This is a genomic window from Pseudomonas sp. MWU13-3659 (assembly GCF_023757525.1).
Taxonomy (GTDB): Bacteria; Pseudomonadota; Gammaproteobacteria; order Pseudomonadales; family Pseudomonadaceae; genus Aquipseudomonas; species Aquipseudomonas entomophila_E.
In genome coordinates this window covers 1-114203 of sequence record NZ_JAMSHW010000011.1, presented here as the reverse complement: position 1 = coordinate 114203, position 114203 = coordinate 1, and the positions used below count along the sequence as shown (strand labels likewise).

Here is a 114203-nt window from a genome sequence, read left to right as displayed (position 1 = left end):
TTGGTGTTGAGCAGGACCTTGGCGCCATCGTCCAGCTGCAGGCGCTGGCGCTCGCCGACCACGGTCAGGTGGTCGGCCTGCAGGCGCACCGGCAGGTTGCCGAAGGTGAACAGCCCGACCAACAACATGGCCGCAGTGGCCAGGGGCTTCCAGTGACGGCGCAGGCGCCCGCCGATCGAGTGGCGCCGCTGCTGGTGCAACTGGCCGGCGGCCTGGCGCAGCGGCGCACCGTTCCACAGGGCCTCGGCCTCAACGTACGCCTCGGCGTTTTCCGGCTCGGCGCCGAGCCACTGTTCGAAGGCCTGGGTATCGCTTGCGTCGGCGCACTGCAGGCGGATCAACCAGTCCATCGCCTCTGCGCGGGCACGGGCGCGGGCGTCAGGCGCGGCGGCGGTCGGGCGAGGGGAGGGCTGGTCGGTCACGGAGGGTCCTTGCGGCGAGCATTTTTGCGCATGATCAGTGCAGACCCGATGCATGGCAAGGGCTTTGCGCGGGTGGACTGGCGAGCGGTGCTGTCACTGGTGCCGGTCGGCCACGCCCATGCAGATGGCCATGATCAGCTTCAGTTCCTTCTGCACCGTGCTGGCCGAGACGTCCAGTTGCTCGGCGATCTCCAGGTAGCTGGCACCGTGCAGGCGGCTGAGGATGAAGATGCGCTGCTGGCGCTCGGTCAACTGGCCGAGGCTTGCGCTCAGGTGTTTGAGCAACTGTTCGGCGTGGGCGGCATCTTCGCTGCTGCCTGCTGGGGCGGCGACGTTGTGCAGGACCTGGTCGGGGACATCGTCGATCAGCGTGCGGGCCTGTACCCGGCGGGCGCGCAGATGGTCCAGGGCGAGGTTGCGGGCGGTCTGGAAGACAAAGGGTTCCAGGTGCTCGATGGGGCGTTCGCCCAGGGCGCGGGTAACCCGCAGGTAGGTTTCCTGCAGCAAATCCTCGGCGGTGCTGGGGTTGCCCACCATGCGTTGCAGGGTGCGCAGCAGGCTGAGGCGCTGGTTGAGGAAGACTGAGTTGAACCGGGACTGACTCACGGGGAAACCTGACCGCTTTGGGGTGAATGATAATGCTTATCATCCATGCTTCAGGTCAAGTGAGGAATTGTCATGAACGGGTAAAGGTCGCGGCCGAGGCTCAATTCTGCGGGATGTGTTGACTGCACGGGCCCCTTCGCCGGCAAGGCCGGCTCCTACAGGTTTCGCGCCGGCCGTGGGGGTAACGCCGTCCCTGTAGGAGCCGGCGTTGCCGGCGAATGCGGCGGTGGTCTCACCGACGCTCTCGCGGTAAAACCCACAGATACCGTGTACTCACTTCGCGTTGAACAACGCCAGGCAGTTGTCCAGCATGCGGTTGGAGAAGCCCCACTCGTTGTCGTACCAGGCCAGCACCTTGAGCATGCGGCCATTGGCGCGGGTGTGGTTGGCGTCGAAGATCGACGACAGCGGGTTGTGGTTGAAGTCGCACGACACCAGCGGCAGCGCGTTGTAGCCCAGCACCCGGGAGTGGCGGCTGGCTTCGAGGAACACCTGGTTCACCTCCTGCGCCGTCACCTCGCGCTTGAGGTTGACGGTAAGGTCGACCAGCGACACGTTGATCACCGGCACCCGTACTGCCATGCCCGTCAGCTTGCCGGCCAGTTCCGGCAGCACCAGGCCCACCGCCTCGGCGGCGCCGGTCTTGCTCGGGATCATCGACTGGGTGGCCGAGCGCGCGCGGTACGGGTCGCTGTGGTAGACGTCGGTGAGCACCTGGTCGTTGGTGTAGGCGTGGATGGTGGTCATCAGGCCCTGCTCGATGCCGAACTCGCGGTGCAGCACCTGGGCGATCGGCGCCAGGCAGTTGGTGGTGCAGGAGGCGTTGGAGATGACCTGGTGCGAGGCGCGCAGCACGTCGTGGTTCACCCCGTACACCACGGTGGCGTCGGCGCCCTTGGCCGGCGCGCTGACGATCACCTTGCCGGCCCCCGCGGCCAGGTGCGCGGCAGCCTTGGCGCGCTCGGTGAACAGCCCGGTGCATTCGAACACCACGTCGATGGCCAGGGCTTTCCAGGGCAGCTCGGCGGGGTTGCGGATGGCGCTGACGGCGATGCGGTCGCCGTTGACGGTGAGGCTTTCGTGGTCGGCCTCGACCGTGGCGTCGAAGGTGCCGTGGACGCTGTCGAACTTGAGCAGGTGGGCGTTCATCGCGCTGTCGCCCAGGTCGTTGATGGCGACGACCTGCAGGTCCTGACGGTAGCCGTGCGTGTAGAGTGCACGCAGGATGTTGCGTCCGATGCGACCGAAGCCGTTGATGGCGATGCGAAGGGTCATGGCGTTACCTCTGGCAGTCAGGTGAAGCCTGTGGCACAAAGAGTAGCTTCACTGAAACGGTTTTGTTGTTGGAATTACAAGATTATTCATCGAGTGATAGAAAACAAGCCTTTTTGCTGGCAGTATTTTGTTTAAACATACAACGAGTGGTCGGGTCAGCCCCTCTTCGAACATGCCAGGCACCTCTCTCTAGAGCCTAGGTCGCAATCGTTTGGAGGGAAAATGCCCGGTGAGACCGCCCTTACCGTTAGCCTGGAGTCCAGTACATGCACCCGCGCATCCTTGAGGTCACCGAACGGCTGATCGCCCGCAGCCGCCGCACCCGTGAACGCTACCTTGAGCTGATCCGCGGCGCGGCCAGTGACGGACCCATGCGCGCCAGCCTGCAGTGCGCCAACTTCGCCCATGGCGTGGCCGGTTGCGGCGGTGAGGACAAGCAGACCCTGCGCCTGATGAACGCCGCCAACGTGGCCATCGTCTCGGCGTACAACGACATGCTCTCGGCGCACCAGCCGTATCAACACTTCCCCGAACAGATCAAACAGGCGCTGCGCGACATCGGCTCGGTAGGCCAGTTCGCCGGTGGCGTGCCGGCCATGTGCGATGGCGTCACCCAGGGTGAGCCGGGCATGGAGCTGGCCATCGCCAGCCGCGAGGTGATCGCCATGTCCACCGCCATCGCCCTGTCGCACAACATGTTCGATGCCGCGCTGATGCTGGGCATCTGCGACAAGATCGTCCCCGGCCTGATGATGGGCGCGCTGCGCTTCGGCCATTTGCCAACCGTTTTCGTGCCAGGCGGGCCGATGGTCTCGGGCATCTCCAACAAGGAGAAGGCCGACGTGCGTCAGCGCTACGCCGAGGGCAAGGCCACCCGCGAGCAACTGCTCGAGTCGGAGATGAAGAGCTACCACGGCCCGGGCACCTGCACCTTCTACGGCACCGCCAACACCAACCAGCTGGTGATGGAAGTGATGGGCCTGCACCTGCCCGGCGCCTCGTTCGTCAACCCTTACACGCCGCTGCGCGACGCCCTCACCGCCGAGGCCGCGCGGCAGGTCACGCGCATGACCAAGGCCAGTGGCAACTTCATGCCGATCGGCAAGATCGTCGACGAGAAGGCGCTGGTCAACTCGATCGTCGCCCTGCACGCCACCGGCGGCTCGACCAACCACACCCTGCATATTCCAGCCATCGCCCAGGCCGCCGGTATCCAGCTGACCTGGCAGGACATGGCGGACCTCTCCGAAGTGGTGCCGACCCTGTCCCACGTCTATCCGAACGGCAAGGCCGACATCAACCACTTCCAGGCCTCGGGTGGCATGGCTTTCCTCATCCGCGAACTGCTCGACGCGGGCCTGCTGCACGAGGACGTCAATACCGTGGCCGGGCATGGCCTGCGCCGCTACACCCAGGAGCCGTTCCTCGAGGATGGCCAGCTGGTCTGGCGCGAGGGCCCCAAGGACAGCCTGGACGAGAGCATCCTGCGCCCGGTGGCGCGGCCGTTCTCGCCGGAGGGCGGCCTGCGGGTGATGGAGGGCAACCTGGGCCGTGGCGTGATGAAGGTCTCCGCCGTGGCGCGCGAGCACCAGGTGGTGGAGGCCCCGGCGCGGGTGTTCCACGACCAGCAGTCCCTGGCCGATGCATTCAAGGCTGGCGAACTGGAGCGTGACTTCGTCGCCGTGGTGCGCTTCCAGGGGCCGCGTTGCAACGGCATGCCTGAGCTGCACAAGCTCACGCCGTTCCTGGGCGTGCTGCAGGACCGGGGCTACAAGGTGGCGCTGGTCACCGACGGGCGGATGTCCGGTGCCTCGGGCAAGATCCCGGCGGCCATCCATGTATGCCCCGAGGCCTTCGACGGAGGCCCGCTGGCGCGGGTGCGCGATGGTGATATCGTGCGGGTCGATGGTGTCGAAGGCACGCTGCGGATCATGGTGTCGGCCGAGGAACTGGCCAGCCGTGACCTGCCCGAAGCGCCCAAGGGTAACGACCTGGGCTGCGGGCGCGAGCTGTTCGGCTTCATGCGCGTGGCGTTCAGTTCGGCCGAAAAGGGCGCGAGCGCCTTCACTTCGGCTCTGGAGCACCTTGAATGAAAGCCCTGCTGGTCGGCGATATCGGCGGTACCAATGCACGTTTCGCCTTGTGGCGGGAAAACGAGCTGCAGGCGGTCCAGGTGCTGGCGACCGCCGACTACACCAGCCCTGAGCAGGCCATCGAGGCCTACCTGGCCGACCAGGGCATCGCCCGTGGCGGCCTGGCGGCGGTGTGCCTGGCGGTGGCCGGGCCGGTGGGCGGCGACGAATTCCGCTTCACCAACAACCATTGGCGGCTGAGCCGCAGCGCCTTCTGCCAGACGTTGCAGGTCGAGCGGCTGCTGCTGATCAACGATTTCTCCGCCATGGCCCTGGGCATGACCCGGCTGCGCGATGGCGAGTTCCGCGAGGTCTGTGCCGGTCAGGCCGACCCGTCGCGCCCGGCGCTGGTGATCGGGCCCGGTACTGGCCTGGGCGTGGGCAGCCTGTTGCGCCTGGGCGGGCACTGGCTGGCGCTGCCGGGGGAGGGTGGGCATGTCGACCTGCCGGTGGGCAATGCCCGCGAGGCGGCGATCCACCAGGAAATTCATCGGCAGATCGGTCATGTCAGTGCCGAGACGGTGCTCAGTGGCGGTGGGCTGGTGCGGTTGTACCAGGCCATCTGTGCACTCGATGGCGCCACGCCGACGCACAAGACGCCAGCGCAGATCACCGACGCGGCCCTGGCTGGCGAGCCTCGGGCCTTGGCGGTGATCGAGCAGTTCTGCCGGTTCCTCGGGCGGGTGGCGGGCAACAATGTGCTCACCCTGGGCGCTCGGGGTGGGGTGTATATCGTTGGCGGGGTGATTCCGCGGTTTGCCGAGCTGTTCCTGGGCAGTGGCTTTGCCACGAGTTTTGCCGACAAGGGCTGCATGAGCGGGTATTTCGCCGGGGTGCCGGTGTGGCTGGTGACGGCGGAGTTTTCCGGGTTGCTGGGGGCGGGGGTGGCTCTGCAGCAGGCGCTGGATCATTGATCGCTGGGGCCGCTTCGCGACCCTTTCGCGGCACAAGGCCGCTCCTACAGCCGATCGCGTACCCCTGTAGGAGCGGCCTTGTGCCGCGAAAGGGCTGCAAGGCAGCCCCAACAGCAGACAGCAAGATCTGCGATTAACAGAGGAAGGACCATTGTGACCACTGCCGGCAAATCGATCCTGATGGTCGACGATGACCAGGACATCCGTGAACTGCTGCAGACCTACCTCGCCCGTTCCGGCTTCCAGGTGCACGCCGAAGCCGACGGCCAGGGCTTCCGCCGTGCGCTGGACACCAGCCCCTGCGACCTGGTGATCCTCGACGTGATGCTGCCCGACGAGGACGGCTTCAGCCTGTGCCGCTGGGTGCGCCAGCACCCGCGCCTGTCTCGGGTGCCGATCATCATGCTCACCGCCAGCTCGGACGAGGCCGACCGGGTCATCGGCCTGGAGCTGGGTGCCGACGACTACCTCGGCAAACCCTTCAGTCCGCGGGAATTGCAGGCACGGATCAAAGCCTTGCTGCGCCGCGCCGAGTTCGGCCAGGCCGCGCCGGCCAGCGCTGTACTGGCCTTCGACGACTGGCGCCTGGACACGGTCAGCCACCGTCTGTTCCACCGCGACGGCGAAGAGGTGATCCTGTCCGGTGCCGACTTCGCCCTGCTCAAGCTGTTCCTCGACCACCCGCAACAGATCCTCGACCGCGACACCATCGGCAATGCCACCCGCGGCCGCGAGCCGATGCCCCTGGACCGCATCGTCGACATGGCGGTCAGCCGCTTGCGCCAACGCCTGCGCGACACCGACAAGCCCCCGCGATTGATCCGCACCGTGCGCGGCAGCGGCTACCTGCTGGCGGCCCATGTCTGCCTCGCCTAGCGAGCGGCGCTGGCGCCTGCTGCCACGCTCGCTGCTGGGGCGCATGCTGCTGCTCACCTTGCTGGTGGTGCTGCTGGCCCAGGGGCTGTCGAGCCTGATCTGGGTAGCACAGCTGCGCGCCAGCCAGTTGCAGGGCCTGCGCGCCAGCGCCAGCAGCCTGGCCCATTCGATGAGCGCCAGTGTCAGCTACTTCCGCTCGCTGCCGGTAGGCTATCGGCCCATGGTCCTCGATCAGTTGCGCAGCATGGGCGGCACGCGCTTCTTCGTCTCGCTCAACGTCAAGCCGCTGGAGATGCCGGTGTTGCCGGTCACCCCGCGCAAGCAGGCGGTGATCGACGTATTCCAGCAGGTGTTGCACGAGCGCCTGGGGCAGCAGATGGAAATTTCCGTGGCCTTCGTCAGCCCGGACGACCTCCGTATCTTCAACAGCGGGCTGAAGCTCGATGAGCTGCCGCGCTCGTGGGCGCATTACTCGCTGACCCTCGAGCCGCTCAATCCGCCGGTGCTGGTCACCCAGATCCGCCTGGACGAAGGTGAGTGGTTGTATATCGCCTCGCTGCTGCCCGAGCCCTACACCAGCCTCGAGGCCGAACGCCTGCCGCGCCAGCAGATCGGTTTCATCGCCCTCACTACCACCCTGCTGCTGCTGTTCATCGGCCTGCTGGTGCACTGGCAGAGCCGGCCACTCAAGCGCCTGGCGCGGGCCGCGCGGGAAATGTCGCTGGGCGCGGACGTGGCGCCGGTGGCCGAGGGCGGCGGCAGCGAGGTGGTCGAAGTGGGGCGGGCGTTCAACAGCATGCGCGAGCGCATCAGCCGTTACCTGACGGAGCGCGCCCAGTTGTTCAGCGCCGTGTCCCATGACCTGCGCACGCCGATCACACGCCTGCGCCTGCGGGTCGAACTGTTGGAGGATGAACAGGTGCAGGCCAAGTTCAACCGCGACCTGGATGAGCTGGAGCTGCTGGTCAAGGGCGCGTTGCAGTGCGTGAAGGACACCGACATCCACGAGAACATCGAGCCGATCGACCTCAACCAGGTGCTGGAGATGCTTGCCGAACCCTACGTGGGTGATGGTCGCATTACCGTCGAGGGCAGGGCCTTGTCACCTTATCCGGGCAAGTCGCTGGCCCTGCGTCGCTGCATCGGTAACCTGATCGACAATGCCATCAAGTATGGCGAGCGGGCGCACCTGCGGATTCTCGACAGCGCCGAGAGTTTCGTACTGCAGGTCGATGACCAGGGGCCGGGGGTGCCGGAGCAGCGCCTGGAACAGGTGTTCGAGCCGCACTTTCGCCTGGCCGGGCAGCAGCAGGGGTATGGGCTGGGGTTGGGAATTGCGCGCAACATTGCCCATAGCCATGGCGGGGAGGTGAGCCTGCTGAACCTGCGCGAGGGTGGGTTGCGGGTAACCTTGTACCTGCCCCGTACCGCCGATTGAGAAAGGTTGACACGATTCCCTGTAGGAGCGGCTTCAGCCGCGATGCAGGCACCGCTGTGCCCTGCACCCGCGTTGCGGGTGATCGCGGCTGAAGCCGCTCCTACAGGTCACCATCCAGTGACAAATCGGCAGGCCTTCGTGACATGCCAGCCAGGACGGCTGGCTAGAATCCGCTGACAACAACAAGGAAGGTCGTCCCATGACCCACAGCTGGCTCGATTCCCCGGTCCATCACACCTGGCTCGCGACAGAAGCCCTGCGCCTGCTCGACTTCGCCAAGGCCTCGCGCCTGCCCGAAGGCTTCGGCAACCTCGACGATGAAGGGCGCCTGCCCCGTTGCGCCATCGCCGAAACGCTGACCACCGCGCGCATGACCCACAGCTTCGCCCTGGCGCATATCCAGGGTGTGCCGGGCTGCCTGGGGCTGGTCGAGCATGGTGTCGCCGCGCTGCAAGGGCCATTGTGTGACGCCGACTTCGGCGGCTGGTTCTCCCATCCGCACGGCCAGCGCGGCAGTGACAAGGCCGCCTACCTGCATGCCTTCGTCGCCTTGGCCGCCAGCTCGGCAGTGGTGGCCGGTGTCAGCGACGCCCAGGCGCTGCTGGAGGACGCGGTCGAGGTTATCGAGCAGCGTTTCTGGCGCGAGGAGGAGGGCGCCCTGTGCGAAACCTTCGCCCGCGACTGGCAGCGGCCGGAAGCCTACCGCGGCGCCAACAGCAACATGCATGGGGTCGAGGCGTTCCTCGCCCTGGCCGACGTGACCGGTCACTCGTTGTGGCTTGAGCGCGCCCAGAGCATCGTCGAGCGGCTCATCCTCAGCCAGCCCACCACGGATGGTCTGCGCGTCACCGAGCATTTCGACCAGCACTGGCAGGCCCTGCCGGACTACAACCGCGACAACCCCGCCGATGGCTTCCGCCCCTACGGCACCACACCTGGCCATGCCTTCGAATGGGCACGCCTGCTGCTGCACCTGGAGGCTGCCCGCGAGCAGGCCGGCCTGCCCGTGGCGAAGGGCCTGGCGAGCGCCGCCAAGGGCCTGTTCGACAGCGCCTGCCGCCATGCCTGGCAGGTCGATGGCGCGCCGGGCCTGGTCTACACCCTGGACTGGCGCAACCGCCCGGTGGTGCGCGAACGCCTGCACTGGGTGCATGCCGAAGCCTGCGCCACCGCCGCCGCTTTGCTGCGACGCACGGGCGAGGCGCAGTACGAACGCTGGTATCGCTGCTTCTGGGACTTTATCGGCGAACACTTCATCGACGGCGCCCATGGCAGCTGGCACCACGAACTCGACCCGGCCAACCAGCCCAGTGCCCGCATTTGGGGTGGCAAGCCGGACCTCTATCACGCCTACCAGGCCCTCCTGCTACCACGCCTGGCGCTGGCCCCTAGCTTGGCCACGGCGCTGGCTTTGTAACCAGATGATGACAATCGCGCATCCGTTCGTTACCTGAGGCGGGGCGCGAGGTCCTTACACTCGATGCAAAGCAAGCGACAGTCTTGCCACGCATAACAACAAGAAAGGTATTCCCATGAATTCGACGCTTCGTCTCGCCGCTGCAATTTCCCTCGCCTCCCTCTATTCCCTCAGTGCCCATGCCGCCGACTCCAAAGGCAACGTGGAGGTCGTCCATTGGTGGACCTCCGGCGGTGAAAAGGCCGCTGTCGACGTACTCAAGGCCCAGGTCGAGAAAGACGGTTTCACCTGGAAGGACGGCGCCGTGGCCGGTGGTGGTGGCGCTACCGCAATGACCGTGCTCAAGAGCCGCGCCGTGGCCGGCAATCCACCGGCCGTTGCCCAGATCAAGGGGCCTGACATCCAGGACTGGGCCGCCACCGGGCTGCTGGATCCCGATGTCCTGAAGGACGTAGCCAAGGCAGAGCAGTGGGACAGCCTGCTCGACAAGAAAGTCGCCGATACCGTGAAGTACGACGGTGACTATGTGGCTGTGCCGGTGAACATCCACCGCATCAACTGGCTGTGGATCAACCCCGAGGTGTTCAAGAAGGCCGGCATCGACAAGGCGCCGACCACCCTCGAGGAATTCTATGCGGCCGGCGACAAGCTCAAGGCCGCCGGTTTCATCCCGCTCGCCCACGGTGGCCAGCCGTGGCAGGACAGCACCGTGTTCGAGAGCGTGGTGCTCTCGGTGATGGGTGTTGATGGCTACAAGAAAGCCCTGGTCGATCTCGACAAGGGCGCCCTGACCGGCCCCGAGATGGTCAAGGCGCTGACCGAGCTGAAGAAGGTCGCTACCTACATGGATGCCGACGGCAAGGGCCAGGATTGGAACCTCGAAGCCGCCAAGGTCATCAACGGCAAGGCCGGCATGCAGATCATGGGCGACTGGGCCAAGAGCGAATGGACCCTGGCGAAGAAAACCGCCGGCAAGGACTACCAATGCGTGGCCTTCCCAGGCACCGACCAGGCGTTCCTCTACAACATCGACTCGCTGGTGGTGTTCAAGCAGAACAACGAAGGCACTGCGGCGGGGCAGCAGGACATTGCCAGGAAGGTCCTGGGCGAGGACTTCCAGAAGGTGTTCAGCATCAACAAGGGCTCGATCCCGGTGCGCAACGACATGCTGGCCGACATGGGCAAGTACGGTTTCGACGCCTGTGCCCAGGCCTCGGCCAAGGACTTCCTGACGGACGCCAAGTCCGGAGGGCTGCAGCCGAGCATGGCGCACAACATGGCGACCACGCTGGCCGTGCAGGGGGCCTTCTTCGATGTGGTGACCAACTACATCAACGACCCCAAGGCTGATCCAGCGGATGCGGCGAAGAAGCTCTACGCGGCAGTGAAGGCGGCTCAGTAGGAGCGGCTTCAGCCGCGATGCAGGCAACGCGGTGTCCGTCACCCGCTTCGCGGGTGATCGCGGCTAAAGCCGCTCCTACAGGGCTATGTGTCGTTTTCGAAACGGGATCTGAACCATGACCACTGCAACCGCCCGCTTGCGGGCTTCACCCCTGGACGCGCTGCAGCGCTGGCTACCGAAACTGGTGCTGGCCCCCAGCATGTTCATCGTCCTGGTGGGCTTCTACGGCTACATCCTGTGGACCTTCGTCCTCTCGTTCACCACATCCACCTTCCTGCCCACCTACAAATGGGCGGGGTTGGCGCAGTACGCCCGGTTGTTCGACAACGACCGCTGGTGGGTGGCGAGCAAGAACCTGCTGCTGTTCGGTGGCCTGTTCATCGGCGTCACCCTGGCCATCGGCGTGTTCCTGGCCGTGCTGCTCGACCAGCGCATCCGCCGCGAAGGATTCATCCGTACGATCTACCTGTACCCCATGGCCCTGTCGATGATCGTCACCGGTACCGCCTGGAAGTGGCTGCTCAACCCCGGCATGGGCCTGGACAAGCTGCTGCGCGACTGGGGCTGGGAAGGGTTTCGCCTGGACTGGCTGATCGACCCCGACCGGGTTGTGTATTGCCTGGTGATCGCCGCGGTGTGGCAGGCCTCGGGCTTCATCATGGCGATGTTCCTGGCCGGCCTGCGCGGGGTCGATCCGTCGATCATCCGCGCCGCCCAGCTCGATGGCGCCAGCCTGCCGCGCATCTACTGGACGGTGGTGCTGCCCAGCTTGCGGCCGGTGTTCTTCAGTTCGCTGATGATCCTGGCGCACATCGCCATCAAGAGTTTCGACCTGGTCGCGGCCATGACCGCAGGAGGGCCGGGCTACTCCTCGGACCTGCCGGCGATGTTCATGTACGCGTTCACCTTCAGCCGCGGGCAGATGGGCATGGGCTCGGCCAGCGCCATCCTGATGCTCGGCGCGGTGCTGGCGATCATCGTTCCCTACCTGTACTCGGAATTGCGGGGCAAGCGTCATGACTAGCCTTACCGACAAACCTGCACTGAGCATCAGCCGCATCGCCATCCACGGCGTGCTGCTGCTGGCCGTGCTGCTGTACCTGGTGCCGCTGGTGGTGATGCTGCTGACCAGCTTCAAGACCCCGGAAGACATCAGCACCGGCAACCTGCTGAGCTGGCCGACGGTGTTCACCGGCATCGGCTGGGCCAAGGCCTGGGCCACGGTCAGCGGCTACTTCGTCAACTCGATCCTGATCACCGTGCCAGCGGTATTGATCTCCACGGCCATCGGCGCGCTCAACGGCTATGTGCTGTCGATGTGGCGCTTTCGTGGCTCGCAGTTGTTTTTCGGGCTGCTGTTGTTCGGTTGCTTCCTGCCGTTCCAGACCGTGCTGCTGCCGGCCTCGTTCACCCTCGGCAAGCTGGGCCTGGCCAGCACCACTGGCGGCCTGGTGCTGGTGCACGTGGTGTACGGCCTGGCCTTCACCACGCTGTTCTTCCGCAACTATTACGTGAGCATCCCCGAAGCGCTGGTCAAGGCCGCGCGCCTGGACGGCGCCGGGTTCTTCACCATCTTCGGGCGGATCATCCTGCCGATGTCGACGCCGATCATCATGGTCTGCCTGATCTGGCAGTTCACCCAGATCTGGAACGACTTCCTGTTCGGCGTGGTGTTCTCCAGTGGTGACTCGCAGCCGATCACCGTGGCCCTGAACAACCTGGTCAACACCAGCACTGGGGCCAAGGAATACAACGTCGACATGGCCGCGGCGATGATCGCCGGGCTGCCGACGCTGCTGGTCTACGTGGTCGCGGGCAAGTATTTCGTGCGCGGGCTGACCGCCGGCGCGGTCAAGGGGTAAGTCATGGCAACACTCGAACTGCGTAACGTGAACAAGACCTACGGCGCGGGCCTGCCCGACACGCTCAAGGATATCCAGCTGGCGATCAAGGACGGCGAGTTCCTGATCCTGGTCGGCCCCTCGGGCTGCGGCAAGTCGACGCTGATGAACTGCATCGCCGGCCTGGAGAGCATCAGTGGCGGGGCGATCCTCATCGACGATGAGGACGTCAGCGGCATGAGCCCGAAGGATCGCGATATCGCCATGGTGTTCCAGTCCTACGCGCTGTACCCGACCATGAACGTGCGCGACAACATCGCCTTCGGCCTGAAAATCCGCAAGATGCCCCAGGCGGCCATCGACGAGGAAGTGTCGCGGGTCGCCAAGCTGCTGCAGATCGAGCACCTGCTCGAGCGCAAGCCCGGCCAGTTGTCCGGCGGCCAGCAGCAGCGGGTGGCCATGGGCCGGGCCCTGGCGCGGCGGCCGAAGATCTACCTGTTCGACGAGCCGCTGTCGAACCTCGACGCCAAGCTGCGGGTGGAGATGCGCACCGAGATCAAGTTGATGCACCAGCGCCTGAAGACCACCACGGTGTATGTCACCCACGACCAGATCGAGGCCATGACCCTGGGTGACAAGGTGGCGGTGATGAAGGACGGCATCATCCAGCAGTTCGGTACGCCGCAACAGATCTACAACGACCCGGCCAACCTGTTCGTCGCCAGCTTCATCGGCTCGCCGCCGATGAATTTCATCCCGGTGCGCCTGACCAAGCAGGACGGCCGCGTGCTGGCGCTGCTCGACAGCGGCCAGGCGCGCTGCGAGCTGCCGCTGGGCGTGGCGGCCGACGCGCTGGAAGGGCGCGAGATCATCCTCGGCGTGCGCCCGGAGCAGATCGCGTTGGGGGCGGAGCAGGGCAACGGCCTGCCGGGCATCCGCGCCGAGGTGCAGGTCACCGAACCCACCGGCCCGGACCTGCTGGTGTTCGTTACCCTCAACCAGACCAAGGTTTGCTGCCGCCTGGCGCCAGATGTGGCGTGCCGGGTCGGCGACAGCCTCAACCTGCAGTTCGACCCGGCACGGGTGCTGCTGTTCGACGCTACCAATGGCGAACGCCTCGACCTGGCCACCACCGCTGTAAAGGACAACGTGACGCGTTTCAAAGGCCGCTAAACCGGACACGGCCCCTGTAGGAGCGGCTCAAGGCCGCTCCTACAGACGAATACCGTTAAACCGTTCTGTTAATAACAAGAAAAGAGGACGCAAAGGGATGGAACATCGCAATCGCATCAGGACCCTGGGTTCGCTGGCGCTGCTGGCCGTGGTCGGCAGCAGCGGGGCCCAGGCTGCCGAGGCTTTCTCGTCGGAATCGAAATGGATGACCGGCGACTGGGGCGGCACCCGCACCGAGCTGCTGGAGAAGGGCTACGACTTCACCCTCGACTACGTCGGCGAGGTGGCCGGCAACCTGCACGGCGGCTACAACGACGACAAGACCGCGCGCTACAGCGACCAGTTCGCCCTGGGCGCGCACCTGGACCTGGAGAAGATCCTCGGCTGGAAGGACACCGAGTTCAAGCTGGCGATCACCGAGCGCAGCGGCCGCAACCTGTCCAACGACCGCATCAGCGACCCGCGTGCCGGGCAGTTCAGCTCGGTGCAGGAAGTCTGGGGCCGTGGCCAGACCTGGCGCCTGACCCAGATGTGGATCAAGCAGAAGTACTTCGATGGCGCGCTGGACGTGAAATTCGGCCGCTTCGGCGAAGGCGAGGACTTCAACAGCTTCCCCTGCGATTTCCAGAACCTGGCCTTCTGCGGCTCGCAGGTGGGCAACTGGGTGGGCGGTATCTGGTACAACTGGCCGGTCAGCCAGTGGGCGCTGCGGGTGAAGTACAACATCACCCCGGAATTCTTCGTCCAGGTCGGTGCCTACGAGCAGAACCCTTCGAACCTGGAAATCGGCAACGGCTTCAAGCTCAGCGGCAGTGGCACCAAGGGCGCGATCCTGCCGGTGGAGGCGGTCTGGTCGCCGAAGGTCAACGGCCTGCCGGGCGAGTACCGCCTGGGTTACTACTACAGCACCGCCAAGGCCGACGATGTGTACGACGACATCAACGGCAACCCGCAGGCACTGACGGGCGCGGCGTTCAAGTCGCACTCCAGCAAGCATGGCTGGTGGGTGGTGGCGCAGCAGCAGGTGACCGCCCACGCCGGCGACATCAACCGTGGCCTTAGCCTGTTCGCCAACTTCACCGTGCATGACAAGGCCACCAATGTGGTCGACAACTACCAGCAGGTCGGCCTGGTCTACAAGGGCGCCTTCGACGCCCGGCCCAAGGACGATATCGGCTTCGGTGTCGCCCGCATCCACGTCAACGACGACGTGAAGAAACGCGCCGAGCTGCTCAATGCCCAATCCGGCATCAACGACTACGACAACCCTGGCTTCGTGCCGCTGCAGCGCACCGAGTACAACGCCGAGCTCTATTACGGCTTCCACGTCACCAACTGGCTGACCGTGCGGCCCAACCTGCAATACATCAAGAGCCCGGGCGGTGTCGACGAGGTGGACAACGCGCTGGTCGCGGGGTTGAAGATTCAGTCGTCATTCTGAGAAAAATTGTTGTAAATTTACGCCATCCATTTTCGGCCTTCCGCTAACCACTGGTCTGCAGTGGTTAGCGGATACAGGTCGAGACAGCGCTATCTCGAACAACAAAAGAGCTTGGAACCATGCCTGAACATCCGCTACATCGCTTCTACACGTCGCAACGGCCCAGGCCGACCTTCGAGTGGGAGCGTTACCAGCAGCGCGATGTACTGATCATCGATCATCCACGCTGCCAGGCGGTGTTCAGCCGCCAGGGCGCGCAGTTGCTGCATTTTCAGCCGGCCGGCGAAAAGCCCTGGCTGTGGTGCGCCGAACAGTGGCCGCAGGTCGGCGCCATCCGTGGTGGCGTGCCGGTGTGCTGGCCCTGGTATGGCCGCCACCCCAGCGAAGACCTGTGGCCGGCCCACGGCTGGGCGCGGTTGTTGGATTGGAAGTTGGTGGACAGCCGCGAGGACGAGGAGGGTGTCACCCTGAAGTGGCGCCTGGACCTGTGCGACTGGCAGGTCGACCTGCATGCCCGGCTGGGCGCGAGCATGGAACTGAGCCTGAGCACCGAGCACCAGGACAGTGAGCCCTGCCAGCTGAGCCATGCATTGCTGGCTTACTGGCGCATCAGCGACGTGTCGAAGATAGCGCTGTCCGGGCTCGAGGATATCGAAGGCTACGACCGCCTCAATCGCCAGGCCTGTCGCGAAGACGGCGCGTTGAAGCTCAAGGGCGGTTGCCAGAAGGTCTACCCAGGCACGCCCAAGGTGCAGTTGCAGGACCCGGCCTGGCAGCGCGAGCTGTGCATCGACACTGGCGACAGTGACGACACCGTGGTCTGGCACCCGGGCAGCCGCCCGCTGATGGGCGTGACCGGGCGCGAATGCCAAGGCTTCGTCTGCGTCGAAGCCACCAGCGGCAGTGGCGAAGGCCTGAGCCTGGCGCCGGGCGAGCGCGCGCACCTGCGGTTGCAGGCGCACCGGCTCAGCTGAGGTCGTCGTCCTCGATCGGGTAGCGGCTGGCGTTGAGGCTTTCCTTGATCTTGCGCAGGTGCGGCTGGAAGTCCACGCCGCGGCGCAGGGTCATGCCGGTGGCGAGCACGTCGAGCACGGTGAGCTGGATGATCCGCGAGGTCATCGGCATGTAGATGTCGGTGTCCTCCGGCAGCGGGATATGCAGGCTCAGGCTGCAGGCCTGGGCAAGCGGCGAGCCGGCGGCGGTCAAACCCAGCACCGAGGCGCCGTTTTCCCGGGCCAGGCGCGCCACCTCGACCAGTTCGCGGGTGCGCCCGGTGTAGGAGATGATCACTAACAGGTCGCCGGTGTGCGCCACCGAGGCCAGCATGCGTTGCATCAGCACATCGGCGTGAGCCGACACGGCGAGGTTGAAGCGGAAGAACTTGTGTTGCGCATCCAGGGCCACCGGGGCAGAGGCCCCCAGGCCGAAGAAGTGGATCTGCCGGGCCTGGATCATCATGTCCACGGCGCGGCTGACCTGCTGCGGGTCGAGCGCCTGGCAGGCACTGTCCAGCGAGGCGATGGCGCTGCCGAAGATCTTCTGGGTGTAGGCGGCCGGGTCGTCGTCGGCCTCCACCGCCCGGCTGACGTAGGCGGCGCCGCTGGCCAGGCTCTGGGCCAGTTGCAGCTTGAGCTCCGGGTAACCGCTGACACCGAACGAGCGGCAGAAGCGGTTGACGGTCGGTTCGCTGACCTTGGCCGCCTGGGCCAGGGCGGCGATGCTGAAGCGGGTGGCTTGTTGCGGGTTGAGCAGGATGACTTCGGCGACTTTGCGTTCGGCCTTGTTCAGCTCGTCCAGGCGGCCCTGGATCTGTTCCAGGAGGTTTCGCACGCGGTCCATGGTGTGTCCTTTGGGGCTCAGAGACAGCCGGCTGGCGCGACAGCAGGCTTTTTGCAGTGTTGTGTATCCTACTGGCGGTGGGGTTGTCACACCACTTGTCTGTAATGGATGTGTTTAATGTTGTGGTTTTTACTACATTAACCCTTGAAAAGCAGGGTTGAAAGCGGTATTCCTAGCTCAACTTTATAAAAGAACCAACATCATGGCTGCGATCAGTGTCGAACCTTGCACCTTTGCCCTCTTTGGCGCCCTTGGCGACCTGGCATTGCGCAAGCTGTTTCCCGCGCTCTACCAGCTCGACTGCGCCGACCTTCTGCACCCGGACACCCGCTTGCTGGCCCTGGCCCGCGAGCCGGGCACCGCGCTGGAACACCTGGGCACCATCGAGGCGCACTTGCGTCGTCACGTGCCCGCGGCGGAAATCGACGCGGCTGCGCTTGAGCGCTTTCTCGGGCGCCTGAGTTACCTGCATCTGGATTTCGTCCAGCCCGAGGGCTACCAGGCCCTGGCCGAACAGGCGCCGGCCGAGCTGCCGCTGATCGCCTATTTCGCCACGGCCGCGGCCGTCTACGGCGCCATCTGCGAAAACCTCGACAAAGCTGGCCTGGCGGCACGCACCCGGGTAGTGCTGGAAAAACCCATCGGCCACGACCTGGAGTCTTCGCGCCGGGTCAACGACGCGGTGGCGCGCTTCTTCCCGGAAAACCGTGTCTACCGTATCGACCACTACCTCGGTAAAGAGACGGTCCAGAACCTGATCGCCCTGCGTTTCGCCAACAGCCTGTTCGAAACCCAGTGGAACCAGAATTCCATCTCCCACGTGGAGATCACCGTCGCCGAAAAAGTCGGCATCGAAGGCCGCTGGGGCTACTTCGACAAGGCCGGCCAACTGCGCGACATGATCCAGAACCACCTGCTGCAACTGCTCTGCCTGATCGCCATGGACCCGCCCAGCGACCTGTCGGCCGACAGCATCCGCGACGAGAAGGTCAAGGTGCTCAAGGCACTGGCGCCGATCACCGGCGAGGGGTTGAGCACCCGTGTGGTGCGCGGTCAGTACATCGCCGGCTACAGCGATGGCAAGCCGGTGCCGGGCTACCTGGAAGAAGACAACGCCAACGCCCAGAGCGACACCGAGACCTTCGTGGCCCTGCGCGCCGACATCCGCAACTGGCGCTGGTCGGGGGTGCCGTTCTACCTGCGTACCGGCAAGCGCATGCCGCAGAAGCTGTCGCAGATCGTCATCCACTTCAAGGAAACCCCGCACTACATCTTCGCCCCGGAGCAACGCCTGCAGATCGGCAACAAGCTGATCATCCGCCTGCAACCGGACGAAGGTATCTCGCTACGGGTGATGACCAAGGAGCAGGGCCTGGACAAGGGCATGCAACTGCGCAGCGGCCCGCTGCAACTGAATTTCTCCGACACCTGGCGCAGCGCGCGCATTCCGGACGCCTACGAGCGCCTGCTGCTGGAAGTGATGCGCGGCAACCAGAACCTGTTCGTGCGCAAGGATGAGATCGAATACGCCTGGAAATGGTGCGACCAGCTGATCGCCGGTTGGAAAGCCAGCGGCGATGCGCCCAAGCCCTACGCGGCGGGTTCCTGGGGGCCGATGAGTTCGATTGCACTGATCACACGCGATGGGAGGGCCTGGTATGGCGATATCTGAACTGCAACTGCCGGCGACGGTGAAGGCGCATCAGTTGGCGGATGCGAAAACCCTGGCGGCGACCCTCGCCCATGATGTGGCCGAGCGCCTGCGCCAGGCCATCGCCAACAATGGCCAGGCTTGCGTGGTGCTGTCCGGTGGTCGTAGCCCCGTGCCGTTTCTCGAGAAGCTGGCCGGCGAGGCGCTGGACTGGTCGAAGGTGACCGTGAGCCTGGCCGATGAACGCTGGGTGCCGGTGGAACACCAGGACAGCAATGCTGGCCTGCTGGCGCGTCATCTGTTCAAGGGCGCGCCAGCCAAGGCGCGTTTCGCGGGCCTTTACCATCCCGCCGCGACCCTTGAAGCCGCCGCCGAACTCGCCGACCAGACATTGGCTGACTTGCCGCCGATCGACGTACTGGTGCTGGGCATGGGTGACGATGGCCACACGGCGTCGCTGTTCCCGGCCAGCCCCAACTTGCGTCAAGGTCTGGCCAAGGTCGGTGAGCGTCGCTGCCTGGCCATGCTGGCACCCAGCGTGCCGCACCAGCGCCTGAGCATGACCCGCGCGCTGCTGGCCAGCGCCGGTTTCATCGCCCTGTCCGTGCAAGGCGCGGGCAAGCTTGCCACCCTGCGTGCCGCCCTGGCGGCTGAAGACCCTACCGAAATGCCGATTCGCGCCTTTCTTCACGACCCCCTGGACATCTACTGGTGCCCATGAGCCAAGGATCTACTGTCATGACCACCCTCGAACGCCCACAGCCTTTGCTCACGATGGCCGACAAAGCCGCGCGGATCGACGCGATCTGCGACAAGGCGCGCATCCTGCCGGTGATCACCATCGCCCGTGAGGAAGACATCCTGCCCCTGGCCGACGCCCTGGCCGCCGGCGGCATCCGCACCCTGGAAGTGACCCTGCGTTCGCAGCATGGCCTGAAGGCCATCCAGGTGCTGCGCGAACAGCGCCCGGAGCTGTGCGTTGGCGCCGGTACCGTGCTCGATCGCGGCATGTTCGCTGCCGTCGAGGCGGCGGGCGCGCAGTTCGTCGTCACTCCGGGCATCACCCAGGACATCCTCGAGGCCGGTGTGGCAAGCGACATTCCCCTGTTGCCCGGTATCAGCACGCCGTCCGAGATCATGATGGGCTACGCCTTGGGCTACCGCCGCTTCAAGCTGTTCCCGGCCGAGATCAGCGGTGGCGTGGCGGCGATCAAGGCGTTCGCCGGCCCGTTCGGCGACATTCGCTTCTGCCCGACTGGCGGGGTGAACCCGGCCAACGTGCGCAACTACATGGCCCTGCCCAATGTGATGTGCGTGGGCGGGACCTGGATGCTCGACAGCAGCTGGATCAAGAACGGCGACTGGGCGCGGATCGAGGCGTGCAGCGCCGAGGCAATGGCGTTGCTGGACTGACAGATTTCGTTGTGTGCTACACGGCTTGTGGGGCGCTTGGTCGGCGCCCTTTTTTTTGCCTGTTGTTCGTGCCGGCCTCATCGCGGATGAATCCGCTCCTACAGGCCCGTAGGAGCGGATTCATCCGCGATGAGGCCGGCACAGGCAATAAAAAAAGCCCGCATCATGGATGCGGGCTTCGGGCTTCTGCGATGGCTTACGCCGCTTTCGCCTGCTGCTGGCTCAACGACCGGTTCAGCGCACTGAACAGCGCCTTGAAGCTGGCGGTGGTGATGTTCTCGTCGATCCCCACCCCATGCACCGGACGCCCACCGGCCACGCGCAGTTCGATGTAGGCCGCCGCCTTGGCATTGGTGCCGGCACCGATGGCGTGTTCGTTGTAGTCCATGATTTCCACGTTGACCGGCAAGCCGGCCACCAGCGCCTCCAGGGCACCGTTGCCCTTGCCATGCCAGTGCAGGGTGGTCTCGCCTTCACCGGAAACTTCCACCTGTACGTGGCTGCTGCCGTTCTCTTCCTGCAGGCGGTGGCTGACCAGTGCATACGGCGCATTGGCTTGCAGGTATTCCTTCTGCAGCAGCTTGTAGATCTGCTCGGCGGTCATCTCAAGGCCGAGACGATCGGTCTCGCCCTGCACCACCTGGCTGAACTCGATCTGCATGCGGCGTGGCAGGCTGATGCCGTATTCCTGCTCGAGCAGGTAGGTGATACCGCCCTTGCCTGACTGGCTGTTGACGCGGATCACCGCCTCGTAGCTGCGGCCGATGTCGGCCGGGTCGATCGGCAGGTACGGCACTTCCCACAGTTCGCCGTCCTGCTGCTTGGCGAAGCCCTTGCGGATGGCGTCCTGGTGCGAGCCGGAGAACGCGGTGTGGACCAGGTCACCGACGTAGGGGTGGCGTGGGTGCACGGGCAGTTGGTTGCATTCCTCGACCACCTTGCGCATGCCGTCGATGTCGGAGAAGTCCAGCTGCGGGTCGATGCCCTGGGTGTAGAGGTTCAGCGCGAGGGTGACCAGGTCGACGTTGCCGGTGCGCTCGCCGTTGCCGAACAGGCAGCCTTCGGCGCGGTCGGCGCCGGCCATGAGGCCCAGCTCGGTGGCGGCGATGCCGGTGCCGCGGTCGTTGTGGGTGTGCAGGCTGATGATCACGCTGTCGCGACGGTTGATGTTGCGGCAGAACCATTCGATCTGGTCGGCATAGACGTTGGGGGTGGCGACTTCAACGGTGGCCGGCAGGTTGAGGATGATCTTGTGCTCGGGCGTTGGGTTCCACACCTCGATCACTGCGTCGCACACCTCTTTGGCGAACTCCAGCTCGGTGGCGCTGAAGGTTTCCGGCGAGTACTGGAAGGTCCAGTGAGTGTCCGGCTGCTGGGCGGCGTACTTGACGAACAGCTTGGCGGCGTTGACCGCGATGTCCTTCACGCCCTGCTTGTCCTGGTTGAAGACGATGCGGCGGAACGACGGGCAGGTGGCGTTGTACAGGTGGACGATGGCCTTCTTGGCGCCGCGCAGGGATTCGAAGGTGCGGGCGATCAGGTCTTCACGGGCTTGGGTGAGCACCTGGATGGTGGTGTCGTCCGGGATGTGGCCGTCTTCGATCAGGGTGCGCACGAAGTCGAAGTCGGTTTGCGAGGCCGACGGGAACGAGGCTTCGATTTCCTTCACGCCCACCTGCACCAGGGTCTTCCAGAACCGCAGCTTCTTCTCCGAGTCCATCGGCTCGATCAGCGACTGGTTGCCATCACGCAGGTCGGAACTGCACCAGATCGGTGCCTGGGTGATGGCCTTCGACGGCCAGGTACGGTCGGGCAGGTCGATGGTCGGGAACGCGCGGTACTTCTTCGATGGGTCTTTGAGCATGGTCATGGAAGCAATCCTTTTATGTGCGGCCGTGATCGGGCCTGCCAAACGTAAACGAGAGAAAAAGGCGAGGCGACGCGATTCACCCTGGTAGTCGGGCGCTGACCAGGCAGAGGCTGCGGTGTTGTCGGAGCAGGGTGCTGAAGATGTTCATAGGCTCAACCCTAACCAGTGGGGTGAGGGATGGCAAGCATTGCGGAAAAATTGAGAGGAATGCTTAAAAAAGCATCGAAGGCGAGATTTTATGGCTGTTTATTTGGCTTTGTGCGGCCTGTATTGCGCTGGATTATTTGAATGCGCAAACCGATCGGCGTATACCGTCTTCCTCGCGGGTAAACCCGGTCCCACAGGCATTTGAAGGCAGCACTGTCCCTGTAGGAGCGGGTTTACCCGCGAAAGGTACGGCTCGGTTTCAGGGTTGGAACGCGCCAATGAAAATCGCCGGATCGACTCGCGCATCGTTCAGGCTGACGTTCCAGTGCATGTGCGGCCCGGTCGCTCGCCCGGTCGAACCCACGCGCCCGACCACCTCGCCCCGGCGCAGCACCTGCCCCGGTTTCACATCGATCTTCGACATGTGGCAGAACATGCTGATGAACCCCTGGCCGTGGTCGACGAACACGGTGTTGCCATTGAAGAAGTAGTCACCGACCAGGATGACCTTGCCGTTGGCCGGGGTCTTGATCGGCGTGCCTGCGGGCACGGCGAAATCCAGGCCGGCATGGGGGTTGCGCTCCTCGCCATTGAAGAACCGGCGCACGCCGAACTTGCTCGACAGCGGGCCGTTGACCGGCTTGTCGAGGATCAGGTTGCTGGGCACGGCCGGGCTGAAGCTGCGATAGGCTTTGATCTGCTCGGCCAGCTCGCGGTCGATGCGCTTGAGGTCCTGGGGCTCAGGATTGACCTGGCGCTTGTTCTTCAGGGTGATGTGCTGCTCGGGGTACTTCTTGCTGCCTACGCTGAAGGGAATGTTGCGCCCGTCCTGGGTGAGCGCGGCGGCGCCCGGCTTCTGGGTCAGCGGGATGCCGACGATGGCCAGCCAGTTGTCCTGCTCCTTGACCACCAGCACCGGCTTGCCGTCGAAGCGCGCGGTCGGCGCGCTGGCGGATGGCCCCAGGTTGACCACGGCCACGCCGCCGGGCACCGGCTTGTCGAGGGTGCGGGTAATGTAGCTGGCCTGGGCCGTGGTGAGCGGCAGCAGCAGGGCGAGGGCGAGCAGGGGCGCGAACAGGCGGGGCATGTGTCAGTCCAGTAGCGAGAGGGTGACCGGAGTCTGGTGGTTGTCCTCGACCCGCACCTTGAGCTCGCCTTCGTTGAGGCGGGCGGTCAGGCGCTGGCCGTTGTGAGTCTGGGCGGCGCTGCGGATGGCCTGGCCGTGCTCATCGAGCAGGATGCTGTAGCCACGGGCGAGGGTGGCCAGTGGGCTGACCACCTGCAAGGTCTGCAACTGCGCCTGGAAGCGCTGGCGGCGATCCTTGAGCACGTCGCGCATGGCGCGGGGCAGGCGTTCGGCCAGGCTGTCCAGGCGCTGCTTCAGCAGTTTCAGGCTGCGCCCGGGGTGCTGCGCGGCAAGGCGTGTGTCGAGGCGGCCGAGGCGTTCGTGGCGCTGGTTCATGTTGAGCGCGAAGGCGCGGCGCAGGCGCATGTCCAGGTCGTCCAGGCGCTGTGCCTGCTGGCGCAGGCGCTCGCCGGGGTGGCGCAGGCGTCGGGCCAGGCCCTCGACACGCAGGCGATCGTGGGCAAGGCGGCTCTGCATGCGCAGCAACAGGCGCCGCTGGAGGCTGTCCAGGCGTTGCTGCAGGCCACTGCTGTCGGGGGCGAGCAGTTCGGCGGCGGCGGACGGCGTGGGTGCACGCACATCAGCGACGAAGTCGCTGATCGATACGTCGGTCTCATGGCCCACGGCGCTGACGATCGGCGTGACGCAGGCGGCCACGGCGCGGGCCACGGCTTCTTCGTTGAAGCACCAGAGGTCTTCCAGCGAGCCGCCGCCTCGGGCCAGGATCAGCGCATCGAAGCCCTGCCGGTCGGCCATCTGCAGGGCGCGGACGATCTGGGCGATGGCTTCGCGGCCTTGTACGGCGGTAGGGATCAGGTTCAGCTCGACCTGCGGCGCGCGGCGGCGGAACACACTGATGATGTCGCGGATCACCGCACCGGTGGGCGAGGTGATGATGCCGATCCGTTGCGGGTGGGCGGGCAGTGGTTGCTTGCGTTCGGTGCTGAACAGCCCTTCGGCACCGAGCTTTTCCTTCAGGGCTTCGAACGCCAGGCGCAGGGCGCCGTCGCCGGCCGGCTCGACGGTATCGAGGATCAGCTGATAGTCGCCGCGGCCTTCGAACAACGAAACCTTGCCGCGTACCCGCACCGCCAGGCCGTCGCGCAAGGCCTGGCGCACGCGCAGGGCGTTCTGCCGGAACAGCGCGCAACGGATCTGCGCGCCGCTGTCCTTGAGGGTGAAGTACATGTGCCCGGAGGCCGGGCGGGCGAGGTTGGATATCTCGCCTTCCACCCAGACGCTGCGGAACACGTCCTCCAGCAGCACGCGGGCGCGGCCGTTGAGCTGGCTGACGGTGAGGACCTCGCGGTCCAGGCCGAGTCGTTCGAAGGGGTCTCTGATCATGGCGGGCATCATAAAGGACATGGATCGGGTTGTCTGTGTTCGCCAGCAAGGCTGGCTCCTGCCGAGTGTGTGTTCATTGTCACTCGTAGGAGCCAGCCTTGCTGGCGAAAGGGCATTCAGCCGCACATCGCCGTCACGAACTGGTGCACCAGATCCCCGGCATCCCGCCGGCAGGCCAGCGCCACGGTGCTCTGGCAAGCTTCGGCCAGTGGCACGAAGCAGACCGACGCCGGCGCAATCTCGCGCATGCTCGCCGGCAGCAACGCCACCCCGAACCCCGCCTGGATCAGCTGCAGCTGCGTGGTCTTGCGCGACACCACCTGCGCGGCCTGGGGGAAGAACCCTGCGCTCATGCACAGCGACGCCGACAGATAGCTCAGGCCGCCCCGTTGCCGATGGGGAATGGAGATGAAGCGCTCTTCACGCAGTTGCTCCAATTTCACGCTGGCTTCGGATGCCAGTGAATGTTGGGCAGCCACCGCCAGCAGCAACGGCTCATCGAACAAGGCATGCAACACAACGCCTTCATGCTGGCGCAGCACGGGCAGGCGCAGCAGGCCTATTTCCAGGCGCCCCTCGGCGATATCTTCCAATTGCGCTTCCGATGATTGCTGGGCGATTTCCAGGGACACGCCCGGGTTGTCATCCAGGTAACCGCCGAGCCGCTCGAGCAAACGCCCGGTCAATGGCACGGTGCTGGAATGGTTCAGACGCAGGCTGCCGCGCAGGCCCTGACCGATTTCACGGGCCAGGCGCTCGGCCTTGTCCAGGTCGGCCAGCAGGCGCCGAGCGCGGTCGAGAAATGCCAGCCCGGCTGCGGTCAGCCGTGGCTGGCGGGCGGTGCGCTCGAACAGGGGCGTTGCCAGCTGCTGTTCAAGCTCCTTGATCTGCCGGCTCAGGGCCGACTGGGCGATGTACAGCCGCTCGGCGGCGGCACTGAAGCTGCCGCTCTCGGCGATTTCGACGAAGTAGCGCAGTTGGCGGATCGAAGTCATGTCATGCCTTTTCGAGATGGCTTGTGGCGTAAAGGCATATTAGTCGGCATGGCTGGCGACTGGCTAACCTGCTGGTGTCTTCCCAGGAGTCGTTGCAATGTTTGCCCAACTGTCGTTCTCCGGCCTCGACTGGCTGCCGATCCTGCTTGGCGTGGCCGTGGCCTATATCGTCTTCGGCGTTGCCGGCTTCGGCACTGCGCTGGTCGCCGGCCCGGTGTTGATTCACTTCATGCCGTTGTCGCGGATCGTTCCGCTGCTGGTCCTGCTGGACTTCGTCGCCTCTTTAGGCAACCTGCTGCCGTCCCGGCGGGATGTGGTGCGCGGCGAGTTGCTGCGTCTGTTGCCCTTCATGGCCGTGGGCTGCACGTTGGGCGTGGTGTTCCTGCTGCACTTGAAGTCGGATGTCCTGCTGTTGCTGATGGGGCTGTTCGTCACCGCCTATGCGATCTACGGCCTGGCGGTGAAGGTGCGGCCGGCGAGCTTGTCGGGCGCCTGGGCGGTGCCCATGGGCACTGTTGGTGGGTTGTTCGGCGCGCTGTTCGGCAGCGGTGGCTTTCTATATGCGATCTACCTGAGCGCCCGGTTGGAGGCGAAGGAGCAGGTGCGAGCCACCCAGGTCGCGCTGATCAGTTGCAGCACGGTGGTGCGCCTGTCGCTGTTCCTGATCGCCGGGGTGTATGCCGATGCCAGCCTGCTGCTTCTGGCCGCCTGCCTGTTGCCGGTGATGTTTGCAGGCACTTGGCTGGGGCGCCGGCTGACCCTGAAACTGTCCCGCGAAGCCTTCGTGCGGCTGATCACCTGGCTGGTGCTGGCCAGTGGCCTGGCGCTGATCGGTCGCTACCTGAGCGCCTGAGCAGGCGGTAGAATTGCGCGATTATCGCTGTCCGCAGGCTCGTTTCGCTCATGAACACCCAAAGCATCATCGTTCCCAAGCTGTCTACCGTGCCGGTTCACGAAGCCCGTGCCCGGGCCATCCTGCGCTGGCTGGTACGCGAGAAGATCGTCGAGGAGCAGTTGACCACGTGCGGCCGCACCGGCAATCGCATGGGCCATGCCCTGGCCGAAGGTGCGCGCAAGGTGGCCCTGCATCCCGAGAAACTGCCACTCGGTGAGCAGGTCAATGGCCTGGAGGTGATGCTCAAGCGCTGCATCTATACCCCCACCGAGGGCTTTCTCGAAGAAGCCGGCTGCCCGGAGTGCCGGCGCGAAGTCGGCGAGCCGCTGTTCGAGAGCCTGGAGGAGTGGATGCCGGGGGTGAGCGACAACTTCACCTGCCCCCTGTGCGGCTTCGAAGACGATATCAATGGCTTTCTTTACCTGCAGCCATGTGCCTTTTCCAACCTCGGGTTCATCTTCAACAACTGGGGCGAGGCGGGTTTCACCCAGGCCTTCCTCGACAGCTTCGCCGACTGGCTCGACCAGCCGGTGGCGGTGGTGCAGGTGAAGGTGGGGTGAGAGTGGTTCGGGACCGCTTTGCGGTCCATCGCCGGCAAGCCGGCTCCTACCTGTACCGCGCCGATTCTGTAGGAACCGGCTTGCCGGCGAAGCGGCCCTGATAGACCCACGAATCACCACTGGGCCGAAGGCCCTTATTTTGCATTGAGCGGCGTGCCATGGATGGGTATAATGGCGCGCTTCCATTTTTCCCTCCCGGGAGCCCCCGCGATGCTGCGTATCAGCCAAGAAGCCCTGACCTTCGACGATATCCTCCTTGTACCTGGCTATTCCGAGGTACTGCCCAATGAAGTCAGTCTCAAGACACGTTTGACTCGTGGCATCGAGCTGAACATTCCCCTGGTTTCCGCCGCGATGGATACCGTGACCGAAGCGCGCCTGGCCATTGCCATGGCCCAGGAAGGCGGCATCGGCATCATCCACAAGAACATGACCATCGAACAGCAGGCCGGCGAAGTGCGCAAGGTCAAGAAGTTCGAGGCTGGCGTGGTCAAGGACCCGATCACCATCGAGGCCGACGCCACCGTGCGCGACCTGTTCGACCTGACTCGCCTGAACAACATCTCCGGTGTTCCGGTGCTGGAGAACGGCGACCTGGTCGGCATCGTCACCTCCCGTGACGTGCGCTTCGAAACCCGCCTGGACGCCAAGGTCCGCGACGTGATGACCCCCAAAGAGCGTCTGGTCACCGTCCGCGAAGGCGCCGACAAGAACGAAGTCCGTGAGCTGCTGCACAAGCACCGCCTGGAAAAAGTCCTGATCGTCGACGACAAGTTCGCCCTCAAGGGCATGATGACCGTCAAGGACATCGAAAAAGCCAAGGCCTACCCGCTGGCCAGCAAGGACGACCAGGGTCGCCTGCGCGTCGGCGCCGCGGTCGGCACCGGCAAGGACACCGGCGAGCGCGTTGCGGCGCTGGTCGCGGCCGGCGTTGACGTGGTTGTCGTCGACACCGCCCACGGTCACTCCAAAGGCGTGATCGACCGCGTACGCTGGGTCAAGGAAAACTACCCGCAAGTACAGGTGATCGGCGGCAACATCGCCACCGGCGCCGCCGCCAAGGCCCTGGCTGAAGCCGGCGCCGACGCGGTCAAGGTCGGTATCGGCCCAGGCTCGATCTGCACCACCCGCATCGTCGCCGGTGTCGGCGTGCCGCAGATCAGCGCCATCGCCAACGTCGCCGCCGCACTGGAAGGCACTGGCGTGCCACTGATCGCCGACGGCGGCATTCGTTTCTCGGGTGACCTGTCCAAGGCCATCGTCGCTGGCGCCTCGTGCGTGATGATGGGCTCGATGTTCGCCGGTACCGAAGAAGCGCCGGGTGAAGTCGAGCTGTTCCAGGGCCGTTCGTACAAAGCTTATCGCGGCATGGGTTCGCTGGGTGCCATGGCACAGGCGCAAGGTTCCTCCGACCGCTACTTCCAGGACTCCTCGGCCGGCGCCGAGAAGCTGGTCCCGGAAGGCATCGAAGGCCGCGTCCCCTACAAGGGCGCCCTGGCGGCGATCATTCACCAGCTGATGGGCGGCCTGCGTTCGTCCATGGGCTACACCGGCAGCGCGACCATCGAAGAGATGCGGACCAAGCCGGAGTTCGTGCGCATCACTGGTGCCGGCATGGCCGAGTCCCACGTGCATGACGTGCAGATCACCAAAGAAGCCCCTAACTATCGGGTCGGCTGACGCCTCCAGCTACAAGCTACAAGCTACAAGCGGTAGTTGCGCTGCAGCAAGTACCGCGTTTTCCCCGATCAACTTGCAGCTTGCGGCTTGAAGCTTGCAGCTGCATCAGAGATTGAGTCATGGCCCTCGACATTCACGCTCACCGCATCCTGATCCTCGATTTCGGTTCCCAGTACACCCAGCTGATCGCCCGCCGCGTGCGCGAAATCGGCGTGTACTGCGAGCTGCACCCGTTCGACATGGACGATGAAGCGATCCGCGAATTCAACCCGCGCGGCATCATCCTGGCCGGTGGCCCCGAGTCGGTCCACGAAGCCAACAGCCCACGCGCCCCGCAAGCCGTGTTCGACCTGAAGGTCCCGGTGCTGGGCATCTGCTACGGCATGCAGACCATGGCCGAACAGATGGGCGGCAAGGTCGAAGGTTCCGACCTGCGCGAGTTCGGTTACGCCCGCGTCGACGTGGTCGGCAAGAGCCGCCTGCTCGACGGCATCGAAGACCATGTCGACGATGACGGCGTGCTGGGCCTGGACGTGTGGATGAGCCACGGCGACAAGGTCACCCAGATGCCAGGCAACTTCAGCGTGCTGGCCAGCACCCCGAGCTGCCCGATCGCCGGCATGTACGACGATGCCCTGGGCTACTACGGCGTGCAGTTCCACCCGGAAGTGACCCACACCAAGCAGGGCGGTCGCATCCTGTCGCGCTTCGTGCAGGACATCTGCGGCTGCGAAGCCCTGTGGACCCCATCGAACATCGTCGAAGACGCCATCGCCCAGGTGCGTGAGCAAGTCGGTTCGGCCAACGTCCTGCTGGGCCTGTCCGGCGGTGTCGACAGCTCCGTGGTTGCCGCGCTGCTGCACCGCGCCATCGGCGACCAGCTGACCTGCGTATTCGTCGACAATGGCCTGCTGCGTCTGCACGAAGGCGACCAGGTGATGGCCATGTTCAAAGAGAACATGGGCGTCAAGGTAATCCGCGCCGACGCTGAAAAGCAGTTCCTCGACAACCTGGAAGGCGAAGCCGACCCAGAGAAGAAGCGCAAGATCATCGGCCGCACCTTCATCGACGTGTTCGACGCCGAAGCCAGCAAGCTGGACAACATCCAGTTCCTCGCCCAGGGCACCATCTACCCCGACGTGATCGAGTCGGCCGGCGCCAAGAGCGGCAAGGCCCACGTGATCAAGTCGCACCACAACGTCGGTGGCCTGCCGGAGGAAATGAACCTCAAGCTGGTCGAGCCGCTGCGTGAACTGTTCAAGGACGAAGTGCGCAAGATCGGCCTGGAACTGGGCCTGCCGTACGACATGGTCTACCGCCACCCGTTCCCGGGCCCGGGCCTGGGCGTGCGCATCCTCGGTGAAGTGAAGAAGGAATACGCCGACATCCTGCGTCGCGCCGACCACATCTTCATCGAAGAACTGCGCAAGGCTGACTGGTACCACAAGACCAGCCAGGCATTCGTGGTGTTCCAGCCGGTCAAGTCGGTCGGCGTCGTCGGCGACGGCCGTCGCTACGCCTGGGTCGTGGCCCTGCGTGCCGTCGAGACCGTGGACTTCATGACCGCGCGCTGGGCGCACCTGCCGTACGAGCTGCTGGAAACCGTCAGCGGCCGTATCATCAACGAAATCGACGGCATCTCCCGCGTCACCTACGACGTGTCGAGCAAGCCGCCGGCCACTATCGAGTGGGAATGACCCCACGTCCGGCATAGACCGGAAGCGAGTGGCAAGAAGCACCCTGAAGCCCGCGTAATTGCGGGCTTTTGGCTTTATTAGGCGCCGATGCGCCACAAGTCGATGGTTCGATGCGCCTTCCTGCTTGGTGTGCTACCTTGCGAGTAGAAATTGAACATGTCGTTCCGGGGTACTCAATCTATGAACCACAAGCTGAATTCGTATGGCATATCCATCGTAGACAGGCCAAAAATCAAAGCCACCAAGAAGCTGGATTTGAGCGGCGACCAAGGTAAGCAGATCGTTTGTTCAGAAACCAAGCTCGCTCTTAGAACACATAGGAAAACTTTTCAAAAGTTGGCTGATATGTAATGGAGTTGATCTTCTTTCCATTCGAACGTGTGATTGAGATAAATACTCAAATCTTGACAACAGAGCCCGGTATGAAGGGAGCGGTCAATCTTCCGATCCTGCAGGGAGCGTTGGCACGAATCGACAATGCCATCGCCTATGATGGCCTTGATGATGTCTTTGAAATTGCCGCCAAATACACTGCCAGTATCGCTCGAGGTCACGGGCTGCCTGACGCTAATAAACGCACCGGGCTTGCTGTCGCGTTGGAGTATCTGTCGCTCAATGAATACGAAATAACCTTGGACAATGATCTGCTCGCGGATGCCGTTAGGGATTTGGTTATTGGTGATATCAATGAGCATGATTTTGCCGATATTCTCTACTCTTCTTTCATCGCTTCGCAAAATCAGGCGTAGAGGCAGGAAATCATCCTGCTTTTCGCCCAGGGTACTCCCTATCCTGATGTGATCGAGTCGGCCAGCGCCAAGAGAGTTGAGGCCAATGTGATCAAGTCCCATCAACTTCGGTGACCTTTCACAAAGCTAATAGATACCACTAAACGAGCAAGCGTTCGTTGTCTTCCAGCCGATAAGTCGCTCGGCGACGGCCGTCGTTACGCTTGGGTCGTGACCCTGCGTGCCGTCGAGACCGTGGACTTCATGAGCGCGTCGGGCGCACCTGCCGTACGAGCTCCTGGAAACCGTCAGCGGCCGTATCATCAACGAAATCGACGGCATCTCCCGCGTAACCTACGACGTGTCGAGCAAGCCGCCGGCCACTATCGGGTGGGAATGATCCCGCGTCCGGCATTCGGCTTTTTAATGCTGTCAGCTGACCTTCGATGCAGGCTAAGTGGGCCGTACTGGCTTGGTAGGAGGTCAGCACGCCAAAAAATCATATCGACAATCATAGGAGTGCAAAGTGATTGAGATTAAGAAGTCGCTTTCAGACTATACGGAGTTCCAGTTCACAGCACTGATTAAAGCAATCTATGAGGCTGAGTCGGAGGGTCAACGGGATACATTGCTTTTACACTTTGAAGAGGTGGTGCCTCATCCGGCAGGTACTGATCTTTTGTATTATCCGGAACCTGGTGCGGATGACTCGCCCGAGGGGGTTACGGCAACCATTCAAGCCTGGTGCATGGCGAACAGTTTGCCGGGATTCAAGCCTCGTTTCTAACGCCATCAACTTGCGTCGGCACGGGCTCTTGAAGCGCGGGTTGGTATCAATAACCAATTGGTCAGCGAAGGCTTGCACTGCAAACTGCCAGTCCCTACGGGTGGAAGTGAGTGAGCCACAAGGGCGCCGCAAGGCGCCCTTGTCGTATCCAGGAGGGCTCAGGCCTCGCGCTGGATCACCGCCTCGCAGCGGACCGGGAAGTTCATCGAGTTGGCGATGAAGCATTCGTGGTGGGCATCGTCATGCAGGCGCAGGGCCAGTTGCGTATCCGAATCCGGACTTACGACCACCTGCGGGCGCAGCAGGACATCGGTGAAGCGCCCCTTGTGCTCGGAATCTCCCTCGACCATGCGCCCCTCGGGGTGGTCGACGTATGCCAGGACCTGCACGCCGTTCACCGCGCACAGGTGCAGGTACCAGAGCTTGTGGCAGGCCGACAGGGAGGCCAGCAGCATGTCTTCGGGGTTCCAGCGGGCAGGATCGCCCCGGAACGCCGGGTCGGCCGAGCCGGAAAGTGTTGGTTTGCCCGGTGCCTGGATATCGAAGTTGCGTTGGTAGGTGGTGTAGCTGGAAGTGCCGGAGCCGGTGTTTCCGGTCCAGTTCACGGTGACGGCGTACTGATGTTCCTTCATGTATCCCCCGTTCGATTGTCTGGGCTGGTGTGAACTTGCCAGCGTTCGGACTTTCCCTGTTCCCTTGATGAACTGCAATACCGCTTGAAGCCGAGACCACGTGCTTGGGCACCGGCTTTGCCGGTGTTCGCCGGCAAAGCCGGCTCCTACAGGTGTATCGCAACGCCGCGTCAGCGATGACAATCCTGCGACAAGACTTCACTTAATATTTCGCAAATGCAGGTGTATCGTATTCGCCCTTCATCGCCGGCCCAGCCGGCAGGCTGATCGCGCAGAAACGAGGTACCCGCACCGATGTCCTTTTCCCGTCGACAAATGCTCAAGGGCCTGACCGGCCTCGTGGTGGTAGGCCTGGGCGCCGGAGGCGCGGCACGCTACTGGCTGGGCAAGGTCGAGGATGACAACGCCGGGCACGACTACGAACTGATCGCCGCACCGCTGGATGTCGAGCTGGTGCCGGGCTTCAAGACCGAGGCCTGGGCATTCGGCCCGTCGGCGCCGGGCACCGAGTTGCGCGTGCGCCAGGGTACCTGGCTGCGGGTACGCTTTATCAACCACCTGCCGGTGGAAACCACCATCCACTGGCATGGTATCCGCCTGCCGCTGGAAATGGACGGTGTGCCGTATGTCTCGCAGTTGCCGGTCAAGCCGGGCGAGTACTTCGACTACAAGTTCAAGGTGCCGGACGCCGGCAGCTATTGGTATCACCCCCATGTCAGCAGCTCCGAGGAGCTGGGCCGCGGCCTGGTCGGCCCGCTGATCGTCGAGGAGCGCGAACCGACCGGCTTCAAGCACGAACGCACGTTGAGCCTGAAGAACTGGCATGTGGACGAGCAGGGCGCCTGGATGCCCTTCAGCGTACCCCGCGAGGCCGCGCGCAATGGTACGGCCGGGCGGTTGATCACCATCAACGGCCAAGCCGACTCGGTCACCGAGCTGCCGGCAGGGCAGGTGGTGCGGGTGCGTCTGCTGAACCTGGACAACACCTGGACCTATCGGCTTAATCTCAAGGGCAACTGCGAGGCGATGATCTACGCCCTCGACGGCAACCCGGTCACGCCGCGCCCGCTGGACGACGAGTACTGGCTTGGCCCGGGCATGCGCATCTGCCTGGCCATTCGCATCCCTCAGGCAGGCGAAGAAATCTCCCTGCGCGATGGTTTCGTGCGCCTGGGTACCCTGCGTTCGGTGGCCAGCAGCGAGGCACCGGGCGACTGGCCGAAGGCCTTGCCGGCCAACCCGGTGGCCGAGCCAGACCTTGAGAACGCCGAGAAGCTCAACTTCAATTTCGAATGGGTCGGCAAGGTTTCGGTGAATACCGAGAACGGCAAGCCGCCGAGCCTGTGGCAGATCAACGGCCAAGCCTGGGACATCACCGACAAGACCTGCGCCGACCGGCCGATCGCCACGCTGCAGAAGGGCAAGAGCTACATTTTCGAACTGAAGAACATGACCCAGTACCAGCACCCGATCCATTTGCATGGCATGAGCTTCAAGGTGATCGCCTCCAATCGCCGCAAAATCGTCGAGCCCTGGTTCACCGACACCTACTTGCTGGGCAAGAACGAGCGCGCCCAGGTGGCGCTGGTGGCGGATAACCCGGGTACCTGGATGTTCCACTGCCATGTCATCGACCACATGGAAACCGGCCTGATGGCCGCGATCGCGGTGGTCTGATGCGACCGCAGATCATCGATCGCAGCCGCGACCAGGAATTCATGCGCCTGGCCCTCGATCTGGCGGCGCAAGGCGCGGCCCTGGGCGAGGTGCCGGTGGGGGCGGTGCTGGTGCAGCATGGCCAGGTGATCGGCCAGGGTTTCAACCGGCCGATCATCGACAGCGACCCCAGCGCACACGCTGAGATGGTGGCGATTCGCGCCGCGGCCAAGTCCGCCAGCAACTATCGGCTGCCGGGCAGCACCCTGTATGTGACGCTGGAACCGTGCAGCATGTGCGCGGGGCTGATCGTCCATTCGCGGGTGACGCGGGTGGTGTACGGGGCGCTGGAGCCCAAGGCGGGGATCGTGCAGAGCCAGGGGCAGTTCTTCAGCCAGGGTTTTCTCAACCATCGGGTGATGTTCGAGGGTGGGGTGCTGGCGGAGGAATGTGGGGCGATCCTGAGCGAGTTCTTCAAGGCGCGGCGGGCGAAGGCGTAGCGCCTCTGTAGGAGCGGCTTCAGCCGCGATGCAGGCAATGCGGTGCCTGGCACCCGCCTCGCGGGTGATCGCGGCTGAAGCCGCTCCTACAAGGTGTTGGGGCCGTTACATCTGTGGCGACTGCTCCGCCGGCTTGTCCTTGTTGACGCCTGGCACATGCAGGTTGCCCTCGGCCACCTGGCCTTCGAGCTGCGGCTGCGTTACCCAGGTGAGGATGTCGTAGTAGCGGCGGATGTTGGCCACGAAGTGCACCGGCTCCCCGCCACGGGCGTAGCCGTACTTCGTTTTGCTGTACCACTGCTTCTGCGACAGGCGCGGCAGCATCTTCTTTACGTCCAGCCACTTGTTCGGGTTCAGGCCTTCGCGCTTGGCCAGGGTGCGGGCGTCTTCCAGGTGGCCGCTGCCGACATTGTAGGCAGCCAGGGCGAACCAGGTGCGGTCCGGCTCCTTGATGCTGTCGTCGAGCTGGTCCTTGACCACCATGAAGTACTTGGCGCCACCCTGGATGCTCTGCTTGGGGTCGAGCCGGTTGGACACGCCCATGGCTTGCGCGGTGCGCTGGGTGAGCATCATCAGGCCGCGCACGCCGGTCTTGGAGGTGACCTCCGGCTGCCACATCGATTCCTGGTAGCCGATGGCCGCCAGCAGGCGCCAGTCGACTTGTTCGACTTTCGATGTGGCCTTGAAGTGCTTCTCGTACTTGGGCAGGCGCTGCTGCAGGTGCTGGGCGAAGGTGTAGGCGCCGACATAGCCGAGCACGTCGACATGCCCGTAATAGCGGTCTTTCAGGCGCTGCAGGGTGCCGTTCTTCTGCGACTTGTCGAGAAACTCGTTGATCTCGTTGAGCAGGCTGTTGTCATCGCCGGCGGCCACGGCCCAGCGCTGGTCGCGGGTGTCGCCCAGGTCGAAGGCCACCCGCACGTTGGGGAAGTAGACCTGGTTCATGGCCAGTTCGTTGGAGTCGACCAGGGTCAGGTCGATCTGGCCCTCGTCGACCATGCGCAACAGGTCGACCACCTCGACGGCGTCGGACTCTTCGTATTCGAGCCCGGGGTTCTGCTTTTTCAGTTCGGCGAGCTGGTCGGCGTGGCTGCTGCCCTTGAGAACCATGATCTTCTTGCCCACCAGGCCTTTGGCGTTGGTGGGGCGCGAGCGGCCATTGCGGTAGATGACCTGCGGCGTGACTTCGAGATACGGGTGGGAGAACCTGGCCTGTGCGCCACGCCGCTCGCTGCTGACCAGGCCGGCGGCCGCCAGCACCGGGCCGGATGGCTTGCCCAACTGGTCGAACAGTTCGTCGAGGTTGTCGGCGGTCTCGATCTGCAGCTTCACGCCCAGGTCGTCGGCGAAGCGCTTGACCAGTTCGTATTCGAAACCGGTTTCGCCGTTGCGGTCCTGGAAGTAGGTGGCCGGGCTGTTGCGGGTTATCACGCGCAGCACGCCATCCTCCTTGACGCGCTCGAGGGTGCTGGGTTTTTCAACGCAGGCACCGAGCATCAGGAAGAGTCCGGTTGCGAAGAGCCATCTGGCGCAACGCTGGCGAAAAGCGGTGTGGGTGAACATAAGGTGCAGTATACGCAAACGGCTGGTTGCACCATATCTCGACAATGGTTGGCAGGTCTGCTAACGGATACGAGCGGTAAGCTGCAAGCTGCAAGCGGCAAGAAAAAGCGCAGGCGCACACTTTGCTTTCTCTTGCAGCTTGCAGCTTGCAGCTTGCAGCTGATTTTCTGACCCCGAAGTCCGGTTCCACCGCCCGGCAGCATTGGGCTAGAGCGGGTGCCGAAAGCCTGAGAATTAGGCTAGAATGCACGGCCTCTAAGCACACCCCTTTCTGAGGCTGTCCCGACGATGTTGATCCTGCGCGGCGCTCCTGCCCTTTCTGCCTTTCGCCACGGTAAATTACTCGAGCAACTGAGCCAGAAAGTCCCCGCTGTTACTGGTTTGTATGCCGAATTCGCCCACTTCGCCGACGTTGACGGCGAGCTGACCGCCGACCAGCAGCAGGTGCTGGGCCGTCTGCTCAAGTACGGGCCGAGCGTGCCGGTGCAGGAGCCGACCGGCCGCCTGTTCCTGGTGGTGCCACGCCTGGGCACCATCTCGCCCTGGGCGAGCAAGGCCAGCGACATCGCCCACAACTGCGGCCTGCAGTCGATCCAGCGCCTGGAGCGCGGCATCGCCTACTACGTCGCCGGTAGCCTCAGCGAAGCCGACGCTCAAGTCATTGCCGCCGAGCTGCACGACCGCATGACCCAGCGCGTGCTGGGCAAGCTGGAGGACGCCGCCGACCTGTTCAGCCACGCCCAACCGAAACCGATGACCTCGGTGGACATCCTGGGCGGTGGCCGCGTGGCCCTGGCGCAAGCCAACATCGACTTGGGCCTGGCCCTGGCCGAAGACGAGATCGACTATCTCGTCACCGCCTTCCAGGGCCTCAAGCGCAACCCGAACGACATCGAACTGATGATGTTCGCCCAGGCCAACTCCGAGCACTGCCGTCACAAGATCTTCAACGCCAGCTGGGACATCGACGGCCAGGCGCAGGAGAAGAGCCTGTTCGGCATGATCAAGAACACCTACCAGATGCACAGCGAAGGCGTGCTGTCCGCATACAAGGACAACGCCTCGGTCATCGTCGGTAGCGTCGCCGGCCGCTTCTTCCCGAACCCTGAGACCCGCCAGTACGGCGCGGTGCAGGAGCCGGTGCACATCCTGATGAAAGTCGAGACGCACAACCACCCGACCGCCATCGCCCCGTTCTCCGGCGCCTCCACCGGCTCCGGCGGCGAGATCCGCGACGAAGGTGCCACCGGTCGTGGTGCCAAGCCCAAGGCTGGCCTGACCGGTTTCACCGTCTCGAACCTGCGCATCCCCGGCTTCGAGCAGCCTTGGGAGAAGCCGTACGGCAAGCCCGAGCGTATCGTCGACGCCCTCGACATCATGATCGAAGGCCCACTGGGCGGCGCCGCGTTCAACAACGAATTCGGCCGCCCGGCCCTGACCGGCTACTTCCGCACCTTCGAGCAGGGCATCAACACCCCGCACGGTGAAGAAGTGCGCGGTTACCACAAGCCGATCATGCTCGCCGGTGGCATGGGCAACATCCGTGAAGACCACGTGCAGAAGGGCGAGATCACCGTCGGCGCCAAGCTGATCGTGCTCGGCGGCCCGGCCATGCTGATCGGCCTGGGCGGCGGCGCCGCCTCGTCGGTCGCCACCGGCGCCAGCTCCGCCGACCTGGACTTCGCTTCGGTACAGCGCGAGAACCCGGAAATGGAACGCCGCTGCCAGGAGGTCATCGACCGTTGCTGGCAGCTGGGTGACAAGAACCCGATCGCCTTCATCCACGACGTGGGTGCCGGCGGTATCTCCAACGCCTTCCCCGAGCTGGTCAACGACGGTGGCCGTGGCGGTCGCTTCGAACTGCGCAACGTACCCAACGACGAGCCGGGCATGGCCCCGCACGAAATCTGGAGCAACGAATCGCAGGAACGCTACGTGCTGGCGGTCAGCGCCGAAGACTTCGAGCGCTTCCAGGCCATCTGCGAGCGCGAGCGCTGCCCGTTCGCCGTCGTGGGCGAGGCCACCGAAGAGAAGCACCTGACCGTCACCGACAGCCACTTCGACAACACCCCGGTGGACATGCCGCTGGACGTGCTGCTGGGTAAGCCGCCGCGCATGCACCGTTCGGTCACCCGCGAAGCGGAGCTGGGTGATGAATTCGACCCAAGCACCCTGGAACTCGAGGACTCGGTCGAGCGCGTCCTGCGCCACCCGGCCGTGGCCAGCAAGAGCTTCCTGATCACCATCGGCGACCGCACCATCACCGGCCTCGTGGCCCGCGACCAGATGGTCGGCCCGTGGCAGGTGCCGGTGGCCGACTGCGCCGTCACCGCCACCAGCTTCGACGTCTACACCGGTGAAGCCATGGCCATGGGCGAGCGCACGCCGCTGGCCCTGCTCGACGCGCCGGCCTCCGGGCGCATGGCGATTGGCGAAACCTTGACCAACCTGGCCGCCTCGCGCATCGACAAGCTGTCCGACATCAAGCTTTCGGCCAACTGGATGTCCGCCGCCGGCCACCCGGGTGAAGACGCCCGCCTGTACGACACCGTCAAGGCCGTCGGCATGGAACTGTGCCCTGAGCTGGGCATTACCATCCCGGTCGGCAAAGACTCGATGTCGATGAAAACCCAGTGGAGCGAAGCGGGCGAGCAGAAGAGCGTCACCTCGCCGATGTCGCTGATCATCACCGGCTTCGCCCCGGTCACCGACATCCGCAAGACCCTGACCCCGCAACTGCGCATGGACAAGGGCGAAACCGACCTGATCCTGATCGACCTGGGCCGCGGCCAGAACCGCATGGGCGCCTCGATCCTCGCCCAGACCCACGGCAAGCTGGCCAAAGAGGCGCCAGACGTCGACGACGCCGAAGACCTCAAGGCCTTCTTCGCCGTGATCCAGGGCCTGAATGCCGACGGCCACCTGCTGGCCTACCACGACCGTTCCGACGGCGGCCTGATGACCACCGTGCTGGAAATGGCCTTTGCCGGCCACTGCGGCCTGGAACTGGAACTGAACACCCTGACCAGCAAGCGCGAAAAGATTGCTGCCATCCTCTTCAACGAAGAGCTGGGGGCAGTGATCCAGGTGCGTCAGGACTCCACTCCGGACGTACTGGCACAGTTCAGCGCCGCTGGCCTGGGCGAGGATTGCGTCGCGGTGATCGGCCAGCCGATCAACAACGGTGAAGTCCTGGTCAAGTTCGAAGGCGAAGAGCTGTTCAAGGGCGACCGTCGCCTGCTGCAGCGCCAGTGGGCCGAGACCAGCTACCAGGTCCAGCGCCTGCGCGACAACGCCGACTGCGCCGACCAGGAATTCGACGCGCTGCTGGAAGAAGACAACCCAGGCCTGTCGGTCAAGCTCGGCTACGACGTCAACGACGACATCGCCGCGCCGTACATCAAGAAAGGGGTGCGCCCGCAAGTGGCGATCCTGCGCGAGCAGGGCGTCAACGGCCAGGTCGAGATGGCTGCGGCCTTCGACCGCGCAGGCTTTGCCGCCGTCGACGTGCACATGAGCGATATCCTGTCTGGCCGTGTCGACTTCGAGGCCTTCAAAGGCCTGGTGGCCTGTGGCGGCTTCTCCTACGGCGACGTGCTGGGTGCCGGTGAAGGCTGGGCCAAGTCGGCGTTGTTCAACGCCCGTGCCCGCGACACCTTCCAGGCCTTCTTCGAGCGTACCGACAGCTTTGCCCTGGGCGTGTGCAACGGTTGCCAGATGATGTCCAACCTGCACGAGCTGATCCCGGGCACCGAGTACTGGCCGCACTTCGTGCGCAACCGTTCGGAGCAGTTCGAGGCGCGCGTGGCCATGGTCGAGGTGCAGAAGTCCAACTCGATCTTCCTGCAGGGCATGGCCGGTTCGCGCATGCCGATCGCCATCGCCCACGGCGAAGGCCATGCCGAGTTCGCCAGCGAGGAAGCGCTGCTGGAGGCCGACCTGTCCGGTTGCGTGGCCCTGCGCTACGTCGACAACCATGGCAAGGTCACCGAGGCGTATCCAGCCAACCCGAACGGCTCGCCGCGCGGGATCACCGGCCTCACCAGCCGCGACGGCCGCGTGACCATCATGATGCCGCACCCGGAGCGGATGTTCCGCGCCGTGCAGAACTCCTGGCGCCCGGATGAGTGGCAGGAAGACGCGGCCCTGATGCGCATGTTCCGCAACGCGCGCGTCTGGGTGAACTAAGGGTGTACAAGCTCGCCTTCTTCGTCCCGGGCAGCCATGTCGAAGTGGTCAAGGCCGCTGTGTTTGCCGCCGGTGGCGGGCGCATCGGCGACTATGACCACTGCGCCTGGCAAACACTGGGCCAGGGCCAGTTCCGCCCGTTGGACGGCAGCCAGCCGTACCTCGGGCAGGCCGGTCAGGTCGAGGTGGTCGAGGAGTGGAAGGTGGAACTGGTGGTGGCGGACGAATTGATTGCTCAGGTCGTCGCCGCGCTCAAACGGAGTCATCCGTACGAGACGCCGGCTTATGAAGTCTGGCGTTTGCTGGATTTCTGAGCGCGTTCTACTACCAGGTGAGCACTCGACAGGGTGGGCGAAAGCCCACCCTGTCGCTTTTCAGCACCCTGCTGTCAGGTCGTGTGCATCGCGTTCACATCCAATGCCCTGAGTTTTTCGAAGAGGGTATCGATATGCGTTTCGTAAATTTCTTTCAAGCTGTCGAAGGCACTGGCCGCCTGAAGCTTGTCTTCATGCTCTTCCAGCCACTCGGCCACAAGGCTGTCCTGCCAGCTTGAATCATAGGGGTGGCAGATGAAACCACTGGCCAGGTCCACCGGCGGGTAGTCGACCTCACCGTTCCAGAACCTGAACATTTCCTCACCAACCTGCTTGACGGCATGGCGCGCCATCTGGATAGCCAGTTCGTAGAACGGATGGGAGTCATGATCCTTGGACAATTGCGAGTGAGTGACGTCGACGTTTGCATCGATGTTGGGATTGTTGCCCCACTTCGTCTGTTCTTCGCCTACCCGGTCCCCCAACCACTGGAACAACGCCTGGAAGAGGTGACGGCCGTAATAGCGGACCAGGTTCAGAGGCAGCAGCAAGGTCCAGGTCACGCGTCGAACGAATCTGAACAGTGGGTTGTCGGCATATCGGTCACGCAATGCCAGTAGTTTGTCGAAAGCGTTCAGCCAAGTCGGGTTTTCCAGTTCGCCGAGCAGAATCAGCAGAATTTGTTCGGAAGTATTGCGGTAGCCAGGGGTGATCTCCTTGAAGTCAGGGTAGTCATCGGGGAACAGTACTTTGCCCAATGGCTCGGCCAGGCTGCCGAGAATGTCTGTTCCGGAGAACAGGCCGGTGATCACCGGCAGGCCATGTTCGCATTCGACTTCCGTGGTCCAGGGCAGCACCTGGGTGTGCCCCTGTTTGTGCAGGCTCAATTCCACGAAGTTGGAGTGCGCAAAGTAGTCTTCGAGCACGTGCAGCGCTTCACCGAAGGCGCGCATGCCGACGGCGGTCCTGCCCTCCCTGGCGGCTTCCCAGATCTTCGAGTTCATGTGGCGCACCGGTTTGTCGATGTACACCTTCATCGAGGTGGTGGGGTAAACCTGTGTCGCTTCAGTACCCGGTAGCACCGGCATTTCGAAGTCTGGATCGATTTCTGTCGGGTCGACAGGTGGCTCATCGTGGGTGGTCGGGTTGTCGATGTGCTCGGAGGCTTTATAGACCCCGAGGATTTCAGGTGATACCTGGAAATCGCCCTGTTCTTCACCGTCTTCGTGTTGATTACGGAATTCCTTGGCCGCCAGGATATCGACGATGGCGGTGAGCGCGCTCCGGGAAAACTGGTTTGGGAAATTCCTCGGTGCATTTTCGGCCCGGACCAGCTTGGGGTCGACCAGTTGCGAGTGATCGCGCAGCCAGTTGCCGAAATAGATGGACTTGATTTCCGTTTCGTCGAAGCCGGCCTCTTCGAGAACGCGTTCGATCGTCTCGTGGCCGCCTTCGCCTGCGCCGAAGCGTGGCTCAATGATAGGAGGGGCCTCGGGAAGGATTTCCTCAAGCTCTGGCGTATCGCTGAGGTCCAGTACCAGCGGCGCAGACAGATCCTCATGGGTGTAGTGGGCGAATACCATGCCGTCTGCTGGGGAGCTGTCCAGGAATGCCATCAGGCTCGCATATTTCGAGCCGGCTTCCTTGGCATCCTCAGGATCCAGTTCGGCAGAGTCTGTTTCACCTTCAGCGAAGCGCTTCGCGTGAATCTGATCCGCCAGGTTTTGACCAAACCCGCCGATCAACGCCAATAGCAGCCCAGGAGAAGTGTTCGGCTCGCTCAGGGCCTGCTCGATGATGTCGCGGTTGACCAGCAGGGTGTCATGTTCGCTGTCGTAACGGGCGGTGCGAAATGCCTCGTTGCGCTCGACTACGGTGTGGGCAGGCCCTTCGATCATGCCGTCACGCAGTGCCTGCCAAATGTCCAGATAGATCGATTCGGATACATCGACGCCAAAGATGGGTTTGAACAGGAGCGTGAACTGATGTCCGTCCATGTCGTGGGCGATGTGGGTGAGTTGCTCCAGGGCAAACGTGCTTTCCAGCACGGGGGCTAATTCCATGTCGTTCATGGGGCGTCCCTTGTCAATGAATGGGACGCTCAGGGTGAGCCTTTGGAGGCGGTAGAAAAATATGGAACCAGTGCCCTACCGTCGTGTAAGACCGATGTTTTGCCTGGCGTTTACTGTACGGGGGCCAATTACTGAACTTTCTTACATTGGAACGGAAGGGCAGAAGCTGTCAGGTCGAGCACCAGACGAGCCTTCTGCCTTCCTCCACGGGCGTTGGTCAGCGCTGCAGGGCCTGGCTCAGGGCCTGTGCTTGTGGCCCCATCAGCAGATGCCAGACGCCGCCTGGCTGTGGGCTGATGCCTTGGCAACCCAGAGCCATGAGCCGTTCACGTTGTACCTTGGTGTTGTCCTTGAGCTGCACCCTCACCCGGCTATGCGCCACGCACACCACCTTGCCGAGGTTGTCGCGCCCACCCAATGCTTGCAGCCACGCATCCGTGGGTACGTCCGGAACAACGTCGGCACTTGCGCGCTCGGTTGTGCTCACGATCGCCAGGGCATGAGGCAGCTCGCCACGAATCTCGTCCGCCACTGCGTCGGCCATGGGGCCTACCACCACTTGCAGGCTGCCGCCGCTACCGGGGCGGACCACGGCCATGGCGCCGAGCGCTTTCAGCGCCTGGTCGTTTGCCAGGTTGCGATCGATCAGCACCAGGCGCAAGCGGGTGGTACAGGCATCCACACCACTTAGGTTGGCGGCGCCACCGAGGGCATCGATGAAGCGTCGGGCACGCGAACCCTCGGTATCGGTTTCGCTCTGCGCGGCGGCCAGCTCTTCACGTCCTGGGGTCTTCAGGTCGAAGCGGCGGATACAGAAGTCGAACACGAAGTAGTAGACCAGCCCATAGAGCAGGCCGACGGGGAACACCAGCCAGCCATGGGTGGAGCGTCCCCAGCCCAGGGCCATGTCGATGGCGCCACCGGAGAAGGTGAAGCCCAGGCGGATCCCCAGCAGGTCGCAGATCGCCATCGAAAGCCCGGTCAGCAGCGCATGAATCACGTACAGCAGTGGCGCCAGGAACATGAAGGCGAACTCGATCGGTTCGGTCACGCCGGTCAGGGCTGACGTGAGCGCCATCGACAGCAGCACGCCGCCGATCAGCTTGCGTCGCTCAGGCAGGGCGTGGCGGTACATGGCCAGGCAGGCGGCGGGCAGGCCGAAGATCATCATTGGGAACATGCCGGCCATGAACTGGCCGGCGTCCGGATCGCCGGCGAAGTAGCGCGCCAGGTCGCCGGTCACCGCTGGGCCGGTTGCGCCCTGGAAGCTGCCGAAGACGAACCACACCAGGTTGTTGAGGATGTGGTGCAGGCCGGTGATGATCAGTAGCCGGTTGAGTACGCCGAAGAAGAATGCGCCGATGCTGCCGCTTTCCAGCATCAGATGACCGAGGTCGTTGATGCCGTGCTGGATCGGCGGCCAGATCAGCCCGAACAGCAACCCCAAGGCCACCGCCGACAGGCCGGTGGCGATCGGCACGAAGCGCCGGCCACCGAAGAACGCCAGGTAATCCGGCAACTGGATGTCCTTGAAGCGGTTGTACAGGCCGCCCCCCAGCAAGCCGCAGAGGATGCCGGCGAGCATGCCCATGTCGATCTTCGGGTCGATCACCTTCAAGGTGGCCACCAGCACCAGGTAGCCGATGGCGCCGGCCAGGCCGGCGGTGCCGTTGTTGTCGCGGGCGAAGCCCACGGCGATGCCGACGGCGAAGATCAGCGCCAGGTTGGCGAAAATTGCCTGGCCGGCGTCGTGCACCAGGGCGATGTCGAGCAGGTCGGTGTCGCCCAGGCGCAGCAGCAGGCCGGCGATGGGCAGGATGGCAATGGGCAGCATCAAGGCGCGGCCGAGCCGTTGCAGGCCCTGGATGAAGTGCTGGTACATGGTGCGCTCCGATTATTGTTGCAGGGCCACGGGGGCCGCGTGTTGGGCATGGGGCTGGGCGGTGAAGTCCCGGCAGGCCTGGCGTACCGCGCTGGCGCTGGACAGGGCCAGCAGGCCCTGGCTGAAGCGACGGCATTCATTGGCGTCGAGCTGGCGGACGATGGCCTTGATCTCGCCGATCTGCGGGGCGCTAACCGACAGTTCGGCCACGCCCAACCCCACCAGCACGGGCGTGGCCAGCGGGTCGGAGGCCAATGCACCGCACACCCCCACCCAGCGACCGTGCTTGGCCGCGCCTTGGCAGGTGAGGTCGATCAAGCGCAGCAGGGCGGGGTGCAGGGCGTCGACACGGGCTGCCAGGCCGGCATGGTCGCGGTCCATGGCCAGGGTGTACTGCGACAGGTCATTGGTGCCGATGGAGAAGAAGTCCGCGTGCTCGGCCAGGCGCTCGGCCAGCAGGGCGGCGGCCGGCACTTCGATCATCACCCCCAGCTCGGCGCGCGCGGTCACGCCCAATTCGCTGGCGAGCCGGTCGAGGCGCTGGCGGATGGCGATCAGTTCGTCGACCTCGGTGACCATGGGCAGCATGATCCGGCAACGGCGTTGCGGGCTCACCTGGAGCAAGGCCCGCAGTTGCTCGTCGAGCAGTTCCGGGCGCACCTGGCCGAGGCGGATACCGCGCAGGCCGAGCACCGGGTTGGCCTCGACCGGCAGTGGCAGGTAGTCGAGCTGCTTGTCGCCGCCCACATCGATGGTGCGGATGATCACCGGGCGCTCGGCCATGGCGTCGAGCACGGCTTGATAAGCGCTGTGCTGTTCGGCCTGGTCGGGGGCGGTGTGGCGGTCGACGAACAGGAACTCGCTGCGCAGCAGGCCGATGCCGTCGGCGCCCAAGGCCAGGGCCTGGGCGGCTTCGTCGGCGCTGGCGACGTTGGCCGCGACTTCTATCACCCGGCCATCACGAGTGCGCGCGCTGTCGTGGGCGGCGGCCTGCTGGCGCTGGCGCTGTTCGCGGCGCTGCTGGCAGTGCTGGCGCACTTCAGCCAGGCGTGACGTGTCGGCGCGGGCTTCCAGGTGGCCGTTGTCGGCATCGAGCACCAGCGTGGTGCCGGGCGCCAGTTCCAGCAGCGTTTCGCCGAGTGCGACCAGGCATGGCAGGCCACGGGCGCGGGCCAGGATGGCGACGTGGGAGGTGGCGCCACCGGCGGCCATGCACAGGCCGGCGACATCGTGGCGGGCCAGCAGCAGCAGGTCAGATGGCGTGAGCTCATGGGCGACGACGATGGCCGACGGCGGCAAGCGCAGCTCGCGGGTTTCCCCGAGCAGGGCGCGCAGCACGCGTTGCTGCAGGTCGTGCAGGTCGTTGGCGCGCTCGGCCAGCAGTGGGTTGCCGAGGCCGCGCAGGACCTGGCACTGGGCATCGATGGCACGGCTCCAGGCATGGCTGGCGGCCACGCCTTCGTCGATGTGCTGGCGTGCGGCGTCGAGCAGGGATGGATCGTCGAGCAGGGCCAGATGCGCCTCGAGAATAGCGGCGGCGTCTTCCTGGCCACGGGGCAGGTGGCGCCAGTCGCGGTCGATGGCGGTGCGCACCTCGGCCAGCGCGTCGTTCAGGGCCTGGTGTTGTTCGTCGGGGATATTGTTGCCGGTGTCGGGTGGCAGGCTGATGCCATCCAGGCGCGCCAGCGGGCCGAGGGCCAGGCCGGGTGAGGCGCTGACGCCTGCCAGCATGCCGGGCTGCGTACTGGCCGGTGCGTGGGCCACCACTGGCGCGGGTGCGTGCCGTTCGCCGACCGTGGGCGTGCGCAGCGCCTGGAGCACGGCCTGCAAGGCAGCTTCGGCATCCGGGCCTGTGCAGCGAACTTCGACCTCGTCGCCTTCACCGACCCCCAGCCCCATGACGGCAACCAGGCTGTCGAGGGCGGCATGGCGGTCCTGGAAGTGCAGTTCCACACGGCTCTGGAAGCCCTGGGCGGTCTGGCGCAGCAACGCCGCAGGGCGCGCATGCAGGCCGCCCTGGTGGGCCACCTTGGCACGGCCGTTGGCCTGTGCGCTGGAGGCTGCGGTATCGAGCATTGCCTGCTGGGTCTTGCCGCTAACCGCCAGCAGTGGTGCGCCCAGATCGCTGGCGCGGGCGTCGAGCGCTTCCAGTGTGAAGTCCTGGCCGTTGCCCACCAGCATCACGGTGACCAGGCTGGTGCAGTGCTGGGCCACCAGGTCCAGGTCGAAGCGGATCAGCGACTGGCCCTGTTCGACCCGCTCACCGAGCGCAACCAGGGGCTCGAAGCCACGCCCCAGCAGTTGCACGGTGTCCACGCCGATGTGCAGGAGAATTTCCGCGCCATTGGCCGCGCGCAGGGTCAGGGCGTGACCGGTGCGCGCCAGGTGCACCACTTCACCCGCGCAAGGCGCGTGCAGGCAATCGTTGAGCGGGTCGATGGCGACGCCGTCGCCGAGGGTGCCACTGGCGAACACAGGGTCGGGGACCTGGTCCAGGGCCACCTGCGGGCCGGCAAGCGGGGCATGGAGGGTGATCTTGTTATTGTTGGACATGCGCGGGTCCTCGCGGCGTCATTGCGTACACGTCACTTTGCTCAGGTGGCGTGGCTGGTCGGGGTCCAGGCCACGGGCTTCGGCAAGCCCGGCGGCCATGATGTAGAAGCTCTGGATCGCCAGCAGCGGGTCGAGCGCGGGGTGCCCGGCGCAGGCCAGGGTCAGGTCGCGGTCGGCGATATCCGCAGGCGCTGCCAGCAACACCTGTGCGCCGCGCTGGCGCATGTCGGCGGCCAATTGCAGCAGCCCGGCCTGCTCGACACCCCGTGGGGCGAACACCAGCAGCGGGTAGTGCGCGTCGATCAAGGCCATCGGCCCGTGGCGCACTTCGGCGCTGCTGAAGGCTTCGGCCTGGATCACCGAGGTTTCCTTGAACTTGAGCGCGGCTTCCTGGGCGATGGCGAAGCCGGCGCCACGGCCGATCACCATCAGCCGCTCGCTGCCTTGCAGGCCGTCGATGGCCGCGCTCCAGTCCAGGTTCGCGGCCTCGCGCAATTGCCCGGGCAGGTCTTGGCAGGCTTGCAGCAGGGCTTGGTCCTTGCCCCAGTGGGCGACCAGTTGCGCGCTGGCGCTCAGGGTGGCGACGAAGCTTTTGGTCGCGGCGACCGACAGTTCAGGCCCAGCGCCCAGTGGCAGGTGGTGTTGGCAAGCGAGCTCCAGCGGCGAGCCTTCGGCATTGACCAGCGACACCGTGGTTGCCCCGTGTTGGCCCAGGCGACGCAGGCTTTCGACCAGGTCCGGGCTTTGCCCCGACTGCGAGAAACCCAGTGCCACCTGGCCACGCACACGCAGCGGCGCCTGTTGCAAGGTGACCACCGACATCGGCAGCGAGGCCACCGGCAACCCCAGTTGCTGCATGGCGATGTAGGCGAAGTAGCTGGCGGCATGGTCGGAGCTGCCCCGGGCCACGGTCAGCGCCACTTGCGGGTCGAGCCGGCGCAGGTGTTCGGTCAGCGTGGCCAGGCGCGGGGCCAGCGCGCCCAGCTGTCGCGCCACGACATCGGCGCAGGCGCGCGCCTCTTCGAGCATCCTTGAACTCATGCTTGTTCTCCTTCGATCATCACGGCGGTCAGGTTCAGTTGGCGGTCGAGCAGCACTGCGTCGGCCCAGGCGCCCGGTTGCAGGCGGCCACGCTCGGTGATGCCGAGGTAATCGGCGGGGAAGCGCGACAGGCGGTCGGAGGCCTCGGCCAGGGGCAGGCCGATCTTCACCAGGTTACGCAGGGCCTGGTCCATGGTCAGGGTGCTGCCAGCCAGGGTGCCGTCGGGCAGGCGTACGCCACCCAGGCACTTGGTCACGGTATGGCTGCCCAGGCGGTATTCTCCGTCGGGCATGCCGGCGGCGGCGGTGGAGTCGGTCACGCAGTACAGGCACGGGATCGCGCGCAGGGCCACCTTCATGGCGCCGGGGTGCACGTGCAGCAGGTCGGGGATCAGCTCGGCGTAGCGGGCGTGGGCCAGGGCTGCGCCGACGATGCCCGGCTCGCGGTGGTGCAGCGGGCTCATGGCGTTGTACAGGTGGGTGAAACTGGTGGCCCCGGCCTCCAGGGCGGCGACGCCTTCCTCGTAGCTGCCCAAGGTGTGACCGAGTTGCAGGCGGATGCCGCGTGCGCTCAGGGCCTGGATCAGTGGCAGGTGGCCGGCGATCTCGGGGGCGATGGTGATGACCTTGATCGGCGCCAGCGCCAGGTAGTGTTCGACCTCGTCGAGCAAGGCCTGGTGGGCGAAGTTCGGTTGCGCGCCAAGCTTGCCCGGGTTGATGTACGGGCCTTCCAGGTGCACGCCGAGGATGCGTGCGCCCTGGCGTGGCTGGCGCAGGTGCTCGCCCAACTGTGCGAGCACGTCAGTCAGCTCTTCGCGGGGCGCGGTCATGGTGGTGGCCAGCAGCGAGGTGGTGCCGAAGCGCTGGTGGGTGCGGGCGATGGTGGCGAACGCCTCGCCGCCCTGCATGATGTCGCTGCCGCCACCGCCGTGCACGTGCAAGTCGATGAAGCCGGGCAGCAGGTAGGGCAGGTCGTTGTCCTGCGGGTTGCACGGGGTGCCTTCGATGGCGTGGATGCGCCCGTCCCGCAGGTGCAGGTGGCCGCGCACCCAGCCGTCGGGGGTGAGGATGTTGGCAATGTCCATGGAGGCTCCGGTCAGCGCCGCAGTTCGGCGACGAAGTCGTAGTAGTCGTTGCGGCAGTAGGTGTCGGTCAGCTCGATGGGCGTGTTGTCGTCGAGGTAGCCGATACGGGTCATCAGCAGCATGGCGGTGCCCGGCGCGATGCCGACCTGGGCGGCCAGCTCGTCGCTGGCGTTGATCGCGCGGATGTGCTGCAGCGCCCGGACCACCGGGCGGCCGAGTTGGTCGAGGTGCTGGTAGAGCGAATCGCCGATGGCCTGGGGGTCACCCAGCAGGCGGGCGGGCAGGGTGCTGACCTCCACCGCCATGACGATGTCGTCAGCCTTGCGCAGGCGCTTGAGGCGGGCGACCTGGTCGGTGGGCGACAGGCTCAGGCGGATCAGTTCGTCGCTGCTTGGGCTGCCGATGCTGCGTTCAAGCCATTGGGAGCTGGGCGCGAAGCCTTTCATGCGCAGCATTTCGCTGAAGCTCGACAGGCGCGACAGGGGCTGTTCCAGGCGTGGGGTGATGAAGGTGCCGGAGCCCTGGATGCGGCGGATCAGGCCTTGCTCGAGTAGCACTTCGAGGGCTTTGCGCGCGGTCACGCGGGAGATGTCGAGGGTTTCGCTCAGGGTGCGCTCGGAGGGCAGGGCCTGGTCGGCGCTCCACTGGCCGGCGTGGATGGCCTGTTCGAGGTTGCGCGCCAGCTGCAGGTAGAGCGGGGTGGCGGCGCTGTCGTCGGGGCGCAGGGCGGTGAGAGGGCGCATGACGGAAGTGTCCGGTATTGTTGTGGGGTGAAAGTTAATACCACTTCAATACCAGGTCAATACCACTGGTCTGCTGGTGCAGGTCGGCGCAGAGGTGTTGCCCAGGAGATCGAGCGCCGCCTGTGCGGCGCATCGCGGATGAATCCGCTCCTACAGGCCATGGTTGCCAGCCTGGCGCATGGCCCGAAACAAACCTGTGTAGGAGCGGATTCATCCGCGATGCGCCGCGCGGCGGCGCTCGGTCTGATAGGCGCAGAATTTCTATCGGCGAACACCCCGCGGCCCCTCAACTCTCTTGTCGGACATTTCCGAACCTGAAACCAAATGCTTCAGCCGTGAACGCTTGGGAACTATCCTACGCACCTGTCGGAAGCTGCTGCGTTGTCGGGGAAATGCCCCGGGGATAACTTCACCGGGTCGCCATATTTGGTGACCGGGTGTGAGAACCCGTTCCACGAAGATCGCCGCTCTGCTATGGCAGCCGTGCGCGGGCAGGTTCGTCCTGACCGGTTTTCCTTCGTGGCCGGGTTCTCACTCCGCGCATGGCTGCCACCCAAATCATGTGAGAACGATCAAGTGGCGGTTCCTGTCACCCACGAAAGGAACTTCATGATGAAAAAAATCGTCCCCGACCCACCCCGTATCGCCCCCTTCATCACCATCCGCCCCACCCTCACCCGCGAGGAAGCCATGGCCGCCGCCGTCGAGGTAGCCACCGCCATTTCCGATGTACTCGATGTCTATTTCAAGACCGAACCCAGCGACTACCGCGACCGCCTGTTCACCGCCAGCGACTACCTCGGGCAACTCGCCTGCGCCTTGCTCGAGCACAGGCCGGAGGTACAGCCATGACCAGAGGCCACACCGCAGGCCGCACCACCTGCATGGACCTGTTCAAGGTCGAACCGGGCGTTCCTTTCCAGGATGCTTTCAGCGAGTTGTCGGTATTGCTCGGCTGCATCCGCCACCTGACCTGCGAGGCCGAGATGGAAGGCGATCTGCTGGCCGGCAGTTCGGCGCGGATTCTGAGCGCCATGGCCAAGGCGTTGATCGATGACATGGAGTCAGGGGTTGAACCGTAGCCGTTGATTGCAACACCGACTTCTGTGGAGGCCGCTGTCTGGCCTTGCTGGTGATCGGGCCCGGCTATGCCGGGCATCGCCAGCAAGGCTGGCTCCTACAGGTCCGGGTGCGAGGATTTCGTGGCCTGCTGGTTGCTCAGCGGGGGCTGCTGCACCGCAGGATTGCCCTCGGTATCGCCACCCATGGACTTGCGAAAGCCCTGGATCGTCTCGCCCACATCGCTGCCCAACCCTTTGAGACGCTTGGTGCCGAACAGCAGGAAGGCGATCAACAGTACGATCACCAGTTGCCAGATTCCGATGCCACCCATGTAAGACCACTCCTGTCAGGTCGATGAAAAAACGAAAGCGCAATCCTGCCTTTCGCAGATGACGCGGGCGTGACGGTCGTGTTGCTGCCATCTGACTGAAACAACCACGGTGTTCACTGGCCCCCTTGGGAACCAACGGGGAAGCAAGGATGGCAGCCAGGCGACAACGGGGCGCGGCACTGCTGATGGTGCTGGTGGTGCTGGCGATGCTCGCCGGGGGGCTGGCCTGGCTGGTGGAGGATGGCCGGCGCCAGGTCGATGACGTGCGCCTGCTGCACCAGCGCGTGCAGGTGCGGGCCATGGAGCAGGCGGGGCTGGCCTATGCCTCGCAGGCCCTGCGCGATCCGGCCTGGCGCGCCAGCCCGTTGTTCTGGCAGGCGCTGCGTGGGCAGGCGCTGGACTATGACTTTGGCGCCGGCAAGGCGCAGTTGCGGGTGATTGACCAGCACACCTGCTTCAACGTCAACGCCTTGCTGGGCGAGGATGGCGAGCGTGCCGAGCGCCAGTTGCGCCACCTGTTGGGGGACGACATGGCCGCCGAGCGCTTGGTCGACGGTCTGGCTGACTGGCTCGACAATGACAGCGACGCGCGATTGCAAGGGGCTGAAAGCGCCCAGTACCTGCGCCAGCAGCCCCCACGGCTGGCAGCCAACCAACCCATGGTCGACAGCAGCGAGCTGAACTTGCTGCTGGAGCAAGATGCCAGCCGTCAGGCGCGCTACCCGATGCTCTGTGCGTTGCCGTTTACCACGGGTTGGCGGCTCAATGCCAATGCCCTGGGGCTTGAACACCTGCCCTTGCTGGAAGCGCTATACGAGGGGCGATTCTCGCGTTCGTTGCTCAGCCGCATCGTCACCGGCCGGCCTGCGGCGGGCTATGTGGACGCCAGCGCATTGCGCCAGGCACTGGGGGCTGTGGACGACGAGACGTTCGCCCGGCTGAGCGAGGGCCTGCTGCTCAACAGCGGGCATTTCCTGTTGCAGCTGTCGTTCGAGGAGCAGGGGCGCACCCTGCGCAGTCAGTTCCAGGTCGAGGCGCTGGGGGTGGTGCAATGGCATGCCCGGGTGCCGGCGCAGCAGGTGCGGGTGCTTGGGCGAGAGCCTGCGGTTTCCCTGTAGGAGCGGCTTCAGCCGCGATGCAGGCACCGCGGTGCCGGGCACCCGCGTCGCGGGTGATCGCGGCTGAAGCCGCTCCTACAGAGGCCATGTCAGGTATTTTCATCAGCCGGCCTTTCAACACTGTAATGTCCGCCTCACCTTGGCGTTAGCTGCGCCTCGCTAGGATGGCCCTGTCGATACGGTTATCACGAGGCAAGCACGATGAACCTGACTAAATACCTGCTGCTGGCGACCCTCGCCCTGGGCAGCGCCAGCGTCTACGCCGAGGGTGGCGCGGAGCGTTCCAAGCAGTTCTGGGAAGCCTTCCGCCAGGACCAGCAACGCCTGTACGGCGACAAGCAAGAGGCGGTGGTGGAGCGTGAGCGCAAGGCCGAGGAGAAGGCCCGCGAGCTGGCCAAGGATTGAGTACCACACACCTGCGCCGCGTCAGCTCCTCGCCGCAGGTGGATTCGGGCGCCCAGATGGGCGCCTTTTTTATTTGCGCGCCAGCAGCGTGGCGCGGCGCGGTGCCGGCAGGCCTTCGACGGTCTTGCCGTGGTCGTTCGGGTCGAGGAAGTCGCCCAGCGACTGGTAGCGCATCCACTCGGTGCTGCGCTGCTCCTCGACCGAGGTGACGCTGACATCGACGCAGCGCACATCGCTGAAACCGGCCCGGCGCAGCCAGCGCTCCAGCGCCGGCACCGAGGGCAGGAACCAGACGTTGCGCATCTGCGCGTAACGGTCTTCCGGCACCAGCACCTGATTCTCGTCGCCCTCGATCACCAGGGTCTCCAGCACCAGTTCGCCGCCCTTGACCAGGCAGTCCTTGAGCGCCAGCAAGTGTTCGATGGGCGAGCGGCGGTGGTAGAACACGCCCATTGAAAACACGGTGTCGAAGCCTTCGAGGTTGGCCGGCAGGTCTTCCAGGGCGAACGGCAGGTGCCAGGCCGGCAGCTCCGGCAGGTACTGCTGCACCGCCTGGAACTGGCAGAAGAACAGCCAGTTGGGATCGACACCGATGACCATGTCGGCCCCGGCACCGAGCATGCGCCACTGGTAGTAGCCATTGCCGCAACCCACGTCGAGCACGCGTTTGCCCTTGAGGTCCAGATGCGGGCCGACCCGTGACCATTTCCAGTCAGAGCGCCATTCGGTGTCCACGTGCACGCCGAACAGGTCGAACGGCCCCTTGCGCCAAGGCGACAGGCCCATCAGCGCTTGATGCATCTGCGCGCGGGTGGCGTCGTCGCAGTCGCAGTCCAGGCGAAGGCCGTCGACGAGGTCGATTTGGTCGGGTGTCAGCTTTGGCAGCGACTCCAGGGCGCCGCGCCAGCGATCCAGATCGCCGTGGCCTTTTTCCAGCTTGGCTTCCAGTTGTGCCTGCAGGCCTTGGGACCAGGTGGCGAGGGGCGTGCCCGCCAGACGGCGGACGAGGGGGGACAGATCGATCATGGCAGGGCTATCAGCGAGGCGAAGTTGAGGCATTGGAACCACGGCACGACCTTGCTGAAGCCGGCGGCGCGCAGGCGCTCCTTGTGGGTTTCCAGGGTGTCGGGTTTCATCACGTTCTCGATGGCGCTGCGCTTCTGGGCGATCTCCAGTTCGCTGTAGCCATTGGCACGCTTGAAGTCCAGGTGCAGCTCGTTGAGCAGTTGTTGTTCCTGGTCGTCGGCGAAGCGCAGCTTTTCCGAGAGGATCAGCGCGCCGCCCGGCAGCAGGGCCTGGTGGATGCGGCCGAGCAGCGCCAGGCGTTGCTCGGGGGCGATGAACTGCAGGGTGAAGTTCATCGCCACCACCGAGGCGGGCTCGAGGGGCAGCGTGAGGATATCGGCCTCCAGCACCTGCACCGGCAGCAGTTCCTGGAACATCGAGTCCTGGGCAGTGAGGTACTGGCGGCAGCGCTCGACCATGGCCGCGGAGTTGTCCACCGCGATCACCCGGCAACCGTCGCTGCGCACATGGCGGCGCAGCGACTGGCTGACCGCACCCAGCGAGGCGCCCAGGTCGTACAGCGCGGAGTGCGGCTGGGCGAAGCGCGCGGCCAGCACGCCCAGGTTCTCGACGATGGTCGGGTAACCGGGCACCGAGCGCTTGATCATGTCCGGGAACACCTGCACCACGTCTTCGTTGAAGACGAAGTCGGGCACCTGCTCCAGGGGCTGGGCGAATAGGCGGTCGGGTTCTTTGCTCACGGTGGGTCCAGGCGGCTTGCAATCCAGAGGGGCGGCATTCTAGCCAAACCGCGGCCAGCTTGCATGCCCGGCTGACCGGCGCCCCGGCCTCACTTGACCTTGATGGCGCAATCGAAGGTCTGCACCGGTGGCACCTCCGGGGCCCAGGGCTGCTGGTAGACCAGGATCAGGTGGGCTTCGCCGGGGGCCTTGGCCTGGAAACGCCAGGTGGAAAGGCCGCCGCTACCGACGACACCCGACGCTTCAGAGGCGTTGTACACCTCAGGGCCGAGGCTGCGCAGGATGCCCGAGGCCGGGTTCTGCACCAGCCAGCGGTAGCCGGTGGTGGGGTTGCCGGGCAGGGTCAGGGTCATGCCTTGGCCGACCTGCAGGCGCTGGGGGCATTCGCTCTCGGCGTCCAGTTCAACAGTGCGTTGTGGGTGCTGGGCGCAGGCGGTGAGCAGCGCAAGGCCCAGGGGAACGAGCAGACGAAGGGTGGTCATGTTGGCTCCTGAGGCTGAAGTTGCCTGAGGATAACCGAAGAAGGTGGACGTTTGTGCGGGCTTGTTCGCCGGCAAGCCGGCTCCTACAGGTCATGTGCCGTAGGAGCCGGCTTGCCGGCGAATGGGCCGCATGGCGGCCCCGGTTCTGTCAGAACAGCACTTTCGCCACGTCGGCGAAGCGCTTGGCGAAGTGCACGGTCAACCCTTCTTTCAGGTAATCCGGCAACTCCTCGAAGTCCCCGCGATTGGCATCCGGCAGGATCAGTTCGAAGATCTTCTGCCGCCGCGCGGCGATGACCTTTTCCCGCACCCCGCCAATCGGCAGGACCTGCCCGGTGAGTGTCAGTTCGCCAGTCATGGCCACGCCTTTTTTCGGCACCTGGTCACGGGCCAGCGACAGCAGGGCGCTGGCCATGGTGACCCCGGCGCTGGGGCCATCTTTCGGTGTCGCGCCCTCGGGCACGTGCAGGTGGATGAAGGCTTCATTGAAATAGCCCGGCGTGCCGCCAAACTGCTTCAGGTTAGAGCTGACATAGCTGTAGGCGATTTCGGCCGATTCCTTCATCACATCACCCAACTGGCCAGTGAGCTTGAGGCCACGGTTGAGGGTGTGGATGGAGGTAGCCTCGATCGGCAGGGTAGCGCCGCCCATGCTGGTCCAGGCCAGGCCAGTGATGACGCCCTTGCCGGCCAGCACCTGCTCGCTGCGGAACACCGGCATGCCCAGGGCGGGTTCGAGGTCCTTGGTGCCGATCTTGATTTTCGCCTCAGGGTCTTCCAGCAGCTTGACCACCGACTTGCGCACCAGTTTGCCCAGTTGTTTCTCCAGCTGGCGCACACCCGCTTCGCGGGCGTAACCCTCGATCACCGTGCGCAGGGCGCTGTCACTGATGCTCAGGCTGTTTTTCGAGACCCCAGCCTTCTCCAGCTGCTTGGGCCACAGGTGGCGCTTGGCGATGGCCAGCTTCTCTTCGGTGATGTAGCCGGACAGGCGGATCACCTCCATGCGGTCGAGCAGTGGGCCCGGAATCGAGTCGAGGGTGTTGGCGGTGCAGACGAACAGCACCTTGGACAGGTCCAGGCGCAGGTCCAGGTAGTGGTCGAGGAAGTCGACGTTCTGCTCCGGGTCGAGGGTCTCCAGCAGCGCCGAGGCCGGATCGCCCTGGTAGCTCTGGCCCATCTTGTCGATTTCGTCGAGCATGATCACCGGGTTTATCACCTCGACCTCCTTCAACGCCTGCACCAGCTTGCCGGGCTGGGCGCCGATGTAGGTGCGGCGGTGGCCCTTGATCTCCGCCTCGTCGCGCATGCCACCGACACTGAAGCGATAGAACGGCCGACCCAGGGATTCGGCGATGGATTTACCGATGCTGGTCTTGCCCACCCCTGGCGGGCCGACCAGCAACACGATGGAGCCGCTGATCTCGCCTTTCCAGGCACCGACGGCGAGGAACTCGAGGATGCGCTCCTTGATGTCGTCCAGGCCGGCGTGGTGCTGGTCGAGCACCTTGCGGGCGTGCTTGAGGTCGAGCTTGTCCTTGCCCTGGATGCCCCAGGGCAGGGCAGTTGCCCATTCCAGGTAGTTGCGGGTAACGGCGTATTCCGGCGAGCCGGTCTCGAGGATGGCCAGTTTGCCCATCTCTTCGTCGATGCGCTTTTGTGCCTGCTCGGGCAGGGTCTTGCCTTCGAGGCGTTGCTGGAACTGCTCGAGGTCGGCGCTGCGGTCGTCCTTGGTCAGGCCCAGCTCCTGCTGGATGACCTTGAGCTGTTCTTTCAGGAAGAACTCGCGCTGGTGCTCGCCGATCTGTCGGTTCACTTCAGCGGAAATCTCGTTCTGCAGCCGGGCGACCTCGACCTCCTTGCGCAGCATCGGCAGGACCTTTTCCATGCGCTTGAGCATGGGCACGCAGTCGAGCACTTCCTGCAGCTGGTTGCCGGTGGCGGAGGTCAGCGCGGCGGCGAAGTCGGTCAGCGGCGAGGGGTCGTTGGGGCTGAAGCGGTTGAGGTAGTTCTTCAGCTCTTCGCTGTACAGCGGGTTGAGCGGCAGCAGTTCCTTGATCGCGTTGATCAGGGCCATGCCGTAGGCCTTCACCTCGTCGGTGGGCTCGGCCGGCTGGCGCGGGTATTCGACCTCGACCAGGTACGGCGGGCGATGGTGCTTGAGCCAGGTGCGGATGCGCACCCGGGTCAGGCCCTGGGCGACGAACTGCAGCTTGCCGCCTTCGCGGCTGGCGTGGTGCACCTTCACCAGAGTGCCGTATTCGGGCAAGGCTTTGGTGTCGAAGTGGCGGTGGTCTTCGGGCGGGGTGTCCATGAAGAACAGCGCCAACGAGCGGTGCGGGGTGTTGGCCACCAGGTCGAGGGTTTCGGCCCAGGGCTCTTCGTTGACGATCACCGGCAGCACTTGCGCGGGGAAGAACGGGCGGTTGTGGATCGGGATCACGTAGACCTTGTCCGGCAGCTGCTGGCCGGGCAGGGCGAGGTGGTGGCCGGTGCTGGCCGTTGGATCGAGGTGTTCGACTTCGCTGTGTTCGTCGGGGCGTTCCGGGAAATCCTGCTGGTCGCTCATGGGGCACCTGCGTGAATGGCTATGGTGCTTAGATGGGGCGGTGGTCGGCAGGTTTCAATGGTAGACGAAGGGGAGGGCCGCGTAGCGGCCCCACAGGTGTCAGATCGCCGCCTTCTTCTGGCGCATCGCTACCGGTCCGGCATTGGCTTCCACGGCCCGCTTCAAGTCGCCGCACAGCCCGACCATGAAGGCCAGTTCCGCCACCACGAACAGCGGCCCGACGATCAACCCGCTGAGGTCGTCGACGAACGCCGGCTTGCGCCCTTCATACCAGTGCCCGACGAACTGGATGACCCAGCCCAGCACGAACGCACCCAGGCCGACGCTCAGCCATAACCCGGTGGCCTGTACCGCCAGTGCCTGGCCGGCCCACAGGCAAAGCCCCAGCAGCAGGCCCATCACCAGGCCGAAGCGTGTGTCCAGGCGCAGATAGAACCACACCGACCAGGCCGCCAGCAGCAGGGCCGGCGACAACCAGAGGCCGCCCACGTCCCAGCCGGGCCGCGACAGCAGGATGCTTACGGCCAGCACGATCAGCGGAATACCGATGAAATGGGTGGCAATATTGCGTGGGTCACGGTGATAGGCCGCGTATTGACTCAGGTGTTCGACGAGGTTTTTCATTGTTGTTCCTCCGTTCGGGGTTACGCCAGCTTGCCCCGATCATCCATCGTCGTCTGTCGCCTGGCCGACAGAGTCCGCTTGCGAGGTGCCATGCACGATCCACGTCCCCAGCTGTTGCACGGCCAGTGGTTCCGGCAGTTGCCCGCACATGTTCAGGATAGCCTGCTGGCCTTGGCCCGGTTTCGCGAGCTGGCGCCCGGGCAGTGCCTGTTCCAGCGTGGCGACGCGCCCTGTGGCCTGTATGCGGTGCTCGACGGGGCGATGCGCGTGGGGGCGGTCAGCAGCGAAGGCAAGGAGGCGCTGCTGACCCTGGTCGAAGCGCCCAACTGGTTTGGCGAGATCAGCCTGTTCGATGGCCAGCCGCGCACCCACGACGCCTTTGCCGAAGGCGCGACACGGCTGCTGTGGATACCCCAGGCACCGCTGCTGCAATGGCTCGACCGCGAGCCCCGGCACTGGCGCGAGCTGGCCCTGCTGATGAGCCACAAGTTGCGCTGGGTGTTCGTTGCCCTGGAGCAGCAGAGCCTGCTGGCGGCAGCGCCGCGCCTGGCTCACCGGCTGTTGCAGATCGCCGAGGGCTATGGCGAGCGGGATGTGCCGCAGTGGCGCCTGCAGCTTTCCCAGGAGCAGTTGGCACTGATGCTTTCGCTGTCGCGCCAGACCATCAACCAGATCCTCAGGAGCCTCGAGCAGGCCGGCGTGGTGCGCCTGGGCTACGGCGAGGTGGAGATTGTCGATGCGCCGCGCCTGCGGGCGATGGCGCAGCATCCAGGCTGATTAGTGTGTCGATCATCGCCCGGGCGGCGGGGGACAGGCGATAGCCACTGCGGCTGACCACCCCGCAGCGCACGCTGAGCACTTCCAGCCCCGGAGGCACGTTGCGCCAGTGCAGCCGCACCAGGCGGCCGGCGGCCAGGTCCTCGCTGACGGCCTCCTCGCTGGCGGTACCGATCGCATCGCTGGCCAGCACCACGCTGCGCAGCACCGCCAGGTGCTCGGTCTGCAGGTGCGGGGTGAAGTCGTTGCGCCCGCTGAGGTTGGCCAGGCGCTTGCGCACACCGGGGGCAAGCAGGGCACTGGCCAGCGGGTAGGCGAACAGGTCGTTGGTCGACAGGCTGTCCTTGGCCAGCAGGGGGTGTTCGGGGCGGCAGAAGAACAGGCCGGGGCGCGGTTTGAGTGGCTCGGTGTGGAAGTTCGGGTCGGCCTCGAACGGACGGATATCATCGACGAAGAACTCGATCTGCTCGCGACGCAAGGCCTGGCCCAGGCGTTCGGCGTTGTCGACCAGCAGCGCGGTGCGGATGCCTGGGTGGTGCTCGATGAAGTGCTGCAACGCCTGTGGCACCAGGTGCACGGCCAGCGCGGGGCCGCTGCCGAAATGCAGCTCGCCGGCATCGAGCTTGGTCATTTGCAGGACTTCGTTGTTCAGTTGGGCCGCGCCTTGCACCAGGCGCCGGGCGTGCTGCAGCACCACCTGGCCTTCCGGAGTGGGCGGCAGGGCCTTGTTGCCGCGATCGACCAGGCTGCAGCCAAGGGTCTGCTCGAGGTTCTGGATGGCACGGCTGAAGGCCGGTTGGGTGATGCCCATGGCTTCGGCGGCGCGGACGAAACTGCGGTATTCGGTGAGGGCGATGAAGTAGCGCAGTTGGCGGAGGTCCATGCTCGGGCTCTGGTGGCGGGTGATCAGTCCTCGGTTTTAGTGGTTGTTGCTTATAGCGTCAAGAATGGATTTGTTTTGTTTTTAGTAGATTTTGTTATGTGCATAGAGCGTTCGCCGGCAAGCCGGCTCCTACCTGGAACCGGTGCGTCATTGCCGGCGAACCGCCTCACAACAGATTCAACGGATAACTCACGATCACCCGGTTCTCATCGAACGCATTGCTGCTGAAATCCCGGCGCATGGTCGAATTGCGCCACTTCACCGACAGGTCCTTGAACGCCCCGGACTGCACCACATAGGCCAGCTCCGTCTCCCGCGCCCACTCCTTGCCGTCATCCACCGCACTGGTGTGCACGTTGTCACCCTTGATATAGCGGTTCATCAAGGTCAGCCCGGGAATCCCGACAGTGACGAAGTTGAAATCATGACGCAGCTGCCACGAGCGCTCCTTGGCATTGTCGAAACTGGCGTTGTAGCTGTCGTTGGCCAGGGTACCGCCGCTGGTGCCGTTGACCCGCATCCAGGCATCGTCGCCGCTGACCTTCTGCAGGCCGACATAGAAGGTGTGCCCCATGTAGCGCGCCGAGAGCATGGCCGAGGCGGTGCGGTTGTCCAGGTCGCCGGCGCGGGCGCTGCCGTCCTCCTTGCCGAGGAAGTAGCCGAGGTTGGCGCCCAGGGTCCAGTCACCCAGAGGCTGGCTGTGCACCAGGTTGAGGTACTGCTGGCGGTAGATATCCTTGAGCTGGGCGTTCCACAGGCCGAGCATCGTGCGCTTGTCGTTGAAGGTGTATTCGCCACCGGCAAAGTTGAAGCGGTCGGAGGTGATGCCGGCGCGGCCCTGCATGAACATGTCTTCCATGCTCGCGTCGTTGCGCGGACTGTTGCCACGGAACTGGCCGGCGTAGAGGGTCAGGCCGTCGAGTTCCCGTGATGTGAGCTGGCCACCGCGGAAGGTTTGTGGCAGCGAGCGCCCATCGTCGGAGCGCAGGATCGGCAGCACCGGCATCCACTCGCCGACCTTCAGTTCGGTCTGTGACAGGCGCGTCTTGAGCGCCACGCCCAGCCGGCCGAAATCATCCGCCGGGCGGCCGTCGTCATGCACGGGTAATAAGTGGGTGCCGGCCGTGCCCTTGCCGCCATCGAGCTTGAGTGAATACAGCCCCAGCACGTCCACGCCGAAGCCGACGGTGCCCTGGGTGAAGCCGGAGCGGGCGTCGAGAATGAAGCTTTGGGTCCACTCCTCGGCCTTGCCCTGGGGGTTGGCCGGGTCGACGAAGTTGCGGTTGATGTAGAAGTTGCGCAGGTTGAGGCTGGCCTTGGCGTCTTCCACGAAACCGCCTTCGGCGGCCAGGGTGGGGACGGCGCAGGACAGGGCCAACAGGCCGGGCAGCAGCTGGCGTGTGGGGTGCAAAGTGCTCATCGCTTGGGTCTCTTGTTTTTATTGGGCGAGCCGGGGCGCTGCGGGTGCGGGCCGCAGGGTTTGGCTTCATTTGTGAGAACTTGTGCAACGTTGCGTGGGCGATGGTGCGGGGCAGGGCGGGGGCGAGGCAATTCGTCGTAAGCGGAATGGGGCGATTATCGAACGATATGTCCGATCGTGTTGAGGATGTAGGAGCGGCCTTGTGCCGCGAAAGGGCTGCGCAGCAGCCCCGGCAATGCTGCAGGAATGCTGATATCTGGGGCCGCTTCGCGCCCCTTTCCGGCCGGTCCGACGCCTCGGCAAGGCCGCTCCCACAGGGGGCGGTGTACGGCATCCAACAAAAAGCCCACCGCGAGGGTGGGCTTGATGCTGTTACCGAACCAATCAGCCTTTCGGCGTCTGGATCGAGGCCTGTTGCTGGGTCTGTTCGTACCAGCCGCCACCGAGGGCCTTGTACAGGTTGACCTCGCTGACCAACTGCGACAGGCGGTCGCTGATCAGCGCCTGCTGGGCACTGAACAGGTTGCGCTGGGCGTCGAGGAAGGTCAGGTTGCTGTCGATACCAATGCGGTAGCGGCGCTCGGCCAGGCGGTAGTAGTCCTGGTTCGCCGCCACCAGGTCGCGTTGCGCCTGCAGCTGCTCTTCGAACGTCTTGCGTGCGGCCAGGCCATCGGCGACTTCCTGGAAGGCGGTCTGGATGGTCTTCTCGTACTTGGCGACGTTGATGTCCTTCTGGATCTTCGAGTAGTCCAGGCTTGCCTTCAGGCTGCCGGCGTTGAAGATCGGCAGGTTGATCTGCGGCTGGAACAGCCAGGTGCCCGACCCTCCCTTGAACAGCCCGCCCATGTCCGGGCTCAGGGTACCGGCGTTGGCGGTCAGGCTGATGCTCGGGAAGAACGCCGCGCGGGCAGCGCCAATGTTGGCGTTGGCGGCCTTGAGCAGGTGCTCGGCCTCCTGGATGTCCGGGCGGCGCTGGAGGATATCGGACGGCAGGCCGGCAGGCACTTCGGCCAGCTGGTCGGCGTTGAGCTCCAGCGGCTTGGGCAGGGTGGCCGGCACGCCGGTACCCACCAGTACGGTCAGGCTGTTCAGGTCCTGGGCGACCAGGCGCTGGTACTGCGAAAGCTTGACCCGCGCGCCTTCGACGGCGGTACGGGCCTGGCTCAGGTCCAGGGCCGAAGCCACGCCCACCTCATTGCTGCGGCGGGTCAGGTTGTAGCTCTCTTCGTACGTCTTGAGCGTTTCTTCGGTCAGCTTGAGCAGCGCCTGGTCGGCCTGCCAGGTGTAGTAGGCGTTGGCCACGCTGGCCACCAGGCTGATCTGCGTGGAACGGCGCGCCTGCTCGCTGGAGAGGTAGGTCTCCAGGGCCTGCTCCGTCAGGCTGCGCACGCGGCCGAACAGGTCCAGCTCGTAGGAGCTGACACCCAGGGTGGCCGAGTACTGGCTGGTGATGTTCGCTTCGCCGGTCTGCGACATGTTCGCCGGTACCCGCTGGCGGCTGCCGCTGCCATTGGCCGACACCGCCGGGAACAGGTCGGCGCGCTGGATGCGATATTGCGCGCGGTAGGCGTCGATGTTCAGCGCCGCGACCCGCAGGTCGCGGTTGTTTTCCAGCGACGCCTGAATCAGTTGCTGCAGCGCCGGGTCGTGGAAGAACTGGCGCCAGCCCTGCTCGGCGGCGGCGACGTTGGCGGACTCGGACGGCGAGTACGCAGGGCCTTGCGGCCATTGCGCGGCCACCGGCGCCTCAGGCGCCTGGTAGTCGGGGATCAGCGAGCAGCCGCCGAGAATGAAGGCGGTTACCGCCAGGGACAACAAAGACTTGGTCATTGCCCAGCCTCATAACGTGGAGTTTCAGGGGTGGCGTCCTGTTTCGGTTCTTTGCTGCCGAACAGCGACGACACAGCGACGAAGAATAGCGGTACCCAGAAGATTGCAAGCACGGTCGCACTGATCATGCCGCCGATCACGCCGGTGCCGATGGCGTGCTGGCTGCCCGCGCCGGCGCCGCTGGCGATGGTCAACGGTACCACGCCGAGGATGAACGCCAGCGAGGTCATGATGATGGGGCGCAGACGCATGCGGCACGCCTCGATCGCCGCGTCGTACAGGCTACGGCCTTGCTCGTGCAGCTCCTTGGCGAATTCGACGATCAGGATGGCGTTCTTCGCCGCCAGGCCGATCGTGGTCAACAGGCCGACCAGGAAGTACACGTCGTTGGACAAACCGCGCAGGCTGGTGGCGAGCAGGGCACCGATGATACCCAGTGGCACTACCAGCACCACCGCGATCGGGATCGACCAGCTTTCGTACAGGGCCGCCAGGCACAGGAACACGAACAGGACCGAGAGGGCGAACAGTGCCGGCATCTGCGAGCCGGAGAGTTTTTCCTCGTAGGACATGCCGGTCCAGGAGTAGCCGATGCCGGTTGGCAGCTCGCCAACGATGCGCTCGACTTCGGCCATGGCTTCACCGGTGCTGTAGCCCGGTGCCGGGGCACCGAGGATCTCGACTGCTTCCACGCCGTTGTAGCGCGACAGTTTCGGCGAGCCATAGCTCCACTCGCCCTTGGCGAAGGAGGAGAACGGCACCATCTCGCCCTTGCCGTTGCGCACGTACCACTTCTGCAGGTCTTCCGGGCTCATCCGCGAGTTCGGTTCGCCCTGGATGTACACCTTCTTGACCCGACCGCGGTCGATGAAGTCGTTGACGTAGCTACCGCCCAGGGCGATCGACAGGGTGTTGTTGATGTCGGCGATGGTCACGCCCAGGGCACTGGCGCGTTCGTCGTCGATGGTCAGTTGGTACTGTGGCTCGTCGTTCAGACCGTTCGGGCGCACCGCGCTGAGGATCTTGCTCTGCGAGGCCTTGGCCAGGAACTGGTTGCGCGCTTCCATCAGCTTCGCGTGGCCGACGCCGGCGCGGTCCTGGAGGAACACGTCGAAGCCGGTGGCGTTACCCAGTTCGAGTACCGCTGGCGGGGCAAAGGCGAACACCATCGCGTCGCGGAAGCTGAAGAAGTGCATCTGCGCGCGCTGGGCGAGGGCGAACACGCTGTTCTCCTTCGAGCGCTCGTCCCATGGCTTGAGCATGATGAACGCCATGCCCGAGCTCTGGCCACGGCCGGCGAAGTTGAAGCCGTTGACGGTGAACACCGACGCCACGGTGTCGGCTTCCTTGTCGAGCAGGTACTCGCGCATCTGGTCGACCACCACCTGGGTGCGCTCGGCGCTGGAACCGGCTGGGGTCTGCACCTGGGCGAACAGTACGCCTTGGTCTTCTTCCGGCAGGAACGCGGTGGGGATGCGCGCGAACAGCCAGATCATGCCGACCACGATCAGGGCGTAGGCCAGCAGGAACGGGATCTTGTTGCGCAGGATCGCGCCGACGCTGCGCTCGTAGCCGACAACACTGCGGTCGAAGTTACGGTTGAACCAGCCGAAGAAGCCGCGCTTGGCGACATGGTGCTCGCCTTTCTTCAGCGGCTTGAGCATGGTGGCGCACAAAGCCGGGGTGAAGATCAGCGCCACCAGTACCGACAGGCCCATGGCCGAGACGATGGTGATGGAGAACTGGCGATAGATCACACCGGTGGAACCGCCGAAGAAGGCCATCGGCAGCAGTACCGCCGACAGCACCAGGGCGATACCCACCAGCGCGCCCTGGATCTGCTCCATGGAACGCTTGGTCGCCTCTTTGGGCGGCAACCCTTCCTCGGACATCACCCGCTCGACGTTCTCCACCACGACGATGGCGTCGTCCACCAGCAAGCCGATGGCCAGGACCATGGCGAACATGGTCAGGGTGTTGATGCTGAAGCCTGCGGCGGCAAGGATACCGAAGGTACCCAGCAGCACCACCGGCACGGTCATGGTGGTAATGATGGTGGCGCGGAAGTTCTGCAGGAACAGGTACATCACCAGGAACACCAGGACCACGGCCTCGATCAGGGTGTGAATTACCCCGCTGATCGATTCGGTGACCACCGGAGTGGTGTCATACGGGAACACGGCCTTCACGCCCGGCGGGAAGAACGGCTCCAGGTCGCTGATGGTCGTGCGCAGCGCCTTGGCGGTGTCCAGGGCGTTGGCACCAGTGGCCAGTTTGACCGCCAGGCCCGAGGCCGGCATGCCGTTGTACTGGGCGCTGATGGCGTAGTTTTCGCCGCCCAGGCCGACCGTGGCGACATCGCCCAGGCGTACCTGGGAACCGTCGTTGTTGACCTTGAGCAGGATCTTCTCGAACTGCTCGGCGGTCTGCAGGCGGGTCTTGCCGATGATGGTGGCGTTGAGCTGGGTGCCCGGCAGTGCCGGCAAACCGCCGAGCTGGCCGGACGAGACCTGGACGTTCTGCGCGGCCACGGCGGTGCGCACGTCGACCGGGGTCAGCTGGAACTTGTTCAGCTTGGCCGGATCCAGCCAGATACGCATCGCGTACTGGGCACCGAATACCTGGAAGTCACCCACGCCGGCAGTTCGCGAGATCGGGTCCTGCATGTTGGAGACGATGTAGTTGGCCAGGTCGTCCTTGCTCATGCTGCCGTCTTCGGACACCAGGCCGATCACCAGCAGGAAGTTCTTCACGGCCTTGGTGACGCGGATACCCTGCTGCTGCACTTCTTGCGGCAGCAGCGGGGTGGCCAGGCTCAGCTTGTTCTGCACCTGGACCTGCGCGGTGTCGGAGTTGGTGCCCTGCTCGAAGGTGGCGGTGATGGTCATGCTGCCGTCGGAGTTACTTTCCGACGACACATAACGCAGGTTGTCGATACCGTTGAGCTGCTGCTCGATCACCTGCACCACGGTGTCCTGCACCGTCTGCGCCGAGGCGCCAGGGTAGGTGACGGAAATGGCGATGGCCGGCGGGGCGATGCTCGGGTACTGGTTGATCGGCAGCTTCAGGATCGACAAGGCGCCGACCAGCATGATCACCAGGGCGATCACCCAGGCAAAGATCGGGCGATCGATAAAGAACTTCGACATGGTTTACTCCGCTTTGGCGTCTGCTTTCGCCGTGTTGGCCTGAGCAGGGCCGGCCGGCTTCTTGACGTTGGTGGCTTCGCTGACCTTGACCTCGACGCCTGGGCGCACGAACTGCAGCCCTTCGGTGATCAGGCGGTCGCCCGGGTTCAGGCCTTCCTCGATCAGCCAGTCGCTGCCCAGGGTGCGGCTGGCCTTGAGCTGGCGCAGTTCGACCTTGTTCTCCTGGTTGACCACCAGCGCGGTCGGCGCGCCCTTGAGGTCGCGGGTTACGCCCTGTTGCGGGGCCAGGATGGCGTTGGCATTAACCCCGGCCTTCAGCCGCGCATGCACGAACATGCCGGGCAGCAGGGTGTGGTCGGGGTTGGGGAAGATGGCGCGCAGGGTGACGGAGCCTGTGGTCTCGTCGACCGCAACTTCGGAGAACTCCAGGCGACCCTGTTGCTTGAACAGGCTGCCGTCTTCCAGCACAAGCTGCACTTGGGCGGCATTGTCGCCGGCCTTCTGCAGTTGGCCGCCTTCCAGGTCACGGCGCAGCTTGAGCAGCTCGGCGGTGGACTGGGTGACGTCGACGTAGATCGGGTCGAGCTGCTGGATGGTGGCCATGGCGTTGGTCTGGCCATTGTTCACCAGGGCGCCTTCGGTGACCGAGGAGCGACCGATGCGGCCGCTGATCGGGGCCAGCACCTTGGTGTAGCGCAAGTCGATCTGCGCGCTCTTGAGCGACGCTTCAGCCTGCAATCGTTTGGCATTGGCGTCGTCGTACTCTTGCTTGGAGACGGCTTGCTCGTCGATCAGTTGCTTGTAGCGCTCGGCCAGCGAGCGGGTAGCCTGGAGGTTGGCCTGGGCGTTGGCCAGGGTAGCCTCGTAGACGGCCGGGTCGATCTGGTAGAGCTGCTGCCCTTCCTTCACGTCGGTGCCTTCCTTGAACAGGCGCTTGAGAATGATGCCGTTCACCTGCGGACGGACCTCGGCCACCCGGTAGGCGCTGGTGCGCCCCGGCAGTTCCGAGGTCAGGGTGAAGGCTTGCGGTTGCACGGTCACGACGCCGACCTGAGGAGCCTGGGGCGCTGGCGCGGCTTCCTCTTTCTTACAGCCACTGAGCAGGGTTGCCAGGGCCACGGCGGAAACCAGGGCGGTTACGGCTGGCTTGAATTGCATGAGGATCCTCGGGTCGCAGGAGCAGGGGAGCTCAAGAATATAGTGGAAGAGTCTTGTAGGAAAAACGCTATCCGGTGGATAAATAGCTTGCTACCGAATATACTTACATTCATGCTTGTTTGTAAATACCGCAGGTGGACGCAACGTTACCGCCGCGGATCGCTCGAAGATGCCCGGGAGCCGCCCTGAAAGAGCCGGCCCCGGCCCGATTCCCGCCCGCCATGCGAGCGCGCGGGGCCTGATGAGGTTGTACTGCCATGGTCCGTCGAACCAAAGAAGAAGCCCAGGAAACCCGTGCCCAGATCATCGAGGCGGCGGAAAAGGCCTTCTACAAGCGCGGGGTCGCGCGCACCACCCTGGCCGATATCGCCGAACTGGCGGGCGTGACCCGGGGTGCGATCTACTGGCATTTCAGCAACAAGGCCGAACTGGTGCAGGCATTGCTCGACAGCCTGCACGAAACCCACGACCACCTGGCCCGGGCCAGTGAAAGCGAGGATGAGCTCGACCCGCTTGGCTGCATGCGCAAGCTGCTGCTGCAAGTGTTCAACGAGCTGGTGCTCGATGCGCGGACCCGGCGTATCAATGAGATTCTGCATCACAAGTGCGAGTTCACCGACGACATGTGTGAGATTCGCCAGCAGCGCCAGGGTGCGGTGCTGGACTGCCATGAGAGCGTGGCCCTGGCGCTGGCCAACGCCGTGCGCCGCAAGCAATTGCCTGCCGACCTCGATATCGAGCGTGCCGCCGTGGCTATCTTTGCTTACGTCGATGGCCTGATCGGGCGCTGGTTGCTGCTGCCGGACAGCTTCGACCTGTTGCGCGACGTCGAAAAATGGGTCGATACCGGGTTGGATATGCTGCGCTTGAGCCCAGGCCTGCGCAAATAACACTTTGTGAATGATTGTGAGGAAGTGTTTCCCCAGATCGTTAAGCGAACATTATGCCTGACCTGTAGGAGCCAGCTTGCTGGCGAAGCGTTCTCTCGGACGCTTCGCCAGCAAGCTGGCTCCTACAGGGTTTTATATATGCTCTCAACGGCCGCGCAGCTGCCGGTCTGGCAATGCCAATGCCGCAAGCAGGCCAATCAGCGAGGCGCCTGCGCTTGCCAGCAACAGATGCCTGAACGTTTCCAGCAACCGGGCCTGGGTCGCAGGGTCCGCTTCACCGGCCTTGAGGCTGCCCAGCAGCGGGTTGCCCAGCATCTCGAACCCACCCTGGTGCAGCAGCGCCAACAACAGGCTGGACATGCACGCCACGCCCATCGCCCCACCCAGCGAACGGAACAGGTTGGTGGTGCTGGTGGCCACGCCGATATCCTTCATGTCCACCGAGCTCTGCGTGCCCACCAGCGAAGTGGGGAACTGCAACCCACAGGCAATCCCGGTCAGCAACATGAACAGCGCGCTCAGTAGGCTCGACTGCGGTGGTGTCAGGGCCATGGCGGCGATGGTCACTGGCATCAGAAGGGCACCGGCCAGGATCTGCGGCTTGTAGCGCCCGGTGCGGCTGGTCATGCGTCCACCGGTGAAGGCGCCAATTGGCAAGCCCATGGCCAGGGGCAACAGGTGCAACGCCGCGATGTCAGCACCGGCGCCAGTGATGCCCTGATAGCGCAGCGGCATCAGCATGGTCAGCGAGATCGACTGGAAGCTGGCGAAGAAGATCACGCACCAGCACAGCACCGCGACCCGGTTGCCGAACAGCGTCATGGGTAGCAGCGGCTCACTGCAGCGCCGCTCGTGGGCCACGAACACCAGCACCCCGAGTAGCGCGCAGCCCAGCAGCGCCAATACCTGCGTCGACGACCAGGCATGCCCCTGGCCAACCAGGGTGATACCCAGCAGCAGGCTGCCCAGGCCGATGATCATCAGTACCGCGCCCAGGTAGTCCACCTGCGCTTCGCGGCGTTTCACCGACAGGCCGTCCAGGGCGCGATGGATCACCCACAGGGCCACCAGCCCCAGCGGCAGGTTGATCCAGAACACCCAGCGCCACGACAGGTACTCGGTCAGCCAGCCGCCCAGCACCGGCCCGGCGACGCTGGCCAGGGCGTACATGCTGCTGAAATAGCCCTGGTAGCGGCCACGTTCGCGCGGTGGCACGAAGTCGCCGATGATCGCCTGGCTCACCGACACCATACCACCGGCGCCGATGCCCTGGAGCACCCGCGCCATGACCAGCTGCGGCATATCCTGGGCCAGGCCGCAGGCCACCGAGGCCAGGGTGAACAGCGCGGTGCCGGTGAGGATCATCCGGCGCCGACCGTACAGGTCGCCGAGCTTGCCGTAGATGGGCACGGCGATGGTCATGGCCACCATGTAGCCGGAGATGACCCAGGCCAGCAGGCTGACATCGTCGAACTGCGCGGAAATGGCCGGCAGGGACACGGCGACGATGGTCTGGTCGAGGGCGCCGAGGAAGATCGCCAGCATCAGGGCGGTCAGGACGCTGCGCAGGACGGTGGGGGGCAGGGCGGCGGTCACGTTGGGTTCCTTGTCGTGTAGGAGCGGGCTTGTCCCGCGAACACCGGCCAAGCCGGTGCCATGCATTGCGGTGTGGCCATCGCGGGGCAAGCCCGCTCCCACCAGCGTAAGAATTGTAACCTGAGTTACATAGCTACCTATGTACTCCATGCATCCCCTATGCAAGATCGGCATTGGCACATTCATCCAGAGCTGCATGGGCGCGTGATATCGTGGCAGGGCCGCAGAGGCTGAAATCCGGGGCTTGCACCAGCATGGTGCAGCAATTTGCCACAGGGTTTCGCGTCGCTGTATGTCCACACCTTCTATTCCTCTGCCTGCATGTCGAGCATGACCGCCCTGATGGCGACGGTTGGAACAGTCAGGTAGACCCGATACAGGGGTCGGTTGTCAGCCGTTTACCATTTTCAATTACAAGCGGAGTGATCATGCCCAAGGCTTCCCACCACGATCTGCGTTTTGCCTTCCGCGAACTGCTCGCGTCAGGTTCGTGCTATCACACCGCATCGGTCTTCGACCCGATGTCCGCGCGCATTGCCGCGGACCTGGGGTTCGAAGTCGGTATCCTCGGCGGCTCGGTCGCCTCGTTGCAGGTGCTGGCCGCGCCTGACTTCGCCCTGATCACCCTCAGCGAGTTCGTCGAGCAGGCCACCCGTATCGGCCGTGTCGCCCAGTTGCCGGTGCTTGCCGATGCCGACCATGGCTACGGTAACGCGCTCAACGTGATGCGCACAGTGATCGAGCTGGAGCGCGCAGGCGTTGCCGGGTTGACCATCGAGGATACGCTGTTGCCGGCTCAGTTCGGGCGCAAGTCCACCGACCTGATTTCGGTGGAGGAGGGCGTGGGCAAGATCCGCGCGGCGCTGGAGGCGCGTGTGGACAGCGCGCTGGCGATCATCGCCCGGACCAATGCCGGCGTGTTGAGCACCGAGGAAATCATCGTCCGCACCCAGAGCTACCAGAAGGCCGGTGCCGATGGTATCTGCATGGTCGGGGTGAAGGATTTCGAGCAACTGGAGCAGATCGCCGAGCACTTGAGCGTGCCCCTGATGCTGGTGACCTATGCCAACCCGAACCTGCGTGACGACGCGCGCCTGGCGCGCCTGGGCGTGCGTGTCGTGGTCGATGGCCATGCCGCCTACTTCGCCGCGATCAAGGCCACCTACGACTGCCTGCGCCTGCAGCGTGGCCTGCCGCATAAATCCGATAGCCTGAACGCCACCGAACTCTCGCACACCTACACCCAGCCGGAGGACTACATTCGTTGGGCGAAGGAATATATGAGCGTCGAGGAGTGACAAGCGTGGCGTGGCCGATCCACGTAATGGCGCTGGCTTTGCAGTGTGCATGAGATCGAGCGCCGCCCGCGCGGCGCTCGGTCTACCAGGCGCTGCACTTATCCCGTCGAACATCTTGAAAGAGCCGGCGTCAAAGCCCCAATCCCCGATCCCATTCCGGTTCATCGCCGAACCGCTGCGCCAGAAAGTCCAATATGCTGCGCAATGTCGCCGGCATGTGCTTGCGCGAGGTGTACACCGCATTGAGGGTCAGTTCCCGCGGCCGCGCCTCGGGCAGCAGGCGAACCAGCTCACCACTGCGCAGTGCCGGGGCCGCCTGGTAGGTCGGCAGCATGGCGATGCCGGCGCTGGCCAGGGCGGCCTTCTGCAGGGTCATGGCTTCGTTGGCGCTGATGTTGCCTTGCACCGGAACCGTGACACTTTGCCCATTCACTTCGAAATGCCAGAGGCTATGGCCGAAGTAGGCATGGGTCAGGCAGTTATGCCCGCTCAGTTCCTCGACCCGCAGCGGCGTGCCGTGCTCGCGCAGGTAGGCCGGTGAGGCGCAGACCACTGAACGGCACACACTCAGGCGTCGGGCGATCAGGTTGGGGTCGACATCGTTGCTGGTGCGGATCGCCAGGTCGATACGCTCATCCACCAGGTTGACGGTGCGGTCGAGCATCTGCAATTCCACCTTCACACCGGGGTAGCGCTTGACGTAGGCGGCCAGGGCGTCCACCAGCTGGGCCTGGCCGAATGAGGTGCTGACGCTGATACGCAATTCGCCTCGCGGGGTGTCGTCCGGCTGGCGCACGGCGTTCTGCAGATCGCCGGCCAGCTCCAGCAGTTGGCGACAGCGTGGCAGCGTCTCGAGACCGGCGGCGGTCAGGCTGAGCTTGCGGGTGGTGCGTTGCATCAGCCGCGCGCCAACCCAGTCCTCCAGCTCCGCCAGGTAGCGCGATACCACCGGCCGTGAAAGCTCCAGATGATCTGCCGCCGCCGACTGGCTACCCAGGTCGACAACGGTGACAAATACGCGCATGGCGTTGAGACGGTCCATGATCTGTCCGATTTTAGAAATAAACTATGTCGAAGCATCGCATTTTTTGTATTGGTTCGGGCAACTAAGCTTGCCGTCATCAACCCGCACACAGGAATTGCCAATGTCTCTCTTCACCCCGCTGCGTGGTCTGCTTCTGGGCCTTGCTGCCCTGGCCGGCCAGGCGATCGCCGCCGAACCGCTCAAACTCGACGTTTACAACCCTGGCCACGCTGCCCTGTTCCCGGTCTCGTCGGTGATTATCAGTGGTGCCCACAACGCCATCCTGGTCGACGCCCAGTTCGGCAAGGGCCAGGCTGAACAGGTGGTGGAGCGCCTGCGCAAGAGCGGCAAGCAACTGACCACCATCTACATCAGCCATGGCGACCCGGACTACTATTTTGGCCTGGACACCGTCACCCAGGCGTTCCCCAAGGCCCGGGTGGTCGCTTCGGCCGCGACCGTCGAGCACATTCGCAAGACCATGGAGGGCAAACTGGCCTACTGGGGCCCGCAGATGGGCAGCGACAAGCCGGCCAAACTGGTATTGCCACAGGTCCTCGACGGCAATCGCCTGGAGCTGGAAGGCCAGGCACTGGAAGTCGTTGGCCTGGACGGCCCGCAGCCGGACCGCAGCTTCGTCTGGATTCCCTCGATCAAGGCAGTGGTCGGTGGCGTGGTGGTATCGGAGCACATCCACGTGTGGATGGCCGACACCCAGGGCGCGCAATCCCACGCCGACTGGCTGAACACCTTGGCCAACATCGAGAAACTGGCGCCGCGTACCGTCATCCCTGGGCACTACCTGGGTGACAGCAGCCGCTCGCTGGAAGCGGTGCGCTTCACCGCCGGCTACATTCGTGACTTCGATGCCGAGGCGGCCAAGGCAACCAACGCCGACGCACTGATCGCGGCGATGAAGCAGCGCTACCCGAACCTTGGTGAAGACAGCTCCCTGGAACTGGGTGCCAAAGTCGCCAAGGGCGAGATGCAGTGGTAACCCCTTAACAACCTGCTGGAGTGTTTCCCATGAGCAAGATCGCAATCATCGGCGCCACCGGGCGCGCAGGCAACCAGTTGCTGGAAGAGGCGCGGCGTCGCGGCCACGACGTGGTGGCCATCGCCCGGGATCCGTCGAAGCTGCAAGGCCGTGAAGGGGTGACCGTCAAGGCGCTGGACGCCAAGGACAGCGCTGCCCTGCAGGCTGCGGTGAGCGGTTGTGACGCCGTGCTGAGCGCGGCGCACTTTGCCACGATCGAACCCCACGCCATCATCGAGCCGGTCAAGCGTGCCGGGGTAAAGCGCCTGCTGGTGGTGGGCGGTGCCGGTAGCCTGCTGCTGCCTTCCGGGCATCGGGTGATCGACAGCCCGGACTTCCCCGAGGCCTACAAGGCCGAGGCCACTGCCGGGGTGCGCTTCCTTGACACGTTGCGCCAGGAGCCATCGCTGGACTGGACCTTCCTTTCGCCGTCGGCGGAGTTTGTCGAGGGGGAGCGAAGCGGTCACTACACGCTGGGCAAGGATCACCTGCTGATCGGCGCCGATGGCAAGAGCTGGATCACCTTTGCCGACTATGCGATCGCGATGATCGACGAGTTGGAGAAGCCAGCGCATTCGCGGGCGCGGTTCACCGTCGGCTACTAAGTCGCGCGGTACCTGTAGGAGCGGCCTTGTGCCGCGAAAGGGCCGCATAGCGGCCCCGGCGATTTCTGATTTGTCGCTGAAATCCTGGGGCTGCTATGCAACCCTTTCGCGGCACAAGGCCGCTCCTACAGGGGGTGTGCAAGGCTTGAGGCACGCGTCTGCAGCCACTCCATCAATTCGACCAACCCTGCGGGCATGGTCTTCGACGGGCTCACCAGGTAATACCCTTTCCCGGTCCTCACCTTCAGCCCGAACGGCATGCACAACCGCCCGGCTTGCAGGTCGTCGCCAATCAGCGAGAAATCGCCGATGGCGATCCCCGTCCCCTGCGAGGCCATGGCCATCGCCATGTCCAGCGTCTCGAAATGCTGCTTCGGCCCCAGAGGCTCGAACGTGGCACCCGCCGCCTGCAACCACAGCCGCCAGTCATGCTCGTCCCGTGACGGGTGCAGCAGCATGTGCCTCGCCAGATCTTGCAGTTGCAAGGGGGCATTCGACAGCGACGGCGCACAGACCGGCGTGAGCTGCTCATCGAACAGCTTGCGCACCTGCAGCCCATGGTTGGGCTCGGCGCCATAGACCACCGCCGCATCGAACCCCTCCCGGCGAAAGTCCACGCCATGCTGCACCGTGGTAGTCAGTTCCACCGGCACGTCTGGACGCAGGGCCTGCCATTCCATCAGGCGTGGCAACAGCCAACGCATCACGCAGGTGGGCGCCTTGAGCTGCAGCGTCGCGCTGCGCCCTCCGACTTCGCGTACGCCTTGCTCGATCAGGGCGAAGACCTGCTGTACCCGGGGCAGCCAGTCCTGGCCTTCACGGGTCAGGGCCAAGCCGCGGGCCTGGCGCTGGAACAGCGGATAGCCAAGGTGTTCTTCCAGTCCGGCGATCTGCCGGCTGACCGCTCCCTGGGTGATATGCAACTGCTGCGCGGCACGGGTGAAATTGCAGTGCTGCGCGGTGACCAGGAAGGTATGCAGGGCGGGGAGGGGCGGCAGGCGTTTCATCGTGGTAAGCCATGATGTGGAATCATGGCTAGTATGTGTTTTTTTGCATTGTGGCGGTAGCCGCCGCTTGGTTCCATGAACACCGTTTTCAACAAGAATCGGGTATTCGACGATGGCAACCTGTGGCGAAGTGCTGGTCAAACTCCTCGAAGGCTATGGCGTGGACCATGTCTTCGGCATTCCTGGCGTGCATACCGTGGAGCTCTACCGTGGGCTGGCGGCGTCCTCTATCCGCCATATCACCCCACGCCACGAGCAGGGCGCCGGGTTCATGGCCGACGGCTACGCGCGTACCCGTGGCAAGCCGGGGGTGTGCTTCATCATCACCGGCCCGGGCATGACCAACATCACCACCGCCATGGGCCAGGCCTACGCCGACTCGATTCCCATGCTGGTCATTTCCAGCGTGCAGGCCCGCGACCAGCTCGGTGGCGGGCGCGGCAAGCTGCATGAGCTACCCAACCAGTCCGGCCTGGTGGCTGGCGTGGCGGCCTTCTCGCAAACGCTGATGAGCGCCGACGACCTGCCCCAGGTGCTGGCCCGCGCCTTCGCCGTGTTCGACGGCGCGCGGCCACGGCCGGTGCATATCGAGATTCCGCTGGATGTGCTGGTCGAGCCAGCCGACCACCTGCTGCCGGGGCGCCCGGTGCGCACAACCCGAGCCGGCGCGGCGCCGCTGGTGGTGCAGCAGATGGCCGCGCGCCTGGCCAAGGCGCGCCGCCCGCTGATTCTTGCCGGGGGCGGTGCCCTGGCTGCAGGCGACGCACTTCTCTTGCTGGCAGAGCATCTTCAGGCGCCGGTGGCGTTGACCATCAACGCCAAGGGGCTGTTGCCGGCCCGGCATCCCTTGCAGATCGGCTCGACCCAGACCTTGCCGGCCACCCGAGCGCTGGTCGCCGAGGCCGATGTGGTGCTGGCCATCGGCACCGAGCTGGCCGAGACCGATTACGACGTGACCTTCAAGGGCGGCTTCGAGATCCCTGGCAGCCTGCTGCGTATCGATATCGACCCTGACCAGACGGTGCGCAACTATCTGCCGGCGCTGGCGCTGGTCGCCGATGCCGAGCAAGCGACCGAGGCCCTGCTGGTTGCACTGCAATTGCAGGCGCAACCATCGCGTGACGCCAGTTGGGGGGCAGCCCGCGCCGCTCGCCTGCGCCAGGACAATGCCGCCACCTGGGACCAACCGACCCTGAGCCAGACACGTCTGTTGACCAGCATCCTGGAGGCATTGCCCGACGCCATCCTGGTGGGGGATTCGACTCAGCCGGTGTACACCGGCAACCTGACCCTGGACATGGCCCGGCCGCGTCGCTGGTTCAATGCCTCCACTGGCTACGGCACGCTCGGTTATGCCTTGCCGGCAGCCATGGGGGCGTGGCTGGGCAGTAGCGAGGTGCCTGCCAAACGCGCACCTTCGGTCTGCCTGATCGGCGATGGGGGCTTGCAGTTCACCCTGCCGGAACTGGCCAGCGCGGTGGAGGCCCAGGTGCCGCTGATCGTGCTGCTGTGGAACAACCAGGGGTACGAGGAAATCAAGAAATACATGGTCAACCGGGCCATCGAACCGGTCGGCGTGGATATCCACACGCCGGATTTCATCGGGGTGGCGCGGGCGTTGGGGGCACAGGCGGAGCACGTCGCCGATGTGGCGCAGTTGCAGGCGGCGCTGGGCCGGGCCGTGGAGCGCAGGGGGCCGACGTTGATCCAGGTGGATCAAGGGGAGTGGCAGCGGGCGGTGCAGGGCTGACGATTGCTGCGAAGGCTGCGCCTTCGATTCGCCGGCAAGCCGGCTCCTACCAAGAGCCGGTTGCCGACGAATTCAACCGGTGCTGGCGCGCAAGCGCGCCACATCGCGAATCGGTGGCGCGCCATACAGGCGGCTGTACTCCCGGCTGAACTGCGAAGGGCTTTCATAGCCCACTCGATAGCCGGCCACCGCAGCTTCCAGCCCGTCATTGAGCATCAGCCGTCGGGCCTCCTGCAGGCGCAACTGCTTCTGGTACTGCAACGGGCTCATCGAGGTCACCGCCTTGAAGCGGTGATGCAGGGTCGAGGTGCTGAGGTTCACCTCGCGCGCTAGGTCTTCGATGCGCAGCGGTTCCTGGTAATGCCGGTTGAGCCAGGCAATGGCCTGGCAAACCCGGTGGGTCTGGCTGTTGGACAGGGCGATTTCATACAGGCGCCAGCCTTGCGGGCCGCGCAGTACCCGGTACATCAGTTCGCGGCGCACCAACGGGGCAAGCACCGCGATGTCCCGTGGCGTGTCGAGCAGGCGCAATAGGCGCAACAGCGTATCGAGCAGCTGCGGATCGCTTTTTTCCACGAACAAGCCGCGCCCGGCGGATTGGTTGGGGACCAGCATCGGCCCGCTTTCGGCAATCAGCTGGCTGATCTGCGCAGGGTCGATGTCCAGGCGCAGCCCGAGGCAGGGGTGCTCGGGACTGGCCTGGAGAATGGCGCCGGTGATGGGAAGGGTCACCGAGACCACCATGTAGTGCAGCGGGTCGTAGGTGTAGCGTTCATCGCCGAGGAACAGGGTTTTGCTGCCCTGGGCCAGGATGCACAAGGCCGGTTGCGCCAGGGCCGGCATCCCACGCACATCCTCTTCATAGCGGGTCAGGTACAGGTCATCGATCGCCGAGGCGGGGTCGTGTGGGCCTTTTGCGTGGCGCTGGATCAGCCCGGCCAGCTCCTGACGTTGCTGTTCCAGAATGGGGTCCAGGGGCGGGGAAGTGGTCATGACGGGTTTCCTCTGCTGACCGTGGCAGCATAGGTTTGGGCAAGGGCGGGCGCTAGACGAAAGCTGCACGTCGCTTGCCTGATCCTGCCGCGCTGCAGGATCAGGCAAGCGCTCGGCAGTATCGGCCTAACGGCGCGCGCGTGCCAGCCCCTACGCTTGGCAGCCTGGTTCGTCCCGTCCGTAGCGCCTCAAGGAGATCGTTCATGACCCAACAACAACCGGTTACACACCTGGCTTTCATCCGCGCCAGCAACGGTCGTTCGGCGGAGCTCGGCGTGCGCCTGCGCGATTTGCTGGAGCCTTCGTTGCGGGCGCCGGGCTGCCTGAGCTTTAGTGTGCAGCGCTCGCAGGTCGATGCCGACCTGTGGCTGCTCAGTGGCAGCTGGAGTGACGAGCGGGCGATGAGCGGATATTTCGCGTCGCCCACGCTGGACGTATTCGGCGAGCTGGTGCAGGAGCGGGTGGTCAGCAGCCTGGACTTGCACACGTTTGCCTGAATGTCGGGGACGGGGGCACCGGCAAGCTGGATCTTATGGCGCAAAACTTGACCCATTGACCTGGTGCGACCTTTGTAGGAACGGCTTCAGCCGCGATTACCCGCGATGCGGGTGCCAGGCACCGCGACGCCTGCATCGCGGCTGAAGCCGCTCCTACAGAGTTCAGGGTTGGGCCTTCACAGGAGGAGCGGTGGTGGCTGGGCGTGTAGAATGCCGTCCCTTGAACAATCAGGCGGAGTGCAGCATGGCACGTAGAGAATTCCCCCACTTCGAAGCAGTTTCGGCGATGGTCCCGGTGGAGGGCGGCGGCTATCACGCGGCGATTGCCGTGAAGGCCCTGAACATGGGCGGCACGCCGCGTTTCCACAAGGTCCTCGACGGGCAGGTGTTCAAATCGGCGATGGCCGCCGACGAGGCAGCCTGTGCCGAACTCGAACGCCTGCAGGGCGTCGGCGAGGAAGGCGAACTGATCTTCTGATCAGGCTTGCGGGCGGGCCATCTTGAACAGCTCGCCCAGCGCGAAGTAGTCCGCCGGGCCGCCACCACGCAGGATCGGCTCGGCGGCGGCGGTATCGTAGATGCCGTCCTTGAGCAGGTGCTCGGCAATATGTACGGCCACCACTTCGCCCAGGATCAGCCAGCTGGGCACGGCTTCCTGGTCAGCACGTTTGAGTTGCACGATCTGGCTTACCTTGCACTCGAAGCTTACCGGGCTTTCGCCCACGCGCGGCACCTTGACCACGTTTGACGCAGCTGGCGTCAGGCCGCTCAGCACGAACTCATCGATATCCGCCGCCACCGCGGCGCAGCTCTGGTTCATCTGCTCGGCCAGCGGGCGGGTGGCGAGGTTCCAGACGAATTCGCCGGTCTGCTCGATGTTGTTCAGGCTGTCTTTACGCCCGACGCTGCAGAAACCGATGATCGGTGGAATGTAGTTGAAGGCGTTGAAGAAGCTGTAGGGCGCCAGGTTCAGGCGGCCTTCGCAGTCGTGGCTGGAGATCCAGCCGATCGGCCGGGGGCCGACGATGGCATTGAACGGATCGTGGGGCAGGCCGTGGCCTTTGGCGGGTTCGTAGTAGTACATCTGCGCAAGGCCGCGAGGCCCTTCCTGTGTGGGAACGAGGCGCCTAGTGTGCCAAGGCTTTGCCTGGCTGAAAATGATCAAGCCCGGCCAAAGCCGGGCTGGTTGCACGCATCAGTGATCAGCTGATGCGGTGGCCGTTGGTGCGGTCGAAGCCGTCTTCGGCGAAGCGTTGGCCGTTGGTACGGTCGAAGCCGTCTTCGGCGAAGCGTTGGCCGTTGGTGCGGTCGAAGCCGTCTTCGGTGAAGCGTTGGCCGTTGGTGCGGTCGAAACCATCTTCTGCATAAGTGGCTGCCTGGCTTTGCACGGCCGCGAAGCCGTGGGCGTTGGTGCGTTCGAAGCCATCTTCGGCGAAGGCGCCAGTTGCGATTACAGAAAGGGCCAGGGTGAGGATCAGTTTGTTTTTCATGGTGGTTGCTCCAGTGGAATCGTCGGGGTTGTTGTTGCTATGGGTTCAATGCTACGCCAATCAATTTGATTAAAAAGCGCAAAAAATAACGATATAAAATCGAATTATTCGATTTATTTCTGCGCTATTCGTCCAGCAGAGAACGCGGTTGAGGTTGTAGTAGGGTTTCTGTTGCCAAGCGTCGCGAGGCTGCTTCAGTAGCCACATCAAGGGTGTTGGGCGTGGATTAATGGCGAGTTAAGAGACAGGCCTTGTGATGTCCCAGGGTGAGCAAACGGATTTTTCATACGGCGCCAACCGATTTTTCAGACAAGCTCAATCACCATCCGCCGCACTCAACCCCCGGAGCGGCAAACAATGAACAAACTCCCGCAAATCACCTTGGCCTTCTGGGTCATGAAGATCTGCGCCACCACCCTCGGCGAGACGGCGGGCGACCTGCTGTCGATGACCCTCGATATCGGCTATGCCATGAGCTCGCTGCTGCTGATCAGCGTGTTCCTGGTCACCCTGGTCACCCAGCTCTACTCGCGCCGCTACCACCCCATGCTGTACTGGCTGGTGATTCTCTCCACCAGCACCGCCGGCACCACCATGTCCGACTTCATGGACCGCACCTTGGGCCTGGGTTACGCCACGGGCTCCGCAGTACTGATCGGCATCCTGCTGGCGACCTTCGCCCTCTGGCGTCTGAGCGGCAACCCACTGGATGTCACCCGCATCAAGAACCGTGGCGGCGAGCTGTTCTACTGGGTGGCGATCCTGTTCTCCAACACCTTGGGTACCGCGTTGGGTGATTACCTGGCCGATGACTCCGGGCTGGGCTTTGCCGGCGGCGCGCTGCTGATTGGCTCGGCAATCGCGGTGGTGGCTGCGGCCCGCTACTGGACGAAAATTTCCGGCGTGGTGCTGTTCTGGATCGCCTTCGTATTGACCCGCCCATTCGGCGCGACCTTGGGCGATGTGTTGACCAAGTCGCACGAGAAGGGTGGGCTGGACTTTGGCACGGTCGGCTCTTCGCTGGTGCTGGGGGGCGTGCTGCTGGTACTGGTGCTGATGGCCACGCATTACCAGCGTCGCGAGCCGCAACGCGTGGTAGAGATGTCCTGAGTTCAAGCCGGCATCCAATGAAAAAGGGGCGCTCCGTCGAACGGGGCGCCCCTTTTTTTTCGTTCAGCGAACGTGGATCAGTCGGTGGTGATCCGCGAATGCTGCTTGGTGTCCTTCATGGTCGCGTACACCAGCAGCGAGCAGGCGATGCAGCCGGTGACGTACCAGTAGAAACCGGTCTCCATGCCGTTGCTCTTGAACCACAGGGCCACGTACTCGGCGGTGCCGCCGAAGATCGACACGGTCAGGGCGTAGGGCAGGCCGACACCCAGGGCGCGGATCTCGGTGGGGAACAGTTCGGCCTTCACCACGGCGTTGATCGAGGTATAGCCGCTGACGATGATCAGCGCGGCCATGATCAGGAAGAACGCGCCCCACCAGGTCTGCACGGTGTGCAGGGTGCTGAGGATCGGCACGGTGAACAGGGTACCCAGCACGCCGAAGGCGATCAGGATCGGGCGTCGGCCGATCTTGTCCGACAGACCACCGATGATCGGTTGCAGGCACATGAACAGGAACAGCGTGGCCGCCGAGATGGTGGTCGAGTCGCTGATGCTCATGCCCACGGTGTTGACCAGGTACTTCTGCATGTAGGTGGTGTAGGTGTAGAAGGCCAGGGTGCCGCCCATGGTCAGGCCGACCACGGTCATCAGCTCCTTGGGATGACGCAACAGGGTGCGCATCAGGTTCTCTTTGGACTTCTCTTTCTTGGTGAACGAGGCGGTCTCTTCCATGCCGCGGCGCAGGTACAGGGCGACTACCGCGCACAGCGCGCCGATCACGAACGGCACACGCCAGCCCCAGGCATACAGCTGCTCGGTGGTGAGCGTCTGTTGCAGGATGATCAGCACCGCCAAAGCGATGAGCTGGCCGGAGATCAGGGTCACGTACTGGAAGCTGGAGAAGAAGCCGCGGCGTTCCTTGCTGGCCATCTCGCTGAGATAGGTGGCCGAGGTACCGTACTCGCCACCTACCGACAGGCCCTGCATCAGGCGGGCGACCACCAGCAGGATGGGGGCGGCGACGCCAATGGTTTCATAGCCCGGGGTGAGCGCGATCACCAGCGAGCCTGCGCACATCAGCAGCACCGAAGCCATCAACGCCGCCTTGCGGCCCTTGCGGTCGGCGTACAGGCCCATCAGCCAGCCACCGATCGGGCGCATGAGGAAGCCCACGGCGAAGATCGCTGCGGTATTGAGCAGTTGGGCAGTGGTGTCGCCAGCGGGGAAGAAGGCCTTGGCGAAGTACAGCGAGAATGCGGCGTAGACGTACCAGTCGTACCATTCGACCATGTTGCCGATGGAACCACTGAAGATCGATTTGAGGCGGCTGGCGGTGGATTTTTCCACGGCGGGCGCAACGGCCGCCCCGGTGGGCAGAGTGCTGGCGTTATCCATCAGGGATACCTTCTCGTTGTTTTTGTGGAGCGCGCTCGAGGCGCAGCTTGAGAAGGGTTTTGCAGGAGGTGTGCCAAAGGGGGGGCAGACGCCCATTTGCGGTGCGGGGGCTGTTCGCCAGCAAGGCTGGCTCCTACGGAGGGCACGTATCACCTGGCCTGACGCGATCCCTGTAGGAGCCGGCCTTGCCGGCGAAGGCTTCACGAAAATGCAGGGAGCGCCTGTGAGGATAAGCGGATTCTTGCTTATTGGTGTTCGGCGATAGGCGGATTTCCGCTCATTCGCGCTCGACAAAGTCTTCTCGCACCAACCCGTGCCGTTGCATCTTCTCGTTCAGCGTTCGCCGCGGTAGCTGCAAGGCCTCCATCACGCCCTTGATCTCGCCCTTGTGCAGGCGCAGCGATGCCCGCAGGCATTGCGCCTCGAACGCTTCCATCTGTTCGGCCAGTGACTGGCCTGTGGGGTTTTCGTCCAGATTCGGCGAGCCCAACCCCAACGCATGGCGCTCGGCGGCATTGGCCAGCTCGCGCACATTGCCCGGCCAATCATGGGTCAGCAGCTGCGCAAGCTGCGTACCGTCCAGCGGTGGTGCGCTACGCCCCAGGCGTTCAGCGGTGGCACGGGCGAAATGCTCGAACAGCAGGGGGATATCCTCGCGTCGCTCACGCAAGGGCGCCAGGCGTAGTTCGGCGACATTCAATCGATAGGCCAGGTCTTCGCGGAAGCGCCCGGCGCGGGCCTCTTCAAGCAGGTCGGGCTTGGTCGCGGCAATGATGCGCAGGTCGACGGCGATGCTCTGGTTGGCGCCCAGCCGCTCGAGCTTCTGTTCCTGGATCACCCTGAGCAGCTTGGCTTGCTGGGCCAGGGGCATGCTTTCGATCTCATCGAGGAACACCGTGCCGCCGTTGGCGTACTCCAGCTTGCCGATGCGCTTGCCTTGGGCACCGGTGAAGGCGCCACTTTCATGGCCGAACAGCTCGGCCTCGAACAGGGTTTCGGGAATCGCCGCGCAATTGAGCGCGACGAATGGCTTGTCGGCGCGCGGGCCGAAGTCGTGCAGGCAGCGGGCCACGCGCTCCTTGCCACTTCCTGTTTCGCCACGGATCAGCACGTTGACCGGCAGGCTCGCCAGGTCCAGCACCTGCCGGCGCAATTGCTGCAAGCCTTGGGACATACCCAGCAGGGTCGTCTCCAGCTTGCCCCGCAGGTCGGCCTGTACGTGCAGGCGGCGATTCTCCAGCACCAGCTGGCGCTTTTCCAGGGCGCGACGCAGGCTGCCCATCAGGTGCTGGGGAGTGAAGGGCTTTTCCAGGAAGTCATAGGCGCCGTTGCGCATGGCTTCCACCGCCATGGGCACGTCGCCGTGGCCGGTCAGCAGAATCACCGGCAGGTCGGGGTCCTCCGCCTGCAGCCGTTCGAGCAGTTGCAGGCCGGACAGCCCGGGCATGCGCACGTCGCTGAGGATCACCCCGGGGAAGTGCTTGGGCAGCTGCTCCAGGCAATCCTCGCCACGGGCGAACAGTTGCACATTGAAACCCGCCAGGCTCAGCCACTGCTCCACGGCGGTGCGGATGCTGGCTTCGTCGTCGACGACGATCACGGAATTCAACATACAGGCTCCAGGTCGCGTGGCAGGGTGAGGCTGAAGCGCGCACCACCCGGCAGGTTCTCGACCTGCAGGCTGCCGCCGGCATCGATAACGATGCCATAGGAGATCGCCAGGCCCAGGCCCAGGCCTTCGCCCACCGGTTTGGTGGTGAAGAACGGGTCGAACACCTTGGCCAGGTCGGTGTCGCGGATGCCGCCGCCCGAATCGAGCACGCTCAGGCGCCACAGGCCGGCATCGACCTCGATGCGGATCTCCAGGCGTTTGTAACGCTTGTCGGCCATGGCGTCGAGGGCATTGCGCAACAGGTTGATCAGCACTTGCTCCAGGCGGATCGCGTCACCACGCACCCAGGCGGGGCGCGCCAGGTACAGGGCCACCTCGACGTCCTCGGCGCGAATGCGCGCCTCCAGCAGGTGGAGGGCCTGGTCGACCACGGTGGCCAGGTCCAGGCGTTCGCGCAGGCCGCCAGGGCTGTTGCGGGCGAAGGTCTTCAGGTGCCCGGTAAGCGCGGCCATGCGCGTCAGCATCTGCTCCAGCGGCTCCAGGGCCAGGCGGGCCTGTTCGTGGCGGCCCTGGTCGAGCAGCAGGCGCAGGGTTTCGAGTTGCATGCGCTGGGTGGTCAGCGGCTGGTTGATCTCGTGGGCGAGGGCGGCCGACATCTGCCCCAGCGCTGCCAGCTTGGCCGATTGCACCAGGCCCTCCTGGGCGGTGCGCAGCTCGCGGGTGCGTTCCTCCACCTGGCGCTTGAGCTCCTCGCGGCTGCGCTGGCGCAGGCGGGCCAGGCGCAGGCGCTGGCTGACGAACAGCGCGGCGAACACCAGGCTCAGCCAGATCGCGGCGGCGGCCAGGGCGGCGTTGCGACCGTCCTCGGCCACCTGCGGTTTGCGCAGCAGGTGCAAGGTCCAGCCTTCGGCTTCCAGCGGCAGGCTTTCCCAGAGGTACTCGGCGTTGCCATCCGGGCCTTGTACACGGGCCAGGTGGCTGCTGTCGGTGAAGCGGGTCAGGGCCTGGTGCTGCAGGGGGACCAGGGGTTGTTTGTCATACTGGCGGGTCTCGGCCAGTTCGGCGCGATCGGCGCCGCTCAGTGGCTGCAACTCGCGATAGCGCCAACCTTCCTGGTTGGCGATGAAGGTGATGCCACGGGCGTCGCTGACCAGCAGGATGTCGCTGCCCTGGCGCCATTCGCGTTCGAGTTCGGGGAACTCCAGCTTGACCACCATGGCGCCGAGGAAGCGGCCATGCTCGTCATTCACCGCGCTGGACAGGAAGTAACCCGGCACGCCGCTGGTCACGCCAACCGCGTAGAAGCGGCCGCTGCCTTGGCTGCGGGTCTGTTTGAAATAGGGGCGGAAGCCGTAGTTGGAGCCGACGTAGGTGGTCGGCAGGCGCCAGTTGCTGGCCGCGATGGCCAGGCCTGTGCGGTCGAGCAGCTCCAGGGTCGAGGAGTTGGCGGCGCCGTTGATGCGTTCGAGCTTGCGGTTCAGGGCGTCCTGCACCTGTTCGGTGACCGGGCCGCGCAGGGCGCCGACCAGCTCCGGGTCCAGCGCCAGCACGGCGGGCAGCGCACGGTAGCGTTCGATCAGGGTGTGCAGGGCATTGGCGTACAAGCCCAGTTGCTGGCTGGCCCGGCGGGCGTCGGTTTCCAGTGCCTGGCGCTTGGCCTGGTGCATGGCCCAACCGGCGCTGAGGGAGGTGCCGACCAGGATCAGCAGAATGATCAGACCCAGGCGCAGGGCGCGGAAGGATGAGGGCATGGGGCGGATCCGGGATCTTGGTTGTCTGTGCCGGCCTCATCGCGGGGCAAGCCCGCTCCTACAGGAAAATGTGAAGCCTTGTAGGAGCGGGCTTGTCCCGCGAAGGGGCCGGACCTGCTTAACGCAGCTCGAAGCTCTGCTGCTGCACCGCTTGCGAATCGAGGCCGACCTGGACATTGAATTGCCCCGGCTCGGCCACCCGCTGCAGCTGGCCATTGTAGAACTTCAGGTCTTCTTCGTTGATGTCGAAGGTCAAAGTTCGCGACTCGCCGGCCTTGAGCATCAGTTTCTGGAAGTTCTTCAGCTCCTTGACCGGGCGGCTCATCGAGGCGCTTTCATCCTGGATGTACAGCTGCACCACGGTCTCGCCATCGCGCTTGCCGGTGTTCTTCACCGTCACCTTGGCTTGCAGGCTGCCACCGCGCTTGAGTTCATTCTGCGACAGTGCCAGGCCCGACAGGTCGAAGCTGGTGTAGCTCAGGCCGTAGCCGAACGGGTACAACGGGCCATTCGGCTCTTCGAAGTATTGCGAGGTGTAGTTGCCAGGCTTGCCGGGGGTGAACGGGCGGCCGATGCGCATGTGGTTGTAGTACATCGGGATCTGCCCGACCGAACGCGGGAAGGTGATGGCCAGGCGCCCGGACGGGTTGTAGTCGCCGAACAGCACGTCGGCGATGGCGTTGCCGCCTTCGGTACCGCTGAACCAGGTCTCGAGGAGGGCGTCGGCTTGTTCGCGTTCCCAGGCGATCGACAGCGGGCGGCCGTTCATCAGCACCAGCACCAGCGGTTTGCCGGTGGCCTTCAGCGCCTTGATCAGGTCGCGTTGCACCGCCGGGATTTCCAGGGTAGTGCGGCTCGACGACTCATGGGACATGCCACGGGACTCGCCGACCACGGCCACCACCACGTCCGACTGTTTGGCAGCCTTGACCGCCTCGTCGATCAGCACGGCGGCCGGGCGTGGGTCGTTGACGATTTCCGGGGCGTCGAAGTTGAGGAAGTTCAGGTAGTCGAACATGGCTTTGTCGCCGGTCACGTTCGAACCCTTGGCGTAGACCAGCTTGGCCTTGCCCTCGACGGCACGGCGCAGGCCCTCGCGCACGGTGACCGAGTGCTGTGGCTTACCGTCGGCGGCCCAGCTGCCCATCATGTCGATCGGCGCATCGGCCAGGGGGCCGACCAGGGCGATGGTGCCGGACTTTTTCAGTGGCAGTGTCTGCTCGCGGTTCTCCAGCAGCACCAGGCCACGGCGTGCCACGTCGCGAGCGGTGGCACGGTGCAGGCGGTCGTCGGCGTAGTAGTCCTTCAGGTCGGTTTCGGCCTTGGGAATGCGCACATAGGGGTCTTTGAACAGTCCCATGTCGTACTTGGCGCCCAGCACTTCACGCACTGCCTGGTCCAGTTCGGCCTGGCTGACTTCGCCGGACTTGAGCAGCCCCGGCAGCTCTTCGCCGTAGAGGGTGTCGTTCATGCTCATGTCGATGCCGGCCTTGATCGCCAGCTTGGCCGCCTCACGGCCGTCGCGGGCGACGCCATGGCGGATCAGCTCCTGGATGGCGCCGTGGTCGCTGATGGTCACGCCCTTGAAGCCCCACTCCTTGCGCAGCAGGTCATTCATCAGCCAGGTGTTGGAGGTGGCCGGCACGCCATTGATCGAGTTCAGCGCCACCATCACACCGCCGGCACCGGCGTCGAGCGCGGCGCGGTAGGGTGGCAGGTAATCGTTGTACATCTTCGTCAGGCTCATATCGACCGTGTTGTAGTCGCGTCCGCCTTCCACCGCGCCATACAGGGCGAAGTGCTTGACGATGGCCATGATGCTGTCGGCGTTGGCCGGGCTCGAGCCCTGGAACGACTTGACCATCACCTGCCCGATCTTCGAGGTCAGGTAGGTGTCTTCGCCGAAGCCTTCGCTGGTGCGGCCCCAGCGCGGGTCGCGGGCGATGTCGACCATCGGCGCGAAGGTCATGTCCAGCGAGTCGGCGGCAGCCTCGATGGCCGAGGTGCGGCCGACCTTGGCGATGGCGTCCATGTCCCAGGATGAGGCCAGGCCCAGGCCGATCGGGAAGATGGTGCGTTCACCGTGGATAGTGTCGTAGGCGAAGAACATCGGGATCTTCAGGCGGCTGCGCATGGCGGCGTCCTGCATCGGCCGGTTCTCGGGGGCGGTGCGCGAGTTGAAGGTACCGCCGATACGCCCGGCGGCGATCTCCTCGCGAATCTTCTCGCGGGGCATTTCGGGGCCGATGCTGATCAGGCGCAACTGGCCGATCTTCTCGGCTTCGGTCATCTGGCCGATCAGATGGTCGATGAAGGCCTGCTTGTCCTGCAGGGGCGGGGCGGGGGTGGCGGCAAGGGCCGCCTGACTGGCAAGGCCCATGGCCAGGCCCAGCAAAGACAGTTTCATCATCAATTCCGTTGTTGAGTGAGGCGAAAGGCCGAGACTATTCGTACGCCTGTTGTTGTAGTGTCCACTGGCGGTTTCCAGGATCATTCGTCCATGATCCGACGCAGCCGTGGATTATGCCTTATATGAGGCGCTTGTTGAGATACACTCTCGCCACCCCGATGCCGGGATAACAACGATAAGAACGCTCGAGAGACGATGGCATGACCGAATACGAACAGCGCCAGATCGCCGAGGCGATCGCCCGTGCCGAACGGCGCACCGACGCGGAGCTTGTGACCGTGCTGGCCCGCCGCGCCGACGACTTCCCCTATCTTCCGTTGCTCTGGGCCGCCCTGTTGGCGTTGCTGGTCCCTGGCGTGCTGCACCTGTGGCTGGGTGGAATCGGGGTCAATGGCCTGCTGCTGGCACAGATGCTGACCTTCATCAGCCTGTGCCTGCTATTGCGTCATCCACGGTTGTCTGCCTGGGTGGTGCCTGCCGTACTGCGCCGCCGGCGCGCTTCGGGGTTGGCCCGCCAGCAGTTTCTCGAACTCAACCTGCAGCGCACCGCTGGCGCCACCGGGGTGCTGATCTTTGTCAGCGAAGCCGAGCGGCATGTCGAGATCCTGGTCGACGAGGGGATTGCCCGGCACCTGCCCGAGCAGGCGCGCGAGGTCATCGTCGCCCGGTTCACCGAACAGGTGCGCCAGGGGCGGACGTTGCAAGGTTTCGTCGAGTGCATCGAGGCGTGTGGTGAATTGCTCAGCGAGCATGTGCCGCCGACCCATGCGCGTAACGAACTGCCCAACCGGCTGGTGATTCTCGACTGAGCGCACAGCACAACGTGTTGACCAAGTGGCATTCGGTTGGAGCAACCGTCTTGTGTTGATTGCCCCGGCCCTTTCGCCGGCAAAGCCGGCTCCTACAGGTGCGATGTCGATCTTGAGGTTGGCGTGGTCCCTGTAGGAGCGGGCTTGTCCCGCGAACACCGGCATGGCCAGGGGTTCGCGGGGGGCCTGCATCGACGTAGAATGTGCGCCATTGCGCCAAGCGCCCCCGCATTCCGAGGCACCCGCTCCCCATGTCTTCCCCTTCTTCCGTCCCCACTACGCCGGACGCGCGTATTCAGTTTCTCGACCTGCTGGCCGACGCCCTGGCCAATGGCAGCCTCGGCAAGCTGGTGCTGGCACGCCATGTCGGCGCCGACCAGACGCTGCAGCGGATCATCGCCAAACCGGTGCTGATCAAGGGTGAGATGAACCTGCAACTGGTCTACCGCCACCAGACCCGCGACATCACCCGCAACCTGCCGCTGGGTCAAGTCCTCGCGCTGGTGGCTGAACTGTTGCCCGAGAGCTTTCGCAATGCCCATCTGTTTACCGCTGCCGGCGAAGTGCAACTGGAATTCACCAAGAAGGGCAAGCCGATGCTGCGCCGTCATCTGGCCCAGCAGGCTCCGCGCGAGGCGGCCGCGGGCGGGCATGACCGGGAGAAAAAGCGTTACCTGGAACTGTCACGGCCGTTCCTGCGCGACCTGGGGGTGACCGACGCGCAAGGTGCGCTGATCCCCTCGATGTCACGCAAATGGAAGCAGATCAACAAGTTCATCGAAGTCTTCGACCACGCCCTCATCAGCGCACCGGTGGCCGTGGAACAACTCCTGCGGGTTGCCGATTTCGGTTCGGGCAAGGGCTACCTGACCTTCGCCATGCACGACTACCTGCGCAACACCCTGGGGCGTGAGGCACAGGTCACCGGCGTCGAGCTGCGCCAGGACATGGTCGAGTTGTGCAATGCGGCAGCCGCGCGGCTGGAGCACCCCGGGCTGGTGTTCGAATGTGGCGACGTGCGTAGTGTGGTGCCTGAAGCCATCGAGGTGATGATCGCGCTGCATGCCTGTGATATCGCCACCGACTACGCCATCCATACCGGCATCCGTTGCAACGCCGCGATCATCATGTGCTCGCCGTGCTGCCACAAGCAGATCCGTCCGCAACTGCACAGCCCAGGCATGCTGCAGCCGATGCTGCAGTACGGCCTGCATCTGGGCCAGCAGGCCGAGATGCTTACCGACAGCCTGCGTGCGCTTTACCTCGAGGCCTGTGGCTACGAGACCAAGGTCTTCGAGTTCATTTCGTTGGAGCACACCAACAAGAACAAGATGATCCTCGCGGTCAAACGCCGACAGCCACAGGACAACACCGCGTTGCTGGAAAAGATCGGCCAGTTGAAGGCGTTCTATGGGGTTCGGGCGCATTGCCTGGAAACCCTGCTGCAGGCCGACGGGTTGATTGCCGGTTAGGCCGTTGCCCGTTTCAGAGGCTGTGGCAACGCTGCCCCTGGTTGCGCAAATTCCCTGTTTCCCTTAGGCCTTTTCCGAAGCTGAAGGAATGAGGCTTGTGGGCGTGCCGCAGATCCTGGGCTGGATCGGGAAGACACTCATCGGTGTTTTTTGGTTGTCACTTGACAACCTTATTCCCCTGTCCATACTGGAGCGCAATCGATGGCCCGCCCCACCCATCCCAGCAAGGAAATCGAGCAGACCCTGAAGTACGCCGAGGCGCAGGGCTGGACAGTCGTGGTGGGAGGCGGCCATTGCTGGGGGCGGATCTACTGCCCCAACAACGATCTCGAATGCCGTTGTGGTGAGTTCTGCATCACCAGTGTCTGGAGCACGCCCCGAAACCCAGCCACCTTTGCCCGCCAGTTGCGCAGGGTCGTGGACAACTGCACGTCGAGGGGTGTGAACCTCAAGTCGCAAAGCTGAGTGGAGCCATGACGATGGAATACGAATTCACCCTGAAGTACCAACTGGTCGATGGTGAGGATGTCGACATGTTGGTCGAGCAACTGGGGGAGGCTGGCTGTGATGACGCTGTCGTGGGGACTGGCCTGCCCGGCAGGATGGCCTTGTTCTTCACCCGCCAGGCTGGGTGTGCGAAGGACGCCCTTCACAGCGCCTTGGCGGATGTCCAGCGGGTTGTCCCGCAAGCCCGGTTGATCGAAGCCGCTCCCGATCTGGTGGGGCTGACCGATGTGGCGCAGCTGGTGGGGGTTTCCCGGCAGAACATGCGCAAGCTCATGCTCACCCATCCCCACAGTTTTCCGGCGCCGGTGCACGAAGGCACGGCCTCGATCTGGCACCTGGCCGATATCCTTTGCTGGATGCAGGCGCGAGGCACCTACACGGTGGCCCAGGACATCGTCGACCTGGCCCTGGCCGCGATGCGGGTGAACGTCGCCGCGGCGCACGAGCGGGTATGTGGTGAGGGGGAATGTTGAGCGGGTGGGCGATGCATTCCATTGCATCGCCCCTGGTCGACAGCCTCAGAAGAACCGCGTGACACTGATCTTGGCGTTGCGCCCGACGGTGTAGGCGTTCTCTCCAGAAAGCTCCGGCCGGATGGCCTTGTTGAACAGGTTGTCGACCGTCAGGTTCACCTCGGTGCCTTTCAGGTACGCCTGCTGCGGTTTCCAGTTGGCGAACAGGCCGTGGATCTCGTACTTCTCATTGCCAAAGTTGTCGTAGTAGCGGTCACCCAACGCACTGGCCGGGCCCTCGAAGTACTTGTCGCTGGGCAGGTGGTTGGTGGCACCGACGAACTGGGCGGTCCAGCCCACGCGGGCATCCCAGGCCGGGATCTTCACCCCCAGGGTGGTGATCCACTTCGGTGCCGGGACATCCTTGGCCCACACATCCGGCCCCCAGGGGTTGGTGTAGGCGCCTTCGTGGCGACCTTCCATCCACGAATAGGACACTGCGCCGAACAGGTAGGTCGAGTCGTAGAACGTCTCGACCTCGAAGCCTTTGTAGACCACGTCGCCGATGTTGCGGTAGTTGCCCATCAGGCCGTCGCCGCAGGTATTGGCAATGGTGCCACCAGTGACCAACTGCTGCTGGCAGCCGACGCCGGTGGCCTTGAAGATCTCGTCGGTGATCTTGTTGCGGAACAGCATGGTGCGCACCTGGGCGCTATCGCCCTGGGTGAACACGTTGGCGAAGTTACTGATGCTGCCCACGCGGATGCCGGTGATGCGCTCCGGGTCGAGGTCGCGGCTGGTCGAGGTGCGGCTGCCCACGCCCTGCACTTCGTACTGCTCGTCGAGCACAGGGGCGCGCCAGGTCTTGCTGTAGTCGGCGAACAGCGCGGTCTGTTCGGTCATCTTCCAGAACAGCGACAGGCGAGGCGACCAACCGCTGTAGGTCTTGTCGCTGTAATCGTGGCCGGCTACCGGGTTGTTGTAGTAGGGCGCGTCGTTGGGCTTGCCCTCGTTGGTGACGTGGTCATAGCGCAGCGACGGGGTGATGGTCAGGTCGCCCAGGGTGATGGCGTCCTGCAGGTAGTAACCCTGGCTGTCGACCTGGCCACTGGGCATGAAGTAAGGCTGGAAATTACCGTAGTTGTACTTGGGCACTTCATAGGTCTTGCCGGGCATCCACATCTGCGTGTCGCGGTCGTGGCGGCGCACCTGCACGCCAGCCGTGAGCGCGTGCTCCAGGGGGCCGGTGAGGAAGGTGCTGGTGTTCTTCACATCGAGCATGCGGTCCTTGTACTCGGTGTCCATCTTGCGCCCGCCGGTAGCCGGCTGGAAGAACGCCGTGGCGTCGCGCTCGTCGGTCTGCCGGGTGTCGGATTCGGAATACTTCACCTGCAAGTCGACCCATGGATTTTCGATGGGTTGGTACTTGTAGGTGGCCGACCAGGTGGTGTCGATGGTCGTGCGGTTGGCCAGGAAACGCTTGAGCGCGCCATCGTAGCCGTACTTCTTGATGTCTGCCGCGTTCGGTGGCGCCGGGAAGGCAGTCGAGGCGAAAGTGGTCCAGCGTTCGCTCTCGGAGCGCGACCAGGACAGGCCCAGGCTGTGCTCGTCGGTGAAGTGGATGTTGGTCTTGAGCAGCGCGCCGTCCAGGTCCAGGGCGCTATAGGGTACGCGCTGGGGGTTGACCGGCCACTGGTTGGTCGGGTCGGGCAGGCTGTCGGCCATCTTCAGGTTGCCGCCGTCGCGCTTGGTGTAATAGACCAGGCCGTCGATGCGCCCATCATCGGTACGGCCGAACAATGCTGAACTGTAGATTTGCTGGTGATCGTTGCTGGCATAGCCGTACTTGAGCATGGCGCCGCTGTTGCGGCCATCCTGCAACAGATCGCTGGCGTCCTTGGTTTCCATGTTGACGCTGCCGCCGAAGCCGCCATTGCCGGTCTTGACCGAATGTGGGCCTTTCTCGACCTCGATGTGCTTGATCAGCTCCGGCTCGATGAAGATGGTGCCCTGTTGGTAGCGTTCGAAGCCGCTCTTGGGCGCGCCATCGACGCTCATCGGCACGTCCTCGGCGTCGCCCAGGCCCCAGATGTTGATGGTCTGGCCACCGGGCTTGGCCGATCCGCCCATGTTCACCCCGGGCAGGGTGGCCAGGACGCTGGGGATGTTGTTTGGCTGGTAACGGTCGATCTGCTCCTGGTCCAAGGTCGAGCGCCCGACGTTGCCTGGGTCGACCTGCTGGCCATCGCCGACGATGCTCAAGGCGCCCAGCTGGATGCTATTGTCGGCGCTCGGGTCATCCTCACGCAGGCGCACCACGTAGGTGCTGCCCATGCGCACCACGCTGAAACGGCTGCCCACGAGCAGGCGGCTGATGGCCGCCTCGGCTTCGAAGTCACCTTTCAGTGCCGGGGCCTGGGCCTTGCCGAGCAGGGCCTCGTCGAACAACAGCTGAACCTTGGCCTGCTGCGCCAACTGGCTCAGCGAATGGGCCAGCGGTTGGGCGGGCAGGTCGAAGGCCACCGGGGCCGCCTCGGCGGCCAGGCTCATGGCCAGGCACAGGGCGAGCAGGGTGGGTCGGGCAGGCAGGCAGTGCAACGGACGCAACGCGGACAACATGGATTCCCCCAAACGGCAAAAGGCCGGAAAAAGGCCCGCCATCACGCGGCAGGCGAGGAGGAAGACGCGGCGTTGCGAAACTTCCTCACCTGCGAATGATAAAAATTCTCAAATTATTGTTTTCAACGCCGTTCGATGCGTAGGCGACCGTCCGCCAACAGGGTGGTCTTGACTGGCAGCAATGCCGGGAGCGCATTGAGCAGGGCGTCCGGATCATGCACATCGAGGTTGCCGGACACCTTGTAGCGCCCCAGTGCCGGGTCGGCGAGCAACACCGGCTGCTGGCGGTACAGGCCAAGCTCGTCGATCAGGCTGGCCAGCTCGCGGTTGCGAAAGCTCACATGCCCCTCGCGCCAGTCGGCCACGGGCTGTTCGCCCAGTTCATGGCGTACCAGGGTGCCGCGTGCCTGATCGTAGGTAGCGCCCTGGTGGGCGCCGAGCAGCAACGGCGGTTTTCGCTCGCCCGGGGTCTCGAAGGCCACCTGGCCATGGGCGACGCCGACCACCAGTTCCCGGTCGCCACGGCGCAGGTCGAAGCCGGTGCCCACGACGCGCACGCGGGCGCTGCCGGCATCGACGAACAGCGGGCGTTCCTTGTCGGGCGCCACCTCGATGTACAGCTGGCCATGGTCGAGGTGGATCAACCGGCGTTCGGCGGTGAAATCCAGGCGCAGGCGGGTCTGGGCATTGACGTACAACTGGCTGCCGTCGGGCAGGCGCAGGCTGCGCATTTCAGGGCTGGCAGCCAAGCGCTCGCTGTAGGTTGCGCTGCCGGCGTCCAGGTTGCCGACCAGTACCGTGGCCAACACCGCGGCCGCCGCCGCCAGCGCCGGGCGCCAGCGAGGGGCGCGACGCACTGGCAGGGGCACTGGCCGGCTGGCTTGCTTGAGGGCGGCGAGGTCGTCCCACAGCTGCTCGAACTGACGGTAGGCGCGGGCGTGCTCGGGGGTCTGCATCCACTGGGTGAACGCCTTGCGCTGATCCCGCGACGGCGCGTTGCGGTTGCGGCTGAACCAACTGGCTGCCTGGGCGTCGATGGGGCGCGGGTCGAGTTCGTCGATGGGGGTCATGGAAGCTGCTCCGTGCCGGTGTCACTGTCCAGGCGTTGCTTGCACTGCAGCAGGGCGGCGGCGATGTGCTTCTCGACCATGCTGACGGAAATGTTCATGCGTTCGGCGATCTGGGCCTGGGTCAGGCCTTCGAAGCGGTGCAGCATAAGGGCTTCTCGGCGTCGCGGCGAGAGTTCCGCGAGCACTTGGCGCAATTGATTCAGCCGCTGCTGCTGCTGGGCATGGTCAAGCGGCTCGTTGCCAGGGGTGGCCAGCTCATCGGCGAGGGCGTCATCCTCCAGCACCGCGTGGCGGACTTTCTGCCGGCGCCAGTGGTCGCTGAGCAGGTTGCGCGCGACCTGGAACAGGAAGGCCCGCGGCTGTTGCACCTTGGCGCGGTCGCGGTAACCCAGCCATTGGGCGAACACATCCTGGGTCATGTCCGCGGCATCGCTGGCATTGTCCATGCGCTTGCGCAGGAAGTGCAGGATGTCCGCGTAGAAACCACGGCAGGTTTCCTGGGCGGCGGGGTCGGGCTTGGGGCGCTGCATGCACGCTTTCCGGGCTGGCGTGGGAAAAGGTGCGGATCTTATCGATAATTATTTACATTTGCAAAATATTGCCCAAGCACTGATTTCAGCGCCGACGGTTGTGGCTGGCCGGCACGGTAATGGCCAGCTCGGCGAGGCCCAGCGGGTGGGTGGACGCGTCGAAGAAATGTAGTGAAACATCGTCAAGGTCGACGAAACGGTCGATGAAATGCTGCTTCTGGTTGATGATCGACGCTTCGCTCAAGGGGCGAATGGCAATCGCCAGGTGCTTTGGCCTGGCTTGGCGCAGCGCATCGAGCAGGTGCTGGTCACTGCTGTCCAGGTGTTGTCCGAACAGGCACACCCCTTCGTGCTCGCGGGCCAACTGGCCCAGGCACCAGGCCAGGTAGTCGGAGTTGCGGATCGCACGCAGCTTGTCGTCGCTACGGCTTTCGTTGACGAACAGCGGCACCTCACCGGGAATGTTGACGGCGAAGCCTTCAAGCAGTTCGGCCTGTTCGGCGCTGCGTCGGCGGGTGCTGCCGTCAGGGAGCTTGAGCAGGTGCATACCGCCGTGCAGGTGCATCACACGGACGCCTTGGCCACCGGTGCGACGCACATCGAAGAAGCCTTGTTCGTCGAACAGATCGGCGAAGCCTTCCGGGGTTTCGCCGATGGCCCAGGGCAGGATCAGGTCATAGTTGCTGGTGTAGACGTTCTGGTAATGGCGCAGGGCCTGGTTGATCGCCCTGCGGGTTGCCGCGCCGAGCAACGGCCAGGGCAGGTGCACGGCGCGCACCGCATGGATCAGTGCTTCCTTGATCGAGTAGTAGCGGTTCAGCGGCGCGGTGGAACTGATCGCCAGCGCGGCGTTGGCCCGCACCGTGGTGTTCAGGGTGCTGAGCACCGGCTCGAACAGTTCGCTGCCCAGGGCCTTGAACAGCGCCTGGTCGCTCACCCCCAACGCCTTGTGCCGCACGCGTTGGGCCTCCTCGAACAGCGAGAAATAGCCAAACGGTTTCCACAATGCGCGGCTGGCGCCGTTGCCCAGCAGCAGTGCCCTGCACGGGTGGCGTTGGTTGAGGTCGGCCCAGGCGGGCAGGTGGGCGTCGAGTGCGGGCATGGGCGGTCCGTTGGGTGTGGCGGAAAACGCGGGGACTTTAGCATGTCATGCAGAGTGTGCGAGGCTTGCGGCCTGCAGGAATCCACCGGCCCCTGCAACCACCTGTAGACAGCGGGCTTGCCCGTGAGGGGCCGGTACAGACAGACAAAGGACTACTTCGATGCACAAGACCCTCATCCAGGCCCTTGGCCTGACCACCCTGTTGGCCACGGGCGCTGCCCAGGCCGTCGATGGCCAGGCGCTTGCCCGTGCCCAGGGCATCCCGCAACCAGCGGTGATCGCCCACCGCGGCGCCTCGTTCGATGCCCCTGAATCCACCACGCCTGCCTACCAGCTGGCCCGCGAACTGGGCGCCGACTACCTGGAAATGGACCTGCAGCGCACCCGCGATGGCATGCTGGTGGTGGTCCACGACGATGTGCTGCTGCGCACCAGCGACGTCGCCGAACGCTTCCCCGAGCGCAAGAGCAGCCCGGTAAGCGCCTTCACCCTGGCGGAGCTCAAGTCGCTGGATGCCGGCAGCTGGTTCAACAAGGCCTACCCCGAGCGTGCCCGGGAGCACTTCAAGCAGCAGCGCATCCTCACCCTGGATGAAGTGATCGATATCGCCGAGGCGGATCCCAAGCGCCACCCAGGCCTGTACATCGAGACCAAGGAACCGGCCCAGTTCCCAGGGATCGAGCAGGACCTGAAGAAGCGCCTCGAGGCGCGGGGCTGGCTGGACAAACCGGGCAAGGTGGTGCTGCAGACCTTCGACCGCAACAGCCTCAAGCTGCTGCACGAGGCCATGCCGCAGGTGCCCAAGATCCTGTTGTTGTGGGTGGCCAAGGGCAGTGTCGAGCCGGCCTCGGGGCAGGACTTCGCCGAATCGGGTGAACAGGACAAGTCGGCCTTCTACGCACGCCAGCAGCCCAAGGACCGTGCCGAGTTCGAACGCTGGCTCGGTTTCGCCAAGGAAGGTGGCGCCATCGGTACCGGCCCTTCGGCAGTGCGCACGCACCTGGGTGAGCAGAGCTATTCCGACCTGATCCAGCCGTGGATGAACCAGGCAACCCATGAGCGCGGCATGCTGGTGCACGTCTACACCCTCGATGAAAAAGTGGACTTCGAGAAGGCCATGAAGGCGGGCGTGGACGGTATTTTCACCAACCGTGCGGGTGAGCTGATGCGCTTCTATGGCCGGCAGGTTGGCAAGGAAGGTCAATTGTTGAGCACCTTGGGCTACTGACAGGAACGACCTCGCCCCTGTAGGAGCGGCCTTGTGCCGCGAAAGGGCCGCAAAGCGGCCCCGGCGATCTTTGCTCGACAGTGAAATCCTGGGGCCGCTACGCAGCCCTTTCGCGGCACAAGGCCGCTCCTACAGGGATCGCGCATGAAGGTGGAGCGAGTTTACCCGCAGCCCCATGAGGTCGAACGGGTCCATGCGAGACTGGCGATGGCTGAATGAGATGTGTGAGAATGATAGGAATTCCTATTAACGAGCCTTGTCACAGTCCCGTGCAATGACCTCCCTTTCCGCGCCCTGGAACACCCATCCGGCCCTCCAGGCTGTCGTCGACGACCTGCTCGCCCATTACAGCGACCTGCGCCGCTACCTCTGCGGGCGTCTACGCAATCCCGACGATGCCGCCGACATCGCTCAGTCCAGTTTCGCCCAGGCCTATGCCCATGCGCTCAACGCCCCGGTGGTCAATGCCCGCGCCTTGCTGTTCCAGGCCGCGCGCAATCTGTGCATCGATCAATACCGGCGGCGCAGCACTGAACTGGCCGCGCTGGAGGACTGGCTGGCGAGGGCGGAGCTGCTGACGCCCAGCGTGGAAGACATCATGATCGCCCGCGAGCAGTTGCAACTGCTGATCACGCGGATCGAGCGCATGCCGCGCCTGCGCCGCGAGGTGTTCGTGCGCGTGCGCCTGCATGGCCACAGCCACCGGGAGGTGTGCGAGGCGTTGGGGCTGTCGGCGAAATCGGTGGAGCTGCATATCGCCCGGGCGGTGTTCGACCTTTCCGAACTACGTATGAGCGTGCGTGATGCTTGAGCCGGCCTCTGCGCGCAAGGTCCAGCAGGCCCTGGTCTACCTGGCCGCCCTGCAGGGCGACGACCCCGAGCGGGTGCGCCAGTTGGGCGACCAGGCGCAACGCTGGCGCGGCAGGAGTGACGAACACGAACGCGCCTGGCGGGAGGCCGAGCAGCGCTGGCAGATGGTTCACCGCATGACTCCGCAACTGCGTGCGGCGGTTCAGCCACAGGCATGCGATGCCGGTCGGCGACGGCTGTTGCGCCAGGGGGGCGCTTTGGCGTTGGTGCTCGGCGCCGGTGGCTGGTTGGGCTGGATGTTCAAGCGCACCGCACCCTTCCAGTACGACCTGCAGACCGCACACGCCGAAGCACCACGTTCACTGACCTTGCCCGATGGCAGCCAGTTGCTGGTGGCCGCCGAAAGCAACCTGCGGGTGCGCTTCAACCATGGCGAGCGCCAGGTCATGCTGTTGCATGGCAATGCCTTCTTCGATGTCGCCCATGAGCTCTGGCGGCCGTTCCTGGTCAGTACCCGGCTTGGGTTGGTGCAGGTGCTGGGAACGGCCTTCAGCGTCAGTGACCGGGGTGATCGGGTGCAAGTGGCCGTCGCCAGGGGGCGGGTACAGGTGCGTGGCCTGCAGGGTGGCGAGCAGACCCTCGTGGCCGGCGAGCGCATCTGCCTGGATGGCCAGGGCCAATTGGGCACATTGCGCGCCGGTGGCGCGTTCGGCCCCGATCTGGCGCATTGGCAGCGTGGCTGGTGGTCGTTCACCGACCAGCCCTTGAGCGAAGTGATCGGCGAGCTCAATGCCTATGTGACACGCCCGGTGGCCCTCGACCCTGGCGCCGGCGCCTTGCGCCTGACCGGCAGCTTCCCCAGCGACCAGCCCGAGGTGTTGCTCGAAGCACTGCCACGTGTGCTGCCGGTACGGTTGGTGGAGCAGGGCGGACAACGCTTGATCCTGCAGCGTTGATCCCCGTTCTCATGTGCCGAAATTTCTTTGAGGGGTAATTCGCGGCTGTCGCGTCATCAGCTGTGAACCCACCTTCTGCAAGGACCCATCATGTCGCTTTCCTCCACCCGCTTTCCCGGCACCCTGCGGCGCCTGGCCCTGGCGTGCGCCGGCCTGCTGGCGGCGCATGCGGCCCAGGCCGACAGCCTGCCGCTGACGCTCGACCTGCCGAGCCAGTCGCTGGAAGCCACGGTGCATGCACTGGCCCATGAATCTGGCGTGGCGATTGCCGCCGACAGCCGCCTGCTGTCCGGGCGCGGCGCTCCGGCGCTGCAAGGGCGCTACACGGTGCTGCAGGCCCTGCGCCAGGTATTGGCAGGCAGCGACCTGGTGGCGCTGGAGGAAAACGGCGTGATCATCCTGCGCGGCAGCGGCGGCGAGGATGGCGCCTTGACGCTTGGAGCCACCACAGTCAATGCCAGTGGGTTCGACAGCGACCTGCCGGAAAGCTACAGCGGTGGCCAGGTCGCCCGAGGTGCCCGCATCGGCCTGCTGGGCAACCGCGACATCATGGACACCCCGTTCAGCGTCAGCGCCTATACCGCCAAGACCATCGAGAACCAGCAGAGCGGCACGGTCGGCGCGGTGCTGCGCAACGACCCGTCGATCCGCTTCAGCACCGGCGAAGGGCATACCTACGAGAACTTCATGATTCGCGGCTACGCCCTGGACTCCACGGAGCTGGCGATGAATGGCCTGTACGGCCTGGCACCGGATGGCCATGTGCCAACCGAATTCCTCGAACGGGTCGAAGTGCTCAAGGGGCCAGGCGCGTTGCTCAGCGGCATGGCGCCCAATGGCGGCGTGGGCGGGGTGGTCAACCTGGTGCCCAAGCGTGCCGGTGAAGCACCGCTCACCCGCCTGACCACCAGCTATGTCTCCGATGGCTACGTGGCCGAACACATCGATGTCAGCCGTCGTTTCGCCGACAACCGTTTCGGTGTCCGCTTCAACGGCGTATATGGCAGCGGCGACACCGGCGTCGATGAACAGTCCAAGGACCGCACCCTGGCCTCCCTGGCCCTGGACTACCGAGGCGATGACTTCAAGCTCGCGCTGGATGCCTACGAAAGTCACGAGAAGATGGACAACGGCAGCCCGATGATGGCTGGCTTCAGCAAGCTGGGCTCTGTGACCAAGGCGCCCAAGCCCGACACCAACATCCTCGAAGGCATCAATGCCAAGCAGGTCAGCAAGGCGGTGACGCTACACGGCGAGTACCAGTTCGACGACAGCTGGACGGCCTACGCCAGCGTCGGCGGCGCACGTACCCGCTATGACGGTTTCCTCAATGGCACCCGGGTGATCGTCACCAAGCCGGACGGCACCGCCACGGGCGAGACCTACAACCAGGCGGGCTACACCCACAGCCTGTCCACCGAGGCCGGCCTGCGCGGCAATTTCATGACCGGGCCGGTCAGCCACCAACTGGTACTCAGCACCACGCTGCTGCACCAGGACATCGGCCGCGCGCCGACCGTCACCGGCAAGGGCTACACCACCAACATCTACCACCCCGGCAAGGCAATCATCGCCGGCGACCATGGCAGCAGCGTCAAGACTGGCGACAACACGCTTTCCAGCTTCGCCGTGGCCGACACCCTGGGCTTCGTCGACGATCGCGTGCTGCTCACCCTGGGTGCCCGCGCCCAGCGCGTGCGACAGAAGATGAGCACCCCATCCTACGATGAGCGCAAGGTGACCCCCGCCGTGGGCATCGTGCTCAAACCGTGGGATGCGCCGGTATCGTTGTACGCCAACTACATCGAAGGCCTGACCCAGGGCGGCATGGTTACCGATGTGAAGGCCGCCAACTACAACGAGCAGTTCGCCCCGTATGTCGCCAAGCAGTTGGAGGCGGGCGTGAAGTGGGACCTGGGCGACTTCACCCATACCCTGGCGCTGTTCCAGATCGAAAAGCCGAGCATGATCTACGACAAGGCCAGCAACCGTTACAACGACGACGGCGAGCAGCGCAACCGCGGCGTGGAGTGGACGATGTTCGGCGAAGTCACACCCGATGTGCGCCTGCTGGGGGGCGTGACCTACACCCGCGCCGTGCTGACCAAGACCGCCAACGGCGCAATGGACGGCAACACCGCACGGGGCGTGCCGGCTTGGTCGGCCAACCTGGGCGCCGAGTGGGACCTGCCCTGGGTCGATGGCCTGACCCTGACCGCGTTGGGCATCCACAGCAGCTCGCAGTACCTCGACAGCGCCAACCAGCTCAAGATCCCACAGTGGACCCGTTACGACCTCGGTGCGCGCTATGCCACCAAGGTGCTGAGCAAGGACGTGACCCTGCGCGCCAGCCTGGAGAACGTCGAGAACCGCGCCTACTGGGCCGGCGTGTTCAACGACGGTTACGCCACCGTCAGCGAGCCGCGCACCCTCAAGCTCTCCGCCAGCGTCGACTTCTGAGGTGGGCATGCAGCGATTGACCCGCGCCCTGGTGCTGCTGGCCGCCTGTTCCGGGGCGGCAATGGCAGCCGATGAACTCCGCCTGGAGCCCGGCAAGGCCGTGAACGGGCAGGCCGGTGCGACAAGCTCGCCGGCCTGGCAGCTGTCGCTGAAGGCCGGCGACCTGGTGCGAGGCCGCCTCGATGGCGATGTCAGCCTGCGCCTGCTCGATGCCCAGGGGAAGCCCTTGCGTCTGTTGGTCGATGGCCTGGACCAGCCGCGAGAGTTTCTCTTCGTGGCTGGGCAGGATGGCCGCTACCTGGTGCGTGCCGAGGCGCTGGCGATCCGCCCTGACGAACGTTTCAGCCTACGCCTGGATCAGGTGCTGGCGGTGGCTGATCAACAGAGAAGCCCGGCAACCCTGGCCAGCCCGATCCTGCGTACGCTGTCGGAGGCCTTGGTCAAAGGCGAATCAACCGATGCGTTCTGGATTGCCCGAGGCGCTGAAGGGACGCCAATGGTCGAAGCGATTCCCGACCACCCTGACCAACGCCTGGTGACTTTCCTGTGGCGTGGCGCACGCGACAACGTGCGGATGTTCGGCGCCCCCACAGGCAATCATGAGTCGCTCTACCGTCTGGGCCAGAGCGATGTCTGGTACCGCAGCTTCGAGGTGCCGGCCAGCGCCCGGCTGAGCTACCAGATGGCTGCCGATGTGCCGGTTTCGGATGATCGTCGGGTGATTCTCGCCACCACGCGGCAGGACCCGCTCAACCCGAACAGCTTCGCCGATGGCAGCGGCGATCCGTGGTTGTCGCGCTCCCGCCTCGAACTGCCGGACGCCGCGCCTCAGCCTTGGGTCGCGATGCGCGACGGCGTGGCGCGTGGCAGCATGGAGCGCAAGCGCCTGGCCAGTCGATTGCTGGGCAACGAACGGGATATCTACCTGTACCGATCGGTCGGCTGGCGGCCAGGCAAGGCCGATCAAGGGCTGCTGGTGCTGTTCGACGCCCATGCCTACACCCGTCAGGTACCGACCCCGACGATCCTCGACAACCTCATCGCTGATGGCCTGATCCCGCCGACGGCCGCGATCATCATTGCCAACCCCAGCGACCTCAGTCGCCAGCAGGAACTGCCGCCCAGCCCGTTGTTCGCCCGTTTCATGGCCGAGGAACTGATGCCCTGGGCACGCCAGCAGGGCCTGGCGGCATCGGCCTCGCGCACCGTGGTCGCCGGTTCCAGTTTCGGTGGCCTGGCCTCGGCCTACATGGGCTTGATGCACCCGGAATTGTTCGGCAATGTGCTCAGCCTGTCGGGTTCGTACTGGTGGGCACAGGAGGGTGAGGAGCCGGGTTGGTTGACCCGCGAGTACGTCAAGGCACCGCGCAAGGCGCTGCGTTTCTACCTCCAGGCCGGGCTGTTCGAAGGCCCGAGGATCCTCGACACCAATCGTCACCTGCGCGATGTGCTGCTGGCCAAGGGGTATGCGGTGGAGCAGGCGGAGTATCCGGCTGGGCACGACTACCTGCAGTGGCGCGGCAGCCTGCCTTGCGGGTTGATCAGCTTGATCGGTCGCGGTACCCAGGTACAGCCCCAGACTTGCGTACCGAAGTAGTCGGATCAGGGAGACCCCGATGGTGCCCGGTCTTCACTAATGGCAAAGTGCCGGTCTCCAGCGGCCCGCGCTGGAGACCCGTCACAAGGAGCTAGTGTGAAATCCAGGATCTTGGCTGTGTTAGCCTGCAGCCTGTTGTTTGCCCCGGGCGCCGATGCCCAGGATATTGCCACGCTGTACCAGAGCTATGAGCAGAAAGGCTATTCCACGCTGAGCATGGAAGAGCTGAACCAGCCGGTGCAGATCACCGCAGTGGCCCTGGGTGTGTCGACCAATCTCAAGGGCGCGCCGATACTTGCCGCTGGTGATGACGATGGCTATGAACTGGCCCGCCTGCGCGGGGCCGACAGTGCCCAGGACGAGCAGATGAAAGCGCTGCACCCGGGCCAGAAGTTCGACGCCGAATGCGTACTGCAATTCACCTCCGGCAGTGATTACCTGTCGTTCAACCAATGCACGTTCAACTGAGCAAGGATGTTCTCATGAAAGGATCGCTTCGTTACCTCACCCTGGCCGGCTGCCTGGCCGCGTTCTCCGCTTCGGCTGCCGATTCGGCCCAGGTCGCCCTGTTCACGGCACTGGCCAAGTGCGAGGCCAGCGCGCAGCAGGTGGAGGCCTTCAACAAGATGGTCGATGCCGAGCAACTGACCTTCACCAAGGATGAGGCGCACAGCCCTTGGGGCGGCGCCGCCTGGCAAGTCACGCCGGCCTTGAGCATCAACGGCGTGTCGTCCGCCACCCTGGTGATGACCGACCGTTTCAGCTTCTACCTGCAGAGCAGCAGCACCGCGCCCCTGGCCGATGCCGCCAAGCTCGCCAGCGCGCTCAAGCTGAAGAAGACGCTCGATACCGATGGTTATGTCGACTACCAGCGTGAGCTGGAAAGCAAGGGCACGTTGCGCGTGGTATCGACCGAAGACAAGGATCGCGACCTGTACGTCGGTTGCAGCTACCCGCAGGCCTGAGGCGGGAAGTGCATTGCAGGCCCGGAACGCCCGGGCCTTCAGTGAGCAAGCGCCTTGAGCACATGCTCGGGGTCATTGTGCAGTGCCCGAAGCAATGCCTTGGCGGGGCCGGTGGGCTCACGACGCCCCTGTTCCCAGTTGCGTAACGTGGCGACCTGCACGTCGATCATCTCGGCGAAGCGTACCTGGGACAGGCCGGTGCTCTTGCGAATATTGCGGACCTGAAGTGCATCGATTTCGAACTGGCGGGAAGGCTGGCGTTGCCCCTGGATGATTTCATCCATCTGTTCAACGCTTTGCATCAGCTCTTCGAAAAATCGGCTCATGGGTGTCTCCAGTGTTCGATGACGGCTTTCAGTGCCTTGCGCTGTTCGGTGGACAAGTCCTGTTGCTCGTTCTTGGGGTAGATGTAGAGCATGGCGATTTGCGCCGCAGCGTTGAAGTGGTAGTAGATGACCCGGGCGCCACCTCGTTTTCCATGCCCGTTCGCTGCAATGCGGAGCTTGCGCAAGCCACCGGTGCCCTCGATGAGGTCACCTGCATCCGGGGCAATCAAGAGACGAACCTGCAGCAGCCGGTAAGTCTCATCGTCGAGCAGTTCCTTTACGCGTTTGGTGAAGATGGCCGTTTCGGTGAAGAGCATAGCAGGGAGTGCGCCATTGGCGTAGTCGATGTTGTAACAACGCTACTTGGGAAAAGGTGGACCGTGGCAAGGGCACGGGATAGCAAGGCTATCGAAGGCACTGCTGCCACGACATCATTCACCTCTGGCAATGCCGTAGTCCCTTTCCCTCAATCTTTGGACGGCACCTGCCGGTTCCTGTTTCGCCACACCCGATACGCCCTGATCCCCGCCCGCACCGAACCGAACAGCAGCTTGTCCTCCATCTCCCGGGCCATGCCCGAGCGCACCAGCATGCGCAGGAAAGTGCCGCGTGCGCGGGCGATGGCGAAGTGAATGCCCTGGGCGGCGAGGGTGTCGCGCACTTCGCGCAGGGCCGCGACGCCGCTGACATCGATGCTGGTTACCGCCTCGGCGTCGAACAGCACCACCTGTACCTGCTGTTCACCCTGCACGGCTTCGAGCAGGCGCATCTTGAAGTAGTCGGCGTTGAAGAACAGGATCGCGTCGTCGAAGCGGTACACCACCAGCCCCGGCAGGGTGCGGGCGTCCTTGTGCTGGCGCACGTCGACCTGGCCGTCGACGCCGGGCAACCAACCGAGCACGGCGTCGGTGGGTTGGTAGATGCTGTAGAGCAGGCGCAGGATCGCCAGGGTCACGGCGAACACGATGCCCGGCAACACCCCCAGGCCAAGCACGCCGACCGTGGTCAGCAGGCACAGCCAGAACTCGAAGCGGCTGAGCCGACGGATGGTCTTCAGCGACCTCACGTCGATCAGCCCCCAGCCAGCCATCAGCAGTACGGCGCCCAGCGCGGGCTGGGGGATCCAGGCCATGGGCGCGGTGAAGAACAGCAGGATCAGGGCAATCACCAGCGCGGCGATGATCCCCACCAGCTGGCTCTTGCCGCCGACCATGTCGTTGACCGCCGTGCGCGAGTCGGCGCCACTGATGGCGAAGCCCTGGGACACGCCTGCGGCCAGGTTGCTCACCCCCAGGGCGACGAACTCATGGTTGGCGTTGATGGCATAGCCGTGGCGGGCGGCGAAGCTGCGGGCGGTGAGCATGGCGCTGCAGAAGCTGATGGTGGCGATACCCAGGGCGTCGCGCAGCAGGCTCTTGGTTTCCTCCAGGTTGCTTTGTGGCCAGGCCAGCTCCGGGATGCCCGCTGGCACCGGGCCGAGGATCGCCACGCCCAGGCGGTCCCAACCGAACAGGCCGGCCAGCGCAGTGAACACCACCACGGTGACCAGCGCGGCCGGCAGGCGCGGGAAGCGGCGCGGCAGCCCGATCAGCAGGCCCAGCCCGACGAGGCCAATGGCCAGGCTCAACCAGTGGATCTCGCCCAGGCGTTGGAGCAGGTTGACAAGGCTGAGAATGAAACCGTCGCCCTCGATCTTGAACCCCACCACTTTCGACAGCTGCCCGGCGATCAGGCTCAGGCCGATGCCGTTGAGGTAGCCGATCAGGATAGGCCGCGAGAAGAAGCTGGCGATGAATCCGGCTCGCGCTACTCCCGCAGCAATCAGCATCGCGCCGACCAGCACGGTGACGATTACCGACAGCTCGGCGATGCGGTGCGGGTCGCCCATGGCCAGGGGCGCCACGGCGCCGCCGATCATCGCGCAGGTGGCCGCGTCAGGGCCGACCATCAGCTGGCGCGAGCTGCCGATCAGGGCATAGACGATCATCGGCAGCACGCAGGCGTACAAGCCGTACTGCGGCGGCAGGCCGACGATCTGCGCATAGGCGATGGCAATGGGTATCTGGATCGCGGCCACGGACAGGCCAGCCTGCAGGTCGGCATGGAACCACTCGCGGCGGTAGTGCAGCAGGTTGGCCAGGCCCGGTAGCCAGCGGGAGAGAAACATGGGCAGTCCTTTGAGAATGTTTCAACAAGCTTAGGCGGTTAAGCACCTGAAGCCGCTGCGCATTCAAGCCAATCGACCGGGGTTTGGCCATGGGCCAGATCAAGGAAAGCCGTAGAAACGAAAAAAGGAGCCGAGGCTCCTTTTGACAGCGATGACGTTACCGGAACGCCATGCGGGGAATGCGATGTGGAGCGGGTAGAGGGAATCGAACCCTCAACTAAAGCTTGGGAAGCTTTCGTTTTGCCACTAAACTATACCCGCGTTTGCGCCCGACTTTTTACCATAACTCCCTCCGTATTAGAAGCCCCAGGTTATAAAAAAGCCTGTCGGCGACCTGTAGCCCGCGGGTAACAGGGCCCACAGGACGCCGATGCGCTCAGATAGCCAGTGCATGCTGCGCGTGCACCGGTGTGTAGCGTTGGCGGGCCTCGCGCACGGCCGGCTTGAGGAAGCCGAGCATGGCCGAACGCGTGTCCTCGCAGGCGCCTTTGTGCTCCATGTCGAGGAAGTGGCCGGCATCGCGGATCACGCTGAAGTGGCTCTGCCCCACATGCCGGGCGAACTGGCGGGCATCCTCGACGGTGGTGTACTCATCGCGGTCACCGTTGATGAACAGCACCGGGATGTCGATGTTGCACGCGGCCTTCAGCGCCCGCTCCAGGTCGTGGTCGAGCACCTGGTTGATGTGGAAGTGCATCTGCGCGTACTCGTGGCTGTCCAGGCTGCTGACATGCCGATAGTTGAAGCGCTTGAACAGCGACGGCAGGTACTTGCCGATGGTGTCGTTGACCAGATTGCCCACCTGGTAGCGGTCACAGGCGGCCAGGTACTGGCAACCGCGATCCAGGTAGTCGCGCATCGGTGCGTTGATCACCGGCGAGAACGAACTGACGATGGCCTTCCTCACCCGCCGCGGCTGGTGCGCCAGCGCCAGCAGCGTGCAGGCGCCACCCCAGGAGAACGACAGCACGTGGTCGGCCTGGAAGTGCTCGATCAGCTCGAGCAGGATGTGCGCCTCGGTCTCCTTGGTGAGCAGGCGCTCCTGGCGGTTGTGGGGTTTTGATTTGCCGGCGTAGGGCTGGTCGTACAGCACCACGTTGAATTGCGGGTGCAGGCTGCGCACCGTCTGGGCGAAGGACGCCGTGGTGGCCAGCGAGCCATTGATCAGGATGATCGTCTTCTCGGCGCCTTGCGCGCGATGGAACTCCGTGTAAACCCGGTACTGCCCTTGGATATCAAGTACAGCGATTTCTGGCCTCATGTCATCGACTCCTGGCGCAAAAAGGGTATTCGCGTCACCTAGGGTGCACGTTCTTTATGACAGGTAGGCATTTGCCTGGAAGAGAAACCGGTGGGCCCTTGTGTCGATCCTTGACGCGTGTGTCGACGGTATTGTTGTTGCGGGCGATTTGCCATGCCCCAGGGCGTCGAGGCGCTGGGTGGCCGGCAAAGGGCGTCCGATCTGCGGCGTGACTTGCTGGTCACTTGCAGACTGACGATTCGATTCAAGCAGCGAGGCGCGGATCGCGCAAGTGCCGTTCGGTGAAAAATGTGACTCGGGGAGGGCGGTGGTCGTGTGGTGGTTCCGACTGCTTCACGGGCAATCACGACCTCTGTAGGAGCGGCTTCAGCCGCGATCACCCGCCAAGCGGGTGCCAGATTACGCGGTGTCTGTATCGCGGCTAAAGCCGCTCCTACAGAGCGCTCTGACCGCATTGATTTCTTCGCAGGTGAGCTCCCTGTACTCACCTGGCGCCAACCTCGGATCCAGCGCGATGGCCCCCATTCGCTCCCGATGCAACCCCACCACCTTGTTCTGGAAATACCCGAACATCCGCTTCACCTGGTGATAACGCCCTTCGACGATCGCCAGCCGTGCCTCCCGGGGGCCGAGGATGTCCAGCTGGGCGGGCAGGGTGGTGAGGTTTTCGAAGGCGAAGTAGAACCCTTCGCGGAACTTGTCGACGTAATGCGCGCCGATTTCATCCTCTGTCCGCACGCGGTAGATCTTCGGCAACTTGGTCTGCGGCTGGGTCAGCCGTCGCGACCACTGCCCGTCGTTGGTCAGGATCATCAGGCCGGTGGTGTTGTAGTCCAGGCGCCCGGCAATGTGCAGGTCGTCACGCAGTTCGGCGGGCAGCAGGTCGAGCACCGTGGGGTGCTGTGGGTCATGGGTGGCGCTGACGCACCCCACGGGCTTGTGCAGCATCAGGTAGCGGGCGGGACGCCCGGGCTGCACGATCTGGTCATCCACCTCGACACGGCTGAACTCGCGCACTTCATGCAACGGATCGCTTGCCGCCTCGCCGTCAACGCGCACGCGCTTGCTCGCCAGCAGCAGGCGCACTTGCTGGCGGTTGTAGCAGGGCAGGTTGCCGAGGAATCGGTCGAGGCGCATGGCGGGAAGGTCGTGGGAAATCGGCGCGCAGTCTAGCGGATCACGGGTATTTGCGCTGCCTTGAGTTGTTCGTCCACCGCCGCGCAACGCGGGCACAGGCAGGCTTTGTCGCGCAGCTCGGCCGGCAGCGCCTCGAGGATGGCAGGGTCAATGCTCACGTTGAAGCACCAGCAACCTTGGGTGGCGTTGCGTGGGTCGGCCAGGCCGCATTGGTTGGCGGCGCCGCAGGCCGGGCAGCGCTGGGGGTCAGTCATGGTCGGTTCCGGGCAGTTCGCTGCAGACGCGGTTGCGGCCGCTCTGCTTGGCACGATAAAGGGCATGGTCGGCGCGGGTCAGCAGGCTGTGCAGGGTGTCTTCACGCTGCAGGCTGGACAAGCCGATGCTGGCGGTCAGGCGCAGCGGCTGCTCGTTGTAGCTGAAGATCAGTTGCTCGGTACGCCGGCGGATCTTCTCCGCCACCTCGATGGCCTGGCGCCCGTGGGCTTCGCGCAGCAGCACGATGAACTCCTCGCCGCCCCAGCGGCAGAGTATATCGGACTGGCGCAGGCTGCCTTGCAGCACGTTGGCGAACTGGCGCAGCACTTCGTCGCCGGCCAGGTGGCCATGGGTGTCGTTGAGCGCCTTGAAGTGGTCCAGGTCGATCAGCAGGGCGACCAGTGGCGCGCTGTCGCGTTGCGCCTCGACCAGCGCCTGGCCGGCCAGCAGGTCGAAGCTGCGGCGGTTGGGCAGGCCGGTGAGGCTGTCGAGGGTGGCCAGCGCGGCGGCGTTGTCCTGGTGGCGCTTGATCATGGCGTTGAGCAGCGACAGCACCACCAGGGTGATCATCGCGCAGATCGCCAGGTTCAGGTACAGCGACTGGCGGATGCGGTCCAGGGCGCCGCTCTCGCGCTTGTCCACCAGCAGGTACCAGCCCAGTTCCGGCAGCAGGCGCACGTTGAGGAAGTGGCTGTGGCCATCGTTGTCGTGGTACTCGTGGCTGCCTTCGGCGGGTGCAGGAAGGTGTGCCAGCAGGTCCTGCCACTGGTTGCTGTCGCTCAGTTGCTGGCCGGCACGCAGGCCGTGGGGGCCACCGTCGGAGCCGGTCAGCAGCACCTTGCCCTGGGCGTCGGCGAACAGCACCGCGCGCTGGTAACGCCGTTGATAGTCGTCGATCAGGCGCACCACCGACTCCACGCTCAGCCCCACGCCCACCGCGCCGATGAAGCGCTGCTGGTAGTCGAGCACGCGATGGTTGATGAACACCGTGAGCTTGTCCTGGTTGGCCATGTCCAGGTCGACGTTGATCTCATAGGGTTTGGTTGATTGGCGCAGGCGGAAGTACCAGGCGTCGCGCCAGCTGTCGGGCCTGACCTGCTTGAGCACGCCCTTGGCCTGGTAGTAGGTGAGGCTGCGGTCGGAGACGAAGAAGCTGGTGCAGGTGTCCTGGGTGCCCATCACCTCGCCCAGGAAGCGGGTGATGCGCCGGGTGTCTTGCTCGCCGCCCAGCACCCAATCACGCAGGAAGGTGTCCTGGGCCATCATCGACGAGATCAGCACCGGGCGGATCAGGTCTTTCTGGATTTCCGAATAGACGGTGTCGGAAGTCAGCGGCAGCTCGGTGTTGACGATGCCGTCGCGGATCGCCCCGCGCGAGGCGTAGTAGCTCAGCAGCGAGGTGGCCAGGAAGCCGCAGGCCAGCAACAGCAGCAGGGTGAGGATCAGCGAGCGTTGCGAGAACAGGGCGGACGGTGAAGGCATGATCTTCCCGAGAGGTGTGCCGGTGGCCATATTCTAGTGAGATGACCGAAAAATGACTGCATGTTTTTCAGGGCTATACGGGCTGTTTCAATTTGTTGCAGAAATGGCACTGAACCCTGGCGCCGCTGTCTGATGCAATGTCGATCAACGCATCGTCGTCGACGCCTGCCAGCGCCGCTGTGCCGGGCCCTTTCGCGGTCCAGGAGGCCGCCATGTACCCACGCATCCTGCTCGTTGTCCTGATGGGACTGCTGACATCCGCCTGCGCGCCTTACTACGAGCGCGATGGCTATTACCGCAGCGACTACTACACCACCGATCGCTACGTGTACCCGGGTTATTACCGCCAAGATCATTACTACGTGGCGCCACAGCCGCGTTACTACTACCAGCCCGCACCGCGTTACTACCGGCCGGCGCCGGTGCCGCAGTACCGTGCGTATCCGCCGCCCAGCCAGCAGCCGCGCTGGCAGGGCAACCCGCGGTACGACTACGGCAACCGCCAGCGCTATGACTATGGGCGGGATCGAGAGCGCAACGATTACCGCAATGACAACCGGGGTGGCCAGGGCGATCGCTGGCATTCCAATGGACGCGGGGACCATGACCGGCGGCCGGACGGTGGGCGGGGAGGGGATCGCAACTGGCAGCGGTGATCGTTGTTCGAACGCAGGGAGTTGGGTCCTCTGTAGGAGCGGCTTTAGCCGCGATGCAGGCAACGCGGTGTCCGGCACCCGCTGCACGGGTGATCCCTGTAGGAGCGGCTTCAGCCGCGATGCAGGCAACGCGGTGTCCGGCACCCGCTGCACGGGTGATCCCTGTAGGAGCGGCTTCAGCCGCGATGCAGGCAACGCGGTGCCCGGCACCCGCTGTGCGGGTGATCGCGGCTGAAGCCGTTCCTACCTGGTCATGGGGCCGGTACCGTTCACCCCAAGTCCGCCAGCGGATGGCGCCCCTCCCACACCTTGGTGAAATGCGCCTCGACCACCGCCGCTGGCACTTGCGCCACATCCGGCCAATGCCAGTGCGGCGTGTTGTCCTTGTCCAGCAACCGCGCCCGAACCCCCTCGCTGAACTCCGGATGACGGCAGCAGTTCAGGCTCATGGTGTACTCCATCTGGAACACCTGGGCTAACGACAGGTAACGCGCACGGCGGATCTGTTCCCACACCAGGTGCGCGGTCAGCGGGCAGCCTTCGTGCAAGCGCTGGCCCGCCGCCGCCAGCAGTGGGTCGGCATGCCGGGCCAGGCCACTGAGCGCACGCCAGGCGGCCACCGGGTCGGCCACATCGAGCACTTCATCGATCACCGCCCGGCGCGCCAGCCACTGCCCCTCGGGCAATTCGGCGCAGGCGCGGTGCTGTTCGGCCTTGAGCAGGCTGTTCAGCTGCAACTCGGTCTGCTCTTGCCAGTTCAGTTGCAGCAGTTCTTCGATCAACGCTTCCTGCTGATGCTCGCCAAAGAAGCGGTCGGCCAGCCCCAGGTCGAGGGCATCGCGGGCATTGATCGGTGCGCCGGTCAGCCCCAGGAACAACCCCAGCTTGCCCGGCAGCCTGGCAAGGAACCAGCTGGCGCCGACATCCGGGTACAGCCCGATGCTGATTTCCGGCATGGCCAGGCGGCTGCTGGGGGTGACGATGCGCACGCCCGCACCCTGCAACAGCCCCATGCCGCCACCCAGCACATGGCCATGGCCCCAGCACAGCAGCGGCTTGGGGTAGGTGTGCAGGCGATGGTCCAGGCGGTATTCGTGGGCGAAAAAGGTGGCGGCCAGCGGCGGTACGCTTCCAGGGTGGTCGCGGCAGGCCTGGACCAGCGCACGCACATCACCACCGGCGCAGAAGGCCTTGGGCCCGTTTCCGCGCAGCACGACGCAGACGATGCCCGGGTCCTGCGCCCAGGCTTGCAAGTGCTCGTCGAGCACCTCGATCATCGGCAGAGTCAGGGCATTGAGTGCCTTGGGGGCATCGAGGGTGGCGATGCCGATGCGGGCGCCGTCGGCGCCGGTGAGTACCTCGCAGTGAATGCTCATGGGCAACCTCGCGCAAGTCATCCCCTCAGTATGGCCCGTCGCGCCGTGGCTGCCGGTCGCCGGTCGGATCGATTGACAAGCCGGCGAGGCTTTCCTAGTGTCGCGCCACTTTGCTATTGGATGCCCCCATGACCGACGACGATCGCATCAAGCTCGAACCCAGCTGGAAGGCCGCGCTGCGCGCCGAGTTCGACCAGCCCTACATGCACCAGCTGCGCGAGTTCCTGCGCCAGGAATACGCCGCCGGCAAGGAGATCTACCCGCCCGGGCCGCTGATCTTCAACGCCCTGAACTCCACCCCGCTGGAGCAGGTCAAGGTGGTCATCCTCGGGCAGGACCCGTACCACGGGCCGGGTCAGGCCCACGGCCTGTGCTTCTCGGTGCAGCCCGGCGTGCCCGCGCCACCGTCGCTGGTGAACATCTACAAGGAACTGCAGCGCGACCTGAACCTGCCCATCCCCAACCACGGCTACCTGCAGAGCTGGGCCGAACAGGGCGTGCTGCTGCTCAACACCACCATGACCGTGCAGCGGGCCAATGCCGCTTCCCACGCGAAGAAGGGCTGGGAGTTCTTCACCGACCGGATCATCCAGGTGGTCAGCGAGCAGTGCCCGAACGTGGTGTTCCTGCTGTGGGGCGCCCATGCCCAGAGCAAGCAGAAGCTGATCGATGGCACCCGCCACCTGGTGCTCAAGTCGGTGCATCCGTCGCCGTTGTCGGCCTATCGCGGGTTCTTTGGCTGTGGGCATTTCAGCCGGGCCAATGGCTTCCTGCAGCAGCATGGGATGGCGCCGATCGACTGGTCATTGCCAGTGCTGTAAGAAACCGGACCTGTTAATTCTGCTAGTTTTGTCCTGAGTGCCGCTGGCGTAGATTCAAGCCAAATCATCGTTTGGTTGAATCTACGCAGAGGCTTCTCAAATGACAGTGTCCGAACCCTCGAAAGCTCCGTTGCTTGAGAGCGATCTCCCCCCCATATCGCCAGCACTCACGGTTGTGGACGCGCTTCCGCTGATGGCGGACGAAGA

At 64.6% G+C, this 114203-nt stretch carries 99 protein-coding genes, 1 tRNA gene and 1 pseudogene (1 of these 101 running past the window's edge); 51 read left to right on the top strand and 50 right to left on the bottom strand.

The window, feature by feature from the left end; all coding sequences use genetic code 11:
• The 3 genes from NGM28_RS15890 to gap form a co-directional block, all read right to left on the bottom strand.
• Window positions 1-422, bottom strand: partial view of a FecR family protein gene (locus tag NGM28_RS15890; RefSeq protein ID WP_252090730.1) — the beginning only. 541 nt of this gene lie to the left of the window's left edge; 422 of the gene's 963 nt are visible here — the first part of the coding sequence; the start codon lies at window positions 420-422; its stop codon lies beyond the left edge, outside the window.
• A gap of 93 nt (window positions 423-515) precedes the next feature.
• Complete coding sequence (locus NGM28_RS15885; protein WP_240065526.1) at window positions 516-1028, bottom strand: RNA polymerase sigma factor; 513 nt, start codon at window positions 1026-1028, stop codon at window positions 516-518.
• A gap of 273 nt (window positions 1029-1301) precedes the next feature.
• Complete coding sequence (gene gap / locus NGM28_RS15880) at window positions 1302-2303, bottom strand: type I glyceraldehyde-3-phosphate dehydrogenase (protein ID WP_240065527.1); 1002 nt, start codon at window positions 2301-2303, stop codon at window positions 1302-1304.
• Window positions 2304-2569: 266 nt separating this feature from the next.
• Here gap and edd point away from each other — a divergent pair, with 266 nt between their 5' ends.
• The 11 genes from edd (at window position 2570) to NGM28_RS15825 (ending at window position 15911) form a co-directional block, all read left to right on the top strand.
• A complete protein-coding gene (gene edd / locus NGM28_RS15875; RefSeq protein WP_252090729.1) occupies window positions 2570-4396 on the top strand; it encodes a phosphogluconate dehydratase in 1827 nt (608 codons plus the stop codon).
• Complete coding sequence (locus NGM28_RS15870; protein WP_252090728.1) at window positions 4393-5349, top strand: glucokinase; 957 nt, start codon at window positions 4393-4395, stop codon at window positions 5347-5349. The genes edd and NGM28_RS15870 overlap by 4 nt, the downstream gene beginning before the upstream one ends.
• 180 nt (window positions 5350-5529) lie before the next feature.
• A complete protein-coding gene (gene gltR, locus NGM28_RS15865; protein ID WP_286089010.1) occupies window positions 5530-6225 on the top strand; it encodes a two-component system response regulator GltR in 696 nt (231 codons plus the stop codon).
• On the top strand, window positions 6209-7663 hold the full coding sequence (locus NGM28_RS15860; protein ID WP_252090726.1) for an ATP-binding protein: 1455 nt from the start codon (window positions 6209-6211) through the stop codon (window positions 7661-7663). Before gltR ends, NGM28_RS15860 begins: the two co-directional genes overlap by 17 nt.
• Window positions 7664-7862: 199 nt before the next feature.
• The gene (locus NGM28_RS15855; protein WP_252090725.1) at window positions 7863-9080 is read left to right on the top strand and encodes a D-mannose isomerase; all 1218 of its coding nucleotides are present in this window, start codon (window positions 7863-7865) and stop codon (window positions 9078-9080) included.
• A 115-nt stretch (window positions 9081-9195) separates the two neighbouring features.
• A complete protein-coding gene (locus tag NGM28_RS15850) occupies window positions 9196-10482 on the top strand; it encodes an ABC transporter substrate-binding protein (protein WP_252090724.1) in 1287 nt (428 codons plus the stop codon).
• A 115-nt stretch (window positions 10483-10597) separates the two neighbouring features.
• Window positions 10598-11506 carry a carbohydrate ABC transporter permease gene (locus tag NGM28_RS15845; RefSeq protein ID WP_240065534.1) on the top strand — a complete coding sequence of 303 codons (909 nt, stop codon included), beginning with the start codon at window positions 10598-10600 and terminating at the stop codon, window positions 11504-11506.
• Window positions 11499-12344 carry a carbohydrate ABC transporter permease gene (locus NGM28_RS15840; protein ID WP_240065535.1) on the top strand — a complete coding sequence of 282 codons (846 nt, stop codon included), beginning with the start codon at window positions 11499-11501 and terminating at the stop codon, window positions 12342-12344. Before NGM28_RS15845 ends, NGM28_RS15840 begins: the two co-directional genes overlap by 8 nt.
• Window positions 12345-12347: 3 nt before the next feature.
• Window positions 12348-13496, top strand: a complete 1149-nt coding sequence (locus NGM28_RS15835; RefSeq protein WP_252090723.1) for an ABC transporter ATP-binding protein — start codon at window positions 12348-12350, stop codon at window positions 13494-13496.
• Between the two features lie 97 nt (window positions 13497-13593).
• Window positions 13594-14937, top strand: coding sequence for a carbohydrate porin (locus NGM28_RS15830; protein ID WP_011535463.1), 1344 nt, complete (start codon window positions 13594-13596; stop codon window positions 14935-14937).
• Between the two features lie 119 nt (window positions 14938-15056).
• The gene (locus NGM28_RS15825; protein ID WP_240065538.1) at window positions 15057-15911 is read left to right on the top strand and encodes a D-hexose-6-phosphate mutarotase; all 855 of its coding nucleotides are present in this window, start codon (window positions 15057-15059) and stop codon (window positions 15909-15911) included.
• Here NGM28_RS15825 and hexR read toward each other — a convergent pair.
• A complete protein-coding gene (gene hexR / locus NGM28_RS15820) occupies window positions 15904-16767 on the bottom strand; it encodes a DNA-binding transcriptional regulator HexR (protein WP_252090757.1) in 864 nt (287 codons plus the stop codon). The two genes, NGM28_RS15825 and hexR, sit on opposite strands and share 8 nt — an antisense overlap.
• 211 nt (window positions 16768-16978) lie before the next feature.
• Between hexR and zwf the strand changes: the two genes are divergently transcribed.
• Genes zwf through NGM28_RS15805 form a run of 3 tightly spaced genes read left to right on the top strand, consistent with a single transcriptional unit; the run spans window position 16979 to window position 19840 of the window.
• Window positions 16979-18448, top strand: a complete 1470-nt coding sequence (gene zwf / locus NGM28_RS15815) for a glucose-6-phosphate dehydrogenase (RefSeq protein ID WP_240065539.1) — start codon at window positions 16979-16981, stop codon at window positions 18446-18448.
• A complete protein-coding gene (pgl, locus tag NGM28_RS15810) occupies window positions 18435-19148 on the top strand; it encodes a 6-phosphogluconolactonase (RefSeq protein WP_252090722.1) in 714 nt (237 codons plus the stop codon). The genes zwf and pgl overlap by 14 nt, the downstream gene beginning before the upstream one ends.
• Before the next feature lie 17 nt (window positions 19149-19165).
• Window positions 19166-19840, top strand: coding sequence for a bifunctional 4-hydroxy-2-oxoglutarate aldolase/2-dehydro-3-deoxy-phosphogluconate aldolase (locus NGM28_RS15805; RefSeq protein ID WP_252090721.1), 675 nt, complete (start codon window positions 19166-19168; stop codon window positions 19838-19840).
• A gap of 196 nt (window positions 19841-20036) precedes the next feature.
• Here the strand turns inward: NGM28_RS15805 and leuA are convergent, their stop codons facing one another.
• From leuA to NGM28_RS15785, 4 genes are all read right to left on the bottom strand, one after another.
• Window positions 20037-21710 (bottom strand): 2-isopropylmalate synthase, encoded by a 1674-nt coding sequence (gene leuA, locus NGM28_RS15800; protein ID WP_252090720.1) that lies wholly within the window; start codon window positions 21708-21710, stop codon window positions 20037-20039.
• A gap of 406 nt (window positions 21711-22116) precedes the next feature.
• Entirely contained in the window at window positions 22117-22944 is an 828-nt protein-coding gene (locus NGM28_RS15795; RefSeq protein WP_240065543.1) for a M23 family metallopeptidase, read from the bottom strand.
• A 3-nt stretch (window positions 22945-22947) separates the two neighbouring features.
• Entirely contained in the window at window positions 22948-24327 is a 1380-nt protein-coding gene (gene xseA / locus NGM28_RS15790) for an exodeoxyribonuclease VII large subunit (protein ID WP_240065544.1), read from the bottom strand.
• A gap of 116 nt (window positions 24328-24443) precedes the next feature.
• A complete protein-coding gene (locus NGM28_RS15785; protein ID WP_252090719.1) occupies window positions 24444-25322 on the bottom strand; it encodes a LysR family transcriptional regulator in 879 nt (292 codons plus the stop codon).
• A gap of 97 nt (window positions 25323-25419) precedes the next feature.
• Here NGM28_RS15785 and NGM28_RS15780 point away from each other — a divergent pair, with 97 nt between their 5' ends.
• The 7 genes and pseudogenes from NGM28_RS15780 to NGM28_RS15745 all read left to right on the top strand — a co-directional run bounded on the left by NGM28_RS15780 (window position 25420) and on the right by NGM28_RS15745 (window position 31669).
• On the top strand, window positions 25420-26175 hold the full coding sequence (locus tag NGM28_RS15780) for a sulfite exporter TauE/SafE family protein (protein WP_252090718.1): 756 nt from the start codon (window positions 25420-25422) through the stop codon (window positions 26173-26175).
• 50 nt (window positions 26176-26225) lie between these two features.
• Window positions 26226-26777 (top strand): sugar ABC transporter ATPase, encoded by a 552-nt coding sequence (locus NGM28_RS15775; protein ID WP_240065547.1) that lies wholly within the window; start codon window positions 26226-26228, stop codon window positions 26775-26777.
• Window positions 26778-26987: 210 nt separating this feature from the next.
• Window positions 26988-28457 (top strand): IMP dehydrogenase, encoded by a 1470-nt coding sequence (gene guaB / locus NGM28_RS15770; RefSeq protein ID WP_213658146.1) that lies wholly within the window; start codon window positions 26988-26990, stop codon window positions 28455-28457.
• 119 nt (window positions 28458-28576) lie between these two features.
• Complete coding sequence (gene guaA / locus NGM28_RS15765) at window positions 28577-30154, top strand: glutamine-hydrolyzing GMP synthase (RefSeq protein WP_240065548.1); 1578 nt, start codon at window positions 28577-28579, stop codon at window positions 30152-30154.
• A 350-nt stretch (window positions 30155-30504) separates the two neighbouring features.
• Window positions 30505-30903 carry a type II toxin-antitoxin system death-on-curing family toxin gene (locus NGM28_RS15755; RefSeq protein ID WP_240065550.1) on the top strand — a complete coding sequence of 133 codons (399 nt, stop codon included), beginning with the start codon at window positions 30505-30507 and terminating at the stop codon, window positions 30901-30903.
• 148 nt (window positions 30904-31051) lie between these two features.
• Window positions 31052-31282, top strand: a pseudogene (locus tag NGM28_RS15750) (GMP synthase (glutamine-hydrolyzing)); the annotation flags it as partial.
• 126 nt (window positions 31283-31408) lie between these two features.
• Complete coding sequence (locus NGM28_RS15745; RefSeq protein ID WP_353620523.1) at window positions 31409-31669, top strand: bacteriocin immunity protein; 261 nt, start codon at window positions 31409-31411, stop codon at window positions 31667-31669.
• 158 nt (window positions 31670-31827) lie between these two features.
• Here the strand turns inward: NGM28_RS15745 and NGM28_RS15740 are convergent, their stop codons facing one another.
• The gene (locus NGM28_RS15740; protein WP_252090717.1) at window positions 31828-32301 is read right to left on the bottom strand and encodes an OsmC family protein; all 474 of its coding nucleotides are present in this window, start codon (window positions 32299-32301) and stop codon (window positions 31828-31830) included.
• Window positions 32302-32595: 294 nt separating this feature from the next.
• Between NGM28_RS15740 and NGM28_RS15735 the strand changes: the two genes are divergently transcribed.
• Complete coding sequence (locus tag NGM28_RS15735) at window positions 32596-33978, top strand: multicopper oxidase family protein (RefSeq protein ID WP_240065552.1); 1383 nt, start codon at window positions 32596-32598, stop codon at window positions 33976-33978.
• Window positions 33978-34457, top strand: coding sequence for a tRNA adenosine(34) deaminase TadA (tadA, locus tag NGM28_RS15730; RefSeq protein ID WP_252090716.1), 480 nt, complete (start codon window positions 33978-33980; stop codon window positions 34455-34457). Before NGM28_RS15735 ends, tadA begins: the two co-directional genes overlap by 1 nt.
• A 105-nt stretch (window positions 34458-34562) precedes the next feature.
• On the opposite strand, the gene mltF is transcribed toward tadA, so the two are convergent.
• Entirely contained in the window at window positions 34563-36020 is a 1458-nt protein-coding gene (mltF, locus tag NGM28_RS15725; protein ID WP_240065574.1) for a membrane-bound lytic murein transglycosylase MltF, read from the bottom strand.
• Between the two features lie 288 nt (window positions 36021-36308).
• On the opposite strand from mltF, the gene purL reads away from it, so the two are divergent.
• Window positions 36309-40208, top strand: a complete 3900-nt coding sequence (gene purL, locus NGM28_RS15720) for a phosphoribosylformylglycinamidine synthase (protein WP_252090715.1) — start codon at window positions 36309-36311, stop codon at window positions 40206-40208.
• A 2-nt stretch (window positions 40209-40210) separates the two neighbouring features.
• Window positions 40211-40522, top strand: coding sequence for a YqfO family protein (locus NGM28_RS15715; RefSeq protein WP_252090714.1), 312 nt, complete (start codon window positions 40211-40213; stop codon window positions 40520-40522).
• Window positions 40523-40596: 74 nt separating this feature from the next.
• Here NGM28_RS15715 and NGM28_RS15710 read toward each other — a convergent pair whose 3' ends face one another.
• From NGM28_RS15710 to NGM28_RS15685, 6 genes are all read right to left on the bottom strand, one after another.
• Window positions 40597-42594 carry an HET-C-related protein gene (locus NGM28_RS15710; RefSeq protein WP_252090713.1) on the bottom strand — a complete coding sequence of 666 codons (1998 nt, stop codon included), beginning with the start codon at window positions 42592-42594 and terminating at the stop codon, window positions 40597-40599.
• A 217-nt stretch (window positions 42595-42811) separates the two neighbouring features.
• Window positions 42812-44476, bottom strand: coding sequence for an N-acetylglucosamine-specific PTS transporter subunit IIBC (nagE, locus tag NGM28_RS15705; protein WP_252090712.1), 1665 nt, complete (start codon window positions 44474-44476; stop codon window positions 42812-42814).
• A gap of 12 nt (window positions 44477-44488) precedes the next feature.
• On the bottom strand, window positions 44489-47029 hold the full coding sequence (ptsP, locus tag NGM28_RS15700; RefSeq protein ID WP_252090711.1) for a phosphoenolpyruvate--protein phosphotransferase: 2541 nt from the start codon (window positions 47027-47029) through the stop codon (window positions 44489-44491).
• A gap of 18 nt (window positions 47030-47047) precedes the next feature.
• A complete protein-coding gene (locus NGM28_RS15695; protein ID WP_252090710.1) occupies window positions 47048-48070 on the bottom strand; it encodes an SIS domain-containing protein in 1023 nt (340 codons plus the stop codon).
• Window positions 48067-49155 (bottom strand): N-acetylglucosamine-6-phosphate deacetylase, encoded by a 1089-nt coding sequence (gene nagA, locus NGM28_RS15690; RefSeq protein WP_252090709.1) that lies wholly within the window; start codon window positions 49153-49155, stop codon window positions 48067-48069. Before nagA ends, NGM28_RS15695 begins: the two co-directional genes overlap by 4 nt.
• 11 nt (window positions 49156-49166) lie before the next feature.
• Complete coding sequence (locus NGM28_RS15685) at window positions 49167-49898, bottom strand: GntR family transcriptional regulator (protein WP_213658134.1); 732 nt, start codon at window positions 49896-49898, stop codon at window positions 49167-49169.
• A gap of 612 nt (window positions 49899-50510) precedes the next feature.
• On the opposite strand from NGM28_RS15685, the gene NGM28_RS15680 reads away from it, so the two are divergent.
• Both NGM28_RS15680 and NGM28_RS15675 read left to right on the top strand, forming a co-directional pair.
• Window positions 50511-50750, top strand: a complete 240-nt coding sequence (locus tag NGM28_RS15680; RefSeq protein ID WP_252090708.1) for a hypothetical protein — start codon at window positions 50511-50513, stop codon at window positions 50748-50750.
• Window positions 50747-50980: a DUF3077 domain-containing protein gene (locus NGM28_RS15675; protein ID WP_044488425.1), complete on the top strand. Its 234-nt coding sequence runs from the start codon at window positions 50747-50749 to the stop codon at window positions 50978-50980. The genes NGM28_RS15680 and NGM28_RS15675 overlap by 4 nt, the downstream gene beginning before the upstream one ends.
• A 95-nt stretch (window positions 50981-51075) precedes the next feature.
• On the opposite strand, the gene tatA is transcribed toward NGM28_RS15675, so the two are convergent.
• A complete protein-coding gene (gene tatA, locus NGM28_RS15670; protein ID WP_252090707.1) occupies window positions 51076-51291 on the bottom strand; it encodes a twin-arginine translocase TatA/TatE family subunit in 216 nt (71 codons plus the stop codon).
• 149 nt (window positions 51292-51440) lie between these two features.
• Here tatA and gspK point away from each other — a divergent pair, with 149 nt between their 5' ends.
• Both gspK and NGM28_RS15660 read left to right on the top strand, forming a co-directional pair.
• Complete coding sequence (gspK, locus tag NGM28_RS15665; RefSeq protein ID WP_252090706.1) at window positions 51441-52409, top strand: type II secretion system minor pseudopilin GspK; 969 nt, start codon at window positions 51441-51443, stop codon at window positions 52407-52409.
• Window positions 52410-52610: 201 nt separating this feature from the next.
• On the top strand, window positions 52611-52814 hold the full coding sequence (locus NGM28_RS15660; RefSeq protein WP_011535430.1) for a hypothetical protein: 204 nt from the start codon (window positions 52611-52613) through the stop codon (window positions 52812-52814).
• A 69-nt stretch (window positions 52815-52883) separates the two neighbouring features.
• Here NGM28_RS15660 and cmoB read toward each other — a convergent pair whose 3' ends face one another.
• The 5 genes from cmoB to NGM28_RS15635 form a co-directional block, all read right to left on the bottom strand.
• Window positions 52884-53840 carry a tRNA 5-methoxyuridine(34)/uridine 5-oxyacetic acid(34) synthase CmoB gene (gene cmoB, locus NGM28_RS15655; protein WP_252090705.1) on the bottom strand — a complete coding sequence of 319 codons (957 nt, stop codon included), beginning with the start codon at window positions 53838-53840 and terminating at the stop codon, window positions 52884-52886.
• Entirely contained in the window at window positions 53837-54580 is a 744-nt protein-coding gene (cmoA, locus tag NGM28_RS15650) for a carboxy-S-adenosyl-L-methionine synthase CmoA (protein ID WP_252090704.1), read from the bottom strand. The genes cmoB and cmoA overlap by 4 nt, the downstream gene beginning before the upstream one ends.
• Window positions 54581-54669: 89 nt before the next feature.
• Entirely contained in the window at window positions 54670-55062 is a 393-nt protein-coding gene (locus NGM28_RS15645) for a protease inhibitor I42 family protein (RefSeq protein ID WP_213658127.1), read from the bottom strand.
• Between the two features lie 148 nt (window positions 55063-55210).
• Window positions 55211-57631: an endopeptidase La gene (lon, locus tag NGM28_RS15640; protein WP_252090703.1), complete on the bottom strand. Its 2421-nt coding sequence runs from the start codon at window positions 57629-57631 to the stop codon at window positions 55211-55213.
• A 99-nt stretch (window positions 57632-57730) separates the two neighbouring features.
• Window positions 57731-58255 carry an Mpo1 family 2-hydroxy fatty acid dioxygenase gene (locus tag NGM28_RS15635; protein ID WP_240065569.1) on the bottom strand — a complete coding sequence of 175 codons (525 nt, stop codon included), beginning with the start codon at window positions 58253-58255 and terminating at the stop codon, window positions 57731-57733.
• A gap of 90 nt (window positions 58256-58345) precedes the next feature.
• On the opposite strand from NGM28_RS15635, the gene NGM28_RS15630 reads away from it, so the two are divergent.
• Window positions 58346-59032, top strand: coding sequence for a Crp/Fnr family transcriptional regulator (locus NGM28_RS15630; RefSeq protein WP_240065570.1), 687 nt, complete (start codon window positions 58346-58348; stop codon window positions 59030-59032).
• Here the strand turns inward: NGM28_RS15630 and NGM28_RS15625 are convergent.
• The 5 genes from NGM28_RS15625 to ttgA form a co-directional block, all read right to left on the bottom strand.
• On the bottom strand, window positions 58932-59915 hold the full coding sequence (locus NGM28_RS15625) for a LysR family transcriptional regulator (RefSeq protein WP_252090702.1): 984 nt from the start codon (window positions 59913-59915) through the stop codon (window positions 58932-58934). The two genes, NGM28_RS15630 and NGM28_RS15625, sit on opposite strands and share 101 nt — an antisense overlap.
• Window positions 59916-60081: 166 nt before the next feature.
• Window positions 60082-61335, bottom strand: coding sequence for an OprD family porin (locus tag NGM28_RS15620; RefSeq protein WP_240065572.1), 1254 nt, complete (start codon window positions 61333-61335; stop codon window positions 60082-60084).
• A 384-nt stretch (window positions 61336-61719) separates the two neighbouring features.
• The gene (locus NGM28_RS15615; RefSeq protein WP_252090701.1) at window positions 61720-63165 is read right to left on the bottom strand and encodes an AdeC/AdeK/OprM family multidrug efflux complex outer membrane factor; all 1446 of its coding nucleotides are present in this window, start codon (window positions 63163-63165) and stop codon (window positions 61720-61722) included.
• Window positions 63162-66314, bottom strand: coding sequence for a multidrug efflux RND transporter permease subunit TtgB (ttgB, locus tag NGM28_RS15610; RefSeq protein WP_252090700.1), 3153 nt, complete (start codon window positions 66312-66314; stop codon window positions 63162-63164). Before ttgB ends, NGM28_RS15615 begins: the two co-directional genes overlap by 4 nt.
• A gap of 3 nt (window positions 66315-66317) precedes the next feature.
• On the bottom strand, window positions 66318-67472 hold the full coding sequence (gene ttgA, locus NGM28_RS15605) for a toluene efflux RND transporter periplasmic adaptor subunit TtgA (RefSeq protein ID WP_011535416.1): 1155 nt from the start codon (window positions 67470-67472) through the stop codon (window positions 66318-66320).
• Between the two features lie 257 nt (window positions 67473-67729).
• Between ttgA and NGM28_RS15600 the strand changes: the two genes are divergently transcribed.
• On the top strand, window positions 67730-68362 hold the full coding sequence (locus NGM28_RS15600) for a TetR family transcriptional regulator (RefSeq protein ID WP_240065028.1): 633 nt from the start codon (window positions 67730-67732) through the stop codon (window positions 68360-68362).
• Window positions 68363-68506: 144 nt separating this feature from the next.
• On the opposite strand, the gene NGM28_RS15595 is transcribed toward NGM28_RS15600, so the two are convergent.
• Complete coding sequence (locus NGM28_RS15595; protein WP_252090699.1) at window positions 68507-69958, bottom strand: MDR family MFS transporter; 1452 nt, start codon at window positions 69956-69958, stop codon at window positions 68507-68509.
• A 428-nt stretch (window positions 69959-70386) separates the two neighbouring features.
• On the opposite strand from NGM28_RS15595, the gene NGM28_RS15590 reads away from it, so the two are divergent.
• The gene (locus NGM28_RS15590) at window positions 70387-71256 is read left to right on the top strand and encodes an oxaloacetate decarboxylase (protein ID WP_240065030.1); all 870 of its coding nucleotides are present in this window, start codon (window positions 70387-70389) and stop codon (window positions 71254-71256) included.
• Window positions 71257-71386: 130 nt separating this feature from the next.
• On the opposite strand, the gene NGM28_RS15585 is transcribed toward NGM28_RS15590, so the two are convergent.
• Complete coding sequence (locus NGM28_RS15585) at window positions 71387-72298, bottom strand: LysR family transcriptional regulator (RefSeq protein ID WP_252090698.1); 912 nt, start codon at window positions 72296-72298, stop codon at window positions 71387-71389.
• A 103-nt stretch (window positions 72299-72401) separates the two neighbouring features.
• On the opposite strand from NGM28_RS15585, the gene NGM28_RS15580 reads away from it, so the two are divergent.
• Complete coding sequence (locus NGM28_RS15580) at window positions 72402-73277, top strand: MBL fold metallo-hydrolase (protein WP_240065032.1); 876 nt, start codon at window positions 72402-72404, stop codon at window positions 73275-73277.
• Between the two features lie 29 nt (window positions 73278-73306).
• Entirely contained in the window at window positions 73307-73921 is a 615-nt protein-coding gene (locus NGM28_RS15575) for an NAD(P)-dependent oxidoreductase (protein ID WP_240065033.1), read from the top strand.
• Window positions 73922-74046: 125 nt separating this feature from the next.
• Here NGM28_RS15575 and NGM28_RS15570 read toward each other — a convergent pair whose 3' ends face one another.
• Window positions 74047-74928 (bottom strand): LysR substrate-binding domain-containing protein, encoded by an 882-nt coding sequence (locus NGM28_RS15570; RefSeq protein ID WP_240065034.1) that lies wholly within the window; start codon window positions 74926-74928, stop codon window positions 74047-74049.
• A gap of 112 nt (window positions 74929-75040) precedes the next feature.
• Here NGM28_RS15570 and NGM28_RS15565 point away from each other — a divergent pair, with 112 nt between their 5' ends.
• The gene (locus NGM28_RS15565; protein ID WP_252090697.1) at window positions 75041-76678 is read left to right on the top strand and encodes a 5-guanidino-2-oxopentanoate decarboxylase; all 1638 of its coding nucleotides are present in this window, start codon (window positions 75041-75043) and stop codon (window positions 76676-76678) included.
• 72 nt (window positions 76679-76750) lie between these two features.
• Here the strand turns inward: NGM28_RS15565 and NGM28_RS15560 are convergent, their stop codons facing one another.
• The gene (locus NGM28_RS15560) at window positions 76751-77671 is read right to left on the bottom strand and encodes an AraC family transcriptional regulator (protein WP_240065036.1); all 921 of its coding nucleotides are present in this window, start codon (window positions 77669-77671) and stop codon (window positions 76751-76753) included.
• A gap of 203 nt (window positions 77672-77874) precedes the next feature.
• On the opposite strand from NGM28_RS15560, the gene NGM28_RS15555 reads away from it, so the two are divergent.
• The gene (locus tag NGM28_RS15555; RefSeq protein ID WP_011535405.1) at window positions 77875-78168 is read left to right on the top strand and encodes a putative quinol monooxygenase; all 294 of its coding nucleotides are present in this window, start codon (window positions 77875-77877) and stop codon (window positions 78166-78168) included.
• A 244-nt stretch (window positions 78169-78412) separates the two neighbouring features.
• The gene (locus NGM28_RS15550) at window positions 78413-78646 is read left to right on the top strand and encodes a hypothetical protein (RefSeq protein WP_240065037.1); all 234 of its coding nucleotides are present in this window, start codon (window positions 78413-78415) and stop codon (window positions 78644-78646) included.
• Here the strand turns inward: NGM28_RS15550 and NGM28_RS15545 are convergent, their stop codons facing one another.
• Both NGM28_RS15545 and NGM28_RS15540 read right to left on the bottom strand, forming a co-directional pair.
• Complete coding sequence (locus NGM28_RS15545; protein WP_252090696.1) at window positions 78647-79252, bottom strand: flavin reductase family protein; 606 nt, start codon at window positions 79250-79252, stop codon at window positions 78647-78649. It abuts the gene before it with no gap.
• A gap of 118 nt (window positions 79253-79370) precedes the next feature.
• On the bottom strand, window positions 79371-79658 hold the full coding sequence (locus NGM28_RS15540; protein WP_240065039.1) for a hypothetical protein: 288 nt from the start codon (window positions 79656-79658) through the stop codon (window positions 79371-79373).
• A gap of 357 nt (window positions 79659-80015) precedes the next feature.
• Between NGM28_RS15540 and NGM28_RS15535 the strand changes: the two genes are divergently transcribed.
• Window positions 80016-80768, top strand: coding sequence for a COG4705 family protein (locus tag NGM28_RS15535; RefSeq protein ID WP_240065040.1), 753 nt, complete (start codon window positions 80016-80018; stop codon window positions 80766-80768).
• A gap of 77 nt (window positions 80769-80845) precedes the next feature.
• Here NGM28_RS15535 and NGM28_RS15530 read toward each other — a convergent pair whose 3' ends face one another.
• The 4 genes from NGM28_RS15530 to bglX all read right to left on the bottom strand — a co-directional run bounded on the left by NGM28_RS15530 (window position 80846) and on the right by bglX (window position 87938).
• Complete coding sequence (locus NGM28_RS15530) at window positions 80846-82165, bottom strand: MFS transporter (protein WP_240065041.1); 1320 nt, start codon at window positions 82163-82165, stop codon at window positions 80846-80848.
• 277 nt (window positions 82166-82442) lie between these two features.
• Window positions 82443-83777 (bottom strand): two-component system response regulator MifR, encoded by a 1335-nt coding sequence (gene mifR, locus NGM28_RS15525; RefSeq protein WP_252090695.1) that lies wholly within the window; start codon window positions 83775-83777, stop codon window positions 82443-82445.
• The gene (locus NGM28_RS15520; RefSeq protein ID WP_252090694.1) at window positions 83771-85528 is read right to left on the bottom strand and encodes a sensor histidine kinase; all 1758 of its coding nucleotides are present in this window, start codon (window positions 85526-85528) and stop codon (window positions 83771-83773) included. The genes mifR and NGM28_RS15520 overlap by 7 nt, the downstream gene beginning before the upstream one ends.
• Before the next feature lie 118 nt (window positions 85529-85646).
• Entirely contained in the window at window positions 85647-87938 is a 2292-nt protein-coding gene (bglX, locus tag NGM28_RS15515; protein ID WP_252090693.1) for a beta-glucosidase BglX, read from the bottom strand.
• A 200-nt stretch (window positions 87939-88138) separates the two neighbouring features.
• On the opposite strand from bglX, the gene NGM28_RS15510 reads away from it, so the two are divergent.
• The 4 genes from NGM28_RS15510 (at window position 88139) to NGM28_RS15495 (ending at window position 91199) form a co-directional block, all read left to right on the top strand.
• On the top strand, window positions 88139-88747 hold the full coding sequence (locus NGM28_RS15510) for a TPM domain-containing protein (RefSeq protein WP_011535395.1): 609 nt from the start codon (window positions 88139-88141) through the stop codon (window positions 88745-88747).
• A 251-nt stretch (window positions 88748-88998) separates the two neighbouring features.
• On the top strand, window positions 88999-90219 hold the full coding sequence (locus tag NGM28_RS15505; RefSeq protein ID WP_252090692.1) for a class I SAM-dependent methyltransferase: 1221 nt from the start codon (window positions 88999-89001) through the stop codon (window positions 90217-90219).
• Between the two features lie 201 nt (window positions 90220-90420).
• Window positions 90421-90684, top strand: coding sequence for a hypothetical protein (locus NGM28_RS15500; protein WP_252090691.1), 264 nt, complete (start codon window positions 90421-90423; stop codon window positions 90682-90684).
• Between the two features lie 14 nt (window positions 90685-90698).
• Entirely contained in the window at window positions 90699-91199 is a 501-nt protein-coding gene (locus NGM28_RS15495) for a helix-turn-helix transcriptional regulator (RefSeq protein ID WP_252090690.1), read from the top strand.
• Window positions 91200-91244: 45 nt separating this feature from the next.
• On the opposite strand, the gene NGM28_RS15490 is transcribed toward NGM28_RS15495, so the two are convergent.
• From NGM28_RS15490 to NGM28_RS15475, 4 genes are all read right to left on the bottom strand, one after another.
• The gene (locus tag NGM28_RS15490; protein WP_252090689.1) at window positions 91245-93797 is read right to left on the bottom strand and encodes a TonB-dependent receptor; all 2553 of its coding nucleotides are present in this window, start codon (window positions 93795-93797) and stop codon (window positions 91245-91247) included.
• 122 nt (window positions 93798-93919) lie between these two features.
• Window positions 93920-94867: a FecR family protein gene (locus NGM28_RS15485; RefSeq protein ID WP_240065049.1), complete on the bottom strand. Its 948-nt coding sequence runs from the start codon at window positions 94865-94867 to the stop codon at window positions 93920-93922.
• Window positions 94864-95397 carry an RNA polymerase sigma factor gene (locus NGM28_RS15480; protein WP_240065050.1) on the bottom strand — a complete coding sequence of 178 codons (534 nt, stop codon included), beginning with the start codon at window positions 95395-95397 and terminating at the stop codon, window positions 94864-94866. Before NGM28_RS15480 ends, NGM28_RS15485 begins: the two co-directional genes overlap by 4 nt.
• A gap of 85 nt (window positions 95398-95482) precedes the next feature.
• The gene (locus tag NGM28_RS15475; protein WP_252090688.1) at window positions 95483-96499 is read right to left on the bottom strand and encodes a DUF4917 family protein; all 1017 of its coding nucleotides are present in this window, start codon (window positions 96497-96499) and stop codon (window positions 95483-95485) included.
• Window positions 96500-96659: 160 nt separating this feature from the next.
• Here NGM28_RS15475 and NGM28_RS15470 point away from each other — a divergent pair, with 160 nt between their 5' ends.
• The 7 genes from NGM28_RS15470 (at window position 96660) to NGM28_RS15440 (ending at window position 104515) form a co-directional block, all read left to right on the top strand.
• Window positions 96660-97727 (top strand): glycerophosphodiester phosphodiesterase, encoded by a 1068-nt coding sequence (locus NGM28_RS15470; RefSeq protein WP_252090687.1) that lies wholly within the window; start codon window positions 96660-96662, stop codon window positions 97725-97727.
• 274 nt (window positions 97728-98001) lie between these two features.
• Window positions 98002-98538: an RNA polymerase sigma factor gene (locus NGM28_RS15465; RefSeq protein WP_240065053.1), complete on the top strand. Its 537-nt coding sequence runs from the start codon at window positions 98002-98004 to the stop codon at window positions 98536-98538.
• The gene (locus tag NGM28_RS15460; protein ID WP_252090686.1) at window positions 98531-99493 is read left to right on the top strand and encodes a FecR family protein; all 963 of its coding nucleotides are present in this window, start codon (window positions 98531-98533) and stop codon (window positions 99491-99493) included. Before NGM28_RS15465 ends, NGM28_RS15460 begins: the two co-directional genes overlap by 8 nt.
• A 90-nt stretch (window positions 99494-99583) precedes the next feature.
• Window positions 99584-101953 carry a TonB-dependent receptor gene (locus NGM28_RS15455; protein ID WP_252090685.1) on the top strand — a complete coding sequence of 790 codons (2370 nt, stop codon included), beginning with the start codon at window positions 99584-99586 and terminating at the stop codon, window positions 101951-101953.
• 7 nt (window positions 101954-101960) lie between these two features.
• Window positions 101961-103550 carry an alpha/beta hydrolase-fold protein gene (locus tag NGM28_RS15450; protein ID WP_252090684.1) on the top strand — a complete coding sequence of 530 codons (1590 nt, stop codon included), beginning with the start codon at window positions 101961-101963 and terminating at the stop codon, window positions 103548-103550.
• A 96-nt stretch (window positions 103551-103646) separates the two neighbouring features.
• Complete coding sequence (locus tag NGM28_RS15445) at window positions 103647-104018, top strand: hypothetical protein (RefSeq protein WP_249746185.1); 372 nt, start codon at window positions 103647-103649, stop codon at window positions 104016-104018.
• Between the two features lie 14 nt (window positions 104019-104032).
• On the top strand, window positions 104033-104515 hold the full coding sequence (locus tag NGM28_RS15440) for a hypothetical protein (RefSeq protein WP_240065058.1): 483 nt from the start codon (window positions 104033-104035) through the stop codon (window positions 104513-104515).
• A gap of 38 nt (window positions 104516-104553) precedes the next feature.
• On the opposite strand, the gene nadS is transcribed toward NGM28_RS15440, so the two are convergent.
• The 8 genes from nadS to NGM28_RS15400 all read right to left on the bottom strand — a co-directional run bounded on the left by nadS (window position 104554) and on the right by NGM28_RS15400 (window position 111143).
• Window positions 104554-104841, bottom strand: coding sequence for a NadS family protein (gene nadS / locus NGM28_RS15435; RefSeq protein WP_240065059.1), 288 nt, complete (start codon window positions 104839-104841; stop codon window positions 104554-104556).
• A complete protein-coding gene (locus NGM28_RS15430) occupies window positions 104838-105158 on the bottom strand; it encodes a type II toxin-antitoxin system RelE/ParE family toxin (protein WP_252090683.1) in 321 nt (106 codons plus the stop codon). Before NGM28_RS15430 ends, nadS begins: the two co-directional genes overlap by 4 nt.
• Before the next feature lie 149 nt (window positions 105159-105307).
• On the bottom strand, window positions 105308-107008 hold the full coding sequence (locus tag NGM28_RS15425) for a SulP family inorganic anion transporter (protein ID WP_240065061.1): 1701 nt from the start codon (window positions 107006-107008) through the stop codon (window positions 105308-105310).
• A gap of 187 nt (window positions 107009-107195) precedes the next feature.
• Window positions 107196-107269 (bottom strand) — tRNA-Gly (locus tag NGM28_RS15420).
• Between the two features lie 115 nt (window positions 107270-107384).
• Window positions 107385-108269: an alpha/beta fold hydrolase gene (locus NGM28_RS15415; RefSeq protein WP_240065062.1), complete on the bottom strand. Its 885-nt coding sequence runs from the start codon at window positions 108267-108269 to the stop codon at window positions 107385-107387.
• 399 nt (window positions 108270-108668) lie between these two features.
• Window positions 108669-109406: a 16S rRNA pseudouridine(516) synthase gene (locus tag NGM28_RS15410; RefSeq protein WP_252090682.1), complete on the bottom strand. Its 738-nt coding sequence runs from the start codon at window positions 109404-109406 to the stop codon at window positions 108669-108671.
• 32 nt (window positions 109407-109438) lie between these two features.
• On the bottom strand, window positions 109439-109660 hold the full coding sequence (locus NGM28_RS15405; protein ID WP_252090681.1) for a cysteine-rich CWC family protein: 222 nt from the start codon (window positions 109658-109660) through the stop codon (window positions 109439-109441).
• Complete coding sequence (locus NGM28_RS15400) at window positions 109653-111143, bottom strand: sensor domain-containing diguanylate cyclase (protein WP_252090680.1); 1491 nt, start codon at window positions 111141-111143, stop codon at window positions 109653-109655. Before NGM28_RS15400 ends, NGM28_RS15405 begins: the two co-directional genes overlap by 8 nt.
• 212 nt (window positions 111144-111355) lie before the next feature.
• Here NGM28_RS15400 and NGM28_RS15395 point away from each other — a divergent pair, with 212 nt between their 5' ends.
• A complete protein-coding gene (locus NGM28_RS15395) occupies window positions 111356-111799 on the top strand; it encodes a hypothetical protein (RefSeq protein WP_252090679.1) in 444 nt (147 codons plus the stop codon).
• Window positions 111800-112068: 269 nt separating this feature from the next.
• Here the strand turns inward: NGM28_RS15395 and dspII are convergent, their stop codons facing one another.
• Window positions 112069-113175 carry an enoyl-CoA hydratase/isomerase DspII gene (dspII, locus tag NGM28_RS15390; RefSeq protein WP_252090678.1) on the bottom strand — a complete coding sequence of 369 codons (1107 nt, stop codon included), beginning with the start codon at window positions 113173-113175 and terminating at the stop codon, window positions 112069-112071.
• 128 nt (window positions 113176-113303) lie between these two features.
• On the opposite strand from dspII, the gene ung reads away from it, so the two are divergent.
• A complete protein-coding gene (ung, locus tag NGM28_RS15385) occupies window positions 113304-113996 on the top strand; it encodes a uracil-DNA glycosylase (RefSeq protein WP_240065068.1) in 693 nt (230 codons plus the stop codon).
• Window positions 113997-114203: the final 207 nt, after the last annotated feature.

Bases quoted from the DNA above. Each gene is read 5' to 3' on its own strand.
- gap (WP_240065527.1), bottom strand. From the start codon at position 2,303: ATGACCCTTCGCATCGCCATCAACGGCTTCGGTCGCATCGGACGCAAC.
- edd (WP_252090729.1), top strand. From the start codon at position 2,570: ATGCACCCGCGCATCCTTGAGGTCACCGAACGGCTGATCGCCCGCAGC.
- NGM28_RS15870 (WP_252090728.1), top strand. From the start codon at position 4,393: ATGAAAGCCCTGCTGGTCGGCGATATCGGCGGTACCAATGCACGTTTC.
- gltR (WP_286089010.1), top strand. From the start codon at position 5,530: ATGGTCGACGATGACCAGGACATCCGTGAACTGCTGCAGACCTACCTC.
- NGM28_RS15860 (WP_252090726.1), top strand. From the start codon at position 6,209: ATGTCTGCCTCGCCTAGCGAGCGGCGCTGGCGCCTGCTGCCACGCTCG.
- NGM28_RS15855 (WP_252090725.1), top strand. From the start codon at position 7,863: ATGACCCACAGCTGGCTCGATTCCCCGGTCCATCACACCTGGCTCGCG.
- NGM28_RS15850 (WP_252090724.1), top strand. From the start codon at position 9,196: ATGAATTCGACGCTTCGTCTCGCCGCTGCAATTTCCCTCGCCTCCCTC.
- NGM28_RS15845 (WP_240065534.1), top strand. From the start codon at position 10,598: ATGACCACTGCAACCGCCCGCTTGCGGGCTTCACCCCTGGACGCGCTG.
- NGM28_RS15840 (WP_240065535.1), top strand. From the start codon at position 11,499: ATGACTAGCCTTACCGACAAACCTGCACTGAGCATCAGCCGCATCGCC.
- NGM28_RS15835 (WP_252090723.1), top strand. From the start codon at position 12,348: ATGGCAACACTCGAACTGCGTAACGTGAACAAGACCTACGGCGCGGGC.
- NGM28_RS15830 (WP_011535463.1), top strand. From the start codon at position 13,594: ATGGAACATCGCAATCGCATCAGGACCCTGGGTTCGCTGGCGCTGCTG.
- NGM28_RS15825 (WP_240065538.1), top strand. From the start codon at position 15,057: ATGCCTGAACATCCGCTACATCGCTTCTACACGTCGCAACGGCCCAGG.
- zwf (WP_240065539.1), top strand. From the start codon at position 16,979: ATGGCTGCGATCAGTGTCGAACCTTGCACCTTTGCCCTCTTTGGCGCC.
- pgl (WP_252090722.1), top strand. From the start codon at position 18,435: ATGGCGATATCTGAACTGCAACTGCCGGCGACGGTGAAGGCGCATCAG.
- NGM28_RS15805 (WP_252090721.1), top strand. From the start codon at position 19,166: ATGACCACCCTCGAACGCCCACAGCCTTTGCTCACGATGGCCGACAAA.
- leuA (WP_252090720.1), bottom strand. From the start codon at position 21,710: ATGACCATGCTCAAAGACCCATCGAAGAAGTACCGCGCGTTCCCGACC.
- NGM28_RS15795 (WP_240065543.1), bottom strand. From the start codon at position 22,944: ATGCCCCGCCTGTTCGCGCCCCTGCTCGCCCTCGCCCTGCTGCTGCCG.
- xseA (WP_240065544.1), bottom strand. From the start codon at position 24,327: ATGATCAGAGACCCCTTCGAACGACTCGGCCTGGACCGCGAGGTCCTC.
- NGM28_RS15785 (WP_252090719.1), bottom strand. From the start codon at position 25,322: ATGACTTCGATCCGCCAACTGCGCTACTTCGTCGAAATCGCCGAGAGC.
- NGM28_RS15780 (WP_252090718.1), top strand. From the start codon at position 25,420: ATGTTTGCCCAACTGTCGTTCTCCGGCCTCGACTGGCTGCCGATCCTG.
- NGM28_RS15775 (WP_240065547.1), top strand. From the start codon at position 26,226: ATGAACACCCAAAGCATCATCGTTCCCAAGCTGTCTACCGTGCCGGTT.
- guaB (WP_213658146.1), top strand. From the start codon at position 26,988: ATGCTGCGTATCAGCCAAGAAGCCCTGACCTTCGACGATATCCTCCTT.
- guaA (WP_240065548.1), top strand. From the start codon at position 28,577: ATGGCCCTCGACATTCACGCTCACCGCATCCTGATCCTCGATTTCGGT.
- NGM28_RS15755 (WP_240065550.1), top strand. From the start codon at position 30,505: ATGGAGTTGATCTTCTTTCCATTCGAACGTGTGATTGAGATAAATACT.
- NGM28_RS15740 (WP_252090717.1), bottom strand. From the start codon at position 32,301: ATGAAGGAACATCAGTACGCCGTCACCGTGAACTGGACCGGAAACACC.
- NGM28_RS15735 (WP_240065552.1), top strand. From the start codon at position 32,596: ATGTCCTTTTCCCGTCGACAAATGCTCAAGGGCCTGACCGGCCTCGTG.
- tadA (WP_252090716.1), top strand. From the start codon at position 33,978: ATGCGACCGCAGATCATCGATCGCAGCCGCGACCAGGAATTCATGCGC.
- mltF (WP_240065574.1), bottom strand. From the start codon at position 36,020: ATGTTCACCCACACCGCTTTTCGCCAGCGTTGCGCCAGATGGCTCTTC.
- purL (WP_252090715.1), top strand. From the start codon at position 36,309: ATGTTGATCCTGCGCGGCGCTCCTGCCCTTTCTGCCTTTCGCCACGGT.
- NGM28_RS15710 (WP_252090713.1), bottom strand. From the start codon at position 42,594: ATGAACGACATGGAATTAGCCCCCGTGCTGGAAAGCACGTTTGCCCTG.
- nagE (WP_252090712.1), bottom strand. From the start codon at position 44,476: ATGTACCAGCACTTCATCCAGGGCCTGCAACGGCTCGGCCGCGCCTTG.
- ptsP (WP_252090711.1), bottom strand. From the start codon at position 47,029: ATGTCCAACAATAACAAGATCACCCTCCATGCCCCGCTTGCCGGCCCG.
- NGM28_RS15695 (WP_252090710.1), bottom strand. From the start codon at position 48,070: ATGAGTTCAAGGATGCTCGAAGAGGCGCGCGCCTGCGCCGATGTCGTG.
- nagA (WP_252090709.1), bottom strand. From the start codon at position 49,155: ATGGACATTGCCAACATCCTCACCCCCGACGGCTGGGTGCGCGGCCAC.
- NGM28_RS15685 (WP_213658134.1), bottom strand. From the start codon at position 49,898: ATGCGCCCTCTCACCGCCCTGCGCCCCGACGACAGCGCCGCCACCCCG.
- NGM28_RS15680 (WP_252090708.1), top strand. From the start codon at position 50,511: ATGAAAAAAATCGTCCCCGACCCACCCCGTATCGCCCCCTTCATCACC.
- NGM28_RS15675 (WP_044488425.1), top strand. From the start codon at position 50,747: ATGACCAGAGGCCACACCGCAGGCCGCACCACCTGCATGGACCTGTTC.
- tatA (WP_252090707.1), bottom strand. From the start codon at position 51,291: ATGGGTGGCATCGGAATCTGGCAACTGGTGATCGTACTGTTGATCGCC.
- gspK (WP_252090706.1), top strand. From the start codon at position 51,441: ATGGCAGCCAGGCGACAACGGGGCGCGGCACTGCTGATGGTGCTGGTG.
- NGM28_RS15660 (WP_011535430.1), top strand. From the start codon at position 52,611: ATGAACCTGACTAAATACCTGCTGCTGGCGACCCTCGCCCTGGGCAGC.
- cmoB (WP_252090705.1), bottom strand. From the start codon at position 53,840: ATGATCGATCTGTCCCCCCTCGTCCGCCGTCTGGCGGGCACGCCCCTC.
- NGM28_RS15645 (WP_213658127.1), bottom strand. From the start codon at position 55,062: ATGACCACCCTTCGTCTGCTCGTTCCCCTGGGCCTTGCGCTGCTCACC.
- lon (WP_252090703.1), bottom strand. From the start codon at position 57,631: ATGAGCGACCAGCAGGATTTCCCGGAACGCCCCGACGAACACAGCGAA.
- NGM28_RS15635 (WP_240065569.1), bottom strand. From the start codon at position 58,255: ATGAAAAACCTCGTCGAACACCTGAGTCAATACGCGGCCTATCACCGT.
- NGM28_RS15630 (WP_240065570.1), top strand. From the start codon at position 58,346: ATGCACGATCCACGTCCCCAGCTGTTGCACGGCCAGTGGTTCCGGCAG.
- NGM28_RS15625 (WP_252090702.1), bottom strand. From the start codon at position 59,915: ATGGACCTCCGCCAACTGCGCTACTTCATCGCCCTCACCGAATACCGC.
- NGM28_RS15620 (WP_240065572.1), bottom strand. From the start codon at position 61,335: ATGAGCACTTTGCACCCCACACGCCAGCTGCTGCCCGGCCTGTTGGCC.
- NGM28_RS15615 (WP_252090701.1), bottom strand. From the start codon at position 63,165: ATGACCAAGTCTTTGTTGTCCCTGGCGGTAACCGCCTTCATTCTCGGC.
- ttgB (WP_252090700.1), bottom strand. From the start codon at position 66,314: ATGTCGAAGTTCTTTATCGATCGCCCGATCTTTGCCTGGGTGATCGCC.
- ttgA (WP_011535416.1), bottom strand. From the start codon at position 67,472: ATGCAATTCAAGCCAGCCGTAACCGCCCTGGTTTCCGCCGTGGCCCTG.
- NGM28_RS15600 (WP_240065028.1), top strand. From the start codon at position 67,730: ATGGTCCGTCGAACCAAAGAAGAAGCCCAGGAAACCCGTGCCCAGATC.
- NGM28_RS15590 (WP_240065030.1), top strand. From the start codon at position 70,387: ATGCCCAAGGCTTCCCACCACGATCTGCGTTTTGCCTTCCGCGAACTG.
- NGM28_RS15585 (WP_252090698.1), bottom strand. From the start codon at position 72,298: ATGGACCGTCTCAACGCCATGCGCGTATTTGTCACCGTTGTCGACCTG.
- NGM28_RS15580 (WP_240065032.1), top strand. From the start codon at position 72,402: ATGTCTCTCTTCACCCCGCTGCGTGGTCTGCTTCTGGGCCTTGCTGCC.
- NGM28_RS15575 (WP_240065033.1), top strand. From the start codon at position 73,307: ATGAGCAAGATCGCAATCATCGGCGCCACCGGGCGCGCAGGCAACCAG.
- NGM28_RS15570 (WP_240065034.1), bottom strand. From the start codon at position 74,928: ATGAAACGCCTGCCGCCCCTCCCCGCCCTGCATACCTTCCTGGTCACC.
- NGM28_RS15565 (WP_252090697.1), top strand. From the start codon at position 75,041: ATGGCAACCTGTGGCGAAGTGCTGGTCAAACTCCTCGAAGGCTATGGC.
- NGM28_RS15560 (WP_240065036.1), bottom strand. From the start codon at position 77,671: ATGACCACTTCCCCGCCCCTGGACCCCATTCTGGAACAGCAACGTCAG.
- NGM28_RS15555 (WP_011535405.1), top strand. From the start codon at position 77,875: ATGACCCAACAACAACCGGTTACACACCTGGCTTTCATCCGCGCCAGC.
- NGM28_RS15550 (WP_240065037.1), top strand. From the start codon at position 78,413: ATGGCACGTAGAGAATTCCCCCACTTCGAAGCAGTTTCGGCGATGGTC.
- NGM28_RS15545 (WP_252090696.1), bottom strand. From the start codon at position 79,252: ATGTACTACTACGAACCCGCCAAAGGCCACGGCCTGCCCCACGATCCG.
- NGM28_RS15540 (WP_240065039.1), bottom strand. From the start codon at position 79,658: ATGAAAAACAAACTGATCCTCACCCTGGCCCTTTCTGTAATCGCAACT.
- NGM28_RS15535 (WP_240065040.1), top strand. From the start codon at position 80,016: ATGAACAAACTCCCGCAAATCACCTTGGCCTTCTGGGTCATGAAGATC.
- NGM28_RS15530 (WP_240065041.1), bottom strand. From the start codon at position 82,165: ATGGATAACGCCAGCACTCTGCCCACCGGGGCGGCCGTTGCGCCCGCC.
- mifR (WP_252090695.1), bottom strand. From the start codon at position 83,777: ATGTTGAATTCCGTGATCGTCGTCGACGACGAAGCCAGCATCCGCACC.
- NGM28_RS15520 (WP_252090694.1), bottom strand. From the start codon at position 85,528: ATGCCCTCATCCTTCCGCGCCCTGCGCCTGGGTCTGATCATTCTGCTG.
- bglX (WP_252090693.1), bottom strand. From the start codon at position 87,938: ATGATGAAACTGTCTTTGCTGGGCCTGGCCATGGGCCTTGCCAGTCAG.
- NGM28_RS15510 (WP_011535395.1), top strand. From the start codon at position 88,139: ATGACCGAATACGAACAGCGCCAGATCGCCGAGGCGATCGCCCGTGCC.
- NGM28_RS15505 (WP_252090692.1), top strand. From the start codon at position 88,999: ATGTCTTCCCCTTCTTCCGTCCCCACTACGCCGGACGCGCGTATTCAG.
- NGM28_RS15500 (WP_252090691.1), top strand. From the start codon at position 90,421: ATGGCCCGCCCCACCCATCCCAGCAAGGAAATCGAGCAGACCCTGAAG.
- NGM28_RS15495 (WP_252090690.1), top strand. From the start codon at position 90,699: ATGGAATACGAATTCACCCTGAAGTACCAACTGGTCGATGGTGAGGAT.
- NGM28_RS15490 (WP_252090689.1), bottom strand. From the start codon at position 93,797: ATGTTGTCCGCGTTGCGTCCGTTGCACTGCCTGCCTGCCCGACCCACC.
- NGM28_RS15485 (WP_240065049.1), bottom strand. From the start codon at position 94,867: ATGACCCCCATCGACGAACTCGACCCGCGCCCCATCGACGCCCAGGCA.
- NGM28_RS15480 (WP_240065050.1), bottom strand. From the start codon at position 95,397: ATGCAGCGCCCCAAGCCCGACCCCGCCGCCCAGGAAACCTGCCGTGGT.
- NGM28_RS15475 (WP_252090688.1), bottom strand. From the start codon at position 96,499: ATGCCCGCACTCGACGCCCACCTGCCCGCCTGGGCCGACCTCAACCAA.
- NGM28_RS15470 (WP_252090687.1), top strand. From the start codon at position 96,660: ATGCACAAGACCCTCATCCAGGCCCTTGGCCTGACCACCCTGTTGGCC.
- NGM28_RS15465 (WP_240065053.1), top strand. From the start codon at position 98,002: ATGACCTCCCTTTCCGCGCCCTGGAACACCCATCCGGCCCTCCAGGCT.
- NGM28_RS15460 (WP_252090686.1), top strand. From the start codon at position 98,531: ATGCTTGAGCCGGCCTCTGCGCGCAAGGTCCAGCAGGCCCTGGTCTAC.
- NGM28_RS15455 (WP_252090685.1), top strand. From the start codon at position 99,584: ATGTCGCTTTCCTCCACCCGCTTTCCCGGCACCCTGCGGCGCCTGGCC.
- NGM28_RS15450 (WP_252090684.1), top strand. From the start codon at position 101,961: ATGCAGCGATTGACCCGCGCCCTGGTGCTGCTGGCCGCCTGTTCCGGG.
- NGM28_RS15440 (WP_240065058.1), top strand. From the start codon at position 104,033: ATGAAAGGATCGCTTCGTTACCTCACCCTGGCCGGCTGCCTGGCCGCG.
- nadS (WP_240065059.1), bottom strand. From the start codon at position 104,841: ATGAGCCGATTTTTCGAAGAGCTGATGCAAAGCGTTGAACAGATGGAT.
- NGM28_RS15430 (WP_252090683.1), bottom strand. From the start codon at position 105,158: ATGCTCTTCACCGAAACGGCCATCTTCACCAAACGCGTAAAGGAACTG.
- NGM28_RS15425 (WP_240065061.1), bottom strand. From the start codon at position 107,008: ATGTTTCTCTCCCGCTGGCTACCGGGCCTGGCCAACCTGCTGCACTAC.
- NGM28_RS15415 (WP_240065062.1), bottom strand. From the start codon at position 108,269: ATGAGGCCAGAAATCGCTGTACTTGATATCCAAGGGCAGTACCGGGTT.
- NGM28_RS15410 (WP_252090682.1), bottom strand. From the start codon at position 109,406: ATGCGCCTCGACCGATTCCTCGGCAACCTGCCCTGCTACAACCGCCAG.
- NGM28_RS15405 (WP_252090681.1), bottom strand. From the start codon at position 109,660: ATGACTGACCCCCAGCGCTGCCCGGCCTGCGGCGCCGCCAACCAATGC.
- NGM28_RS15400 (WP_252090680.1), bottom strand. From the start codon at position 111,143: ATGCCTTCACCGTCCGCCCTGTTCTCGCAACGCTCGCTGATCCTCACC.
- NGM28_RS15395 (WP_252090679.1), top strand. From the start codon at position 111,356: ATGTACCCACGCATCCTGCTCGTTGTCCTGATGGGACTGCTGACATCC.
- dspII (WP_252090678.1), bottom strand. From the start codon at position 113,175: ATGAGCATTCACTGCGAGGTACTCACCGGCGCCGACGGCGCCCGCATC.
- ung (WP_240065068.1), top strand. From the start codon at position 113,304: ATGACCGACGACGATCGCATCAAGCTCGAACCCAGCTGGAAGGCCGCG.